This is a genomic window from Methylomarinum sp. Ch1-1 (genome assembly GCF_030717995.2).
In the GTDB taxonomy this organism is placed as follows: Bacteria; Pseudomonadota; Gammaproteobacteria; order Methylococcales; family Methylomonadaceae; genus Methylomarinum; species Methylomarinum roseum.
This window is the reverse complement of sequence record NZ_CP157744.1, coordinates 57,672-170,035: the sequence shown is the minus strand read 5'-3', so window position 1 is coordinate 170,035 and position 112,364 is coordinate 57,672. Positions and strand designations below refer to the sequence as shown.

Genomic DNA, 112,364 nt, shown 5'->3' with positions numbered 1-112,364 from the left:
GCGACTCACGGAATTTCGTAATCGATGCGCCGAGCACAGACTTGCAATACAAAAACCCCAATTTCTCGGGTTTTTTGTATTAGTGGGGTTTTAAATATATGGTATTATAATCAAATAAAGGTTGTGAGTAGCTTAAAGTTGAGCGCCCAGCTTAATCAAAACCCACCTGCATCCGTGCAGCGCGATTTTTGATTATTTTTTATCAATGCTGTTGTTGATAAAAGCTCAACCAGCCCGCCGGTGGTTTACCCGGCAGACGACATAAAGTGAAGCGAAAGCGACACACCCTGGAGTGCTTCACCAGCTCCAGGCTCTGTGGGATTGAGAATGCTGCTGTATCTGGAATCAGCGAATCGAAAATCCTGAACGACCTTTATGTTCCGGGCGAGGTAAATATTACGGGGGTAACCCCAGGAGAAGTCTTTATGGCTACTAATTCAGTGTTTGTTTTGGACACGACTAAAAAACCGCTTACACCCTGTTCACCAGCACGGGCAAGGGCATTACTTCAGGATGGCAAGGCTGCTGTTTGGCGCACCGTCCCATTTACGATAATTTTGAAAGTGGCTATGCCGGACGCTGTTGTAAAACCGATTACTATCAAAATTGACCCAGGCAGCCAAACTACCGGCATTGCCTTAGTTGATTCGGATAACAGGGTTGTCTTTGCCGCCGAGTTAACCCATCGCGGCAAGACAATCAAGTCCGCGCTGGATTCACGCCGGGCGTTGCGCCGCAGCAGGCGTGGTCGAAAAACCCGTTACCGCGCCGCACGGTTCAATAATCGTGTGCGTGCTGAAAACTGGTTGCCGCCCAGTCTGCAGCACCGTGTTGATACTACGGTGACCTGGGTTAATCGTTTCCGTCGCTGGGCGGGTATTACTGAAATTGCTGTTGAACGGGTTAAGTTCGACATGCAACAAATGAACAATCCTGATATTGCCGGAGCTGAATACCAACAAGGCACGTTGGCCGGCTATAGCGTGAGGGAATACCTACTTGAAAAATGGCACAGGAAGTGCGCCTATTGTGGTGTTGAGCATGTGCCGCTGCAAATCGAGCATATTAAACCTCGCGCAAAAGGCGGAACCAACAACATCAGCAATCTAACCTTGGCTTGTGAACCCTGTAATACGCGCAAAGGCACGAAAGATATTACCGTTTTTCTGAAAAACAAGCCTGATGTGCTTAAGCGGATACTAGCGCAAGTTAAGAGGCCGCTAACCGATGCTGCCGCCGTTAACGCAACCAGAAATAAACTGTTTGTGTCTTTGCTTGAAACCGGCTTGCCCGTCGAAACGGGTACCGGCGCACAAACCAAGTTTAACCGAGCTCGGTTGGATTATCCCAAGGCACATTGGATTGACGCGGCCTGTGTCGGTGACTCCGGAGAAACTGTTACGCTTAATCCTGACCACAAGCCTTTACTGATCAAAGCAATGGGCCAAGGCAACAGGCAAACGGTGCGGACAGACAAATACGGTTTTCCATGCGCAAAAGCTAAATCGACCAAGACTGTGCTTGGGTTTAAAACGGGTGACTTGATTAGCCTTATTCAACCAAAGGGCAAATATGCGGGCACCTATAAAGGTCGCATAACAGCGATCAAGACAGCAAGCAACTTTCTTTCCCTCACGGTCAACAAAAAACAAACATGGTTTTCAGCGAAGCTGGCAACCCTAATTCAACCCTCTGACGGATACTGTTATGGATAGTATTGATAAAAAACCGCTGCGCGAGCAGTCTAAAATGCCCTCGCGCCTACTGCTCCGCTTGAGCTACGCAATCCAGCTAGGGGGTCGCTCCCCATCCATGGGAGAGCTTCGATGATTTTGTTCGAAGAATAAACAGTAAAACAATCTGTCGATAACGGCAGCGCCTAATGAATCAGTACGAGATAGTAATACGTCAAAATGACGATTTGGAGGATTGTTTGACCGAAGCCGATATTGATCTATATGGTTTTGACGAAATCCCTGATGATTATGACGACGATTGCTTTCCCGGCGAAGAAAATTATCAATATTAGGTTGATATCCTCCTCGCACTGGAGTAGCCGGTTTTATGCTTACTATCAGAAGCCCTGTCGCTTTGCTGGCATCGGACTAGATACATAGTGTAACCTTAATAAATAAGCGATCATTGAATAAAAATTAAAAAATGTTGTAGCATTCATTTGTTTATAATATTTTCTGGATGAGCCAAATGGCGGAAAAACAAAAACACAATAGCACTTTTCAGGTTGTCACCGATACAATCTTGGCCTCGCTGGAAGAGGGGGTCGCCCCCTGGGTTAAGCCTTGGAATTCTAATGGACTTGGTTTGCCGGCAAATGGAAAGACTAAAAAAACATATCAAGGCATCAACCAGATTCTGTTATCGATGGCGCAAGTGTCTGGAGAATTTTCATCCTCTAAATGGCTATCATTTAAACAAGCGGTAGACCTGGGCGGATCTGTAAAGGGCCAGAAAAGCCAAGCTTTTGTTGTGTTTTATAAGCGTCGAGCGAAATTTGAAGGTCAATGGTTGAGCGCAAAAAAAGAAAGTGAACTGATTGCTGAAGGAATGGGAAGCCAAATTGAGCGAATACCTTTTTTAACGAAGACCCCTGTCTTTAACCTGGACCAAGTTTCGGGTTTGCCGGAAAGCTTCTTTGAAGAAGAGCAGGCAAGCCTCGAAAAGACACGCGAGTTTGAAAGCCCTGGAATTTATGAGGCGGTGATCCAGTTAATGAGACAAAACAATGTCAAATTACTGCGCAATCAGGATAAAGCGGCGTACTCACCATTACGAGATATCATTATCATGCCTCCGATTCAGTCCTTCATTACCAAAGAAGACTTCTGCTCTACGTTACTTCATGAAATAGGGCATTGGACGGGGCACCAGGACCGATTGGACAGAGATTTAAGTGGGAAATTCGGCGATGAAAAATATGCTTTTGAAGAACTGGTAGCCGAAATTTCTTCTGCCATGATGTGCGCGCAGCTCAATATCGATGGGTTTCTCCAGCACGCTGAGTATATTGCCAGCTGGATAGATGTGTTAAAGAACGATAATCGGGCGTTTTTCAAAGCAGTGAAACAAGCTCAGGATGCATCCGAATATTTGTTGAACAATGCTAAGCCAGAGTTTGAGCAAGATCAAGGACAGGATCAAGGTCAAGAAGAATACGAAGAAGTATCGGCGTTGCCAATGGCGTCTTAATGGCGTGCCAAATGCTTAGAGATTTTTTATTGGGGGCTTGTAATGTTTAAGAAAGTAGTAGGATTTTTATTTGCACCTTATAGGGATGCTATTGAACATGTAAAAAAGCGCTCAGAAATCCCTGTCGCAAGGGATTCATTTGACCTGGTGACAGAAAAAATTGCTCGAACTAAGCAGCGTTATTCGGATGCAAAAGGTTCTATGATTTCCGCGTCGAATTTCGAAGCGGATTTTAGTATCTGTTTGCGTGAATGGGGGGTCGTCGATAAGCAAATTTCGGATGTAATTAAAAATATGTCAATTGAGATTGTTGTTTATTTGGTTATTCTGGGTGTTTGCGTGTTCTCGTTGATAAATTCAGTTACCGTGATGACGGTTGCCAGCGTTGTATCAACCTCTTTGATATTTGTGTCGGTATTGATAACCAGATTATATAAAATAAGCGTTTTAAAAAACCGGCAGTATATCCCTTTTTCAACTTGGATTAGGAGCAAAGTATAAGTTGAGTGCCCGGCTTGATTAATGAGTGCCTGCATCCCTGCAGCGCCCGAATTAATCATTTTATCAGTGTGCTTTTTTTGCGCTGATAACGCTCAACCAGACTTAGGTTCTTTAGAACCTACGATATTTAGGTCATGACACCTTGGGGTGCTTCACCAGCTCCAGGCTCTGTCGTTAGCCATTAAACAGCACGAACCGGATCAGCGGGCAGTGTGGCTAGCATGACAAGCCTTTATATCATTGTCGAGGTGACAATTACGGGCGCAAGCCCAGGAGACGTTTTTATGACTACCTTTAATTCGGTGTTCGTTTTAGACACCACCAAGAAACCGCTTACACCCTGCGCTCCGGCACGGGCAAGAGCATTGCTTCGGGATGGTAAAGCCGCTGTTTGGCGTACCGTCCCGTTTACCATTATTTTGAAAGCCGCCATGCCTGATGCAGTTGTAAAGCTGCTTAGTTGCAAGATTGATCCAGGCTCAAAAACGACCGGAATTGCTCTTGTGGATGATGATAACCGCGTGTTGTTTGCCGCTGAACTGGAACATCGTGGCAAAGCGATCAAAGCCGCTCTGGATTCACGGCGTTCGTTGCGTAGGGGTAGGCGTGGTCGAAAAACCCGTTACCGTGCGGCACGGTTCAATAACCGTGTACGTGCTGAAAACTGGTTGCCACCTAGCCTGCAACATCGGGTTGAAACAACGATGACTTGGGTTAATCGTTTCCGTCGATGGGCTGACATAGCTGAAATTGCAGTCGAGCGAGTCAAGTTCGACATGCAGCAGATGAACAATCCCAATATTGCTGGGGTTGAATACCAGCAAGGCACGTTGGCTGGCTATAGCGCAAGGGAGTACCTACTGGAAAAATGGGGCAGGAAGTGCGCTTATTGCGGGGCTGAGCATGTGCCTTTGCAAATCGAGCACATTAAACCCCGTGCAAAAGGCGGAACCAACAACATCAGCAACCTGACATTGGCTTGTGAGCCTTGCAATACGCGCAAAGGCACGAAAGATATTACCGTTTTCCTGAAAAACAAGCCTGATGTGCTTAAGCGGGTGTTGGCGCAACTGAAAAAACCATTGACCGATGCCGCAGCCGTTAACGCAACCAGGAACAAACTATTTACCGATCTACTAAAAACCGGCTTACCCGTTGAAACCGGAACCGGCGCTCAAACCAAGTTCAATCGTACCCGCCTTGACTATCCTAAGGCGCATTGGATAGATGCCGCTTGTGTCGGGGAATCCGGTGCAACCGTTACGCTCGACCCCGATATGAAACCATTGCTAATCAAAGCAACCGGACATGGCACCCGGCAAACAGTGAGGCCCGATAAGTACGGATTTCCGCGTGGTGGGGCTGGGCGTGTCAAACGTGTTCACGACTTTCAAACTGGCGACCTAGTTAGGTTAAATCAGCCGAAAGGTAAATATGCCGGTGAGCATGTGGGGCGTTTGGCTGGTATTCGTGCAACCGGTATGTTCGATATAAAAACAGAATTGGGAAAAATAACAGCCAGTTTCAAAAACTACACTTTGATTCAAAGGGGGGACGGCTATGCGTACGCACACTGATAAAACCGCCGGGCAAGCAGTTAAAGATGCCCTCGCGCTCGACGCTTTACCCCTTTCGCTAAAGCCGCTGTTATTGCGGCGCGAAAGGTACGCGATCTCGCTGGGGGGTCGCTCCCCATCCATGGGAGAGCTTCATGGCTGGTGAATTATTGAAAGAGCAGGCTGACAATACCGTGCAAGCGGCAACAACGGCAAAAGATGATGCGCATAATATGCTGTCAAGCATTTTTGGTGAAAACTGGGACACGCTGTACAACGGTACTCCATCCGGTGACAGCGCTTGGACAGTCGTATTCGAAATCTTCGCATATGTAAACAGTGGTGTCTTGTTGTCTGTTGCAGTGCTGTTTGTGTATGTCATGGGAGTGGGTGTTATTGGCACGGCACATGAAGGTGAAACTCTGGGAAAACGTTATTCAACGTTATGGACACCTATTCGATCGGCGTTCGCGCTTGCCATGCTGGCGCCGATTCCTGGCGTAGGTATATCAGTTGTGCAAGCACTGGTATTGTTGATGATTAGTGTGGGTAGTCACGTATCAAATACGATTTGGTCTAAGTCTGTGACTTATATGGCAAAGCATGGCGGACAGATGGTGGCAACACTCCCTGATAATATGAAGGAAAATGCCCGGGACATGATGAAAGGGATTCTGAAAAGTGAGGCAACCCAGGTTTATCTTGCTCGCATGAACAAATACAAGATGAGCGGCCCGGTTTATTCGGAAGAGTGGATTTCAAACAAAGACGGGAAAAGCGGGACCTATTTCCTATGGTTTAAGCCATCGCCCAAAATGGCGCACCTTAAAGAAAAGATCGGCAACATCAAGATCGACTGCCATGAGCAATCCAGTCAATTGTGTTCGGCGAGAATATCAGCGACTCGTAATGCGATTGGTACCCTGTTTCCCGCTGCAAACGAAATCGTGAATGGCGATGGTGCACCGCATGTTAATACACTCAATAACGCGGTAATCGCCTATGAGCGAACAGTGGCTAGCGCGGTAAAGTCAACTGTGAATTTGAAAAATCCTGGCTACCGGGCGGCATTAACCAACTTTGCCGAAACAGCGTCTGAAAAAGGATGGGTGCATGCTGGCGCATGGTTTTGGACGATTTCCGGTTTGCAAGAAACAGCAGCGGATACTATTAACAATCAGCCAGTCTATGTTGGTCCGGACGTTCAGGCGCTTGAAGTGACGGCCTACAATGATTATTCGACAGTGATTGGTGTCGTGGATGGATTTGATGATATCGCCGCGAAAAAGACCCAGATGGCTGCTCGAACGCCACAAACGACCAGTCGAGAATTGAATGGCGAACCGAGTAGTGTTTTGGATAAGATGTCAAACGTGATTAATAGCAACATTGGCTTTGAGCGTGGTGGATTTGTTATTGTTGATGCGCTTACCGAAGGCGATCCGATCTCGAATATGCGATCAATCGGAAGTTTTTTGATTAATTCGAGCTACGGGATTATTGGTTCTTATCTTGGTATTACTTTTGCTGTAAATGCAGGCTATGAAATGGGTAGCAGTGGCATTTGGGGAAAAGCCGCCAACTTTTTCACGTTTAACGGCGCCAAAGGCTTGCTGGCGGGCACTAAAGCAGTGGTGAACGAGCTCGGCTCTTTTGTTATTGCAGCGACTTTGCCGATATTCATCTTGGCGTTATTCTTGACCTACTATTTGCCCTCGATTCCCTTTATCTTGTGGATGTCGGCGGTGGCCGGCTGGCTGATTCTTGTCTGCGAAACCGTAGTAGCAGCCCCTATTTGGGCGGCCGCTCACGCCATTCCAGAAGGGGAGGGCATTGCCGGCCAGCATGGTAAACAGGGCTACATGTTATTTCTGAATGTCCTACTGCGGCCGATGCTGATGGTGGTCGGGCTGCTCTTTGGATTTGTGCTGATTCTTTTTGTTTCGAAATTGCTCGGAGAGGGCTTGGAAATATTTTTTCTCGGGCTGAACGCTGAGACATTTATCGTCGGCCCAATGACGTTTCTTGCTATGCTGACGATCACAGGCCTTATCTTGATCGTGCTCACGCACAAGATGTTTGGCCTGATCACGCACCTGCCTGAAAACACCATGCGCTGGATTGGCGGCGGTGGCCAACAGCTTGGCGAACAGCAAGACGAAAGCCGGATGCGGGCGATTTTTGCGGCGGCTGTACATCAAGGGTCAGGCGGGCTTAAGCGTGGGCCGACACCTCCCGGTCCAGGTGGTGCAGGTTTGGATGAGGCTGGAGAAGAAAGTGGTTTGGAATCAAAAAACAAAACAAAGCTGGAAAACGATTTAGAACAGGGGAGTTCAAGGGAATCTCCGTCATCAGGAGTATGATCAAACGCAGCCGCATTGCGCAAATTGAGCGAAAAAATGCGGCTGCGTATATTAACGATTGTTTCGTTTTGCTAATGCGGCTTGTTTGCGTTCTTTAAACTCAGGATCACATATTTTTTTGAATCGACGATTAAATTCGTCTCTACTGATGCCCAACTGGTTTTCTGTAATCAATTCTCTAACAATATGCTTTAGCGACATTGATTCCGTTTCTGCGATGATCGCCCTATCTTCCCAAATATCGCCTCGCCGAATAAGCTCAGCAATGTATTCGTCCTTCGCCTGTAGCGCATTATTTACTTTTCTTGCTTGCGCCTTCGCTCTATGTCTATTAGCAATCGCGGCACTGGCATCAGCGATATTTTGTGAGGCTTGCATTAACGATGCGTTTGCATAGGCTTCGTCGTAGTTTGTCATATTCTGTCCTTTTGGTTTTTCTTTGATTCTAGCAGAAATTTGTGACCCATTGAAAAAAGCGAACTGACCTGCATTGATTTTTTATGTGGTAAGTTGCTTTTGCTTTAATTATATGATAGCGGCAAGCAGCGTTTCTGTTAATACTTATTAAGCAATCAATTAATAATTATTAAAGAAATGTGATGTTTGTCACGGTATTGATTGATGGTCTGTGGCGGCGGTGGCCGGCTGGCTGATCCTGGTTTGTGAAACTGTGGTAGCAGCCCCTATTTGGGCGGCCGCTCACGCCATTCCAGAAGGGGAGGGCATTGCCGGCCAGCATGGTAAACAGGGCTACATGTTATTTCTGAATGTCCTACTGCGGCCGATGCTGATGGTGGTCGGGCTGCTCTTTGGATTTGTGCTGATTCTTTTTGTTTCGAAATTGCTCGGAGAGGGCTTGGAAATATTTTTTCTCGGGCTGAACGCTGAGACATTCATCGTCGGCCCGATGACATTTTTGGCAATGCTGACGATCACAGGCTTTATCTTGATCGTTCTCACGCACAAGATGTTTGGCCTGATCACGCACCTGCCTGAAAACACCATGCGCTGGATCGGCGGTGGTGGTCAGCAGCTGGGCGAACAGCAAGACGAAAGCCGGATGCGGGCGATTTTTGCGGCGGCTGTACATCAAGGGTCAGGCGGGCTTAAGCGTGGGCCGGTGGCTTCTGGGGGTAGTGATGACGGTTTAGGCGGGGCTGGAGGTCATACGGATGAGGAATCGAAAAACAAAACAAAACTCGAAAACGATTTGGAACCAGGAAGGTCCAAAGAAAAGTCTGAGGAAGACCCTCTGTGATACAAAAAAGGCCTTCAATTGAAGGCCTTTTTTTAGCGGTTTTGGCGTTTTGTCAGGACAGCCTGTTTCTGTTTTTCTACTTCTGGATCGTATAGCTGACGAAAACGACGGTTTAGTTCGTCCTTGCTGACTCCAAGCTTGTTTTCGTTAAACAAGTCTCTGATAACGGTCTTCAGGGATTCGGAATACGTTTCGGCCACAATAGCCCGATCTTCCCAAATATCGCCTCGCCGAATAAGCTCAGCAATGTATTCGTCCTTCGCCTGTAGCGCATTATTTACTTTTCTTGCTTGCGCCTTCGCTCTATGTCTATTAGCAATCGCGGCACTGGCATCAGCGATATTTTGTGAGGCTTGCATTAATGATGCGTTTGCATAGGCTTCGTCGTAGTTTGTCATATTCTGTCCTTTTAGTTTTTCTTTAATTCTAGCAAAAATTTGTGACTTATTGGAAAAGCGAACTGACTAGGGTTGAATTTTTTATGTGGAAAATTTTGCTTTTCTTTTAATTTTATGATACAGGAGGGCGGTGATTCTGTTAATACTTATTAAGCAATCAATTAATAATTATTAAAGAAATGTGATGTTTGTCACGGTATTGATTGATGGTCTGTGTCGGCGGTGGCCGGCTGGCTGATTCTTGTCTGCGAAACCGTAGTAGCAGCCCCTATTTGGGCGGCCGCTCACGCCATTCCAGAAGGGGAGGGCATTGCCGGCCAGCATGGTAAACAGGGCTACATGTTATTTCTGAATGTCCTACTGCGGCCGATGCTGATGGTGGTCGGGCTGCTCTTTGGATTTGTGCTGATTCTTTTTGTTTCGAAATTGCTCGGAGAGGGCTTGGAAATATTTTTTCTCGGGCTGAACGCTGAGACATTCATCGTCGGCCCGATGACATTTTTGGCAATGCTGACGATCACAGGCTTTATCTTGATCGTTCTCACGCACAAGATGTTTGGCCTGATCACGCACCTGCCTGAAAACACCATGCGCTGGATCGGCGGTGGTGGTCAGCAGCTGGGCGAACAGCAAGACGAAAGCCGGATGCGGGCGATTTTTGCGGCGGCTGTACATCAAGGGTCAGGCGGGCTTAAGCGTGGGCCGACACCTCCCGGTCCAGGTGGTGCAGGTTTGGATGAGGCTGGAGGGGAAGGAGGGGGAGGAGATTTGGAATCAAAAAACAAAACAAAGCTGGAAAACGATTTAGAACAGGGGAGCTCAAGGGAGAGAAGCGACAAAGATAACGAAATGTGAGACAAAAAGCGTTGTTCAACAAAAATAAAAACTGTTGAGCAACGCTTATCGATTACGCCGCTTTGCTAATACAGCCTGCTTTCGTTTTTCAACATCAGAGTCGTAAATCTTGTGAAAGCGTGCATTCAACTGATCTTTGTTAAGTCCGACAATTCTATTTTCAGCAACAAGCGATCGCATGACTTGTATCCAGGCATCTTTTGCTGCTTCTTCTGACACAGCGCGATCTTCCCAAATATCGCCTCGCCGAATAAGCTCAGCAATGTATTCGTCCTTCGCCTGTAGCGCATTATTTACTTTTCTTGCTTGCGCCTTCGCTCTATGTCTATTAGCAATCGCGGCACTGGCATCGGCGATATTTTGTGAGGCTTGCATTAACGATGCGTTTGCATAGGCTTCGTCGTAGTTTGTCATATTCTGTCCTTTTGGTTTTTCTTTAATTCTAGCAAAAATTTGTGACTCATTGAAAAAAGCGAACTGACCAGGGGGGGGATTTTTTATGTGGTAAGTTGCTTTTTCTTTAATTATATGATAGCGGAAATCAGCGTTTCTGTTAATATTTCTTTAGCAAAAAATAATAATTATTAGGGAAGCGTGATCTTTCTCACGGTATTGATTGATGGTCTGTGCCGGCCAGCATGGTAAACAGGGTTATATGATGTTTTTGAACGTCCTGGTCAGGCCAATGCTTATGGTAGTTGGCATGCTGTTTAGTTTCGTGTTGATTAACTAATTGTCCATGCTATTAGGTGAGAGTCTAAGACTGTTCTTCCTAGGCATGAATGCTGAGACCTTTATTGTTGGCCCGATGACATTTCTGGCGATGGTGACGATCACTGGGTTTATTTTGATTGTGCTATCTCACAAAGTCTTCGGCCTTGTCACACACCTACCCGAAAACGTTATTCGCTGGATCGGCGGGGGGGGGTCAACAGCTGGGTGAACAGCAAGACGAAAGCCGGATGCGGGCGATTTTTGCGGCGGCTGTCCAGCAAGGGTCTGGCGGGCTTAAGCGCGGTGGATCGATGCCTCCCGATCCAGGTGGTGCAGGTTTGGATGAGGCTGGAGGGGAAAGTGGTAAGGAATCAAAAAACAAAACCAAGCTGGAAAACGATTTAGAACAAGGGAAGTCTAGAGAGAAAATCTAATCTTCGCTGGTGGCACTATTTTGTAGTGTCACCAGCTTTTAACGATTGCTTCTCTTTGCTGATATTTCCTGCATTTTTTCGCTCAGATCTTGCTCGTATTGCTCATCAAAACGCTTGTTTAGCTCTTCTTTACTAATATTAATTACTTGATTGTTTGCAAACAATTCTCTGAGCATACGGATCCATATTGCTTCAGCTGTTTCTGCTGCAGTAGCCCGATCTTCCCAAATATCGCCTCGCCGAATAAGCTCAGCAATATATTCGTCTTTCTCCTCAAGCACTCTTTTTACTTTTCTCGCCTGAGCCTTCGCTTTTATCCCATCAGCAAACGCAACACCGGCATCGGCGATTTGTTTTGCGTTTTGCACCATCATCGCGTTTGCATAAGCTTCGTCGTAGTTTGTCATATTCTATCCTTTTTGTTTTTTCTTTAATTCTAGCAAAAATTTGTGACCCATTGAAAAAAGCGAACTGACCTGCATTGATTTTTTATGTGGTAAGTTGCTTTTTCTTTAATTATATGATAGCGGAAATCAGCGTTTCTGTTAATATTTCTTTAGCAAAAAATAATAATTATTAGGGAAGCTTGACTTCCTCCCCCACCTAAAGGAAGGGGATTCCTAATTCATCGAGAATCGGATGGTGATATCGGAATATCGTCATCACTTACATTCTCTCCAAAGGCTAACACCGCCAGCCCGGCGGCTAAAACGTTTTTCGCTGCATTCAGGTCGCGATCGTGATTCGTCCCGCATTGCGGGCACTCCCAGGACCGAACGTTCAGCGGCATGGATTGGGTAACTAAACCGCAGCAATGACAGCGTTTGGTGGACGGAAAAAACCGATCAATTTCAACATAGACTCTGCCAGCCCAATTCGCTTTATATTCGATCTGGCGCGTCAGTTCGCCCCAGCTGGCGTCGGCAATCGATTTGGCGAGCGTGGGATGTTTGATCAGGTTTTTTACTGCAAGGTTTTCCGCGCAAACCACTTGGTTCTCGTTAATGAGTTTGCGTGACAGCTTGTGCAAATGATCCTGTCTACAATCGGCGATCTTTGCATGAAGGCGGGCGACCTTGCGCTTTGCTTTTGCCCGGTTTCGGCCGCCTAACGTCTTTTTCGCTAAGCGACGCTGAAGGATTGCCAGTTTCACTTCGTATTTCGCGGTATGACGAGGATTCCCGGATCGAAATTCGTCCGAGGACACAAACAGGTCTTTCATGCCGACATCGATGCCAACTTTCTTATCGGTTACCGGCAGTAACAACGGTTCGAATTCACACAGGCAGGAAACGAAATAGCGGCCAGCCCGATCCTTGGACACGGTAATGGTTGATGGCGCGCAAGGCAGCTTCCGACTCCAGCGGATGTCCAACGGGTTCTTGCATTTGGCCAAAGTCAGCTGGCCGTTCTTGTAAGTAAATGCTCGATAAGTAAATTCTGCAGATTGCTTGTGTTTTCTCGATTTAAACACCGGGTATTTTGCTCGGCCTTCGAAAAAATTCGTAAACGCCCTTTGCTGGTGTCGAAGACATTGTTGCAACGGTACGCTGGAGACTTCTTTGAGAAACGACAGGTCCGGCGTCACTTTCAGTTCGGTTAATTTTGCACTGGCGCCAGAATAATTGATTTTAACCTGGTCTTGCTGGTAAACATCCATTCGGTACCGAAGGATGGCATTATAGACAAAGCGCACGCAACCAAACGTTTTAGTCAACAAAACTTCTTGTTCAGCATCAGGGTAAAATCGATATTTATACGCGCGTTTCACTGTCATATTATGAGTTTAATAGAAAATAATAAAACTGTTAATAGCAACCCCCTACAACATCATTATGTTTTTTGGTGAGACAATTCAATCTTGCGCTATCCCTCCCGGCCCTAAAGAACCGGGTTTCTCGCTCGATTTTGATGAATATCCCTGTTGAGTGTATCGACATAGAACGAGCAGTTGAACTAGCTGTTGACATAGCAAGCCGTGCATTGAATCGGCGTCGTAAGACGGAAGAAGCTCTCAAAATAGGTGGGCTAGTAGTACTGGAAGCTCAATATATAGGTATTGGCTTCTTGCTTTATGTAGGCTGGTATTTGGCAACAACTGTATTTACATCGTAGAGCAGTAAACAGCAACAAAATAACGGAATTATCAGTACTCCCTATTGCGCAATACGCACTATTACGATAAAATAATCACATGATAAAGAGCTTTAAACACAAAGGACTGGAAAAGTTCTTTACCACAGGAAGCACAGCCGGTATCCAGGCTAAGCACGCTGCAAAGATCAAAGACAGATTAGCCTTTTTAAATGCGGCCACCTGCGTTGAGGATATGAAAAGGCCCAGCTACCGGCTCCACCCTTTAGAGGGTAATTTAAAGGGGCAGTGGGCGGTTGATGTGTCCGGTAACTGGCGCATTGTATTTGAATTTAAAGATGGTGATGCGTACATCGTGAATTATGAGGATTATCACTAATGGTCTACCAACAACATAACCCGCCACATGTCGGCGAATTGATTTACAGAACCTATATCGAGCCCTTCGATAATGTGTCAGCCAACAAGGTTGCAGAGGCTTTAGGTGTTGCTGCAAGCACGTTTAACCGGCTGTTAAACGGCAAGTCTGATCTGTCTCCAGAAATGGCCGTAAAGCTCTCTGCGGTATTGGGTGGCTCTGCGGAAAGCTGGCTCCGGCTTCAGGAAAGTTATGATCTTTGGCAAGCAAGACAGCGTGTTGATATTCGGGCGCTGCATAGAATGGATTTTGACGAACTGGCCGAGGCCGTTTGAGCCGATCTAAATGCAACCAAATAGTTGAGTGCCCGGCTTGATTAATGAGTGCCTGTATCCCTGCAGCGCCCGAATTAATCATTTTATCAGTGTGCTTTTTTTGCGCTGATAACGCTCAACCAGACTTAGGTTCTTTGATGCCAACTTTCTTATCGGTTACCGGCAGCAACAACGGTTCGAATTCACACAGGCAGGAAACGAAATAATTGCTTGTGTTTTCTCGATTTAAACACCGGGTATTTTGCTCGGCCTTCGAAAAAATTCGTAAACGCCCTTTGCTGGTGTCGAAGACATTGTTGCAACGGTACGCTGGAGACTTCTTTGAGAAACGACAGGTCCGGCGTCACTTTCAGTTCTTTTCTAAGCTGCCTGTGCGGCAGTAAACTGCCCAGACCACGCGGCAAAACTCGCAGCGTTTTCTAAGCTGCCTGTGCGGCAGTAAACTTTTGTGAGTTTGCTACCGGGCTTAATCCGGTTTTCTAAGCTGCCTGTGCGGCAGTAAACAAGTCACACAAAACTAACCTTTCGTATTTGTGTTTCTAAGCTGCCTGTGCGGCAGTAAACGAAATTTCGAATACAAAGATTGTCGATTTGCATTTCTAAGCTGCCTGTGCGGCAGTAAACGCGACTACCGGGTTTTTACGTCTGCTTGAGCCTTTCTAAGCTGCCTGTGCGGCAGTAAACGATCTCGGTCAACCAGGGTGATGCGATATGCTTTTCTAAGCTGCCTGTGCGGCAGTAAACAACAGCAATATCGGCTTTGAGCGGGGTGGTATTTTCTAAGCTGCCTGTGCGGCAGTAAACCGATTATAAACGTAAAAAAAACTAATAACAACAATTACTTATTTGCAAATGATTGTTTTAACCATTATTTTTTTGCTTATTTTTAAATTGTTGATTTATTTATATTATTTAAGATCGTAAGTTTTTTGGGGCCTATTTGCATCAAGCAAATAACCTAGGGGCAGTGGCGATTTTCGCAATTTCACGAAGTTAATGCCATACTGTTGTTCAACAGTTTTTGATTTTGTTGAACAACGCTATGAGCAGACAAGATAGTTTGGTGACGACCCTATACAGTCAATTGTTGGAAGAGGCTTTAGCAAACGAATACCGAATGTATTGTCCGGATATTCACGGCTCTTTTGCCAAAGAAAATAGGCGCAATGGCGAATATTGGTATTGGGTAGGCCGAAAAGAGAATAGGGTTAGTCGTATTTATGGCTCTCTAGGATTTCCCGTGGTAACCCCAATATCTAGTGTTCCGCAAACAAGGTCCGGCGTCCCTGCACATCGAGCCAAATATGCTGAAACAATCGGCCCAAGTTATAGATACCGTAGCAGCGGCGCTTGATCACTTTGATTTTGTTATTCAATCCTTCAACAAACCCGCTGGTTTCACGACGAATAAAATAGTTGGTGATGTGATCACGCCAGTTGCCCAAGGTGGTCACAAAGGGCGAGAAACACTCCAATCCCAATTCCGCAATCCTGTTCAGCCACTGCGTTAACGCCTGTTCGGCCTGCGCTTTGGTCAGGTTCTGTTCAAAGAGACCGGTTAGGACTTCACGTTGAACATAGACCTCTTTCAGTACCGGTGCCTGCCGGAATAACGCCAATAAAACGATTTGCTGTTCTTCGGTCAAGCGATTCCAAGGCTTTCGAAACGCCCACATGGCGCCTTTCAGTTGAGCATACTCCGATTCCGGTAAGGTTTGTTTCAGTTGCTTCATTTCGGCTTTGCGCGCTTTATCGGCACAGTCACGATAATGTTTGGCAACATGAAAGCGGTCTACCACAACCTGAGCGTTGGGTAGGGTTTCTTGAGCGGCATTACAGTAACCTTCGTTCATATCGATGCAGACACGACGGATGCTTTGGCATTGCCGAGGCGGCAGCGTCTTTAAAAAGGCCTTGACGGTTTCTTTTTTGCGATCCGGTAACACCGCCAAGAGATACTTTTCACGTTGCGCCGTCAGTCCGGACACGATGACGACAAAATCCTTATGGCCTTTCTTCAAGGCAATTTCATCAATTCCAATCAACTCTAAATCGGGCACTGTCGACCAGTCCACTTGGCGCTGAATATGCCGATCGAGGACACCTTCAATACAACCGATGCTGAGATTCCGTTTCAGGCTGACGTCACTGAGCGTGCTATTGACCAACTCGCGTAAAATCCAATTCTCATAGGCTTTGGTATGCGGGCTCTTGGGATCGTACCACTCGCAACGTTGCGTTGTCGTTGGCCCTTTGTCACAGTAGGGACATTGAAAACGCTTCGGCCGGATGCGAATCCAGACCGGTCGGTCAAAAATCGGTAGATGCCGTAGCGTAATCGCTTTGTCGTAACCGTGAAATTTGTCGATCGTCCGTCCGCAGTGACGACATACCCCCGTATCACGGGTACTGACAACAGTGATCACCAGACCCTTATCGGTTTGTTCGTATTTTTCGACGCTAACATTGGGCAAGTCTAACGGTATTTGTATCTGCGGTTGATTCATTGGCATTCAAAAAAAAGTCGTGTCGTTCTGGTATTTTACAAGAGGCTCCGGTTGCGGTCTTCTAACATACTATATGTTGTGGTCTCCCACGGGAAATCCGGAAGAGCCAAAATTAAATGCTTTTGTCCGGATTTTGCCTGAGAGCTTGCGTTAATATAGATTAAAGCAAGTAACAGCTAGCTCGGGAAATTAGAGCAACTGCGTCTAAAATGTAGAGTCATTGCGTCTCAACTTTGAAAATGAATTCATGAACTGTCCCTTTTGTACGCTACCAAAAGAACGAATCGTCCTTTCTAATAGCTTTGGTTTAGTGATACGCGATGGCTATCCAATTTCGCCAGGACATACCCTTGTTATTCCTCATCGACATATCGGATCATTTTTCGAACTCGAGCCTGATGAACGGGACTCGCTATTTTTACTGCTTGAAGAGTCAAAGCGCGGTTTAGATAAGGAATTCCAGCCCGATGGTTACAATATAGGAATCAATGATGGCCCCTCTGCAGGCCAAACTGTCCCTCATCTTCATATCCATCTCATCCCCCGATATAAATACGATCAAGAAGACCCTCGTGATGGTGTTCGCTGGATTATTCCGGAGAAAGCAAAGTATTGGACTTCATGACTCCCAGCGCTGATCAGCAGCTTAAATTTCTTCATTTGCAGAACATCGGTGGAGCTCAGATTCCCTTTCTTTACCAATACCCACACCCTCGTGGAAAACTGATTCTTCACGATGGCGTAGCCAGTATGCTAAGAACATTCCACCCATTGATACAACAACTATCACGAGCGGGATGGATTGCACATGTCCGGAAAAACAAGCGCAATGCTGAAATCATTGGTCAAGTAGATGAGTTGGAAATGTTTATGTTTGGCTCTTCTCGAGCGTCATTGAATCAGGCCGCCTATGTATTGCGTAAGTTACAGTCTGATAAATGCTTCTATTGCTCGTCAAATTTACCAAAAGAAGCCGACGTCGATCATTTTATTCCTTGGTCGAAATATCCTAGAGACCTAGCCCATAATTTTGTTTTGGCACACGCCTCCTGTAATCGGAAAAAATCCGATATGCTGGCTGCTCAGCATCATTTGGAAAACTGGCTATCGAGAAATCAACGATACGGTACAGACCTTAAGTTACGAACTGACGGGGTTCTTAGCTGACAATGATTGTTCCAACAGAGTTGCTTATTGGGCTTATGAACAAGCAATTCAATCGGGTTCTCATGGATGGCTGGAAAATAGGAAAACCGAATTGCTGAATAAAAGTTGTTTAGCTTTGTTTGTCAGCTGACAAGTCCGCAACCATCCGGTTTTTTTCACGTTATACGCAAAAAGGAACAAGAACAGTGGCTAAAGTCATTATTTTGAATAACGATGGCACTAGTGAAGAAATGAGGCATTGGAATGTTTTAACCGATTTATTTATCAGTATGTTATGATCCAGCATTTTTAACTCTAAGATACAGATGTTATCAGCTAGACCGCATATGAACAAGAAAGGTAATTTCCTCTCGTTATTTTGGGGTTGGCTAACTTCATCTACTGACCGGCGAGTTAAAAACAAGCATCCTGATCTGTATTCTCTTAAAGACACAGAAATAGCGGCAGAATTGCAAGTCCGAAGTGAGGCTGCACGCCTAGGCAAAGCTGGGCTGCCTAAGCCAGACACTAACCAATTAACTGGAGTTGAACAACAAATTGTCCATAGGATTGAACGCGCTCGTCTTGACTATATCGATTGGGCAAATTCACGGCTTCAGGTGATTAATGAAGACTTGTCACGTCTTGATGTGCAATCTATTGTTAAAAGCACTTTGCAACTTGATCAAGAGTTTTCACGCCAAGCGAGTTCGCTTCTTGATCAACTTGAGCCACAAATAAAAGAGTTGTCAATTGTTGCCCAACAGAGAACATCTGAATTGGAAGACTTCAAGCGTCTCAATAGTATCAGGCGTCCTGCCCACTATCCAACTACTGCGAAGAAAATTTTCATGTACTCCCTGTTCTTATTTCTAATCATGATAGAGGGTTTAGCGAATTCCTTTTTCTTTGCTCAAGGCTTAGATACTGGGCTTCTCGGCGGTTTTTTTATGGCCATGATGTTTTCAGCATTAAATGTTGTCTCGGCAGGTATGCTTGGTCGTTACCTTATCCCTTTCATCTTTCACAAGAAATCTGTATTGAGATTTATAGGCATTCTTTTCGTGTTATTAGCATTTGCTTTAATGATAGCCATAGGATTCGGTATTGCGCACTACAGAGATGCTCTCGGCGTAGAAGTTTTAGAACCAGCAAAGTATGCCTTTAATTCCTTAAAATCTAGCCCATTTCAATTGCAAGACATAATGTCCTGGGGACTTTTTGGGATTAGTCTGACTTTTGCAGTCATAGCTCTGTTTGATGGGCTTTTTATGTCCGATATTTACCCTTTCTATGAAGCAAAAACTCGGCGTAGCTTGGAAGCTAAAAGCGATTATGAAACGGCATTTAATGAACTTAGGGAAGAGTTGAATGGGGTAAAGGAGGAGTTTCTTAGGCAGTTGAGTGAAAAAGTAAATAACATCAATCATATACTTGTAAAGCAGAATGCATTAATCCAAAGGAAAGACTCAGCAGCTAAAAGACTAGAAACAGCTATCCAGGATGCCGACCAGTGCATGTGTTCCTTACTTGGGATATTTCGGCAAGAAAATATGATTCACCGAAGCGATATACCTGCTCCTAAAACTTTTAATAAAATTCCAACGTCTAAGCCTCTTAATATCCCGGATTTCGAAATAGAAAAGGATAGGAAAAACTTTGAACGTCAGAAAATCGCTGCTGATGAAGTTTCCCATAGGTCTGAGGAGATTAAAGCTGCAATTCAGACAGCATTCAATCGTGAATTTGATAGGCTAAAACCGCTTGGCATGCATCTAAAAAAAATGCCACAAGATGAAGTATCAGAGGATATATAAGTGACATTAAGAAAAAAGAAAAATCGAGAAACTAAATATATCTATGGTGCATTATTTTTATTTTTAATGACAATAGCTATCGCTGGTGGAGGAATAGCTTACTACTTTATTAATCAAGGCGATCAAATTGATAAGGTTACCTTGTGCCCGGTTTCGGGTTCTGTAGGTCATGTAATACTTCTAGTCGACAAGACCGACCCGCTCAACTTTACTCAGAAACAAGCGTTTCAGGCACTACTCGAAGAAATTGTTACCCGTAAGGTAGAAATAGGTGAACTCGTTTCTGTTTTTGCACTTGGGGAAGATTACAAGTTAACAGCCGAGCCTTTGATTAATATCTGCAATCCGGGCAATGGCAGAGATAAAAGTGAACTTACGTCAAATATCAAACGGTTAGTCAATCGCTATGAAAGTCAGTTTAGGTTACCGATGCTGAATCTTGCCAATGAACTTACCAGTCAAGAGCCTGCGAAATTCTCGCCTATACTTGAAATGATTCAACTTGCCTCGATTAATGGATTTCGTGGATCCGCAGTTGAGGGCCCAAGGCGATTGATTTTGGTCTCTGACATGATGCATAACACCCCTTTTTACTCGATGTACAAAGGGAACTACGAATACAAACTCTTTATTGAAACTGATTATGGACGCAAGATGACGGCCGAGTTGGCTGGAGTAGAGGTCGAGTTACATTACGTTCTAAACGCCCCCAAGTATCAAACACGAAAGCATTTGAAGTTCTGGGAAGACTATTTTTTAAACGCCGGAGCACGTATCGTGTTGGTTCGGCCTCTTGAGGGGTAAAACATATGGACATTAGAGTACAGAAACTATTTGTCATTGCTCTCATTTTAAAAATTGGTCTTTCTGGTATCGGTTGGTTCATAAGCGATCCTTGGATATTTGGACTCGTGTTTCCGCTCAGTGTCATGGGGCTTTATATTGTCCTTGGTATGCATAGATCTAATGATGATATCTCAGACGATAAATTTGCAGACTCGTGCTATTATCTAGGCTTCATTTTTACCATCACATCCATCATTTTCAGTCTTTTTGACTTGCCCGATATTGAGACAAAGATGTCCGAAATTGCTGTGAGATTCGGAGTCGCAATGGTTAGTACCGTTATTGGACTAGCTGTTCGGGTTTATCTCGTGAGCTTCAAGCATGATTTTAACGATGCTATGATCCATGCAGAAGATAGTGTAATCGATGCGACCACTAGGCTAAGTGAACAATTGCGTATCTCCTTGGAGAACTTACAAGAATTTGATTCGCGTGTCGATGAGGCAACTAAGACAACTTTAACGAATGTTGCGGTGGGCGTGGAGCAACTGACTGAGTCTTACGGAAATAAGCTTTCATTATTATTTGAGGATCTTTCTAGCCATAACAAAGAGGCGTTTGAATCGACTTTGAATGAGGTCAAGGACTCAACAAATCGTTTGGCTGACTCTGTCGACTTGTACTCTTCGTCGCTCCGAACAAATCTTGGGAGCATTGAAGACAAAGTTACGATGTTTGCGGATGTTGTAACTAAGCGACTGGAGGAAACGACTTTTCCGGATGATTATTTCTCTAAGCAGCTGAATGGCCCTATCAAACGTCTTAGTCTCAGTACAGATAAAATGGCTGAACATGTCGCTCAAGTGGCCATCGATGTGTCTTCGTCTACGGAAGGAATTAGCAGTTCGCTTGCACGACTACGTTCTCGATCTGATGAAATCGGAGATGCGTTGGAACGTGTTACTGAGCTTGCGGGCACTCAGGAGCAGATTCTTTACGGTACCCAGAGTCAGGTTGAAACGCTTAGTGTGCTCTCAAGCACGTTAAGAGTTACGCAGCAGAATATCGGCAAAGTGTCCGAGTCTATGATTGCACAAACCAAGCTCTATGAGCAGCATATAGCAGAGCAAAAAGGACAATCCTCAAGTCTTGCTGTAGCGACAACAGAATTGGCTAGTTTACGAGAATCCTGGTTTAAAACCAATGAATCAGATCAAACACTGAACGAACTTATCATCGATGTACTTTCAGGCATTACAAAGCAGAACGAGAATGTTACGAATGGGCTGGAAGCTATTCAGAAAAAACTTGTCGAACAACATGAGTCAGCTAAAGAAGCTCATATAGCTTTGAACGAGATTGTTCTGAAATTAGATGGGATAGTCAATGAGGTGCCTTCCTTCAAGGACTTGCTTGACGATGTACTGAACGATCGTAAGCTTATCGGACAGCGCCAGCACGAGCATGATTCAGTGAAGAGCGACCTTCATAGGCAGCACGCTTCCACGCTACATGGTGAGAGATCTACATTTGCTGGCTCGAGCAACAGTAAGCTTTAGGAAAAATGATGATCAGAAGGCCTGAGCGTAGTGACTCAATTTTTCAACTGTCACTAACCGAGATTGCATTTTCCTTGATTTTTATACTATTAATTCTATTGGGCTGGATGCATGCAAATACGGATCGCAAATACAAAGAAGTTGTTGCGAAGATAGAAAAACTGAAAAAACTCACAAAAATCGAGGATCAATTGGAAACTTTTGAAAGTCAATTGATGAAAGCGGGTGCTAACCCGGATGCAATCATCTCTCAGCTCGTAAGCAATACGAAAGTTGTTGCTGAAGCAGCTGAACTTAGAATAAAGCTCGAAGAGATGAACGAGCAGCTCTCCCAACTGGTAAATATTCGTGACGTGCTTGATAAGGTTAGGAGTTCACATATTGGTGAGATATCACATGAAGAAATCATTGCCGCAATTAAGTTGACAAATAATCTCAGCGAGAAAGTCTTCTCCGGTACCGGCGATCAGTTTCTGATAGATGAATCATCAGATCAAGAGAATAAACATGTTTTGGAAAGCTCTAGAATTGATAGAAAGCAGAAAAAAACAGTACCGGAAGAGAAAATCAATCGTGTTGAAAAAGAATCACTTGCTGCTCTGGAATTCATTCAAGAGCTCGAGAAGGCATATAGGGTGCAATTCAATAAACCGCTGGACCGAAGCAAGCTACAACAACTTGCAAAGACCCTGGTTGAATCTTCAAAGGTCAATTATGCGAAAGAAGCGGCTGATCTTCGCGGTCAGCTGGCTTACCTTAAAGTGCGATTATCTGGTGGTCAAGGGAGAGATCATCCGCCTTGCTGGGCCGACGAAAATACTGGTCGTATCGAATATCTCTTTGATATTGTAATTACACAGGAAGGACTAGTTGTTGAAAAAGCATGGCCTAAACATAGACAGAATGAAGCAGAAAATTTGCCTAGAATTAACGAGATCCTGGGACATACAGTCTCTAAAGCTACCTTTTTAAGAGCTACCGAAGCAATTTTTAATCTTTCAAAAGAAAAAAATTGCCGTCATTTTGTAATATTAAAGAATCGCGTAAACGACTTATCACACTTCAATAGCCATCGGTTTGCGGTAAGTAGCGTCTTTTATACTTTTGAGCCCCGATAACTAGACAGAATCAACCAAATTGACAATTGTTCGGGAATTTAGAGCAACTGCGTCTCAAATGAAGAACCGATAAAGTAATAATCAAAAGACACTTTGAATGCTGGGTATCGACCCAAACCGGCCATCCGTCCCAATAACTGATCGTCTGGTTATCTCCAGCAAGCTGCCAACTGTTGGTAGACTTGATCACATTAGCACGGCACAAACAAAAACTTGATAAATTAAGCTCTGCTTGCAGTTGGGGATTCAATTTGCTTAACCAGACGGATGTGATAACAAATATCGCATTGTTCTAATTTTTTGACGCAGTTCCTTGACTTATTTTCTATTTTGATGTTGACCCCTTTTTTTATTTATGTTAAACCATATCTAATAGTTCTTTTCAGCTTCTTGCATGTTTATGACAAACACCTAGCTGTTTTTTTAACTATTTCGTAAGAGTGGTTTCTCTATGACGCTTGACATGGCAAACGTTTTTCATCGTTGGCCAGGCTAATATCGGTTAACACTTAATCAATATAAGGGCAAGGGGGATAATAATGAAGAATTGTATAATAACTACCCTAATTTCAATATTGATATCAAACAACGCACTAGCTATTAACAATAATCCGATATTAGCTTGCGATAATCTTGCCTCTGATCCTTTTGACTCAGAACGCAAGGCAAAAGGTATTAAATCTGATGACATCAATATTAACAGAGCATTAGAGGCTTGTCGTCAGGAATTATCTCTATATCCGTATATATCACGCCTCCAATATCAATATGGGCGGGTGTTAAATAAAAACAAACAATTCAAGCAGGCGGCACAATGGTATTACAAAGCTGCAAAACAAGGATATACTCCAGCACAATTTCATCTCAGCCTTATGACTGACGTGGATATACCTTTTGATTATAGTAATTCTGATGAACAAACTCGTAACGCCGCTAAAAATGGTTATGCACCAGCACAATATCTTCTCGGCATGATGTACCAATTTGGGATGACTCCAGCCTTTAATGCTCCAAAAGATTACAATAAAGCTGCTAGTTGGTATTACAAGGCAGCTATGCAAGGCCATGCTATGGCGCAATACAATCTAGGCTATTTATTCGATAATGGCCAGGGAGTACCGCAAGACAATAAGAAAGCAGTGTCATGGTATAAATACGCGGCCAACAATGGAAACGCAGATGCCATGCATCGTATTGGAAAAATTTACAGTAAAGCAAATAAATATTCTGAAGCTGCTAACTGGTTTCTTTCTGGCGCAAATGAGGGGCATCGAGATTCGCAATTTGAAATCGGTGCGATGTATCTTGAAGGTCGAGGTGTTCCGGGAAGCTTCGATAAAGCGCATGAATGGCTTCTAAAAGCAGCAAAGCAAAATCAACCTGATGCCCAATCAGCATTAGGTGAGATGTATAACAATGGTTGGGGAGTTCGAAAAGACCCAAAAGTAGCTGCTATATGGTGGACCGCTTCAGTAAAACAAGGAGAACCGTGGTCTCAAGTTCATCTTGGAAACGCCTACTATCACGGTATTGGCGTACCAAAAGACCATAAAAAAGCCGAGTTATTGTTTCAATTGGCTTCAAAAAGCAAAAATACCAGCGTAGCATCACACGCTCAAAAGAACCTAAGAGTAATGCGAAAAAGACAATACGATAATAATTTATCATCCGGAGAAATTCTAGGTGCTCTCGCTATTTTAGGACTTGTGGGACTTGCTCTATCCGGTGATGGCGGCACAGATTCTAATAACTCGTCCGCCGGATCAACATATAAACCACCAGATCCATACGACGGCTGGCTAGTTCCTGGAGTATGTCAAGGTATGGACTGTATATACGAACTTGATTAATCAATTGAGAAATATTAGTAAGACAATTTATAGATGTACTCCATCTAGACAGAATATTTTATGAAGGGAATAATTATAGAAAACAAGAACAGGCGAGATGATCATGATGAAAAAATTAAAAGCTATTATCATAATTACTACAATTTATTTGACTTTTATATCACCTGTTCAAGCATATGACTGGGGAAGGGTTTTAGGGGAAGTAATTGAAAAAGGCTTGGATAATATAGGCAATAACCCACAGTACCCTGATAAATCAAAGCAGAAAGAAAATTATTCTAATCCATATTCCTCTAGACAACCAGAAAATGATTCTCAACAATATAGTAAAGGATATGATTTCGACAATACCCAATCTCAAAAACAGATGATTATTGAGGCTCAAAACCATCTGAATCGTCTTGGTTATAATGTTGGTTTTGCAGATGGTATTTTCGGAAAAAAAACAGCTGCCGCGATTAAAGCATTTCAGAGAGAATATGGTTTTGTTGTCGATGGAAAGTTAACGAAGAGTATTATTAATGAACTTAGATCAGCAAATAAGCAGATGCCACCCAAGACTTCCGGTATTGCTAGTCATCAAGATATGTCTAAATGTGGCTCCGATGGTAAATTTGCGGCTCTCTAGGATTTCCCGTGGTAACCCCAATATCTAGTGTTCCGCAAACAAGAGCCGGCGTCCCTGCACATCCAGCCAAATATGCTGGAACAATCGACCCAGGTTATAGATACCGTAGCAGCGGCGCTTGATCACTTTGATTTTGTTATTCAACCCTTCAACAAACCCGCTGGTTTCACGCCGAATAAAATAGTTGGTGATGTGATCACGCCAGTTGTTTAATGTGGTGACAAAAGACGTGAAACAATCCAATCCCAATTCCGCAATTCTGTCCAGCCACTGCGTTAACGCCTGTTCGGCCTGCGCTTTGGTCAGGTTCTGTTCAAAGAGACCGGTTAGGACTTCACGTTGAACATAGACATCTTTCAGTATCGGCGCCTGCCGGAATAACGCCAATAAAACGATTTGCTGTTCTTCGGTCAAGCGATTCCAAGGCTTTCGAAACGCCCACATGGCGCCTTTCAGTTGCGCATACTCCGATTCCGGTAAGGTTTGTTTCAGTTGCTTCATTTCGGCTTTGCGCGCTTTATCGGCACAGTCACGATAATGTTTGGCGACATGAAAGCGGTCTACCACAACCTGAGCGTTGGGTAGGGTTTCTTGAGCGGCATTACAGTAACCTTCGTTCATATCGATGCAGACACGACGGATGCTTTGGCATTGCCGAGGCGGCAGCGTCTTTAAAAAGGCCTTGACGGTTTCTTTTTTGCGATCCGGTAACACCGCCAAGAGATACTTTTCACGTTGCGCCGTCAGTCCGGAGACGATGACGACAAAATCCTTATGGCCTTTCTTCAAGGCAATTTCATCAATTCCAATCAACTCTAAATCGGGCACTGTCGACCAGTCCACTTGGCGCTGAATATGCCGATCGAGGATGCCTTCAATACAACCGATGCTGAGATGCCGTTTCAGGCTGACGTCACTGAGCGTGCTATTGACCAACTCGCGTAAAATCCAATTCTCATAGGCTTTGGTATGCGGACTCTTGGGATCGTACCACTCGCAACGTTGCGTTGTCGTTGGCCCTTTGTCACAGTAGGGACATTGAAAACGCTTCGGCCGGATGCGAATCCAGACCGGTCGGTCAAAAATCGGCAGATGCCGTAGCGTAATCGCTTTGTCGTAACCGTGAAATTTGTCGATCGTTCGACCGCATTGACGACACACCGCCGTATCACGGCTACTGACAACAGTGATCACCAAACCCTTATCGGTTTGTTCGTATTTTTCAACTCGAACATTGGGCAAGTCTAACGGTATTTGTATCTGCGGTTGATTCATTGGCATTCAAAGAAAAAGTCGTCCTTTGGCTATTTTACATGAGGCTCCCGTTGCGGTCTTCTAACATACTATATGTTGTGGTCTCCCACGGGAAATCCGGAAGAACCGTATTTATCTGGGGCCAGATAACTCTAAGACAAAAGAAATAGTTGAGCGTTTAAAACAACGCAAACTTGAAGCGATCGATGCAATTAGCTCTTTACGAAAAACAACCAAGGCTTATTTGTCTGCCGGTGGAATACCGAATGAGCCATCACATTTTAAAATTATACAATCCTTAGCTGAGCAGGGGCTGTTTCAAAAAAATGTGTTATTGATCGGCTCCCATGCATTTTTATCGATTTGTAATGCGCTAAGCATTGATTCAAAAGGATCGTATTTGCGCACAACAGATATCGATTTCGCGCGGCCTGAAGGTATTGAGATCGGAATTCCAAATGACCGGTCTTTTCAGATAGATATTCCTACTGTCGTTAAGGAATTCGATAAGAATTTCTTTTTGATTCCTCGATTGGATAACAAGGAGCCTTCGACATCGATGCAAAACAACACATTGAAAATTAAAATTGATTTTCTAACAACGGAATCGAAAGATGGAAGAGCTTTCTTTTATCCGGATCTTGGTATTGCTGCCGAGCCCTTGGCATACATGGGTTATTTGCTTGGCGGAGACAACTTTAAAGGATTGGTAGTCGGTAAATATGCGATCCCTGTTGTTTTGCCGGACCCAGCACGTTTTGCGATACACAAATTAATTGTTTCGGAGGCCCGGTCAACTGTTTTCAGGTCGAAATCGATCAAAGATATTCAGCAATCTGGGGTTTTGTTGGATTTTCTTATCGATGAGGATACCGAATCCGTCAAAGAGGCGTTAGAGGATTCTCAATCGGTCGGTGGCGCCATTAAAAATATCCAAAAAGCCTTGCCGAAGTTACAAAAAATCAACAGTGACGCCGCGGATTTTATCAAAGTTTGCCTGGACGGAAATCATGGTTTGAAGCCGTTTTGATACAATTCTTTGAGCCAGTCTATGGTTGTTTCGCAGACCGGAATTCCCATCAGCGTATCGAACATGAGCGCGCTCCATGGGAAGAAGACAAGAGCCGCGACAATAATGCCGACCAGGTTTGGCAAGGCATCAAGTATTTTATTGAACAGATCATCGAATAAAGAAGTTATTTTGTAGTGCAGGCTGTCCATATTATTTTCTCATAGGGTAATTTATAAAAGTTTAATAATTTTATTTTATCTCAGAAATACATTTTAATTAATAATTTAAGAGTAAAATTATATAATTTTTAAAAAATTGTGTATCAATTCTAAGTTTTATTTTCGAGTCTGTGCCTGCAGGGAGAAAGCTGTAGTTTACTTGCAGAGGGCGCGGCTCACGAGAATATGCTGGGATATTAACTACTTCGATTTTTATTTTTTGTCTTGGTACATCTTTTCGCTGCGGAGCGGTGATTACGGAAATCTGCCACTTGTCTACTTTTAGCTCTCGATGCTCAGGCTCGCTTCTGAAGGCCGAAGGCTCTTTGACTATAACCTCTAAGCCATAGCGCCCTCCAATATAGTCCATAATACACCCTTTGATATTTTGAATGTCCTTTGGGGAAAATCTATTCCGCCAGCAAAATCAAGGTCTTCACTGAATCTGCTAGACCCATAACACAACCTTATTGACTTCCTCCCCCACCTAAAGGAAGGGGATTCCTAATTCATCGAGAATCGGATGGTGATATCGGAATATCGTCATCACTTACATTCTCTCCAAAGGCTAACACCGCCAGCCCGGCGGCTAAAACGTTTTTCGCTGCATTCAGGTCGCGATCGTGATTCGTCCCGCATTGCGGGCACTCCCAGGACCGAACGTTCAGCGGCATGGATTGGGTAACTAAACCGCAGCAATGACAGCGTTTGGTGGACGGAAAAAACCGATCAATTTCAACATAGACTCTGCCAGCCCAATTCGCTTTATATTCGATCTGGCGCGTCAGTTCGCCCCAGCTGGCGTCGGCAATCGATTTGGCGAGCGTGGGATGTTTGATCAGGTTTTTTACTGCAAGGTTTTCCGCGCAAACCACTTGGTTCTCGTTAATGAGTTTGCGTGACAGCTTGTGCAAATGATCCTGTCTACAATCGGCGATCTTTGCATGAAGGCGGGCGACCTTGCGCTTTGCTTTTGCCCGGTTTCGGCCGCCTAACGTCTTTTTCGCTAAGCGACGCTGAAGGATTGCCAGTTTCACTTCGTATTTCGCGGTATGACGAGGATTCCCGGATCGAAATTCGTCCGAGGACACAAACAGGTCTTTAATGCCGACATCGATGCCAACTTTCTTATCGGTTACCGGCAGTAACAACGGTTCGAATTCACACAGGCAGGAAACGAAATAGCGGCCAGCCCGATCCTTGGACACGGTAATGGTTGATGGCGCGCAAGGCAGCTTCCGACTCCAGCGGATGTCCAACGGGTTCTTGCATTTGGCCAAAGTCAGCTGGCCGTTCTTGTAAGTAAATGCTCGATAAGTAAATTCTGCAGATTGCTTGTGTTTTCTCGATTTAAACACCGGGTATTTTGCTCGGCCTTCGAAAAAATTCGTAAACGCCCTTTGCTGGTGTCGAAGACATTGTTGCAACGGTACGCTGGAGACTTCTTTGAGAAACGACAGGTCCGGCGTCACTTTCAGTTCGGTTAATTTTGCACTGGCGCCAGAATAATTGATTTTAACCTGGTCTTGCTGGTAAACATCCATTCGGTACCGAAGGATGGCATTATAGACAAAGCGCACGCAACCAAACGTTTTAGTCAACAAAACTTCTTGTTCAGCATCAGGGTAAAATCGATATTTATACGCGCGTTTCACTGTCATATTATGAGTTTAATAGAAAATAATAAAACTGTTAATAGCAACCCCCTACAACATCATTATGTTTTTTGGTGAGACAATTCAATCTTGCGCTATCCCTCCCGGCCCTAAAGAACCGGGTTTCTCGCTCGATTTTGATGAATAAACTCAATGACCCCGAAAGGAGTTTTACACTCGCCTTTTCGCCCAGTAGTCATTACAGTTAGGCGGTCTATGGGAATTTGAGAAATCACTCCGTATTCGGATAGTGCAGACTCAAAGCTAACGTAACTATATTCTCCACGTCGAAGTGTCTTTGCAATATATTCAAGGGTGAAACTGTTCTGATTATGCGCGTATGGGTTGACGTAAATACCTTTGCAGGCTCTCACCAAAAATCCTTCTCGCACTAGTCTATTAATTCCATCTTTTAGTGTTCGATAACGATCTTCGGGAAAAATTTTCGCCAAATCATGAATGGTAAAAACGTAACGACCTTGTGAATCCCAGGCTGCTAGACGTTTAATGGCTGTTTTTGTATTCAATGCTTTAAAAATATGTGGCAAAAAAACAATAAAAATCCGTGATTGGCATTGTGATTGTTTTGTTTTTCTTTTCTAAGCTGCCTGCGCAGCTGAGTTCAGTTTATCAATTTGCTGAAGCCTGGTCCGATGTTGATAAAATATATGGTATTATTGATAATAAAAGATAGTTTTGTCGGATTATTAAAACTTAATGCCGTGACGGAGTGAATATGGAACAACAACAATTAACCGAAGAAGACATCATCAATTTGGGGGTTCAGCCCATTCCGGAAGACTTAGAGTAATGCAATTAGGTGTGATCGATGAAAGCTGAGTTATCCAACCGTTTGGTAGTCATTGATTGCGAAACCACTGGACTGTCGATCGAGGCCGGTCATCGGATCATCGAGATCGGTTGCGTTGAAATGATTGACCGGAAGAGGACGGGAAATAAGTTTCATGCGTACTTGAATCCTGATCGCTTTATGGAAGAGGAAGTCATTCGGATTCACGGAATCACTAATGAGGAATTACTGGACAAGCCAAGATTTAAAGATATCGCCAAAGAATTCATAGAATTCATTACAGGTTCTCAGCTTGTGATTCATAACGCGCCTTTTGATATTGGTTTTTTGAATAATGAGCTATCAATTTTAGAAGAAAATCTGGGTCGAATTAGTGATTATTGCACCATTTTTGATACGTTGAGCTACGCTGAAAACAAGCATCCAGGACAGCGCAATAATCTCGACGCATTGTGCCGACGTTATCATATAGATAATAGTCACAGGACTTTTCATGGTGCATTACTAGATGCTGAGATTTTGTCAGATGTTGCCGTGCTATTGACCGGCGGGCAAGAATCCTTGTTTGCCGAAAAGGAGGTGCATTTAGGCGTCTCGGAAAATGGTTCGATGACTCCAACCGTTAAGTCCCCGCGGCCAGTCTTAAGAGTTATCAAGGCGACACCAGGTGAAATAGAGCGACATATTCAAAAATTAAAAGAAATTAAGAGCTCAACTGGGTCATGCGTGTGGGCAAGTGACATTCCGGAAATATCAGAACTTCTTGAAATTCAAAATTCTTTGAGATAGGTATAGACATGCAGGATATACAAGAGCAATTAACAGGTAACCTGATTAGGGAGAATGGAAGTATTGTTGGCCTAAATCGATTAATCAGGCGTGGTCGCAAAAGGGGAATTGGAGATCAGTTCAAATTACGCATAAGGACAACCAGAAATTCTGAAAAAGATAATAAATACAGGTTTACAACTATCAGTATTGATAATCACGGTTTTGACAAGGGTTTTGAGATAGCTGTAGGCAAGATTTGTCATTGGCTGTCTCTTTCAGATGGACAAAGAAGTCAGTTGATGGCATGTAAAAAATTTTATCAAACCGATGCAGATGCAGTCAAAGCCCATAACGAAAAAGAAAAAATGCTCTCCGACCAAAGAGAAGAGCGACTTTGTCAAAAGAAAGACAGACCATTCATGGGAACTGATGGAGAAGAAAGAACGCCAAGTCAGGTGCGTGTTCGGGATACTCATCAAGCCGTGCCTGAAGAGTTCAAATTCAGCAGTTCTATGAATAAAATGAAAAATGCACTTCAATTTTTTAAACCGAGAACAAAATGTTGAGTGCCCGGCTTGATTAATGAGTGCCTGCATCCCTGCAGCGCCCGAATTAATCATTTTATCAGTGTGCTTTTTTTGCGCTGATAACGCTCAACCAGACTTAGGTTCTTTAGAACCTACGATATTTAGGTCATGACACCTTGGGGTGCTTCACCAGCTCCAGGCTCTGTCGTTAGCCATTAAACAGCACGAACCGGATCAGCGGGCAGTGTGGCTAGCATGACAAGCCTTTATATCATTGTCGAGGTGACAATTACGGGCGCAAGCCCAGGAGACGTTTTTATGACTACCTTTAATTCGGTGTTCGTTTTAGACACCACCAAGAAACCGCTTACACCCTGCGCTCCGGCACGGGCAAGAGCATTGCTTCGGGATGGTAAAGCCGCTGTTTGGCGTACCGTCCCGTTTACCATTATTTTGAAAGCCGCCATGCCTGATGCAGTTGTAAAGCTGCTTAGTTGCAAGATTGATCCAGGCTCAAAAACGACCGGAATTGCTCTTGTGGATGATGATAACCGCGTGTTGTTTGCCGCTGAACTGGAACATCGTGGCAAAGCGATCAAAGCCGCTCTGGATTCACGGCGTTCGTTGCGTAGGGGTAGGCGTGGTCGAAAAACCCGTTACCGTGCGGCACGGTTCAATAACCGTGTACGTGCTGAAAACTGGTTGCCACCTAGCCTGCAACATCGGGTTGAAACAACGATGACTTGGGTTAATCGTTTCCGTCGATGGGCTGACATAGCTGAAATTGCAGTCGAGCGAGTCAAGTTCGACATGCAGCAGATGAACAATCCCAATATTGCTGGGGTTGAATACCAGCAAGGCACGTTGGCTGGCTATAGCGCAAGGAGTACCTACTGGAAAAATGGGGCAGGAAGTGCGCTTATTGCGGGGCTGAGCATGTGCCTTTGCAAATCGAGCACATTAAACCCCGTGCAAAAGGCGGAACCAACAACATCAGCAACCTGACATTGGCTTGTGAGCCTTGCAATACGCGCAAAGGCACGAAAGATATTACCGTTTTCCTGAAAAACAAGCCTGATGTGCTTAAGCGGGTGTTGGCGCAACTGAAAAAACCATTGACCGATGCCGCAGCCGTTAACGCAACCAGGAACAAACTATTTACCGATCTACTAAAAACCGGCTTACCCGTTGAAACCGGAACCGGCGCTCAAACCAAGTTCAATCGTACCCGCCTTGACTATCCTAAGGCGCATTGGATAGATGCCGCTTGTGTCGGGGAATCCGGTGCAACCGTTACGCTCGACCCCGATATGAAACCATTGCTAATCAAAGCAACCGGACATGGCACCCGGCAAACAGTGAGGCCCGATAAGTACGGATTTCCGCGTGGTGGGGCTGGGCGTGTCAAACGTGTTCACGACTTTCAAACTGGCGACCTAGTTAGGTTAAATCAGCCGAAAGGTAAATATGCCGGTGAGCATGTGGGGCGTTTGGCTGGTATTCGTGCAACCGGTATGTTCGATATAAAAACAGAATTGGGAAAAATAACAGCCAGTTTCAAAAACTACACTTTGATTCAAAGGGGGGACGGCTATGCGTACGCACACTGATAAAACCGCCGGGCAAGCAGTTAAAGATGCCCTCGCGCTCGACGCTTTACCCCTTTCGCTAAAGCCGCTGTTATTGCGGCGCGAAAGGTACGCGATCTCGCTGGGGGGTCGCTCCCCATCCATGGGAGAGATTCAGGGTTGCTAAACATCCCCATGGATAAACCCAGGGGGGGGTGTGGCGCTTAATAATCCAGGGGCTCCCAGCTCTCACCCATCGGGTGAGAGCATCTGCCGGCGTTACGACAATTTTTACTGACAGGTATGTCAGTTGTTAATTAGTAGCGCGCCTAATTGGCTGAAGGAGGAATTTTGCCAAGTCAAAAAAACTCTCGCCTAACTTTTGTGAAAATCAATGCATAATCGCACTTACTTAAAACAGCGCTTACCCTAGTAAAAATAAATTTTTGTTCCGTAACTATATGATTTCAAATAAAACAATCTGTTATTTTTATGTCTGAAGAAAGCCCTTTCAGATCAAATTTATTGCTATTTCTGTGCTTAAATTCTCAAAAAAAAACATTCATATAGAAAAACTCGTTATTTTTGTTTTAAAATTAATTCCGAAATTAAGCATGTGTTTTTAACACATTGAATTGTAAGAAAAATTACAGTCTTTAAGATACTGTAATCTAAGGATTACAAATATTTTTATTTTGTAGTTCATGGATTACAAAATAGGGTTTAAGCATCACCTATTTTTTATTAATAGAAAGTTATTAACAGGATTGGTTATGAGTGATCAAAAAAGTGAAAAGACATTTGATAAAGAAACCTGGATGGCAAAAGTCGACAGTCTTGGAATTGCAGGGCATATCGATGAATATAATGCGTTACTTGCTGAATTCCCCGACGAAGATGATCCGGATCGGGCTTGGGTAGCGGGTTTTGTTAATGCAAGGAAGATGCATGAAGATATTTCAGGTGATGCGGCTTTCAAAGCCATTGCTGCGTAAGCTATCTAATCCTAGCTAATTTTTCAAAAAAATAAATAAGGATGTCAATTGAAGATCAAATTGCTAAAAACCGATCGCATTCAAATCGTGTAAATTTTTAAGTTCCTGGGTTCGGCCAATGGCGGCCGGGCCTGGCTCTAATTCAGTATCTTTCTATACCGTTTCGATTCTACGGAATCTTTTGGGGCGACCAGCTGATCGATTCGCCCTTAGGCGCCGATAGGTTTTGCCCCGAAATGCCTGTGCATGATTACACACATGGCGCTCCTGACCGAACTCTCGATTCAACTGCTCGATTTGATCTCAGGTCGGGTAAAATCGGAACTTTCACTATTTATGTTGTATCATATTACCATTAAATCACATTGTTGCTTTGAAAGATTTTAACCAGAACACGCAACGTCGTCGACGGGTCGACAAGAATTCGTGTGCATCTTTAATAACTTATTATATATGTGGTAACATACATATAAATAAACAAAGGACGCAACAATGTTTGAGCAGCACTATCAACAATGGCTTGAAATTGTAGGTGATGATTTGCTGAAAAAGTTGTTTAAACGTATTGAAGTTGAATGTTTCTTCGACATTCAACAAGATGAATGCGTTTGGTGGAAGTCAGAGTCTGCTAGGGCAAATATTTTGAATTATCAGGCTCTGCTTTTGAATAAACACTTAAAAATCGACCCCTATTTGCTTGAGCTGGACGAGCTCACCGGTATTGGATTAACGAAGCAACATTTGTGGAAAGCTTATTCTGGAAATAATAAGCGAAAGATCTTCATTGTGCTTCTCATGGCATCAATGCATGAAAAAAAAATGATGCGCCAGCCACAAAGTGGTCAGGATATCCTTTGGAAATTAATTCGAAATTATTCTGCTTATACAGACGATTTTAAATTCTATTGGTCGACTTCGATTATTAGAACTCTGCCAGGAGAGCTGCAAATTAGGCATCGGTATCCAGAGAAACTGGATCAGCTTATTGAAGTTTTGGCGCATGAGCATCTGGCCACACTCAAAAATTATTCTCTAATTAATTTTGTTCCCGTTCAGCATAAAACTGCAACTAGCCAAGCACTACAAAAACTTATCGAAAAACAAATTCAGGGAGAAGAAGAGCATAAAGAGAAGCTCAGACAGGCTTGCTCAATAACTCCAGGCTCTAAAACACTTAAGCAATTTGTGAATACTTTTTAACGACTGATGCAATACCATATTCCTAAAGATTTTATCAGCAGTTTATTAATTAAAACTGATTTAGTGGATTTGATTAATGACCATGTCCCTTTAAAGAAAGCAGGGCGTGAATATGTTGCTAAATGCCCATTTCACGAAGAAAAAACACCGAGTTTTTCTGTTAGTAAACAAAAACAGGTATATCACTGTTTTGGTTGTGGCGCCAGCAGTAATGCTATTGGTTTTGTCATGGAGTACCATGGTCTGCGGTTTGTTGAGGCAATTCATTATTTAGCAGACCGACATGGATTAGACGTCCCTAAAACTAATAATCGTACCGATACAGAAGGAAGAGATAAGCTTTACCAGCGTAATAATCATCTCCTGCAGATACAGCTTGAATCCGCGAAATTATTTGAATCTCAGCTATGGAGGGATCAGATAGCAATTAATTATCTAAAATCCCGGGGGGTGGCAACAGCTGTGGCCAAGGAGTTTATGCTGGGATATGCGCCTCAAGCGTGGAATTTCCTGAAAAAGCATTTTGCAGAACAAGATTTATTGGACGTCGGGCTAACACTTAGAAAAGACGAAGAGATGCAAAGCCGTCCTTACGATCGCTTTCGTAACAGAATTATGTTTCCTATCAGGAATATCCGGGGACAAGTCATTGGATTCGGCGGGCGTGTACTCGATGATTCCAAACCCAAATACATTAATTCTCCCGATACAGAGACATTTCAAAAAGGTAAGAATTTGTACGGCTTGTATGAAATGTTACAACATGAAAATAAACCCGCTCGCGCGATAGTGGTTGAAGGATATACGGACGTCATTGCATTAGCGCAACATGGAATTCATTACGGTGCTGCAACATTAGGAACAGCCGTTACTCCGGATCATTTAAAACTGCTATTTCGCTACACCAATGAAATCATCTTTTGTTTTGATGGTGATAGAGCAGGGCGAAAAGCAGCGAGGAAAGCGCTTGAAATAACATTGCCCGTTATTCGTGACGGCCGTCATGTCCGGTTTATGTTTCTTGCCGCGGATGAAGATCCTGAATCTATGATTAGAAAGGAGGGGGGTGAGCGATTTTTAAATGACATCGACAAGGCGATATCGCTTTCAGCCTTTCTGATTCAGGAGCTTACAAAAGGGAAAAATCTTGAAGTCCTGGAAGAAAAGGCCAAATTAGCGAAAGAGGCCGAAATTTTGTTGGGTACTATACCTCAATCAGTGTTTAAAAGGTTATTGGAGCAACAAATAAGTAAATTGACTGGGGTACTCCCTCAGGAAACTGCGGCCACAAGTCAGAGGGTTTCAAAGGTGGAAACAGAGTCTACCTCGCGCCCTCAAGAACAATGGCCTAAGGCGCTAGGTTATCTTTTTGCATTGATTATTTCGCAGCCCAATATGGCAAAATTATCATCTATATCGATACCTGAAGAGCTCAAAGATATTGAGGGAATGGATGTGTTAGTCGGCCTATTGAATTATATCGATAGGCACGACATTAGGTCTCAAGGGGCGTTACTGGAGTATTTTAGGGGTCACCCACTGAAAAGTTATTTTTCTGGATTAATCCATGAAAGTCTAGACCACGACGATATCGAGAGTTTTCGACTTGATATATCCGAAACTTTTCAAACACTAAAGGCCCAGCAAATAAAGCGGACTATTGAGAACTTGTTAGCTAAAAAAATATTGAGTGATAGTGAAAAAGTACAGTTAAAAAAATACATAACCGACGCAAGTACGCTATAACAAAAATAGGATGAAGGTACGGTATCCCGAAATCTGGGTCGTCGACGTCAAGTCAGTCGGAAGCGGTGACAAGGCGTTATCAGAATCGAAAAACAAGGCGGTCGCTTTTTTTGAATTCAACCTTTGGTAAATTAACTCTTTTATCTGGATCTACTGGCGGTTTTTGATATTTTTTCATTGCCTCCGCCATCATCTCTCCACGCACTTTTGAGAAATAGCGCTGAGATTCTTGGTCATTTTTAAAAATAAAAAAGGACAGGTCTAGCTCGCTTTTTTCATCGATCAGGGTGCGTTTCTCTATAGCAACAACCGGCATATCTCTTAATCTATCGGCTGTATGAGAGTGGACTATATTAATCTTGTTCTCGTGTTTTTTTGATAGCGACCGATATATTCCTGCAGCGTGTTTTTTGAGCATAACACCTGCTTCAATAGCCAAGTCATCTTCTAAATGAAGATTAATAGATATGGCATCAACACCTAAAAGGGGAGTGTCGGCGATCTGGGCTGTTTCACCTAGTATCTGGTTTCTATATTTTATCGTTACAGGCACTTCAAACAACGCTTCTACCTGTTGCTGTAAAAGTGACAAGATTCTTTGATCAAATTGGCTTTCATCAACCAGTTGAAGCATTCCCTGAATCGTGGAATTGTGCAAGGAAGATTTTAGCTTGGCATATGAAATCATAATAATAAAAAATAATTTATTAAAAACTATATGCTACCAAATATATTTATTTGTTTTTTTTATTTCAAATAAATTGCACTTACCCTACATAAATTTGGATTATGTTATTGGTTGTTTTGACAATAGCCACACAAGCAATCGTCAGCATGAGTCTTAGTTTTTGTATATCTAGGCGACCGACTCTCCTCTCGAATTCTTAATTCGAGCAGGGCTTGCATCTGATTGATTGATGTTAAATTTATAGGGGGGGATGTTGTCGACAAACAAATCCCCTAGTCGCGAAAACCCAGTTAGTTCAGATGCGCCCAACCCCATAACGACACCCTATAGACCTGGTGAATCTAACGCGCTTTCCTCGGGATCTTGCTTATCGATCCTTTCCAGCACGGACTTTAGGCCGGCCAGGTACTGTGTGTTCATGACGTTTACTCCGGCGGAATAGTGGCCCAATATCATAGTCTCAATCGCATTGACCCCGGCCATTTTTGAGGGGTCACTCTCATCATCCAGCAGGGCAGAGGATATAGATGCCGGGTTAGCACCTGATTCACCGGTTACCACAATATCTGCAATACCCAAATGGAGCTCATCATTGCTTTGCGGGCGCCGCCGTAATTCGCTTTCTTGAATGAGATTCATCGATTCTGACATGAAGTACTTAGCTTTATTAATGCAGCATCTTGCAAGTTCATGTGAATCACGGACCGCCAGCTCTTGGGCATCTGAAAGGATGCTCATCGCATACATAATTAACATTTCCGGTTTGTTTTTATAAAAATCCGGTATTGCTTCAAGCATTGATTCTATCGTTTCGCCAAACATTTTGATTTGGCTCTGTTCATTCTGTGAAGACATATTTACAGCCCAATATTTATAAAGTATTTTTAAGATACAATATTTTTTATTTAAATTTGACTTCCTCCCCCACCTAAAGGAAGGGGATTCCTAATTCATCGAGAATCGGATGGTGATATCGGAATATCGCCATCACTTACATTCTCTCCAAAGGCTAACACCGCCAGCCCGGCGGCTAAAACGTTTTTCGCTGCATTCAGGTCGCGATCGTGATTCGTCCCGCATTGCGGGCACTCCCAGGACCGGACGTTCAGCGGCATGGATTGGGTAACTAAACCGCAGCAATGACAGCGTTTGGTGGACGGAAAAAACCGATCAATTTCAACATAGACTCTGCCAGCCCAATTCGCTTTATATTCGATCTGGCGCGTCAGTTCGCCCCAGCTGGCGTCGGCAATCGATTTGGCGAGCGAGGGATGTTTGATCAGGTTTTTTACTGCAAGGTTTTCCGCGCAAACCACTTGGTTCTCGTTAATGAGTTTGCGTGACAGCTTGTGCAAATGATCCTGTCTACAATCGGCGATCTTTGCATGAAGGCGGGCGACCTTGCGCTTTGCTTTTGCCCGGTTTCGGCCGCCTAACGTCTTTTTCGCTAAGCGACGCTGAAGGATTGCCAGTTTCACTTCGTATTTCGCGGTATGGCGAGGATTCCCGGATCGAAATTCGTCCGAGGACACAAACAGGTCTTTAATGCCGACATCGATGCCAACTTTCTTATCGGTTACCGGCAGTAACAACGGTTCGAATTCACACAGGCAGGAAACGAAATAGCGGCCAGCCCGATCCTTGGACACGGTAATGGTTGATGGCGCGCAAGGCAGCTTCCGACTCCAGCGGATGTCCAACGGGCTCTTGCATTTGGCCAAAGTCAGCTGGCCGTTCTTGTAAGTAAATGCTCGATAAGTAAATTCTGCAGATTGCTTGTGTTTTCTCGATTTAAACACCGGGTATTTTGCTCGGCCTTCGAAAAAATTCGTAAACGCCCTTTGCTGATGTCGAAGACATTGTTGCAACGGTACGCTGGAGACTTCTTTGAGAAACGACAGGTCCGGCGTCACTTTCAGTTCGGTTAATTTTGCACTGGCGCCAGAATAATTGATTTTAACCTGGTCTTGCTGGTAAACATCCATTCGGTACCGAAGGATGGCATTATAGACAAAGCGCACGCAACCAAACGTTTTAGTCAACAAAACTTCTTGTTCAGCATCAGGGTAAAATCGATATTTATACGCGCGTTTCACTGTCATATTATGAGTTTAATAGAAAATAATAAAACTGTTAATAGCAACCCCTTTTGTTTAGTTTGATTATGCTGCTCATGATCAGTTTAACCCTGTCTTTTGATAAGAATAATCAAATTTCAAAGTGGCGCGAGATAAATATTAAAATTGATTACGCAAGCATGGCTCGAAGTCCTGCAAGCGTTTCTCGCCCATGTTTTTTTTGTGTCGCAGGGTCTTTATTTTGTTTGGCATTCCACTCAATATCACTCTCGGGTAGCTCGTTCAAAAAACGACTGGGTTCGCATTCTTGGATTTCTCCATAGCGCTTCCGGTGTGCGCAATAGCTTAATGTACAGGTTTTTTGAGCCCGGGTTATGCCTACATATGCCAGGCGCCGCTCTTCCTCAATATTTTCCTCATCAATGCTGTTTTGGTGTGGCAAAATCCCTTCCTCGGTGCCAACCATAAAGACATGAGGAAATTCCAAGCCTTTGGCGGAATGATATGTCATTAGCGTGACACGATCCCCTTGCTCTTCTTCTTGATTACGTTCGAGAATATCCAGTAATTGAATTTTGCTAACTGCTTTCTCGAGTGGACTATCATCAATTGATAAGCTGTCCTCTGATTCAGATTGAGCCAGTCTTTCTAGCCAATCCATGAGTTCTTTGACATTACCGAGTTTTCGCTCAATCACTTTATCATTATCATGACTATCCTTAATCCAGTCATTGTATTGAATGGCGTCCAACATTTGATTTAAAACAGCAAATGTATCACCTCGTTTTGCTCTATCGGATGTATCATTAATGAAGTGACAAAATTGCTCTAATGATCCGCGAGCCTTATTTGGAAGCACTTGTCCTAAGCCGTACTCAAAACAGGCTGAGAATAAACTAATTTTTCGCTGTGTGGCATAATTACCCAGCTTTTCTAGAGTCGATGGGCCTATCTCTCGTCGAGGTACGTTGATGACTCGTAAAAAGGCCGCGTCATCTTCCGGATTAACCAATACCCTCAAATAGCACAAGATATCCTTCACTTCAGTTTGCGAAAAAAATGATGTTCCACCGCTAATAAAACAAGGAACGCCATTTTCTCTTAGGCTTTTCTCAAACAGTCGAGATTGATGGTTTCCTCGGTACAAAATGGCGTAATCCTTATACCGGCCGCCGGAGCGAAATTTATGCCCGATTATTTCAGAAGCGATTCTTTCAGCCTCTTCTTGTTCGTTCTTATGCGTCAAAATTTTTAATGGAACACCTTCCTCCTTTTGGCTCCACAAAGTTTTTTCAAAGGGATGTGGATTATTGGCAATCAGATGGTTTGCCGCTCGTAAAATTCGTCGAGTAGAGCGATAATTTTGCTCTAGCTTGATCACTTCAAGGTCTGGAAAATCGCGTTGCAACAAGGCAATATTTTCCGGCCTGGCTCCACGCCAAGCATAAATAGACTGGTCATCGTCGCCCACGGCAGTGAAGCGGCGCGATTTTGCGATTAAGAGTTTCACCAACTGATATTGTGTGGCATTGGTGTCCTGGTATTCGTCCACTAACAGGTAGCGAATTTTTTGTTGCCACCAATTCAGTGTTACGGGATCTTTCTCCAATAACTGGACTGGCAATAAAATCAGGTCATCGAAATCGACGGCGTTATAAGCTTTTAGCTGATCTTGATAGAGCTGATAAAGTTGTGCCGCAGGCGCAGTTCCGTCAGTGGCTTGAGAGAGCTCAAATGATGGCAATATAAAGCCATTTTTCCATTGGCTGATTTGCCATACGTAGCGATCAAGATCATCATCATTCAAGAGCCCTGTGGAATCATGACGAATTAATTCCTTGAGTAGTGTCTTTTTATCTTGTTCGTCAAACAGTGACAAGCGGGACTTATAGCCAAGTTTTTGATGTTCTTTTCTGAGTATCTCAAGGCCCAAGGAGTGGAATGTTGAAACAGTTAATCCACGAATTTGCTTACTATCAACAACCGTACTAATCCGGCTTTTCATCTCCCGGGCGGCCTTATTGGTAAATGTTATCGCGGCAATATGTCTTGCCGACATTCCTTGTCTAATTAGATGAGCGATTTTCGCGGTAATCACGCTCGTTTTGCCACTACCTGCACCGGCGAGGACTAGTAAAGGGGTATTAGTCGCATTAACCGCGGCTTTTTGCTGTGGGTTGAGTGAACGCATAGTCGCTTAATTTTGCAAATAGGATATGCGTTCATTATAAAAGAGAACTTTTTTTCTATCAATAAATATTGGGTATTATATTGTATATAAATAATTATTTCCGCATGCCGTTGCTGTTTTCTAGGCATGCGGCATCGATCGTGCCATCCTCAATATTGGCTCGCAATGCTTCTCTCAACTCGTCAGTTGATTCTTTGTCGTAGCAAGCAAAGCCATGGCTTTCGAGAATGTCGACAATATCATCGCGATCAAGCCAGTTAATGGCGGTATGTTGTTCTTGTTCCATAATACGTATTAAGGTTAGTGATAATCGGGTCTAATTGTGGCTAGAAGGATGTCAAATTGCAACTTTTAATTAAGGATGAGGTTAGTTGATTTTTATTCATTAAATGATGTTGTATCATTTGTAAAAAAAATATCATGAGCAACTAACAACTTATAAAATTGGAAATAATTATGCCTGAAAACCATACTGATGTTACCGTCAATACACTGATCCCAAGACAAGCTGTCAGCGATCTGGAAATGCTTATGCTTGTAGATCATGGGTTTGACTATAAATTGGAAGATGATGGCCTATTGTTCTTCTATGCGACAGATTATCTTTGCGAAGAGGTTTCGGATTACTCGCTTGAGCCGATTGATGTCAAAAAAGGTTCTTTGCGTTCTGAAAATAGCATTTACTTCGATTCTGAAGGGAAGCTGGCCAGCCAAAATTATCAGACGATTTTCCAAAACATAATTCGCCGAAGCCAAAATCTGGACGCGATTGAAATTGCGGGCGCCTTTACGCATGACGATCTCGAAATCGGTGAGGTTGGTGGCTTTGCTTTACTAATAACCAAAGACAAGGTGTTAAGCAAAGGAACTGACGATATTTTTGCTCAATTGCGAGCGGAAGCCGAAGGAGGGTCGGCTTTACTCAAAGAGTTGGACGATCCGGACGGTAATGATTATATCTTCAGTCCGGCTGCGGAATCCGCCTGGATTTCGGTTAACAATGTTTCGTTATATGTTCGGCCAACTGATGAATCTGTAACAGTCGGTATTTATCCTCTTGGGAAAGAAGCGGAGAATCCACTGGATGTGGCGCATGTGAATTTTGCCGATGTTGTTATGGGCGACCTCGATGAAGAAAGTGAGGCGCTGAGGCCATGACCTCTCTTGTTGTCGAAACAAACAATCTTTAGGTCGGTAATTAACCAAGAAGACCGGTGAATGCCGGTCTTCTTGGTTAGTGAGTGTTTTGGCGGGTCGAAATCAGATCAAGCTGCTGGAAAAACAGACTGGGGTTTGCGGCCGGCCGGTGATATTGCGAGGTTATTGTGCTGGCTGTTGACGGACCCCGGGTTGGGGCGCACTGACCTCCAATGACTATGGCCTTCACATTTAAAATTGTCGTTTTTTTACAAACTTTTTTCATTTTTGCGGGCGGCCGCCATCCTCAGGCAAAGCTGTGGCAAACATGCCCATGTATTCGATAGTGTCACCAAATTTAAAATGCACAAGACCTCCTATTCAGCTACATAAATTTGCTTGAAAGCCACTTTATTACTGCTCTTGTTGTTAATTTGAGCTGCAATAGTTTTTTGGGGCACGATGTAATTAAGCATCTTGACATCGATACGCATCTTCCTGGCCGAGCTGTCCCAAAACATCTGATCAATCCCCAGGATGATTTTAGTCGCTACGTTTGCGATAAAGTCATCGGAAAAGTGGGTCGGGGACTGAGAGGCGCAGACCAAAGCAACTCCAAACTTTCTCGCTTCTTTGGCTAGGGTGTTCAGGATGTTGTTCTCATCATCCTTAAAAAACAGATGAGCCTCATCGAGGATGATGACATCGTGAATATCGTCAACGGGTCCTCGTTGAATTGCCTGGGCAAATAGCTCTTGTAAGGAGAATTCAACAAACATTCTCTTTTCTTCTTCGCTTAGTGCGCATAAGTCGTAGCGCCAAATAGGATTGTGATTCTCAAAAGGAGGAAGCCGGTTTTTGAAGATACCGGTCGCCTTCATATTTTCTAGTCGATCAACAGTCGATTTTAAGACGTCAAGGGAATCGTATTTGATCAGGCTGTCTAACTCTTGACCGGTTTGGATATGAGTTATGTAATCACCAAAGGATTCGATTGCTGCTTCAGAGGCGTTTTTGATTTCCTGTTCCAATTTATCCGCGTCAGCATCAAGACTGTTGTGGGATTTTTTCAGTTTTCGTTGTAGCAATGAGGTCTTTCGGTTGACGTCCTCCAAATGCTTTACCGTTTTTGTGTCGGCACCAATATACATTTGCTTTAATTTGGCATACGAAAATCGATAAGCATCTTCAATGTTAGGGAATTTTTTGGGGTATCGGCGATTTATTCCGTCGTCAAGGTGCCAACTTTCTGGCTTGTCTGGATAAAAACCATTGGCCGCATACAAATCAAGAATAATGTTGCGTAACACCGCTTCTTGCTTTGGCCCAAGCGCCCTGGATTGCGTTCGATTCAGTGTGGACAAAAAGCTTTGTACGCGCTTTCGAATCCCTCCAAAGTTACGATCTGGATTGATCTTTAATGGATTTAATCCATAGTCGGTCCCTTCAGAAAAAATTACCGAAGAGGCGCCGGCCACTTCAATATCACCATGCACATCCATAATATGGAATCTGACTCTTCCCCCTCCGGTTTTTAATCCGCTGTGTATCAGCTTACGCAAAGTATATGTTTTACCGGTACCGGATTTGCCCACTAATAGAATGTGACCGTTGACCACCTCAGCACTATTCCAAACGATGGGTTCAGAAACCCCTTTCTGGCGAAAAGCATAATCATCAATGCCTAGCTGTAGTTCCATAGAAATCACACTTAAATATTATTAAAATTATATTCTATCATTATTTGGTATCATATTTAAGTTAAATATTATTAAGGACGTTACGTCAGTCGGATGCAGAAGTTTATTTCGAAAAAGAGGCTAACCTACTGCTAACTTCTTCATAAATGTTGTAAACTATATAAACTAATTATAGGCACCCATCATGCATACTTTAACTATTTACACAGACGGCGCATGCAAAGGCAACCCTGGCCCAGGTGGTTGGGGAGCATCGATTCATTGCCGTGATTTTGTCAAAGATATTTGTGGCGGAGAAGACGGAACAACCAATAATCGTATGGAGATTACTGCTGTCATCAAAGGCCTTGAGGCATTAAAAAGACCCTGTACGATTCAGATCTATACTGATTCCAAGTATGTGCTCCAGGGCATTACTGAATGGATGCCTTGCTGGAAGCGTAATGGTTGGCGAACCGCTTCCAATAAGCCTGTTAAAAACGCGGATCTTTGGCGAAAGCTTAACGAGTTGCTGCAGCCTCATAAGGCCGACTGGCGCTGGGTCAAAGGCCATTCTGGTCATCCCGGTAATGAACGGGCAGACATGCTGGCCAATAGGGGGCTTAACTCAATCGGCAACCCTGAAAGCTATGAGGTTTTATATGTTGGCACCGATAGGCTTCAGCAGTCTGAAGTCATTCATGGCAATACTCAAAGCTTATTGAGGCACATTACCGGTCTTGAAGAGCATGGCGCTCATTCTATAACTGCAATGAATAGCGTAGGCGTCATTGTTTACGAGGACGGTTCTCTTTGTAAGCTAGCCTAAAATTTCGAAAAATTGGAGAATCTAATGAACTACAATCAAGCATTAAATGTATTTTCAGAAATGCGTGAAGGGTTTAAGTTAAAAGATGCTGATCCTGAAAAAATCATCGAGGTTTTTTCCGCCTTTTCTCGATGGGAATCACACCTCATTCAAAACAGGGTCGGCCATTTAATCAATCAAAATGAGTTTCTGAGTGGCCTCGAGGATATCGAACAAGCGGAAATGGAAGTTTTTAGCTGCTGCTTCGTTGACCTGATACAGAGTCATTTTACTAAAGCAAACAATCCTGTTGATCATGATGCTGAGTCCTGGATTGAAGATGTATCTCCGATCGTGACTGAAGGTTTGATCTGCAAAATGGAAAGCTATATTGATAAAGAGCCGGCCGAATTCCGCGATCGACTGGATTTTTATAAAAAAATCGATTTCGATGAATGTGTAGCCATTGTGAGCCGTGATCTCAATGAATGTTTGAGTGTCGCAAAAAAATCTTTAGAAGAACGAGTTCAAAGCGAAGATTGTTTGGCGTGTCATTCTTGAAGGAAATTCATTATGATCAATTGTGATTGATGATGCGATACTGGAAATCATTGATTGGCGCGATGATAATCTAGAAACCGATACAGCTATATGTTTGTACAACTAGATTATGATTCTTTTAAAATATTTGATGGATTTTAGTTGAATTTGTTTTCATGAAATTACATACAGAAACCAGTTTTGCCAAGGCAATTCAAGAAATATTCACCCGGATATCAGAAATGATTCCTGATGAATTTAACAAATCTGTTCATGCGATTGTCGCAGGCGGTGCCGCCGTACATTTTTACACCGGCGCTAGGACTTCGCATGATCTTGACGCTGAATTTACCCACCGAATCATTTTGCCGCAAGACTTGGTTGTTATCTACCAGGATGAGCAGGATCAACAAGAAAAAGAACTGGTTTTCGATGTAAATTATACGCCAGTTCTTGGCTTGATCCATGAGGACTACATTCAAGACGCTGTTTATGTGTACTCCCCAGGCGAAAACAAAAAGCTTAAAATTTATGTTTTAAGCCCCGTTGACTTAGCTGTTAGTAAATTATCTCGCTACTCAGACAATGATAAAGCGGACATTGAAGCTCTGGCCAAGGAGAAACTATTTACCGCGGAAGAATTGAAGCAAAGGGCAGAACACGCATTAACTGGCTATATAGGGGCAACCAATATGGTTTTAATGAATATCCAGGATGCTGTAAAGCGTGTTGGAGAAATCCAAGAAGATCTTGACGAAGGCAATGACTCAATTCCAAGATAAATTCTACAAAGTATGTCATAACGAATGCTTTGCTCGATCAAGGGATATGTACCCTGATCTAGGGTATTGCATTCATTTTCTGTTGCACACCCCGCCAGAGAACTATTATGAGAATTTTGTCGAGGAGCTTGATCGCTTCGAAAAACCCTATCTGGTTAGGGCTCTATATCTCATTAAGATTCTCCTTCAAAGAATGCCTTGCGCTTATCAGAGCATTTGGACTGCCTGGCTGAATAAGCATCAAAACATTCGAGCTGAAGAAGCAGACAATTTGGCATTTTTTCACGCTGATTCAATAGGCATAACACACCCAACCAATGACGCAACCGCTATAAAATTAGGATTGGTGAAAGGCTTAGAACGAAGCAAAATCAAACAATTGATTGATCAGGGAACCGCTTAACACGAGCAATACCAGTTAAAGCAGCAATTAGGATAAACCAGATATGTCAGAAAATTTTTTAGCATTTTTGCCATTAATGCGGCAAAGACAAGACAGTCTCATGGATCAGCTTTTTGATTTGAAAAAGGTACTTGAGCGCCTGGGGTTCGATGAAGCTACGCTTAGCTCGATATTCGAGAGGATAGATTTTCAAGATTGTGATGATAATAGCCCGCTCGCAGACTCAATCAATCAGATACCAAAGATGGACTTCGAAAGGTTGGTTGGAAATGAGGCCCTTGTTATTCGTGCGATTGCTAACCGTCTAGGTCTTTATGATGCGTCGGATTATATACGGTCAAAATATGACAGGGAGAAAAATGCTATTAGGTTCTGTTGATTCAAAGAATCGCTAATCGAAATAAATTAAAGCCAGTTTTCAAATAATTTTTTACATCCACTCCTCAAAACGCTGATGCGTTGCATTTCGGCAAGATGGACGCATAAATACGTTGTTATATCCTCCATGTGGTGACGACGCGTAATTGGCTACGCGTCTGGCCTGATTTAGTGAAGGCATAATGGCGATCAATCTGCCGCTTTCTTCGCGCACTTCGATCGCGAAATTATGTAACACGATTTTATTCACGGTATGCCCTTAACCTAACGAGCAATCAATTTCCGAAGGGCTCGCCTGGTTTTCCATTATTATCGGATAACAAGGCGTGATCCCGGTTTGAGCAGGCCCAGAAAAAGACTCCTTTTTTCTTTCTGCTTTCTAAGCGCCGCACATGTCCGTCGCATTCAGAAACAGGGCAGGGTGTCCTGGGGGCTTCCTGTCCGCCAGGCATTGTTTTAAGTGTCTCTTTAAGGTCGGCATACGCTCGATCCAGCAGGACCCGAGATTGCATTTTGCCTTGTGCAATTTGATCCAAGGTTTCCTCGATACCTCTCGTGTATTCAAGGCCTGAAAAGGCAAATGGATCAAGCGCGTCGATTACGCGCTCCCCCAGGGATGTGGGTAATAAGTTTTGCTTTTTCTTTTCAATGTATTTGCGAAAAAACAGAACTTTAATGATCGATGCGTAGGTTGATGGTCGACCGACGCCGTGGCGTTCTAAGTCGGCGACTAACGTTGCTTCGGTATAGCGGCCGGGGGGTTTAGTTTGAAGTGCACGGGATTCACCACGATCAGCGCTTACTGAAGCACCCTTTTCAAGAAGTGGTACCGGGTTACTCGACTCCGTTTCATCATGTTCATCTTTGCTTTCTTGGTAAAGGGTAAGCCAGCCTGGAGACACCAATGTTCGGCCAGAAGCTTTAAATATTGCTTGACGACCTTGGAATTCACCGCCGTCCAAGGTTGCACTAGTTTGCTGATATATCGCGTCGGCCAATTGGCTGGCTATAGCACGATTCCGGATTAATGAGTATAAGGCCCGTTGAATGTCATTATTACCGGCCTGGACCATAGACGGGTCGGTTGGCCTGATGGCTTCATGAGCCTCTTGTGCATCTCCTTTTGCTTTCCAGCGTCGAGGTTTCTCAGATAATGGATATCCCTGTTGTTCGGCTTCCGCTCTTAACGAGCTTTCACCTTCTTCGGAAAGATTTGGGGAGTCTGTTCGATGGTAAGTAATGGCGCCAGCCTCAAAAAGGGCTTGGGCGGCTCGCATAACATCTTCCGTACCAATCTTGAGGGCACGGCTTCCGTCTTGTTGTAATGCAGATGTTGTAAACGGGGGAGGAGGTGACCGCTTAACCGGTTTTGAACCCGCGTTAACGACATTAAGTGTCATCCCGGGTAGGGCGGCTGCCAGAGCGTCGGCAAAGGCTTTATCTTGAAAATATTCGCCTTCTTTCGTGCCGTCTTGCCAGGTGGCGCGCCAGTCATCAGGCATATGGGCCAACACTTGATAGTAATCGGTCGGCTTAAAATTTCTTATCTTTCGTTCGCGTTCGACAATTAATCGTAAAGCCGGGGACTGGACGCGGCCGGCAGATGCCTTGGTGTCAAGTGACCGGGATAGAGGTCCCGAAACTTCCCAGCCCACCATACGATCAAGGCCGCGTCGACTTTCCTGGGCGGCAACCAAGTGCATATTAACTTGGGTAGGCGAAGCTATGGCTTTGCGAATTGCTGCTTCAGTGACCTCTTGATAAGTAACACGTTGAGAATCAGAAACCTTGATCCCTAATACTCGGCACAGATGCCATGCGATTGATTCTCCTTCCCTATCCGGGTCGGTGGCGAGATAAACGGCGTCTGCTTTTTTGGCATAAGATTTTAAGGCTTTCACCGTATCTTCTTTTCCGTTCATGACCACATAGTTCATCTTAAATTGAGGTGGGCGGACATAGGCTGCTTCACCATTAACCGGTAGGTCGCGAATATGCCCCATGCTTGCCCTCACCACCCAGTCATTTCCTAAAAGGTGACTGATGTGCTTGGCTTTGGTTGGAGACTCAACAATCAATAGATTCATGGGCTTTTTTATTATAGAAGTAATGGAAAAATACAAATAATAAATATGGTATCATATTATTATATAATTTGCTGTGTTGACTTATAAGGATCCGCAACCTTCTTTACTAAAAGCGCCCGGCGGCATTATCCATCGCTCGCCTGACTTAAGAAAAATGGGTAGAGAGTAAGTGTCCGATAGAGATTGTTCGAGCGCTACTAAATCCTCAATCTCAAAAGGATGAGCTTTTGAGGCCAATTCAAGAACGTTGACTTTATTGCGGCTAATTGTTTTGCCGAACAACTCTTCATATTCAGCAATTTTTCGCGCTCTTTCTGGAAAATATTTGACTATAGTGGCCCATATTCTTGCTCCATTAAAAATACAAGTCATACAGGAAGAACGCGCCCAACCCAGTCTGTATGGGATAGGCGCAACAACCCGGTGCCGACGCAAAATATCCCAAATTTGCTCTTCACTCCAATTCAGCACTGGGCGCCAGGCATCAACATGACGGCCTTTGCGGCCGCGGCGACGATCGCAGGCATGGCGCTCTAGTTGATTATACTTTGCTCTATTAGCGCTTTCTTCTCGGCGTTCGCCGGTGATAAACAATACCTTTTTGCCTTCAAATCGATGTTGATTGTTTAAAGACCTGCGGCCTACATCGATTTTCAGGGCGGAACTGCACCAACGCGAAGCTAAGCTGGCGCCCTGTTGAGGAAACATTAACCGGGTGCCCGGCTTGCCGCGTTTCGTATTGCGCGCCAGGGTTATCTGTCCTTCCGGCGTCTCAATTTGGTGGGGGCGACTATAACTTTTTTCCTTGAGCATTTCGCCTTCAAATCCGCCATCAAGCCAGCTGAAATAAAGGGGAACATTAAAAGCATCAGACAGCTTACGGTTATAGTCAGCCATAAAAATCCAGTCCATGAGTTGACTGCCTTCCCGGCCATCGACATCGTGATGCCAAAGCTCCACTTTGCTCATATCGACACCCATTTCCTGGATATGAAGTAAACTGGCGATTGAATCTTTTCCGCCGGACATACAGACAATAATATGCTCGTATAGATCGAGGTCGATGTTTTCTGCAAAGAAAAAAGTGTCGGGCGCTACTTCGCTCTGATTATGGCAAACTGAAACCTGTCTTTTTAAAGCAGGAATCACTACGGTGTCGTCGTAACTGTGCAGACTCATTGTGATAGCTGGGATTCGTCCAAGGGTGAAAATAAGAAAAACGCTTAAGGAATAGGGCAGCTTGTTAATCGCTCTTCAAACTCGACCATGGGCAGGATTTCATCGCTTGGCTTAATCACTTGTTGATCAATGAGCATTTTTTGCAGGCCTGCAATATCATTTTTGTCCTTCATAAATCCATCCTCGAAGACATCAAAACCATGTATTTCAAAAATGGTTTGTTCATTTGCATCCCGAACATCGGCAAAGAATTCGCCGCGTTCATCTAAGTTGATGTAATAGCCGTAGTCGCGCATGGAGAACCTTGAAAAATTTAAACGATCGTAATAGGCAGTAAATGACTTTATTTTTTATGGATTAAATGATACTTACTCCGGATATATTAGTTTTTTGGTAGGTATTGTGCAGACCACTTTTCGACCGAACTGTCAAACTGATTAATAACGTCCTCAGCGCGAGTCTGAAACGGATCTATCTTCATATCTTGAATCCAGTTAATTCCTTTTTGAGCTATTCCTATTTGACGATTGAATTCATTTTTCTTCCGGCTCTTAAGCATAGCCATTGAAGAAACTGTGGCCAGAGTGCAGTCAACCAAATAAAGCAACGCATGTTCCGGGGTCCTAACTTGATGATGAAACATATAAAGATTACCTGTAGAATGATTTGATTTATTGACATCCTCCCCGCCCTAAAGAGACGAGGATTCCCGTGTGTTCAGTGACACTCAGGAGCCTACTTGCGTCACCGCGTTCGGCAGGTTTCTGCTGCTGATGGCCTTGACTGCACCGTTCACTTCACAGACTAGCCCCCGACGGGTATGGCGGGCGCTAAGCCGGCTAATACCCTGTGTCCTCGGGTTAATACGTTTTTTGCGCCGACGACATCGGCGTTATTCCGGTAACCGCAGCTGGCGCATTGGAAATCAGCCTGGGTTCGACGGTTTTCCCGGGCGGCATGACCACAGCGCGGACATTGCTGGCTGGTGTGCCGCGGGTCGACCTTAATCACCTGACCGCCTCGCCAAGCCTGTTTGTAGTCCAGGAAATTGACCAGGGTGCCCCAGCCTTGCTCGAGAATCGCTTTGTTTAGGCCTGATTTCGCTTTCACTTGGCGCCCGGGTTTCTCCCGCGTCCCTTTGGCAGATTTGGACAGGTTTTTAATCTTTAAGTCTTCGACGACGATTACTGCGTGGTTTTTGCTCAGTTCGGTCGAGACTTTATGCAGGGTGTCCTTCCGGGCATGGGCGATATGCTCATGCAGTCGGGCGATTTTCGCTTGGAGTTTACGCCAATTGTTGGAAAATTTGGTTTTATGTTTTAGCTGTCGTTGCAGTTTCGCCAGTTTCCCGGCGAGGCGCTTTCCGGTGGCTTGCCCCGGGTAAAACCGGCCGTTGGACAGTGTGATTAATCGTTTAACCCCCAGGTCGACGCCAATGATCGAGGCGGCGGGGTGAGGTGTTATTTCAATCGTTTTTTCGACCTGAATAGAGGCATACCAGTGCCGGCCGACTCGGGAAACCGTGATGTTTTTCGCCAAGCCATCGATCTTGCGGCTGTTGCGATAATGGATCCAGCCCAGTTTCGGTAAAGACAGCCGGTTGCTGCCGGGATCGATTTTGAACCCTTGAGGAAAGCGAATCGAATCCACGTTCCGGCCTTTTTTCTTGAAGACCGGGATCCGTTTACCCGACTGGGTTTTATCGAACGCATCCTTAATCGCCCGGTCCAGATCTTTTAGTCGTTGCTGCAATGATTGGGATGGTAACGCTTTCAAAAATCCATACTCAGCCGACTGCTTCCACAGGTTGGCGAAAAAATTCAGTTCCTGGTACCAAAGCACCGGTTGTTTCGCCTCCAGCCGATGCAGGTTCATCGCCAACGCCTTGTTCCAGACAAAACGTAAACTGCCTGTGTACGCAACCAATTGCGAGATTTGCTCAGGCTTGAGCGTTAGGCGGAATTGATAGGCTTTGCGAACCGTTTGTTTCATGATTTCTTTGTTAATATACTCATTCTACAAAATCGCTTACATCCCCGTCCTAAAGCGACAGGGTTTTACGCTTGATTTTATAAATATATTACCACATTATATTAATTCACGGAAAAACTAGTATTGTTAACTATTTAATTTTCCAGTTGATCGGCGTCTGGCCGGTGGATTGCAAATAATTATTGATTTTTGAAAATGGTTTGCTTCCCCAAAATCCGCGGTAAACCGATAAAGGAGAAGGGTGGGCCGTCTCGATCACATAATGCTTATTGCGATCGATTTTTTTGCCTTTTTTCTGGGCGTGACCACCCCACAAGACAAACACGACATGCTCTTTTTCTTGATTGATTAGTTCAATGATGCGGTCAGTAAAAGTTTCCCAGCCTTTTTTAGCGTGACTGCCGGCCGCGCCTGACTCCACAGTAAGTGTGGTGTTCAGCAATAAAACGCCTTGTTGCGCCCAAGACATTAAATTGCCGGTTTCATTCATAATGCCGAGATCATCCGTCAATTCTTTGTAAATATTCGTTAGCGATCTTGGCAATGGCGTCACATCCGGCTCGACAGAAAAAGATAAACCGTGTGCGTGGCCGGGTGTAGGGTAGGGGTCTTGCCCCAAAATTACCACTTTCACCAGTTCCAGCGGCGTTTCATTCATCGCGGCAAACACTTTATTGTTTTCCGGAAAAATGGTTTTTCCTTGTTTGGCCTCATTGAGCAAGAAAGTGCTCAGTTTTTGAAAATAGTCTTTTTGGAACTCTGGTGTTAAATGCTTGTTCCAGTCTGTGATGATTTGGTTGTGAGTCAACATGATTGCTTAAATTTGAAGAAAACTGCCGGCATTATAACCTGGCAGACTTTTGTAAAGAAAAGGCTATGCGTTGTTGGCTGTAAAGGATTTTTCTTTAATCCCGGAATATATAATAGCTCCACCGAATCCGATAAAAATCAGGCCTTCTATAATCGCGGATAGCTCATCAGAGGTTACCGAAATCAATCCTCCAAGGCCAATGACTGAAATCCCTAAAAAGGAATAAATTAATTTTGTTGGTCGACTGTCATCTAAAGACATTGAGACTCCTGCTGTTAAAAAAAGACATTTAAATACGTAAAAACAATGTGTTATGCGATACAGTTAGGATATCCTAAATCATTACTTTAGTTAATAAAAAATAAGGTTACCTATATTGAAAAAGAGGAAATATATTGTTAACATCGTTGCAACTTAGAAAGCACTGCGAGGCTCGTATAAAACTGTTAATAGCAACCCCCTACAACATCATTATGTTTTTTGGTGAGACAATTCAATCTTGCGCTATCCCTCCCGGCCCTAAAGAACCGGGTTTCTCGCTCGATTTTGATGAAGCGGTTTCTGATGAATTTATGGAAAAGGCGCTTGACGAAATCAAAAAATGGGATGTCCGACAATCAAAAAAACTTATAGAGGCTCTACCTGAGATTATTCCTAAAAAATATCAAGGCGGACAGATAGAGTGCGAAATAGGCGAAGATGACGACTGGGTTCTTTATTTGACAGCGCCAGGCGAAGAGTTGGAGCCAGAACAGGGGCTCGGCATGGGGTAAATATCTTTCCGTTGACAGTATTTTTGTGGGTTTTACTGAAGAGCGTGGCAGATATGTCGTTACATTGGCATAGAAGCTATTGCAGTCTACAAGAGCTAATAATTGGGGCGCATTAAAAAAAGGCCTGATCAAGATTAACTTTGAAAAGTGTACATTATTCTAATCCGATTAACAATGACCTTGTTTCAGTGTCAACCTGGCGTAGCTCCTTGATCTTCAAGGTCGTCTTCTGCATCAATCCATTGCACATCCAGCATGTCAGGATCAAATTCACCTAATGCCGATCTCAAGCGTGCCGTAAGCTCGAACGGGATACCATCGATGTAATAACCGGTAATTCCAAGATCTTCCTCATCGTAGCTGGCCGGATCAAAAGGGTTAAGCTCGGGCTGACAAAAGTTCTCCATTCGTTCCGCTTTGGTCAATAGGTCATCTTTTGTCGCGATCCCATCAGCATCCAAATAGAATTCACCGCTAGGCGTTTTTACTTGCAGAACAATATGATCAATAATGCCCGGCCGGCTCAGGCTATAAAAAGCTGTTCGGACTCCGGAAAGGTATTGTTTTAACGCTATCGCCAACGCATAACAACCTCCATCCATGAAACCGTGAGAAGGAAACAGCTCGATGTTTTTATCTTGGGCGCAAAATGCTTGCAGGTCTTTACCAAAAGGGTGGTGATTCTTTATTCCATCCTGATCGATTTGCTGTAGATTAAAAAATGACATTTTGTTCTCTTTGGCTCTTAAATTGGGTTAGTCTAAATTTTGTATATTATGCATATGATACAATATATTTTAAATTTCTCACGACTTATATAAAGAATTCGCATGAGCAAATATGTCAATATTATCGCCAAGGATGGTTGCTCCGAACAAATTAACGAATTGTGGCTCCATCAATTCGAGCTTCCCATAATTTACACTGCAGAACTAATACAGCAGCAAATTGAGTTTGTTAGGGGAGATCCGCGGCAACAGTATTTGGCCAGTCAGCTGGATACAGTCGAGGACTGGAATCGGCTTGTTCCAGTGCATGCAGAAAACTGTGGCCAGCTGTTTTTCCTCAGCGAGGAATATGATGAACAATATTATCGTTATCGCGAGCAGGTTCAGTGGCTATTGGATCACCGATTATTATTCAAATCGATTACCGGGCTGCAGGATGCTATTGATGAGCTGGACATGGATATTGATGGTGATGCCATTATTGACGGCAGATTGGTCCATGTACCTGTACTTACATTTGAAGATTTGCCGAAACTTCCAAACTCAAAGATTTATCAATATGTGCAGCGTTTCGACCGACCGGATTTATGGCAGGGATATTTAAATTTTAAGGAGCATCCGACCGAAGAAAGTTGGTATGCCTTAAGGCATATGATTATGCCTAGAGTAGATTTTCTTAGGGAAAAAACTGTTTGGGCTACATGCGAAGCCTTTGCGAGCCGAATAGATGGAAAAGGCTTCGGGTTAACCGGTCGTTATCGGGAAGGTGAATTTCCAACTGCTTTTGAAATAGAAAAGGCGTTTCAAGAAACTATCAAGATGGCAGATGAACAGCTGAATAGGGAGGATAAGCAGAACGTTAACGCTTCAGACAATTATGAGCAGGAAGATACTGATTCGGGGCTGAGATTGGTCTGACAGAAAAAAACTAGATAAAGGAAAACGCGATAGAACTTGTTGGTTTGACAATCGGTTATTCGGCGCCGGTAATCACAATTATTTTGCTGTCGTTCCAGCAAGGTTAAATTGACTTCCTCCCCCACCTAAAGGAAGGGGATTCCTAATTCATCGAGAATCGGATGGTGATATCGGAATATCGCCATCACTTACATTCTCTCCAAAGGCTAACACCGCCAGCCCGGCGGCTAAAACGTTTTTCGCTGCATTCAGGTCGCGATCGTGATTCGTCCCGCATTGCGGGCACTCCCAGGACCGGACGTTCAGCGGCATGGATTGGGTAACTAAACCGCAGCAATGACAGCGTTTGGTGGACGGAAAAAACCGATCAATTTCAACATAGACTCTGCCAGCCCAATTCGCTTTATATTCGATCTGGCGCGTCAGTTCGCCCCAGCTGGCGTCGGCAATCGATTTGGCGAGCGTGGGATGTTTGATCAGGTTTTTTACTGCAAGGTTTTCCGCGCAAACCACTTGGTTCTCGTTAATGAGTTTGCGTGACAGCTTGTGCAAATGATCCTGTCTACAATCGGCGATCTTTGCATGAAGGCGGGCGACCTTGCGCTTTGCTTTTGCCCGGTTTCGGCCGCCTAACGTCTTTTTCGCTAAGCGACGCTGAAGGATTGCCAGTTTCACTTCGTATTTCGCGGTATGGCGAGGATTCCCGGATCGAAATTCGTCCGAGGACACAAACAGGTCTTTAATGCCGACATCGATGCCAACTTTCTTATCGGTTACCGGCAGTAACAACGGTTCGAATTCACAGGCAGGAAACGAAATAGCGGCCAGCCCGATCCTTGGACACGGTAATGGTTGATGGCGCGCAAGGCAGCTTCCGACTCCAGCGGATGTCCAACGGGCTCTTGCATTTGGCCAAAGTCAGCTGGCCGTTCTTGTAAGTAAATGCTCGATAAGTAAATTCTGCAGATTGCTTGTGTTTTCTCGATTTAAACACCGGGTATTTTGCTCGGCCTTCGAAAAAATTCGTAAACGCCCTTTGCTGATGTCGAAGACATTGTTGCAACGGTACGCTGGAGACTTCTTTGAGAAACGACAGGTCCGGCGTCACTTTCAGTTCGGTTAATTTTGCACTGGCGCCAGAATAATTGATTTTAACCTGGTCTTGCTGGTAAACATCCATTCGGTACCGAAGGATGGCATTATAGACAAAGCGCACGCAACCAAACGTTTTAGTCAACAAAACTTCTTGTTCAGCATCAGGGTAAAATCGATATTTATACGCGCGTTTCACTGTCATATTATGAGTTTAATAGAAAATAATAAAACTGTTAATAGCAACCCCCTACAACATCATTATGTTTTTTGGTGAGACAATTCAATCTTGCGCTATCCCTCCCGGCCCTAAAGAACCGGGTTTCTCGCTCGATTTTGATGAAGGTGAGGCACCATCTTCTATTTCTGGCGGCTCATATCGTTCAGGCCGTATGATAAGGTTTCCCTGCGCTGAAATCAGCTGCTCAGGTAATAATGATCTAGCCAGGTGGCACTCGCGGATTCTTTTAGGAGGCACGCCGGTCGCGGCTTCCAAATTAAAGCAGTGATTTTTCCCGGGCGGGGTGATTACCTTGAATTTTTTATCCGGAAAGGCTTGCTTGGTCATTGTTATCGCCGGCGCCAAATCTGAATCGGCCGATATAATCATCGCAGTATCATAACTGTCTTGGTAGCCTTCATTGAGAATATGAAGCGCGATATTAACGTCTGTCTCTTTTTCTTCATGACGCGTCCATGTATGGTCGCAACATTTGCATGAATTTTCTTTCTTTTTAAAGTGGCCGAGAATTGGTGTAACACCAGTTGCTTTCAGTGCTTCTATATAACGTTTATGCCGCTTATGCTCGGACGGTATCCAGGCGGCATAGGCTGAGAAATAAAAAACTTTGGCAATCGAAAAATGGGATCGAGGCAAAAATTCTTCTGACAGTTTTGTTAGGTCAAGCCATTTATAATGCTCTTTGCCAAGATCGGAAATGGCGTGATGCAAGTTAAAACCGTCCACAAAAATAACAGCGCGTTTTTTCATGGGGCCAACAATTTTTAAATAATATTTAAAACATCATAACATTATTTTTCCAGTAGTTAATAAATAAAATTATTTAATAGAATTATGTAACCACATTTTATTTTGATTCGATGCGGGTCTAACTATCAGGTAGTGCGAAGAGAAGGAGACGGGAAAAACGTTATCTGGGGGCGTAGCCGGCATCGGCAATCGCTCTCTGAAGCTTTGCTACAGCATCACTGATAAGATAGGCTTCTTTGTCATCAACCGCATTCTGCCGGAATTCAGCCCAACCGACACGCTTAACAAATTGCGCTAATGCGAGAGCTTGGTCTTCGGGTAGTTCCAGATCAATTTTGACGCTATCCATGAATTTAGAATAGATTAAGAAGCAAAGGTAATGCCCCAAGACCAGAGCCAAGGGGCGCTATGAAGAAAGACCTCACAGGGTGATCAATTGCCATATTAAAAAAACTTCGTGATACTGTCAACAGGATAGAGATTCTTTTGCCCAACTATTGCTTTGGGCATGCCGAGCTACTGAATGACGCCAGCAATTGACGAACATTTTTCTCGCCTAATTCCTTAATTAAACATTCAACTTGACTGTGTACGCCGGCATTGTTCAGATCAGAAGCTTTGCCTTCATAAAGAGATGTTACCTGATCATCTAGTTCAGAAACCACATCTTCACTGGAAGAATCAATAAGAGCAACAAGTTTATCGACAAGCTCAGCCGATACAGGGTTAGTTTTGTGTATTTCGAACCCTTCAGGCAAAAAAATAGGCTCTATGCTAATAGATTCCTCTTTGTCTTCTTCAAAATCGATATGATTTTTTTGGATAAAATCCTCCAAATCAAGCTCTATGTTTTTTTCGGTGACAGCTACATAAGTGGAGACGCCTTCTTTGTGATGGTGAAGTACCAAATAACCTGCATAAGTCATGTTTTTCCTAGTGTGCTAATTGTTAAAAACAATATGGTATCATGTAATTATTAAATAATTACATAGGGCAACTCATGAAACTATTCGTCAATCAAAATCCTCATAAAGTACTTCTTGAAATTAATGAAGCAACTCGCTGGAACTTGGAAGAAGAATTGTCTGTATTGACTAGCTTTATATGGCATCATCGCTCGCATTACCTGGCATCATTTGAAAAGTCACCCGATTACGAAAGCTTAGGTGTCGCCGATAAGGTTTCGTTATTTGAGCAGTACATCGAAAAAGAAAACTTGTCCGAGGCTTTTGCTGTGAACATGAATAGGCTAGCCTATGAGAGAGCCCGCAAACGTTTTTTCAAATTCGAACATGATAACAGGCAACAAGTTGCCCTAGTTCGACTAAAAAATTGGTCCGGCATGGCCGTTTATATGAATGGGGATTACGTTGACTCTGTAGAATCAATGGGCGATGAAGAACAAGGGAGACTGATTAATATTGCGCATTTTTTGGCAAAATCTCTCGGGGTTAAGGTCGATGAGATTTTTACCACTCCTGATCGTGAGCACTGGGAATGGGATGAAGTTGAATCGCTTTTAAAGGTTGAACAAAAATTGTCATCCATGAAAGAGCTGGCCGAGACAGCCATCACTTACCACGTACTGTCAGCGTCTGGAGAAACAACTCTCCATACTACTAAATTTATGGCGGAAAATTATTCAGACGCCATTGAAAAACTGTACAAAGCTTACCGCAACATGGACGGCAAAATAATTTCAATTTTGCACGCGCCAACCGAAAAAATGCCATATCTTATTCACCACGGCGAAGATCATTATGAGTTGACGGCAATCGAAAATCGCCCTGTTATTATTTCCGCCGGACCGGCCGATGTGAGTATTGAGGCCAGTGAAGAAGGTTATCAAGTTACAACAAACGATGACCTTGTTGATGAAGAAGTTAGCTGGGAGCAATTTCTCTATGAGAAAGACCGTACACTTCCAGAGATAAGTTAATTTAACGGTATTAAAATTTGGCATAAACCGGCGGAGTATTCGCCGGTAGTCATTTTAAAACTAGCGTATTAACCATCCCCTATAAGTCGCACTGAAACAGTATGCAACGGGAGTGTCATTTCAGGAGGCAACATGAACGATGTTCTAATTGGAGATACAAAAATGTCTTACCGCATGGCTTATGCTCGTGCGTTTGGCGAGAACTCACTAAAAAAAATGGAGGGCTTTTTGTCCAGATCGATCGATGAGAGAGAACTGAAATCGATTGAAGATCGCCTACTTGAGGTTGAAGGGATTAGGGTGCAACCATTGGTTAACGGGCTAACAAAGGATGAAGAGTTAGCTGAACGCATTGCAGAACATGCTGTAGATGGGTATGTTTATTTAGCTATTTCTGGCAATGATTGTGACGGATGTCATTACAGTGGCAAGGTGCGGAAAATTGAGGCGTCTGTTGAGGCTTACCATGACTTCCATGCCGAAGAGCGTGAATGGCCTGATGGTCCGTTTTGTATTCAAATTGTAAGTGAAGAAGAAGCGAGCGAGATGTCGCTCCTGGTTGAGAGCAATGAAACAATAGCCGGACCAGAAATTTAACCGCTCGCACTATTTTGTTAAAAAAAATGAACAAAATAGATAAATTTTAACTGCAGAACACTGATAATTGAACTATGATGTTTAAAATATTGAACAATGCCGAGCATTATGCAGCTAAATGTTTTCGTAAATAATAAAAAAATAGGCTTGCTGAAAGAGATTGAGCCAGATCCCGGTAGCAAGAATCCAATCCCCAGGATTCAATTCGAGTATCTGGAAAATGTTGACATAAATGAGCAGATCTCGCTACTGATGCCAGTTTCTCAAAAGCAGTATATATATCATGAGCTCCCACCGGTTTTTGATATGATTTTGCCTGAAGGGCAACGAAGAGCCTCGATACTGCAGATGGCCAAAATTACACGAGTGGATGACATGGGGTTATTGTCGCTTGTTGGTCACAACACAATTGGCCGAGTACAGATCTGTTCAGGTGAAAATATTGGCTCTATCCCAAAAATCAATTTAGATGATCTGGAAACCTGTGAAAATGGCTTCCAATTATTTGAAGAGTTATTGATTAAATCCGGCTTTCGATCTGGGATATCGGGTGTTCAGCCAAAGGCTTTAGCCTCAAAAACGAGCTGTGAGCAGCAACACCGGACACTCACCACCGCGACCCATATTATTAAAAGTTTTGACCCGGATGAATTCCCATGGCTCACGGTGAATGAATATTTTTGTTTGAAAGCGGCTAAAAAAGCTGGTATCGATGTGCCTGATTTTATACTGTCAGAGGACGGAACTTTATTGGGAGTAAAGCGATTTGATCAAACAGATAATGAAGCAGAGTCCCACTGCTACCGCTATGGTTTTGAAGAAATCGTTGCTTTGCTAGGGGGAAAGTCGTCCACTAAATATAACGGGACGATCGAAGAGATTATTAATTGCATTGATGATCATATTGATATTACTGAGTCACTTCCTGCGTTGAAATCGATATTTAAACAGACGGTATTCAACACATTGATTCGCAATGGTGATGCACACCTAAAAAATTATGGGCTGCTTTATGGCCAGGGCAAAGTGTTTTTATCGCCCGCATACGATTTGGTTTGCACACAGGCTTATATCAATAACGATATTCCGGCACTTGCCCTAGAATATGAAAATTACACAAAAAGATGGTGGTCAAAAGAAGAGCTCGCTGCTTTTGGTGCGAGACACTGTTACATAAAGAAAAAAGAAGTTGAGCAGGTTTATGCAGAGGTTGTCGACGCAATGACCTCCACTTTAGATGAGATTCGGCAATATATCGCTGGTCACGAAGAATTTACTGAGATAGGTCAAAAAATGATCGATATTTGGCAATCATCCATTCATGATCTTGGTTTAGATCAGGATGAAGAAGAATCGCCTGGAATGAAACTATGAAGATTAAAAGCCTTAAAAGCGTATCGGACGCAATGAGAGAAGGGCGTAAAGCCCAAAATATCACGCAAGAGCAGGCTGCGGAAATTTTAAATATGAGCCGCACTAAATACGCAATGATGGAAGTTAATGGCGAATCTCTCGGCTCCGCTTCTTTTTTTAGTGTCCTAACTGCTTTGAAGCTTGCCGGCCTTGAATTACATATTGCAGAGAAGCCGGCGCCAAAAACCCTAGATGATATTCAGATTGAAAAAAAGACTCAAATGAAGGCTAAATTCGGTCAAGAGACTTGTGATTCCGAAGAAGATCATTTGAGTGTAAGGCATTGTTGACTCTAACCTGTTACAATTGGAATAAACACTTAACGCCTGAGTAGATTGATCCATTCAACCCACTCAGGCTCTCACTTAAGTGTCTGCATGCTTCGTCGCGACCAGGCAGGAACCGTTCGGTTAAGCTGCCTGTGGGTATGTCGCTCCACATCCGGCTAACCCAGCCGTCAAAATGTTGATGGCAGCATTCTGGTCTCGATCCATTTCGAGGCCGCAATCACATTTCATAAAATAATTTGAGTTGTTGGATTGGGCTATTGATCAGCTCGGAGAAAAGGTTGGCTCGCTTCCATCTTCAAATTCATGCAAATCTGAAGAATCTGCTTTAAAGGGTCTTTCCGGCGGATTTGAATGGGCAACACCCCTGCATTTTTCAATTTCTTCGATCTCATTTGCTGCCATCACACCTATTTTATTCTTGAGCTCGTCTATGTTAGTAAATTGAAATCCCCAAACTTCATATTGCCGTGATTCATTAAATGTTAGATAAATCATGTCCCGATAAGGAATTGGCGTGTCTTTCGGCGTTTCACTGTAATTTGCCCCTAATTTGATACTTGTAGTCTCCTGCAATTCATTAAGTACAGCATGCACCTCATCCATTAGGCTTTTCTTGTAGAACATCTTTATTTTGGCGTGAAACGCAGGCATTTTTAAAATGTTTGCCGCCGTTAAAAACTCAGGGTTGTTCCAATTATCGCCAAAAATAAGTTCATCAGAATCACGAAATAAGTCTGTTACACATTGTTCAATTACCGGTCTGTCAAAGACCAGGCCTTCTTCAATGGCTAAAATTGCCTCAGCCTTTAGTTTATCGCTTTTATCGTTTTTATCTAAGCTGTTAACATAACAATTTAGTGCAGCAATTGCGTTAAAATCACAGGCGAAATAGGCCTTTTTTTGATGGTCATGCACCAATGAAAAGTCATTATTAAAAAAGCTTTTTCCCAGTGGTGACTGACCCTTTAATAGAGCGGTCTGTATATCGGCAACAATGGTGTCATGTATAAAATCAGTGCCTCGCGACACTGTTTCTTTAAGTTTATCTAAAACATTTGCCTTGTCGATGGCTGAAAATAAAACCGCGGCCTCGTGAATGTTGATCGAGTCACCCATTTGATCGCAGGCGATATCCCAAGCAATTTTTTCTGCAACATTATCTTCATGCTTATCCAGATCTACCGGCAACAGATCATTGGCTAGGCCGTGTATCTTATAAAATTGCACAACCCACTGATCAAGGGTTGAATCAATAATAAATTGAGAAAGCCTGTCAATTGTCTTTTGCGAGGTATTTTTAACTGGAATTTCATTAAATAACCTTCGATTGGCCTTTGACATTATTATCTCACGCGATGTCCGGTCCAATGTTTCAATGCATTTGTGAAACATATTAATTGCTTGTGTTGGTTGCTCTACGTCGACAGTCATAAAAAGATCCTCAAATAACCTGGGTAAGCTCAAAAAATAGGTGCAATTTGTAAATAAAAAAATATTTATATAATATATCCTACCATATCAATATTTTAGGAGATAGCCTAATGACTCATGTAGGCTTAGTTAAGGTTAGTAACGGTGACATGGGAGTTTTACTCGGCGAGACGATCATTCAAACCGCAGAAAATCAGGACAGCATTTCTTTGATTAACGCTGTTGAAAGACTTCCTGAAACTCTAGCCGAACAATTTGAAGTTCCAATGTTTGAGTACGAAGTCGATGCATCCTCCTTGACGGAAGACTGGTCCTGGAGCGATATAGAGGATTTGCTTTACGATAAAATCAATACCAATACCTCTATCGAAGAGTTTAAAATGACTTTTGAGTTTGAGGATTGGGACAAAGAAGTCCGTAAGGATGATGAGCCTTATGCGGTTGAGGTTACTCATAACTCAATGTCACCCCATAATATCGCAATTTCGGTTGGTAACTCGGATGATGACCGCCCAGAGCTGGAAGTGCTAGTTGAAGTCAACAAAGGGGTGCCAGCTGTTCATGTGGGTGGCGCATTGTACGATGACATGGATTTACATGTGTATTCCACTAATGAAGGGCTTTTTATTGCCTCTGACCAGCCTGGCGCCATGGAAGTGGCAAAAGGTCCATTTACCTATGGTGATCAGGGCTATGTTATTAGGTGCGATGACGACCTAAATTTAAAGCCTTAATCGAGATCAAAAATGGACACATTACAGCTCAATGATCACTTGCGAGATACCCAAGAAATTAGCGTTTCAAGAGAGTTGAGCGCTTATCTGGATCAAGAAGGTTCGCGAGGCATTATTCCATTATGCCCTTATACAGGCGAAATCCAGGGTGATACAAGTTATTTGGAATTACGGCATGTCGTTTTATCGAATGGCACACTGATTTACGAGATCTCATTCAGAGACAGAGGGGACAATATGGCATTGGTCTCCTCCGACCCTGACAAGATGTTGTTTGTCATTTCGCCAGCGGATATTAAACACATTGAGCAATTGCATTCGCTTTGCTCAACACATGATTTGCATGCCATTGAAATTGAAACGTCAATGGTTAACTTTAGGTCGCATGATCGAAACGGGGTCTTTGCAGTAGAAAACGACCGGCTGTCGATCGATCCTGACGGATATATTCGTGCGCTCGGCGATATTAAACATTCTGATATTCCGTTAATTAGTGATGAGATTAGCCTAGAAAGCATCAAGAGTATTCAGAGCGGTGAAAAAGTGCTTATATTGGACAATCAACACCCAATATGGGAAAGAGAAGGATTTGAGGACGAGACAGAGTACGATTTAAGGCCTTAATAGGAAGTCAAGAGAGTAAGTGGCAGCCTCTTTTGCTAGCCTGAAGACCAAGCGGGTAATGATATAATACAAAAATTAATAAATGAGAAAAGTAATGGTATTTGAAAATTTTTTAAGAGATAACGGCGTTTCCGAAGAAGACCTTGGCGAGCTTATTAAAGAACGGCATGACGTTGAAATCGAAAATACGGGTTGCAACCCTGATATGGAGGGAATGATTAAATATTTGCTGGATAAGCGCAGCTATCTTTTTGTCGACTTTTCAGCCAAAGACAACAAACGGGAAATTGCCGAACATTTCGGATTGGAATACGAGGAATGGCGCGAACTAATGAAGGAAGACCGTACATTGTCCGAGCATGTGGCACGCTATGAAACGGATGAGGCCCGTTATGAAGATTACATTGCTTTGGCGCATGATGCTTTTATAAATGGCACTTTTTCAGATGCAATTTCCTATCTCGAACAGGCCGGCGCAGAAGAGTCGTCAGAACGTGCTTTTCATGATTTAAGCAAACGCCTCAGTGAAGAAGACCAAGAGCGCCTGGTTAATATCATAGATTCTCGTTCGCCTTCTATGCGTTAATTATTTATCAATCGATCAATTTTGTATTTGGGAGGGTGGACCCATGAAAGAAGATACTGAAAAATATTTCCAATGGGTTGCTAAAAATGTGCTTCCTACAGTTGGTGTGACACAAGAAGATGTCGCGAAAGAAGAGGGTGCTATTAGAAATGCTGTCACTGAGGCTTTGATTGGTGGTGATTCGTGGGTTTCTATCAATGAAGATGTTGACGCGCTTTTCTTTCAAGCTGAAGGCAATCTTGAAGTCTGTATTTATCCGGTTGCAGAAGACAATGAAGAGATCGAGCCATTGGTTGAGCCAAGTCGAATTCCTCTTGGCACATTTGTGCTAGACAAAGCGCTGGACGAAGGCGAGGACGAAGGTCTATCAATCGGAATGATGTAGTGGGGTAAGCAATTTGACTTCCTCCCGCCCCACCTAAAGGAAGGGGATTCCTAATTCATCGAGAATCGGGTGGCGATATCGGAATATCGCCATCACTTACATTCTCTCCAAAGGCTAACACCGCCAGCCCGGCGGCTAAAATGTTTTTCGCTGCATTCATAGCGATCGTGATTCGCACCGCATTGCGGGCCCTCCCAGGACCGGACGTTCAGCGGCATGGATTGGGCAACTAAACCGCAGCAATGACAGCGTTTGGTGGACGGAAAAACCGATCGATTTCAACATAGACTCTGCCAGCCCAAAATCAGCGATCTTTGCATGAAAAAGCCAAGGATTATGAGGAACAAATCCTTGTCAACGACTTGGAAACCTATGGCGAGGACGATTCCATTATAGCCATAGATCGCAACAATCTCGGCTTAGCTTGGTACATGCTCGGACAGTACGAAAAAGCCATCGGCTATCTGGAGAATTCTATGGTCAACATCCTAAAAACCTATGGTGAAGACCATCCTAACGTAATAACAGGTCTCGCTAACCTGGCTGAAGCCTGGAGGGAACTGGGACATCACAAAAAATCTATCGGTTATCTCGAGCAGGCCCTGGCCAGCGGTCTGAACATTTATGGCGAGGACCACCCCTATGTAGCAACACTGCGCAATAACCTGGGCATAGCGTTTTTCGAAAAGGGACAGTATAAGCAAGCCCATGAGTATTTAGAGCAGGCTTTGGCCAGCGACCTAAAATCCTATGGTGAAGACCATCCCGCCAGCGCAATACGTCGCAATAACCTGGGTGCATTTTGGTACACGCTTGGTCGGTACGATAAAGCCATCGGGTATTTCGAGCAGGCTCTAGCCAGCGACCTGAATACTTATGGTGAGGACCATCCCAGTGTAGCAAGAGAACACAACAACCTAGGTTTAGCTTGGTACAAGCTTGGACAGTACAAAAAAGCCATCGAAAATCTCGATAAAGCTCTGGTCAGCAACCTGAAAACCTATGGTGAGGACCATTCCGAAGTGGCAAAAGTGCGTAATAACCAGGGTCTGGCCTGGAATAAGTTGGGCCAATATGATAAAGCCATCGGGTGTTTCGAGCAGGCCCTGGCCAGCGGTCTGAACATTTATGGCGAGGACCACCCCCATGTGGCAACACTGCGCAATAACCTGGGCATAGCGTTTTTCGAAAATGGACAGTATAAGCAAGCCCGCGAGTATTTCGAGAAGGCTCTGGCCGGCAACCTGAAAATCTATGGCGAAGACCATCCAAAAGTAGCATTAAATCGTAATAATCTGGCTAATCTCTGGTTGGAGCTGGGCCGATACGGAGTAGCCATCGACTATCTAGAAAAAGTCCTGGCCGCCAACCTGAAAGCCTATGGCGAAGAACATCCCAGTGTAGCATTAGCGCGCAATAACCTGGGCGGAGCGTTGTACAAGAAGGGATTGCATGAGCAAGCCCGCGAGTATTTCGAGAAGGCTCTGGCCGGCAACCTGAAAACTTATCAAGAAGACCACACCGACGTCACGATAATTCGTAATAACCTGGCTGAAGCCTGGAAAGAGCTGAGGTTGCATGAAAAGCCATAGCCTATCTCAAGCGGATTTCGGGGTGCCGGTCGGCACCTGACTCCATTTAATAGCCAAGGCTCCCAGCTTGGGTAGCTTCAGAAACTTCCCGGCCCGATAGTTGGACGCCTCAATGCGTTGGTCCAGCTGGTAGCTCACAGCTTGCCGGTGCTGTTTTTTCTTGAAGCGTGGATAATCGGCTTTACCTTGAAAAAGTCTTTAAAGGCTTTGTCCAGATCAATCAACTTTTGTGTCAAATAAGCCGCTGTGGCGTTTTTCAAAAAGTTGAACCGAGAGGTCTGTTTGAGATGCGTCGCTTTCCTAAGCCGACATAATTTATGCTTTCGCCTCGGCGTCGGTAAGCTTTTCCTCTCAGCTCCAGGCAATGATTCCACACAAAGCGCGCATGGTCAAACTCACGATTCAACAGCTTGATTTGATCGCAGGTCGGGCAGAATCGGAATCGGCCTATTTGAAATATTTCAACCAGAACACGCAGTGTCCCCGGTGGGTCGATAAGCATCCGTGCTTATCTTCAACGACGGATAAACTCGCTGACCAATTGAGCTTTAGTGATACCTCCCAGTCTCTTGGCTGCTCGCTTTGAGCTACTACATTTAGTTCATCTTTGCTGAAAAATTCGACTCCAAATCGTCTTCAACATGCCCAAACTCAGAAGCTTTTTTTCTTCGAAAACCCTGTAACTTTTGAGACATATTTTCGAACGAAATATCATTGTTGGCTACATTTTTTGGAAACTTAAGGGATCGCCTTAAGCTTTGTTTTAACGGGTCAGCGTCACCTACAGAGGCCATTACAAGCATATCTCGAAAACGCAATCCGTCCTCTTCATTATTCAAGTTCCCAGATAGACTTTTACCATGGAATTTGGCGACCGCCCGCAGAAAAATCGTCACCGTTCTAGTGTTTCCTTCTCGAAAAGGGTGGGCTACCCAGAGATCAGTAGCAAATCGAGCCAACTTGTCGATGTATTCCTCTTTATTTGCTGTTTTAAAGGATGAGTCGCCTAATTGGCTCAATGATTCTTTGATCGCGTCCTCCATTAATTTTTCTCCTTCAAAAAACGAATAAGGAGGAGGGTAGTCAACGCTTTTTCGGTTTAGCAATGGTTCTGCTTTGGCGACGTCGCAATGACGATAATCGCCGGCCCATTCATAGAGATCGACAAACAAATGCTTGTGAATGCCTCTCAGTAATTTTTCATCAAGATTATCTGAGAAGACATTAAAGTCAGGGTCGCCCGCTAATAACTCGCGAACTCGATCGGCGGTGATATCGCTTTCAATCTGATCGAGAACCGCTTTATCTTGAATACCAAATCGATTGATCAGTGTTTGCGTGCCAGAATAAAGATAATCGTCAATCATATAATTTTTACTTATGCGGTAATTTATATACGATAACATGTTGACACATTTTATAGAATTGATCCACAATAAAATAGATTGAAGTAATTTTTAAACTTACCTGTTCCTTTAGGTGGGGGGAGGAAGTCAAATTTTACGAATAAGATTCGTACCCTAAAAAGAGAATGTTGTATGTCTGAAACTAAAAAATCATTTGTTGACGAAGCGATTAATATTGTCAGAGGCGCCGGAGAAGATGTGTCTGAGTATGCTCGACAATTGATGAAAAAAAGAGAGTCAGGAGAGATCTCCCGAGAAGAATATGCGCGGTTAGTGATTGGTCATGCTAAAAACTCTAAAGTGGATATCGATAAGTAGGTTTCATTACGAACTTGATCGATCAGTATTCGAATGAAACTGGTACCATCACAACGTTCAAACCGTTTTTAGCTGGTAGACCAATCAGTTTAGTCTTCTACTTTTGGATGCTGTGCGATCCAGTTAGCAAAAAAATTATCAATATATGTTGTATTATATGTTTTTATTATTTTTTTAAGATTCAAAAAGTTAAAAGACTAATGAATTGATAGCAGCGCACATGCAGACCGAACTCAGACGGCAATAATATCACCTTATCCAAATATACTTAATTAAAATAACATATGAAATATTTTAACCATTTATTTAAAATACTTTTAACCTTATTTCTGGTCTTGCATGGGCAAAAATATGCAATATCAAGTGATTCAGCTTCTGTAGCTCCATTAGGGGTTTCTAAAAATAATTTAAATGTAGGAGTGACCATATCGTCTGGCAGTTATTATATTAATAACTTAATTCCAGGAAGGAGATATCTTGTTAGTGTTTATGGCCTGACGGCAAATAGAGGCAAGAGCGGCGCAACTTTAAGGCCCGTTCAAATCAAAGATTCCTGGGGAAGAGTTATAGGGGCAACAGGATCGGCCTACATAAATTGGCATGACGGAAATGCGCCTCAGTCTGCAAATTTAATTATTAGAGCTCCGTCAAACGGAGTTGTTTATGGATATACAGATATAGGTCGCGCTTATAATATGACCGCTATTTTGGCCGATTAAAAAATCCGAGATAGAACTATCTTTTGTTAATCGTCGAAAATCAAGATTATCAAAGTAAGCGCAGCATTCAAGCGTTATTGTTGTCGTTTAAGTGTCGCCTGAGCTAGATAGCTTTTCGAAAGCATCGTGCTGCAAGTCCTTGTCGGCATGCACATACTGGGAGGTTACTGCAATATGACTATGGCCTAAATTGTCTCGAATTACAGGCAAAGGGATATCCATATCAACCGCATGCGTTCCATGCGTATGACGCAGCCAATGAGTACTGGCTTGTACAATTTTTTTGGCAGCTTCCGGATCGACATCAATGAGTTCGGCAGCCGCTAGATCGAAACATTCTTTAAGGATTTTATGGATGGCTAAAGGCTTAATGCAATTGGCGCCATGTTTGTTGCCGCGCAAAGAGGGGATAATCGGGGCCTCATCTCCGACTTGTCCAAAACTTAAGCCAGTGATCAACAAATAACTTTCACCCAGAAGTTGATAAGTCGTCTTTGGCAAGGGAACTTCACGAATAATACCGCCTTTGCCAACGACCGAAAGCCAGAATTGAACTTTATTCTTTCGCTCTTTTTTGACAATATCGCCGAGTTTAGCTTTCGCGATTTCGTGAATTCGGAGGCCGGTCGCGTACAGAAACAAAACGATGAGCTGCGTCCGACACCATTTTTTTTGGTCTTCCTTGTTTTTATATTTCTCCGTTTTGCGTGTCAGGAAGCTCTTGATAAATTCCCATTCTGAATGTGATAAAGATCGGTTAACATCGATAGATCCGCTTTTACGACCATCCTTGACTTTTGCCTGAGCAGAGCAGGGGTTATGCGATAGATAATGTTGATCTGTTAGAAACCCAAAAAGGTTTCGAATAATGGTGTCGGTGTGTTTTACGCTTCGCGTCGACAAGGGGCCGGTGAACGGTTTCCAGTCGATTGCACTTTTTGGTCTTTTGGGGCCTATCCAGAAACTCTCTGGCTGAGGATCAAGCAAAAATTCACGATATTCATTCAAATCAACCGTGTTAAGTGATGATAGCGCTTTTCCTTTTTTGGCAAGCGACCATAATAACAAACGCTCCGCTTCACGTTTGTAAGCGCGATAGGTGTGTGGCGACTGCTCTTTGTTTACTCTGGAAAGCCAGCAGTAAATCGCATCCAGATCATGATTGACCGGTATCTTCGGCGTCATTTGAGACCGGTTATCCCCAGTCTCCCCATTTAGAGCGTGGGGAAGGGCGATCGATTCTAACGAGCAAAGCTTAATGATGTTGCCTTGTGCATTCATGAGCTATATTTTGGCTGACAAGGCAGCATTCTACAAGATTAAACTGGTTCTTTGACCATCATTCTGCCGGCAATGTATTCCTCGGCCGCCAACAACACGGGCGCCCAATCCAAATAGCGCTCTCGAGTTCTTGGGTCCTGGAAAAATTGCTTGTAGTCGCCCGGGCGATACGCACTAATATTGAATAGCTCTGATGCAGGGACAGTGATCGTGACCCGAATAGTATCGTCTTCACAGTAGTTGACTTCCTCCCCCACCTAAAGGAAGGGGATTCCTAATTCATCGAGAATCGGATGGTGATATCGGAATATCGCCATCACTTACATTCTCTCCAAAGGCTAACACCGCCAGCCCGGCGGCTAAAACGTTTTTCGCTGCATTCAGGTCGCGATCGTGATTCGTCCCGCATTGCGGGCACTCCCAGGACCGGACGTTCAGCGGCATGGATTGGGTAACTAAACCGCAGCAATGACAGCGTTTGGTGGACGGAAAAAACCGATCAATTTCAACATAGACTCTGCCAGCCCAATTCGCTTTATATTCGATCTGGCGCGTCAGTTCGCCCCAGCTGGCGTCGGCAATCGATTTGGCGAGCGTAGGATGTTTGATCAGGTTTTTTACTGCAAGGTTTTCCGCGCAAACCACTTGGTTCTCGTTAATGAGTTTGCGTGACAGCTTGTGCAAATGATCCTGTCTACAATCGGCGATCTTTGCATGAAGGCGGGCGACCTTGCGCTTTGCTTTTGCCCGGTTTCGGCCGCCTAACGTCTTTTTCGCTAAGCGACGCTGAAGGATTGCCAGTTTCACTTCGTATTTCGCGGTATGGCGAGGATTCCCGGATCGAAATTCGTCCGAGGACACAAACAGGTCTTTAATGCCGACATCGATGCCAACTTTCTTATCGGTTACCGGCAGTAACAACGGTTCGAATTCACACAGGCAGGAAACGAAATAGCGGCCAGCCCGATCCTTGGACACGGTAATGGTTGATGGCGCGCAAGGCAGCTTCCGACTCCAGCGGATGTCCAACGGGCTCTTGCATTTGGCCAAAGTCAGCTGGCCGTTCTTGTAAGTAAATGCTCGATAAGTAAATTCTGCAGATTGCTTGTGTTTTCTCGATTTAAACACCGGGTATTTTGCTCGGCCTTCGAAAAAATTCGTAAACGCCCTTTGCTGGTGTCGAAGACATTGTTGCAACGGTACGCTGGAGACTTCTTTGAGAAACGACAGGTCCGGCGTCACTTTCAGTTCGGTTAATTTTGCACTGGCGCCAGAATAATTGATTTTAACCTGGTTTTGCTGGTAAACATCCATTCGGTACCGAAGGATGGCATTATAGACAAAGCGCACGCAACCAAACGTTTTAGTCAACAAAACTTCTTGTTCAGCATCAGGGTAAAATCGATATTTATACGCGCGTTTCACTGTCATATTATGAGTTTAATAGAAAATAATAAAACTGTTAATAGCAACCCCCCTACAACATCATTATGTTTTTTGGTGAGACAATTCAATCTTGCGCTATCCCTCCCGGCCCTAAAGAACCGGGTTTCTCGCTCGATTTTGATGAACTTTCTGACTAGGCGTTCTCTATACCAGGAAAAGATGGCATTTCGTGCGCGAGACTGCCATTTGAAAGGCTTTGCCAATAGTCCTGGGCCCGGATTGCCATACGGCTCATATAATTCAGGGCGCCAGTCGGAATGAATGCGTCGATCTCGATCCATTCTCCTCGATTCTTTTTCTGCCTCTTTTTTCATCCAGAAAAGATGCTGGCCAATTAATACTGAGCCCTCATTAATTGTCTCATTGCACTTTGCTTTATACGCCTCAAAGTCTGGAGTTTCACCATGGTGCAATACATCTGAGGCGTCGTAAACTAATTCAACCATCTGCATGAAGCTTTCATGCACCCACGTTTGCACGGGCAGGTGAGGGTGTAAGGCCGGCGATCGATCGAATAAACCCTGAATAATGAGCGCAATGCGATTGTATTTACGGACTTGATCGGCAAGGTCAGCCTGATAGTCATCAAAATAGAGATGCTCCGGGTTCAAAGGCACCCAGTTTTCCGGACAAAAGCTTGAGCCCGCCAATTTTCTATAAGGGCTCTGATATTCATGAACCCCAGGATTTTCGGCTTTCCATTGCTTTAATTTTTCTTCGTTCTGCCTATATTGTTTGACCAATTCATCGTATTCGTGAACCGACATAGTGTCTGCCTTGCTGTAATAATGATTTTTTTTCATCATCATGGCTTCGGTCAGGTTTAGCCGATTTTTATCCGGAAAAATCAGATCGTCAAAACTAAGATCACAATTAATTCGATAAGTTTGCTCCCCGTTACGGATATACAAAAATGTTAATTTATCAAGATTTTCAAGCTTAAAATTAATAAACTGAAGTTTCCCAATTTTTTGAGGGCAAGGAATATCAGATAATGCTAATATTCAGCTTAAACATTAGCCGGCTCTAATATTGATTGTTAGGCTATGCCGAATCTCATTAAAAACAATAGCTTATGGGTGAATGAGGTCGCCTTTTGTAGTATAATATTGGTTTCTAAATCATTGATTACACAAACAAAAGGGCCTCATTCATGTTCATTTTACGCGATCTTCTCCGCCCTCTCCAAGCCCATTTTTCCGAGACTGATCTGGGACGGGAGCGAGCTTCTTTGTTTGTCTACACGCTGCTCGCCGTGATTGTTCCGTTTACCTCATCGATGTCGTCTAATTTATGGCGGGCCTTGGAGACTTTGTTCGGGATCGAGATTAAGCAAAAGCGGTTCTATACCTTCATGGCTTCGTCGACACTGCCCTGGGAAAGGCTTTGGACGACGCTGTGGGGATTGATTCCGTCCCCCACGACCGATGGCCGCTTATTGATTGGCTTGGACGATTTTATCAACCTCAAAGTGGGTCAACACATTTTCGGCTGCGCGTCGATTTTCGATCATGCCGCCAAAGCGAATCAAAGCCGTTACCCCTGGGCGCAAAATGTGGTGTCGATCGGCTTACTGAAGCAGGTCAAAGGTCGTTGGGCCTGTTTGTTTTTGGGCTTTCGTTTTTTACTTACCCCGTCACATGATCGCCGAACAAAAGGAAACCGCCAAAATCAAAGGCCAAGTCGCGCCGTTTCAAAGCAAACTCACGCAAGCGGCGGAATTGCTAATCGCCGTCGCCGGTCACTTTGCTTCGACACCAATGCTGGCGGTCACCGACAGCTGGTTTGGGAATCAGGGGTTATGGAAGCCGGTGCGCCAAACGGTAGGCGAACGTTTTCACCTGTTATCCCGATTGCGCAGCAACCAGGTGCTCTATGCGCTCCCGACGCCCGGTCCGCCGATGCCAAGACACGCGGACGCCCCGTAAATACGGCCAGCGTCTGGGGACCGTGACCGACCGAGCGCACGCGCTCCGGCAGCAAACTGCTGCCTATCAGGTTAACCTGTATGGCAAAGTACGCGAAGTACTGGCGGTTGAGAAAACCGTCATGCTGAAGACCTTAAAATGCCCCATCAAGGTCGTGTGGGTGTTTCGTAAAACCCAGTGGGTCGCCTTGTTTACGACCGATCTCGACTTGTCGGTCACCCAGGTCATCGAATATTATGGCGCTCGCTGGAAGATCGAGTCCGGCTTTAAAGAACTCAAGCAAGACATTGGCAGTCAAAAATGCCAGAGCCGGAATGCCCAGGCCGTGATAAACCACCTGCATTTCTGTATGATGGCCACCACGGTCACCTGGATGTACGCCGATCGCATCAAAGCGGATCCGCAACGTCGGCACAAGGTCAAGGGGCGGACGAGTTTCGCCTTTTCCGATGTCCGGCGCCTCATCGCCGAAGCCTCACTGAGTGAAGATTTTGATAGGCTTTGCCATAAACCCACCAATCCCATGAAAAATTCGCTGGTCGCGGTGTTGTTACGCATGGTGGCTTGAGGCGTTTTTAGGAAACTTCAGTTAATAAATTCATTCATGAAAACGCCTTTACTATCGCGTTCTTTCCGGTGCCTACGGACCTGCATTGCAACAATGGTCCGAGGGAAGGGCAGGATGCGGTTGCGATTTTCGGGCTGGCACAACCATTGATCAAACATATCGATATCATTAAATTGCATGCCGCCAAGTGAATAATTGAGTAAGCATTCCTCATCCATATACAGCTTTCGTTGCATAACATGCAGTTTATCGCTCAGGGCGGCCCCGGGACCATCCATGCATTGAACCACTGTTTCGGTTAATCCTGCATAGAGACTAACGTTGAATATGCGATGATCAATATCAGTTAAAGCGTGATCGAAGCTTTTTCTCATGGCCTTCAAAGGCAAAGTTTCAGCCGACATCCACTTGGCTAAGTTTTTATTTTCCGCTTCGATTTTCTCAAATAAATTAGGCAAACTTTCTCGCTTTGCTTTAATTAAGTCTTGCTTGTAGGCATTAATATCCTGCGTCGATGATAATACAGCTAAGGCCTGTTGATTATTCTGATCGTAGTTTTGGGTGAAACCGATTTTATTGTGGTTATCCACACCAAGACGCGCAGTGATGGCTTGAATTTCTTTTAGGTAAGAAGCAATCTTTTCTTGGGATTCATCAATGTTTTTTCGAATAACCGCGGCCGCATCTGCTTCAAAACGCAGCATCTTATGGATTTTATCAAAATGTATGCGTTCGTAGCGATTGGAAAATCCATTACTTGGTTCTTCAACTAAAACATAGTTTGACCCGATATGCATAATGCATCCTAGCCATTCATCGTCTTTGTTATATCGTTTGTCGTTGTTCAGGCACCAACACCATTGCCCAACCTTGATCTGCTTGGTTTCAGTTTCTATCGAGCTTTCATGCGAGTGCTTTAACACATCTTTCATCTGGGATCACTCCGACTTTAGTTGGTCTGCATTGCTAATTGATTCAGGCCAGGTATGTGTGTTTTTAAAGGCTAACACGGGGTTAAATTTAGTAAAGATAATTACACTTATCTTTACTAAATAGTTTTTATATGTGCTATATTATGTTGGTTAAAATAATATTTTCTATTGTTAAAACGGATCTCTCACATGCTTCAATCACATTTTAACACTGTGACTATCCGGAGAGTTTTTGTCGCCCGGATAACAAAGCACAGTCATTTTTGTTGATCATAGAACTTTAATGCCGTCATCGTTAAAAGGTTTTTCGTGAAAGCTAATCTCTCTAAACTCACAACAATCAGCATGACAGCAGTTGTGGGTACCGAGACCTTTGTTTATCACAATTAGATTGTCTGGGCTCCATGACAAACTATAGACTCTCTGAAATCGCCATACAGGCCTATCACAGTATCGACACTTATTTCGATACAGATAAGCAGCAATAGTCAGTGTTACAAACAAACCAAATACCACATAAACAGTTACAACAAATAGTGTCATGACAATCATTTAAGTGTAAATAAAATATATGGTATCATATAATTAAAATACTATTAAGGAACACCAATAATATGCTTTCTGGACCCATTTCAAATTATTCCTTTGGAATCGCGTGCAATCTCCATGAATACGGTAAAACTGAGGATGGCGAGACTTACATAGGCGAAATGTATTTGTTAATTATTACCGATTCTTCGGGCAATAGATTTGCCTACCATGAGGTTTTTCATGGTTGCTCCCCTACTTCTGTTGATGATCCTGGCGCCCCTTCAATTTGGTTCGAGGATGTCAGAGAGGAAGCCCGAAGAGCTGCGCAGACCACTTTGAATGACTTTAAAAATGGGGGGCGAGAAATTACTCCTGAAGAGTGGACGCCTGTTTCTCCCGAATATGGGTCCCAGGCCTACTCGGATCATGGCGGCGAACAAGACTTGATTGATTTTGAGCGCAACAGTTCGCTCAGATAGACTGGTCTCTTTCTCTCGGAGAGCGAACATGACAACAGTAGCTTAATTGGCTTTTCGAGTAACCCTTTTTGGAAATAAATATGAATTCAATTCTTTGGCACGACTACGAGACTTTCGGCTCTAATACTCGCTTTGACCGCCCCTCTCAATTTGCCGCGATCCGGACTGACCTGGATCTCAATATTATTGGTGACCCTGTTAGCGTTTATTGCAAGCCGAATATTGACCGATTGCCTAGCATGGAGGCTTGTTTAATTACCGGGATATCTCCGCAACTTGCCAAAAAGGAAGGTCTGACGGAAGTTGAATTTTTCAGGGGTATTCATCATGAAATGATGGAGCCCGGTACAACATCGGTTGGTTATAATAACCTGGCTTTCGATGATGAATTGAGCCGGCACGGCTTTTATCGTAATTTCTTCGATCCCTATGAGCGCGAATGGCGAAATGGCAATTCACGCTGGGATTTCATTAATGTAACCCGGGCATTCGCAGCGATGAGACCCGAAGGCATCAATTGGCCGGTAGATGAGGAAGGCCGGGTCACTGTTAAACTTGATCGGTTGGCGCCAGCCAATGGCATTCAGCATTTGGATGCTCATGACGCATTAGCTGACGTTCGCGCCTTGATCGAGCTAGCAAGGCTTTTTAAGAACACCAATCCTAAGCTATATGAATATGTCTGGTCGCTACGTAATAAATCAGCTGTGCAGAACCGACTCAAATTAAACCAAGTCGTTCTTCATATCTCACCTTATTATGGCAAGGAAAATTATAATGCCGCTTTAATAATGCCAGTGGCGCGTCATCCAACCAATAAAAACGCAGTCATAGCGATCAATATGAGTGAAGACGTTTCGGCGCTACAAGGGTTAGATTCTGAGTCAATAAGTCAGCGAGTTTTTAATAAAAAAGGCGACGGACGCTTGCCTGTTATGCTTATTCAAACCAATAAGTGCCCTGCTCTATTTTCCGCGCCAGCATTAAGGGGAGAAGATATTGACCGGCTTAATTTAAGGTCAGAGCTTGCTCAACTCAAAGCCCAACAAGCGATTGTGCAAAGCCTGGATTTGGCAGTGTTGCGTGACGCCTTCCTTTCTGATCCAACAGAGGTCGGCGATGTTGATGGGATGCTTTATGGCGGCAACTTTTTTGACAATGAAGACCGGTGCACCATGAACAATTTACGTGATCTGTCGGGGGCAGACATTGCCAAGGAATCCCCTGTCTTTAATGATCCTAGGTTAGATGAGTTGTGGTTCCGGTTTAAAGCCAGAAACCATCCAGAGAGCCTAACCGATCAGGAACAAAACCGTTGGCGCGAGCATTGTCGAAATCGGGCGATAAAACCACTGAATGATGACCTGTCGATTCATCAGTTGATTGACAAGATCGATGAGCACTTGGTGTCGGCATCCGGTAAAGATCATGACGTTTTATCTAGGTTGCGCGAATATTTATTTGAAACAGCCGGCCAATTAGATATCGATGTTGCAAAACAATCGGTGTCGCAAGCAGTCAGCTAGCCCGGTTCCACTAAATTTTAGGGGTATCCGTAATTTACGGTAGAAACACTGTTTTTTGACCTGAAGTTTTTCAGTGCATGAAACGCAATTTGAGGTTGAAAATGAACACTACAGATTGTGAAGGGAAATTAGCTAAACCAAATACAAAATACGGATATATAGAGTCACCAAAGGAAATTATCGCGTACTTAAAAGCTGGTTGTGAAATTAAGCAAATAGGGTTCAACAAAACGCATATTGAAGGTCCGACACCGGCATATTGGCTAAAGCCGCCTGGTGTTCTTACCTGGGAGGTGCGTTTGCATGAAGTTCATGTAAGGGCGCTAGAAACACTTGAGTTAATCACAGTTGATAGTGGCGATGGAAAATGCTGGTTTTCGAGAGCTGACTTTTCAGTTCCAAGTCTTAAATCAGCGCAAGATTCTGCATCGTAATGAAGAGATATGAACTCTTCAATTTCCAGTATGCATTGAAGATAAGCACGGATTCTTATTGATCCGCCGGCGACGTTTTTGAGCCTAACCTCTAGTTTTTGTTTGTATAACAAATTGTGTTGTAACATATTTATAAATAATATTTTGGAGACCTATTAATGAGCTCAAAAGATACCCGGTCTATTCTCGAGTTATTGCCTGATGTTATTAAGGCTTTAAAGGAACTGCCTAATACAGCCTTACAAGACAATCGTTATAAAAATACTTTAGAGCTTCTTTCTGCGCTGGAAAATGCTTCAATTCCCAAACAAGTCGCAATAACCCTAGAAGGTGGGCTGGTGACCGCGGTGGTTTCACATGACGATCATCCTATCGATGTTTATGTGGTGGACTACGACAGTGAAACGGCAGACGATAATGAACTCTATGAAATCCCACAAGGCGACGGCTCCATTTCTGAAGCCAGTATTCATTGCGAATCGGTTAGTCAAGCGGCTATAGATTTGGACATTACAATCCGCAATTTTCATGAAGACCTAACTTTGGACAAGCTCGAAAAGCTTGCGCCATAAATAGTGGATTCTCGAGGATATTAAATGACATTCAAGCAGCTATGGCCCCTTTCCCCTAAAGCAAAGGAACGAAGGAAGTGGAGCCAGGCAGAAATGATCCGTATCTTTGCCCTACCCGATCGCTGGTTAGCGCAAGAAATATTGCGCCTCTGCCGGCAAGCGAGGACCGATCAGCCGGAGCGCTTTGATTTACGCATTATGAATTACGATATCGCCTTGGTTACCAATGTGGCGCCCGAGGTTGCTAAGAGGCTAGGCGCGAATAAGTTTACGCAAAATGAGCGTTTAGATGTCGATGTTATTCGTTTGTCTAATCAGAGATTGCGTGATTATGTCGGGAATTGCTTGAGCAATTGCTCGCTTAGAACGAGTGAGGATAATAAAACGCGGCCTAGTGCCTGGGCGTTATTAACCCGGGAAGTTTATTTTGGCAATCCGGTTATGATCGGCATGGACCGTCTTGCTTCTCCTGAGGCATCGATATCAACTTACGATATTGCTGCTCGTCGCATGCTGGAAATCAGTAGTGTGCGAGGTCTTGATCCCACATGGCGCTGGACACCAGAATTTGAAATAGCAAGCCAGCATAACAGGTCTAAATCCATTGAAATTACCAATGATGACGGCAAGGACGACGAAACAAGCTTCTGTTTAAGGTAATAAGTTATGACCGAAGAAAATGATTGGAAAGTTCGTACTCAATTTAAAATTCCGTCGACTAATTTTGAAGCGTTTAAACGGCGTATGGCGGCCATTCAAAAAAAGGCTAAGCGTTTGAATTGTCCTAATATTGAATGGAAAGATAACGGGACGACAACAGTCAAAGTTAATAGGCCTCCAGACTGGTAGTTTTGCGTATTCAAAAAAAATAAGCGTGGAAGTGCATCTCGTAACAGTAACAGGCGAAGCGCCCCGCATTGAAGGCTGGGGATTTATCGCCATCCTGGAACGTATTGAAGGCATTGGCCGGCCAATCATTCATGCTCATGACAGGAAAGAGATTTCAGAAAAATTTAAAAGTGAGGATTGCCCAGATGAGTGCGAACATTGCAATACTCAACGTAACAGAAAAAAAACATTCTTAATTGAAAATTTGGAGGATGGCCGAATTCTGCAGATTGGCTCATCCTGTCTTGCTGATTTTTTTCCAAATAGCAGTCCAGCATCGATCGCAGCATATAGTGAATTACTCTATTTTGTTCGAGACGAGCTTGAAGATCTTGAAGAAATGCCAAGCAGCATGTCAGGCGATGATGAGTGTGCATTGATTCGCATTTCGACGGTGCTTGCGCTGGCCGCGGCAGAGATCCGCGAAAATGGCTACATGTCGGTGGTCCAGGCTGAGGAATACTACCCTCCCCTGCCGAGCACGTCACTGATCATAAAATCACAATTTAGTAGAAATCCACTTCGGAAAATCATCCCGATTGAACAGGATATTGAGAGGGCGGAAACGGTATTGGAATGGCTAAGGACATCAGATTATGTTCGATCAGGCAATACTACATTTATGCACAATCTCCTGAATTTTGCCGAATCGGGGCATGTAAATCATAAAAATATCGGGGTCGTGGCCGCCGGCATTATTATTTACGACCGCTATCTTGAAAAAGTAAATAGAGAAAAGCATGGCGGTAAATCTGAATTTATTGGAAAAGATGGTGAAAAACTATCGGATTACCCGGTCAAAATAATAGGAACACGAATTGTTCCAGGAGACGAGTACGGCGACAAAATACTGTATCAGTTCGAAGACCAGAAACACAATCAGCTGACTTGGTTTTGTTCCGGAAATCCTTTGTTAGTAGAAAAAGATGTCCTTATTCATCTTTCGGGCACTATTGATCGTCACACCGAGTACAAAGGCGTTAAACAAACTCAGTTAAAGAGATGCTCGGTACTCGAAGCCAAGTTGGTCGATAGCATAGAAAAAGATAACAGCAAAGCAGTAAAAAGATTGCTGAAGCGATCCCCGAACCTGGAATCAACTCACCTTGTTCCATACGCCCCCCCGATAACACCACTCGATACTGCTTACGTAAGGAAAAACCAAGAAATTGCAGACATGTTAATTGCTGCTGGCGCGAATCCAGAAAACTGCAAAATGCGACCGGGGCCAGCCGATGATGAACCGGAGGATTCGCTTGAAATGGCTATTTAGCGAGAAGGCATATGAATTCAGAGAAATTGAAGGCTTGAAGGGTGGGCTAAACTTATCATGCGAACAACCCAACAAATTAAGCTGTATCCGAATGGTTCCTCGGCCAGTTACCCCGGAATGCGATTCCTACAAGCAGTGGAACAATTAGCGTCGACATCGGAGCCTCTATGGGGAGAAATTAAGCTAGACCATTGTCAGCTTTGTCCTCAAAATTTTGGTGTACTAACCGATGAAGTTATCGACCAGCTTAGAACGACATTTCCAAACACCCGATTTCGACTGCATGCGAATGTCAGAATTCCAGGGCATAAGCGTTCAGGGCGAACTCTGGGCGATATCGAGGGTGACGCCCTACTCTATTATCAAGCCCTCTCACGCATTAACCATAGTTTGTGTGGCCAACCCTATACACTACATCCCGGTCGAAAAGATTCATTATTACAATTGCTCGAGAACAGTAACCGATTAACAGATCTGTTTGGTGTTCCGGTCGGTATTGAAGGAATGTATCCCGGGTATGCGATAGGTGCATGGGCGGATTATCTGTGGTTGCTGAATAGCGGCGCTTATTATGCCCTGGACTTGTCGCACTTAAACATTGTTGTGCACAGGGAGAAAAAACAAGAATTGAGCTTGTTGTCCGAACTCATTCACTCAGACAAGTGCCTGGAAATTCATGTCTCTGGCAATAATGGATTGAAAGACCATCACGCCCTACTCGAAGAAACACCCTGGTGGTATGAAACACTTTGCTCGGCCTATCCAGATTCAAACGCTATTCTGTTCACAGAAGGCAATCAAATACACAAAAAATATTGAGATTATCCATGAGTGCAAAAAACGAAATCCTGAACCTGACAGAATTAAATATCGCATCGAAGAATGATGACACTTCGAAAGAAATTATTGAAGGGCGATTTTACAAACTTTTTGACGACAATGATTGCGAAGTTGAAGAGTTGCTTGTCACAATTGATGATGATCGTATCGAGGTTTATGCCAATATTTCCTGCGGCCCCAGACAAGGCCTAATTGAAGAGCTATCAATAAAACATAATGGACAAAACTATGTCGATTCTGATAGCGTCTCGAATGGCGCGGTTGTAACAAGACAAATCCTTCAAACTGAAAACAATTTAGCCGTCATTGAAGAGGATATTTCGGTTGGCGAATATTGCGATGATGAATGTGATGCCGCAATCGATATAACATTTATCCAATTTACCGATAAAAATCACAAGCAAGCTATTGCGGGCGCACACAATACTTTTCTAGAAAGGAAGGATAAGTATATTACGGAAAAGTTAAGTGAGCTAACTGATAAATTCAATGCATATAGCGAAGAAGGCAGAGAAGAAACTGTTAAAGAATCACTGAAAAAACTTTATGAAATGGTTGGTGCTGAAATTTATGAGGCTGCCGCTCGTGAAGCAAGCGACGATTTGGCTAGATCTATAAGCCCAGCATAAGAGAGTATTTTTGACTTCCTTCCCCACCTAAAGGAAGGGGATTCCTAATTCATCGAGAATCGGATGGTGATATCGGAATATCGCCATCACTTACATTCTCTCCAAAGGCTAACACCGCCAGCCCGGCGGCTAAAACGTTTTTCGCTGCATTCAGGTCGCGATCGTGATTCGTCCCGCATTGCGGGCACTCCCAGGACCGGACGTTCAGCGGCATGGATTGGGTAACTAAACCGCAGCAATGACAGCGTTTGGTGGACGGAAAAAACCGATCAATTTCAACATAGACTCTGCCAGCCCAATTCGCTTTATATTCGATCTGGCGCGTCAGTTCGCCCCAGCTGGCGTCGGCAATCGATTTGGCGAGCGTGGGATGTTTGATCAGGTTTTTTACTGCAAGGTTTTCCGCGCAAACCACTTGGTTCTCGTTAATGAGTTTGCGTGACAGCTTGTGCAAATGATCCTGTCTACAATCGGCGATCTTTGCATGAAGGCGGGCGACCTTGCGCTTTGCTTTTGCCCGGTTTCGGCCGCCTAACGTCTTTTTCGCTAAGCGACGCTGAAGGATTGCCAGTTTCACTTCGTATTTCGCGGTATGGCGAGGATTCCCGGATCGAAATTCGTCCGAGGACACAAACAGGTCTTTAATGCCGACATCGATGCCAACTTTCTTATCGGTTACCGGCAGTAACAACGGTTCGAATTCACACAGGCAGGAAACGAAATAGCGGCCAGCCCGATCCTTGGACACGGTAATGGTTGATGGCGCGCAAGGCAGCTTCCGACTCCAGCGGATGTCCAACGGGCTCTTGCATTTGGCCAAAGTCAGCTGGCCGTTCTTGTAAGTAAATGCTCGATAAGTAAATTCTGCAGATTGCTTGTGTTTTCTCGATTTAAACACCGGGTATTTTGCTCGGCCTTCGAAAAAATTCGTAAACGCCCTTTGCTGATGTCGAAGACATTGTTGCAACGGTACGCTGGAGACTTCTTTGAGAAACGACAGGTCCGGCGTCACTTTCAGTTCGGTTAATTTTGCACTGGCGCCAGAATAATTGATTTTAACCTGGTCTTGCTGGTAAACATCCATTCGGTACCGAAGGATGGCATTATAGACAAAGCGCACGCAACCAAACGTTTTAGTCAACAAAACTTCTTGTTCAGCATCAGGGTAAAATCGATATTTATACGCGCGTTTCACTGTCATATTATGAGTTTAATAGAAAATAATAAAACTGTTAATAGCAACCCCCTACAACATCATTATGTTTTTTGGTGAGACAATTCAATCTTGCGCTATCCCTCCCGGCCCTAAAGAACCGGGTTTCTCGCTCGATTTTGATGAATACCTTAATCAGCTATCTTTATCGGGATGCCGACAATTACAAATTCACTGAATCCGTGGTTCTAAAAGGCGAAATTAGCAAAGATGACAAGGCGACTATCTTTGAAAAATTGGATAATGGACTGTATTTTCTTCCAGAACAGGTCGGTTTAAATACCGCGTTCGAACAGATTGTTTCGCACGGATATCGGTTTCCAACCGAGTCGGATCATCCTTGGCACGAACTCTGTTCGATTGAGAAAACTAATCAAGAACCGACCACTGAAGTCAGTCTGGACGAATTTATTGAGGCGTTTAGTAAAATCACGAAGCGATCTGACTGGGATGAGGTGACGGCTGAAGAGGCTATGCCATCAAGGGTTGATTTTGGGCCTTAAGAAAATTCTACAATCTTCATTGTTTAACCTGGAATATACCGAATTGACCGACTCTATTGATATTTCTCAATTGATTCTAGATATCTGGACTCAATATATTGAGTCCGGCTTAGCTAGGTCTTTTTACCAGATTAACAACGGCCTGTGTGATGATTTTAGCTTAGATGTCATTGCGGCGGCTGGCGGTAGCACTGAGAATTTTTTCGATGTGCAAGCAGGAAATTTCATGGAAGATAATAATTTCGACAGACAGTTATTGGAAAACCACTGGAGAATAACTCCTCCAAAAAAAATGACCTGGGATGACCTGAATCAACTTGGTATTGATGGCAGCACACACGTCTGGATCGTGCATAATAAGCGCCATTATGACGCTGAATGTCCGGAGGGTGTCGATAATTTCTTCGATTTGCCTTTGTTTTCTCGGTACAAAGTTGCTTATCTTAGGAGCAAAGGTGTTGCCGCCGACGATATTATGACCGAGGATATCGCCCCTCCCCCGCTATGCCCTATTAATAACCCCGTGAAAGAAGATGAAGATGAGGCGCTTGGAACACGAATGGCATAGCATGGGATATTCGCATTTGATTTTTAGGTGTACGAAAAATGCGTTATCGATGCTACCTTACTCTACAGCAATTCATCTGACGATATGCATGTCGAGATCTGTTTCCGGCGCTGGAAACGCCGCGGCAATTGACGCTCCCACTGACGTCTCGCTGTCGTTCACATTTCCTTCCGGGTCGTGCGGTTTACCGTTGATTGACACAACGCCGCCGCCAGAGACGCCTACCCGCTCTGTTTTATCGTTTAAGGTAATATCGGCATAATCCCATAAGCCAACCACCGCGGCGGACCTTTCCCAGCTGCTAATGGTACCACCCAATTCGGAAACAATTCTGGCTAAGATAGCTTTTGCTTCGAATTGCTTTTGCTCTTCTGATGCGGTTTGTGGCTTGGTGTCTTCACTTGGAGTATTTTCTTTGATCTTTGTGTGCATTTTTCAATATCCTGTATATGGCGCCATCAAGCGCATTGTTCCCGACCCATGGATTGCGATAACCAGTTATAGCTAATTAGGCCGTAATCAGCTAAGCAGAACCAATGTGTGATCACAATCTATCATTGCCTCATCAATTATCGGTTCGATTTTACTCCAGTCACCCCCGGCTAGACCGGCGCCAATTTTTGGGTAGCCAATTTTCAGGTCGCCAAACTGTTCTCTGATTTTGCCAAACACTTTTTTGATCGCCCGATAATCGGTCGCCTCATTCCCTTTTGTAAAGCGACGACCATAATGATATTGCGTATAAGCATTAACGACAATCAACGGCTTGCCATATTCATTGGCGACCACGGAATGACTAAAGCCACCTAGTTTTTTTCGTTCCCCTTTATTTGTTCTGAGATCTGCTTTATAAGCCTCTGGAAACTGTTGCTTAATGTCCAATGCAATGCCAGCTCCCATAGTGCAAAAACAGTTGCATCCATGTACGATCACATCAAACTGTCCTACTTTAGCCAACTGTATTAAATCACCATAAACCTTTTTCATAACCTACCTTTTTGGCTGTAGTTTCTGTTTTTTGACATCCTCCTCGCCCTAAAGAGACGAGGATTCCCGTGTGTTGACACTCAGGAGCCTACTTGCGTCACCGCGTTCGGCCGGTTTCTGCTGCTGACGGCCTTGACTGCACCGTTCACTTCACAGACTAGCCCCGACGGGTATTGTCGGCGCTAAGCCGGCTAACACCCTGTGCCCTCGGGTTAATACGTTTTTTGCGCCAACGACATCGGCATGATACCGGTAACCGCAGCTGGCGCATTGGAAATCAGCTTGGGTTCGACGGTTTTCCCTGGCGGCATGACCACAGCGCGGACATAGCATTCACATATATATGGTATATTATATATGTGAAATATTATATATCAAATAAAGTTTTATGAAAAAAGAATCACGTATTGAGGTTAGTTACGTTATTGCTTAGTTTTATTGTGGTAATATATTGTTAATTAATGAATAGAGATTAACATGATGGATTCAAATGTAGTAGTCATTGGCTTATCCGGTCTCGCGGGGAGCGGCAAAGATACCGCAGCAATTTACATGGCTGAAGAGTATAGATTTCATCAGATTGCTTTTGCTGACCCAATGCGTGCCGGCGTAAAAGCGCTTTTCGGGCTGCCGGAGAGCTATTTTAAAACCGGTAATAAAGACAAAATCATTCCATCAATTGGTCAATCGACTCGCCATTTGCTACAGCGCTTTGGTACATCATTTGGCTGTGCAATGCTGGGAGAATCTATTTGGACAGATGTTGCCCGCCAAAGGATCAGTTCATTACAAAAACATCATGGTGTAGACCGCATTGTCATTTCTGATGTTAGAACGGAAAACGAAGCTGCAATGATCCGGCATTACCCAGATGGGAAGGTCTTTCATATTAAACGAGATAAGCGCTGTCCCGGCGCCGGCCTGGGAATTTCGAAAGGAGTATTGCCTCCGATTCAGTCAACCAGAAAAGAAAAACCATCATTGCGTCATGCTTTAAAGAACGGATTAATCGCTGCTTTTGACCTAGAAGAGCAACATTTTTCTCCTGCCAACATCGATCTTGTAATTCCGTGGATCGGCAAGTCTCCATTTCAACTTATCAAGATACTCGGTACTCAATTCGGTTTTGACCTTCTGATTGCAAATTTAGTTGAGCTGACTGAGCCTAGTCATTTTTTGAATCAACAAATCGATCTTCGTTTGCCCAACAAGCATAAAACGGAGGCGGGAGTTGAGCTGCATGCCGGCGATGAAATTTTGGAGAATAACGGTGACTATGACGAGCTTTACGAGAGCATCAATTATTTATTAAGTTCCAAGCTTTCTTTGGAACGCCCAAGCCATTTCGAGAACGCCTGTTCTTGCTGACGATTCTTTAACAAAATTTTTGAGTAAGAGAGATTTACAATGACTGATAATAGTGAATTGGATCGAGCTGAAGCCCTTGGTTTTTCTTCGATCGAAGAGATGGATCAACATCAGGCATGGATTGAATCGCAGAAACACGAGTTTCAAGCGATTTTGGATTACCAGTTTAGCGATGAAGCATTGCAACGGCGCAACGAGATCATCCAAAATCAACAATTGCCTTCTTCATCCTTAATTTTTGTGTTACCGGAAGGAGCTCTATCAACAAAAGCCGCGTCAGATTTTGTTCACATCGATACTCGTAATGAATATTCTATGTCTAACGAGCATCCTGATCACCCATTGGACGACTGGCGCTACGAAGTCATTAATGAAGATACTCACCTAGGATATAACGATTGGGTGCATCACCGGATTGAGGCAGACGAACATCTAGTCCTAGACTTAAAACCTTGAGCAATAGGCGGCAATAAGGTCGAGTCGTGGATTAAAACTCTCCCACCTGTTGAGATTTCTGGCTTGAAAATGAATCGCACCTTAGAGACCATTGTCGGCGAATTGGTTAATGAAAAAAATTGTTGACCAAGAAACGGCAAAGATTGCAAAGCGTCTCACAAGCAAGACCGTATTCATCAGTGAACAATCTCCATTTTCGATGAATGAAGTCACTGGTTCATTCACCAAAAAAACCCGCTGCAGTGTTTTGTTAGCAACTATTATTTTTGATGCAAAGCTGTTTGAAATTGTTAGTTAAAATTTCTTCTGATTTACGTTCATCACACTTCCAAATATCTGAAATTTGTTTAATCGATAAGTCAACATCCCACGGAAACAATGATTTACCCGATACTTTTGCGAATGGCCCATCGCTCTCCGTGACAATACGCTCTTTGGGTATTATTGAAACAAGGTCACGGCCTTTTTTTGTGGCCAACATGGCTGGCCCTACAGAAAACCAGCATCCCATATCGATAGCTCTCTTTAGCTGAGTTGGCGTTCCAGTAAACCAATGCAGAATGGGCAAACCAGAAATACCCTTCAACTCGTCCAACACAGCTGCTGCACTGCCGCGACTATGCACACTCATGATTCTCCCGCCAGCACGGTCCACACTCTTGAGAATGTGGCGAAACACTTTGAGCTGAACGTCCCAGTGATCTTTGAATCCTTTACTCGCGTCAAGACCTATTTCTCCCACGTACTTAGTCCCGGGAAGTAGGGCGTCAAAAAGCTCAATCTCATGAGCGCGCTGATGAGCCAGTTGCGGATGCAGGCCTAATGCGGTTCGGATCCGTTGGCAGCCCTCAGCGAGCTGGCTTGTACCTTGCCATGCTTTTGGCGTTGTTGTGACAGACAGGACATAGGTGCCTCTTGCTCTACATCCTTCGATAATCTTGAATGGATCCGGATACAAATCCAGGTGGCAGTGCATATCGATACTCACATCGCACCCTCGGCCTTAAGGAAAGAGTGAACCTCATCCAGCCCTTCTAAAAAGACCTTTTGAAAATCCATTAACTGCGCAGGAGGAAGAGGCCCCCCGTCTGTAATCCAGGGGACAGGTTTTCGTGTTGTTCTTTGCGCTATGGCAATGGATAATGCCAAGAGATCATCTCTGCGATCAGTTTCATTCAGAATGTCCGCCACTTTATCGTAGGTATATTCAGTTTCTTCGTTAAATCCGCCAGCATGGAGCGCGGCTCGCCGGATGATGCAAGGCACACACACGCCGCATTGCTGATTCGTTCGCTTCCAATGACTGCAAGATATCGTACTGCTGACGACATTCTTTAGCAACTCCCTATTCAGACATTCAGTTGCCATCTGGCCTTTAGTTTTGAATTGGTAAGGATTGCTTATGCGGCAAGAGATATCTGCAGCGTCAAAAAGTTCCTGGATGCTTTTGATGAAGTGGGGGTGAGTTGTACGTGTGCTCAACGTCCCAATGCGTCTCGATGTCAGAGGAGCATTCAGCGAAATGAAACCATTTTCAGGAACAATCAGGTCAACAAAGTTTTCCTGAGTGAGGGCTTGTACCGCGCAGGCCCCAACCGCGGCAAATGCGAGAAAATTTATGCTGCGTGTCCGCATGGTGATGTCAGTTTCACCATTAAAAAGGTGTGGATCGGCATTTACCTCGAATCTGGCGTATCGGCCTTTCAATGCTTTGGCGATTTCATCCTGGTGGCTTTTGTCCCCCTTGTAGGCATGGCTCACCAACAATGGGGACTTGCTTTGCTCGAGCAAGTCAATTGCCCCAATAGCCGAATCTAACCCGCCAGAAAATAAACATACACAATCAATGCCTCTTAGCCGCACCAGATGGAACCGGTCACGTTGGCGATAAGGAGCGGGTGGTGGATAACCTCCTTCCTGAAAGTCAAAGTCCCAGATATCGCCGCTGAGGAAATGCAGAGTTTTATGAAGATCCTTCTTCAACACTTGCCATCGCCCGGGGTCGTGAAGTGGTAACTGAATCGAAAACTGCCGGGTCCAGCCATCCGATGCATCCGCGCGCCGAACAAACGAATCCGCGGCTGTTACCGCGAGCGCTATAGTCAGAAAGTCCATAACCTGAGCCGAAAGGCGCACCCCCAAACGCTTTATTTTGTCCACAACCGGATTCCCGATAACGGATATGTCCCCCCGAGTTTGCCCGCTCAGACTATAGAGTTGCACTGGCAGCAGGTCATCACTTGCCGGTGGCAGTAGCTGATGATTGTGATGAAATACTAAACGTGTCACTGGTAGAGCTCCCATTCCTTCCATGAATCAATAATGGCCTGGCGCTCAATCTGAACCATTTGCTGCCGGGTAAAGGTTCGGACATTGCCAGCGAGCTTGGGGGCCATATGCTTATCGACAATCACTTTGATCAATTCACGTAATTCCGTTTCCGCACGCATTGCCTGCGCCGGGGTATCAGCCTTGTTCCAGGCCCTGCCTGAGTCCATCACCATCTGCAGGAAAATACTTTCCGACAGGTATCCAATCATGGTGTCGACAATGACGTCATCGGTGATGCGATCAGGGTCGAAGGTTTCCACACCGTCCAGGGCTTCGACCAAAGCGTGGTTCATTGCTGCACGGATCTTGTCGGAGTCTCCGTCCTCAGAGGTTAATGCCTGAGCGATTTCTGATATCGCCAATTCACAGGGGAGGCCTGCCAAGCCTCCCAGATCGACGGTGAGCTCACCCGGGCCGGCTGGTGCGCCACTCAGGATCCCAAATAGCCCTCCGCCAGCCTGTGTAACGCTACCCATACGCCGAGCTGCGCTACCACTTCCTCCACTGGCTTTGCGGGCATAGTGGCCTACAGCGCTCTTCAGGTCACTCCTGTCGCCACCGGACACAAAGCGACCTAGTGACTGCCGGAAGGCCATAAACCTAGCTGGTTGTGGTGCTACTTGAGGTTGTTGAGGTTGATCATCCGCCCATGGCGGTACTAAAGGTGAACCGCCTCCCGGCCCGGTACTTGATTGCGATGTTCCCATTTTAAGCGTCCTTATGCCATCGCTCTTCTTTTAACAGGGTGGTCATCCATGCAGGGGGCTTATCAGTCAAAACCAGTTCCTGCAGGTACCGAATCAGAATCTTGGCTGCATCATCTGAGTGGCGAGCCAGTAGGCAGGCCCCTGTAAATCCTTTGGGTTTACGCGACCAATCGGACACCTGCCTTAAATGGCTTATCACCCCTTCCATCACAGGGATCTGCTCTTCCAGCGGCAGAGTATCCAGAAACTTTTCCGCCGTGGGTGAGCTGGTATTTTTCGTGGCCACCAGCACGTCCAGCACTTCGCGACCGCCCGGGGACAATCCTACTACATAGGCGCCAACCGGCATGGTTTCTCGTGAAAGATAAATCGCAGCTCTTAGGTCGACTTCACTTAACTTGGGTTCGAGCTGGGCCCACTTGCTGATAAAGGATTTCGTTGTTGGATTATCCGTCCATGTCTTGGGGGCGTTGTCGGGTATCTCGCCCTGCCCTTCTTCCAACTGCTTGAGCAGGGCGGGAACTCCCTGTTCGGCATCCACTAGGCGGTAAAAGTCAGTCGTTGCCTTCACGCCCACGCACCGCTCGAATATGACCAGCTTGGTGATAATGGCCTCATCCAGAGACATTGAGCGGCGCCGTGCAATCTGTGAGCGCATTTTAACGACGTTTAATAGCCGTTTCACGATCCTTGGGTTTCCGTGGATAATGGGTGAGTTTGCCAGTACCGGCGCGATACGGTCAGCACGCTCAAATGCCTGGGCTAGCGTGCTATCTTCTGACTCTTCAGTAAGAGCCAATGCGTCCTGCCGGGAAATGGGGTCAGCCTTCCAGGACTGCTGTAGGGCTTTCTCGAGACCGTCTCGGAGAGTGGCGAGCTTGTCCTTGGATAGACCATGGTCAATGGCGAACAGCATGAACAAGTAGGAGCGGACTTCCCGCACCCCAGCCTTGGGCACGCGTATAGGGACCTGAATCAGCTTATCTAGGTAGTCGATTTGATGGCGGTCCGAAGCTCCTTTGAAGTAGTCGGCCACCGCAAAGCGAATCATCTCTTCGTCGGCCGCAATGATGAACGCAGTATTAGTCAGGAACAGAAACAGCCGTATAGCTTCGAGGGTATGTATTGCATTGGTAGGCAGGCAGCGATCAAGGTTGTCGATGACCACCACTAGAGGCATGTCGAGCTCTTCTAGGATTTCACTGTATTCTTTCCGGAAGGCATCTATCTGTTGAGGCGGGCTCTTTTTCGCCTCGGACTTTAATAAGCTACCTGCATGTTCCTTGGCCTCTTTGGCTGTCTTGCTCAGATTCTCGTACTCATCTTCATCCTGAATACCATCGCTGGCATTTTCCAGAGCACCTGCGCCGCGAGCAAGGAGCCCACCGGTAGGAATGCCCGCCAACAGTGCCGTCCCTTCGGCCATGTAACCCAGAGCCCTAAAAAAGTTCACCCGAGCGAGGAGTTTTTTTGTCTTTTGGGTCAGACCTTCATTTCCATCCGCGGCTTTCGTTAATGCGGTCGCAATTACCTCAAGGAGTGCAGCCCGGGCATCGTCGTATCCCTGGTATAACCAAGCATCGAATTTAATGACAATCCAATCCCTTTCGTCTGCATTGAGGTGCTGCTCAATCAGTTTTAAAAGAGAAGACTTGCCGGCACCCCAGTTGCCGAACACGCCAATGGAAACTGGCAACATACCATCTGAAGTAAGTATGTCGACTGCCAGCTGCGAAACTTCACCAAAATTTAGGTAGTCATCCTCAGATTCCGTATCTGACCACAAATTGATTCCTCCCCCGGAAAATTCTTAATGTTCCTTATAAGATATTAAATAATCCGGGAAAAGTACATCTGTTCTTGGTTGCCTGTCAAGAATAACCCTTTAGTCTTTGATGCTCTATGCGGTATAACCGATTCTCAACTAACACTGTTAGAGTTTAAGTTGCCAGGATTTATTTCAATGGACATCTTTCCTTGGTCCTGAGTAATCTTAAATTGCTTCAGAACCGACATACCAACTAACACCGTATCAAGTCCGTCTTGAATTACTGCGCGAGCATTTCGAATGGTTAATACGCCAATCTGCAAGCTATCCACCGTGGTTTGATAGCCCGCCGTCTCTCCGGCTGCAGTATAAACTTTGACCCGAGCCCCCCTCTTTAAGCCCGCGAGTTCAGCAAATCTCCTTGGCACAGCTACCCAGGTTGCACCGGTGTCGATTATAAAGTTCATGGGGCGACCATTGATCAATCCGCTGCCAGAATAATGACCTCTTCTATCGGCAGTAATGACAATACCATCCGATGTTTCCTCGATTGAAGTCTCAAGCATACCATGTACACCGTCAATTTGATGATCAATAGCAAAAGAAGGGGCTTTCTGCCGCAAAAAATAATCGGCAGCTACATACAGAATGACAAAAGTAAGAAATACCAGAAGTACCGGATGCTTCATTTTTTAGTTTTCGTTTTTACATAGATGAGCTTTTATAGACTTGGCCTCTGGGTTGGGGACTCGCGATCGTCATCTTCCTGTATTTCAACAAAATTAACATCGAAATCAGCTAAAGATTCATAACTCATGTCACATGATTCGGGATCTAAATGATCTACGTATTGACCTGCTTCATTACGAAAAAAAACATAACCATCCTCTGTCTGAATTTTTTTTGGCGGCTGTTCAGACAAGCCAACTAAATAGGCTTTTTCCAGTATCGCGTGAATAGCTGATTGAGAAAAGTTCTGCTGATTCAAATTGCTGCTATCTTTATTCGGCAGCAATTCGGTGTCGACAAATTCCTTAATGAGTTTGCCGAATAATTTTTGTTGATTGTCACTATTCATAACATGTCTTCAGAGTTGAACGGGGTTTTAGTGGCCTGCTGTCAGGCTATAAATTAGCCTAAAGCTTTAATATTTTCAGAGGCAGGTAAGCTGTATTCGTAGACCTCTCCTGCCTGGATTTGATCAAGCGTTAATGACATATCAATGACAGAGAGTCGTCCATCAACCACTTGGTTAAGTTCACCGAAAATGGCTCCTGTATCGATCGCGCAAATATTACCGAATCGAGTAACTTTCTCTATTGGTGTATGACCTACGAAAACTTTATCGATACCCGGCACCGGGATGTTCAAATCAAACTCGACACGGGTGCGATTCCACAATGCGTGGTCTCGATATGGCGAGTCAGGGATTTCAAGGCACTCGGTAAAAAATTGCCAGGTAATGCCCTCAGGTACATCGGCATGAACAATCCCAATATTTCCGCCTTCAGTTTCAATTTCTAATGCGAGTGGCAGCTTTTTCGCCGCATTAACGACTGCAACAACCTGGTCATCGGTGGCTTCCAGTAACCAATTCATTTTGTATTGCCTAATGGCGAAAACCAAGACGTCCTGATGAACTTTGTCATCCGCAAACAAATCAATCAGCCCTTGCTCATGATTTCCTCGGACTGCATAAACATAATCACGCTCAAGAAACTCGGTAGCTTTCCAGGAATCAGGACCGCGATCGATGAGGTCCCCGACCGAAAAAAGACGATCACATGATTCGTTAAAACCGAGTTGCTCTAACGCTAATTCGAGAGTGTCGAAGGCGCCATGCAGATCACCAATTACATAGTCTTTGCCAGCTTTATTTTGTGGGATTTTTTTGAAAGCCTTCATGATTGTATCTCAATTTAATATTAATATGGGCCGGACTTATGGTTGTCGTCTTATTCTTCAAGCCTGTCGATTTCAAATTCCGGACCGATCAGCGTTCTTGGTATTTTTAATAGATTATTCCACCTTAAATTCCTCTAAAGAGCGGCCGCTATCCAGTAACTTCTGCAGCCATTTTGGGTAAAGGCCCCGCCCAGACCACTTTTCACTTGTGTTCTCAGGATTTTGATACTTGACTGGCACCTTCTTGCCCTTTAAGTGTGATCGCTTACCTTTTTCGGTGATTTCCACATGAACGCCGGCCGCATCAGCCAAGAGATGAATCTGTTCCAGTGCTCTATTTTTTTTTGCGCAACGCTTGTCTTTCAATATGTCTTGCGCGTCCAGAATCATTTGATTAAGCTCCTGCTCACTCATTTGAGTCATGGTTTCTCTATTATTCATTATTACTCCATTAAAATAAGATGCACCTTCTAGATATTAAATTGCGAGGGAATCACAATTTTTTGCAGAAAGGTAGTTGATGACTAATTTAATGCTTGGCGCATCGAGGCTATATTTTGAGTTCGGATTTCTTCACTGGCCAAGCGATCTTTCTCTTTTAATTCTTCAATTAATCGTCTGACATCAAGTTCATATTGTTCCGGAATCGCAATATTCTTAAGCTTTAGTTTTTCATTTTTATGAATATACTCTTCGGCAAATTGTTTAACTCGAGGGTCAACAGCAATATCTCGCGGCTTGATGAATTTGCTTGTAGACAAGGCGTTTAACGAGCGAACCCGAGACAACGCGACATAAATTTGGCCATAGGCAAAAGCACCCTCTCCTAGGTCTAAATGGACATTATCAAGTGTCTGACCTTGAGATTTGTGAATCGTTAGAGCCCAGGCTAGTTTTAATGGAAATTGTTCAAAGGCTCCAATCGTCTTTGTTTCAACCTGGTTCTTGTCCTCATCGTAGATGTAATCATTGATCGGCCATGTTTTACGAACAACCTCTACAGGTGATTCCGAGTGATCAAATTTGATGATAATCTTTTCTCGGTTGAAGTCTAGAACGGTGCCAGTACTGCCATTCACATACAAGCCCTCTTCATGATTGGCTGCAGCAATGACCCGGGCGCCAATTTTTACCAATAATTCCTTCGGAACAGGAAGTTCTGCCTCATCTACTTCGCCGGCGGTCCTACCTTTATATCTCGCACCCTTGCCTGAAATCGACTTTAATGCTGTTACGTTGGCTTCGTGTGCTTGTTTGTTCATCGCGCATAAAAAAACCGGCGGCGTTTCACTGTCAATGGAAGCGTTTATTCGTTGATTAATAACAGACAACGCCCCTTGTTTGTTAACACCAACACGAATGTCGTTAAGCGCATCAATAAATTGGTCGCTATCAGGATCGCGACGAAAGACTTCTGATAAATTAACGCAGGTAAATCGTCCTTTTCTCCAAGCTGGCGCATCGAAAAAATATTCCCCATTAAATAAATCACTTTTACTAAAGTAGGCTTTTTCGGATGTTTGGACGACAGGCGCTAATTGAAAAGGATCCCCTACCAAAACCATTTGCTTGCCGCCGAATGGCAATTCCGACCGACACGCTTTTTTCAATCGTCGATCGATAGCTTCAAGAACATCGGCGCGACACATCGAGATCTCATCAATTACGATGGTCTTGATGTATTTAATCATCTCCTCGAATTCCCGTTTTACCGGTTCTTTTTGGATTTTGTCCGGATCCAGCAAGCTAAGGCCGAACCTAAAAAAACGATGGGCCGTACAGCCATTAATATTCATTGCCGCCATTCCTGTAGTCGACAAAAAGACTGTATCGCCATCGGTCCGTTTTTTTCGCAATGCTTTTAGAATCTCTGATTTTCCGGATCCCGCCTTTCCTGTCAAAAAGATATTTTTACCAGAAGCGATCAAGTCCAAAACATTTAATTGATCAGGTGATAATTTATCCATATGAAGTGCCTCGCAACAATGTGATTAACTGTAAGTGGAGAGCCATTGGCGCATATCATGAAATTCAAATTGAACGGGTTCGCGACCTTTTCGTTCGATACAAGCGACAAACTTACTGATTTCTTCATGCTCGTCACACCACGACTGAAGTATGTGTTTTTGAGTATCAGTTAAAGGATCAAATTCAACCACCATTCTCTTCAAAGCAATGCTTGAATGACTTTCGAAAATGGCAATTAGCGCTAACAAAAAGATTATTGTGACAAAAATATGCGTATGCCCTTGGCCTGGGCCGAGCGACGGGGGCATCATTGAAATGCCTATCAATAGCACAACACCTAACACCAGGCGAAGACCGGTTTTGCGCATTTTTTTCAATAAAAAATGACGTTCTTTATCAAGCGTCGGCTGATCTGCAATAAAATTCTCGAGCAATGAAGGTCTTTGATCTTTTAATTCTTCTGTCATCAAAACTTTACTTGTTATCTGTTCTGTTATAAAAAAATGACCTTTGATTTAAATAATACTTAAAATATATATATTACAATATATTTTATCTTCAGCAAATTATGCGCACTTAGCACATCAGTCAACATCATAGGATTGGTTAATAAAATTTCCAAACCGTGTGTATTCTCCTGCAAAAGTCAGCCTGGCTGTTCCCAAGGGCCCATTTCTCTGTTTTCCAATAATAATTTCAGATGTGCCTTTATCAGGCGAGTCTTCGTTATAAACTTCATCGCGATAAACGAACATGATGACATCAGCATCCTGTTCAATAGCACCGGATTCACGCAAATCTGACATGACCGGGCGTTTGTTTGGGCGTTGTTCTAAATTACGGTTTAACTGAGAAAGAGCGATGACCGGAACATCAAATTCTTTTGCTATGCTTTTTAAACTTCGAGAAATTTCAGACAATTGATTGATTCGTGATTCTTTTTCATTATTGCCGCGCATCAGCTGTATATAATCGACAATAACTGCTCCTAGTTTTCCTTTTTCACGCACCAACTGTTTTACTTTTGCCTTCATTTCATTCGGGCTTAGCGCAGGGGTATCATCAATATTGATATCCATTGTCTTTAGGCGTGTTATGCCGGCCGTTAACTTTGGCCAATCTGAGTCCGTCATCTTTCCGCTTCTCAAATGGTTTAGTGGAATGCGTCCTTGGGACGCAAGCATTCTTAAACCTAGTTGCTCTTCCGGCATCTCCATTGAAAATACCGCAATAGGAAGACCGGTTGATTGAGCAATGTTTTCACCAATATTCATGGAGAAACTTGTTTTTCCCATGGAAGGACGAGCCGCCACAATAATTAAGTCTGATGGCACAATACCAGACGTAATGTCATCCAAATCGGTAAACCCGCTTGAATATCCAACCAAGCCACCTTCAGACTCAAACATTTCCTCAATTTTATCGAGAACTTTTGGTAGGACATTAGTTAACCCCGAAAATTTATTCTTACCGTTGCTCCTGCCATCAATGATTTGATTGATTAGCCTCTCTGCATCATTTAGATGATGATCGATATTGTAGTCAGGTGTTTTTAAGGATGCGTTTTGTTTGATTTTGCCTACCGCCTGCATTAGCTTACGGTAGTCCGACTGATCCTTGACTATTTTCGCGTATGCCTTGATATTTGCTGCTGAAGGAGTGTCTTTTGCCAACTCTCCTAGAAAATTGAAGCTGATATTGCTGCCTTCAAGCTCATTGGAAACCGTCAGGATATCCACTTCTTTTGATTCGTCGACCATGCGGCTAATCACTGTGAATACAGCCTTATGCTCAGACACATAAAAATCATCTGACTGAACGATACTAGCTATATCATCCCAGGACCCTGGCTTGATTATCAGGCCACCGATAACAGATTTTTCTGCTTGAAGATTAAAAATTAAGGGGTCATTATCCATCTTGACGAAGGAATCTGGGTCATCAGCGCGAAGAGCATTATCTTGATAGATAGGATCTGAAATAACAGTTTTTTTCATTATTGTTCGCTTTAATTCTTAACATTAATATATTACCACATCTACGATTAATTAATAAGTTGATTGTGATAACTATTTAACGTTTTTTTATTAGTTTTTAACTGTTTTTTGTGTAATTATGTTTTGTTAGATATTACGTAGCAAGAGCATTACAACAGAAAGACATTGCGTTCTTACTTAGGAGATCAGTTAACAATGAACAGGGCCTCGAAAAACAACATCACTCATATTCAACAGTTTCGTGCCAGCAAGGAATTAGAGGGTATGGCCGATGAGGAAACCGCCGCCGATCAGTGGATTGCTCAAATGGATAGCATTTCTCCATTTGATGATCTTGACGCTCTTCGCGAAATCTTAAATGAATGTCCGGACCGAACATTGGAGCAATATCATTGGTTAGGCGGATTGATAATGGGAAGGTCCGTTAACGAAGAAATTGCTTGCATGGGCGATGATCCATACGCTACCAATACATGATTAAAATACAATCTATGTAAAACATCTTCTAATTGTCCCCGTTCTTATGAAATTTAGAATATCACTGTTTGCCAGCCTCTATTTTACAACATGCCTTTCCATATCTCATGCCTTTGATATTCAAAAAGAAGCGAGCGGCTTGTTGCGACTGAATTATGAAGGCTTCACCGTTTGGGTTGATTGTAAAGAACGAGCCGCCGTCAAGTACCGATTTAATGTTCAGCATGACAATGGCAATATTCCTCGATCAAAAAAATTTTCTTCAGACCCTAACGTTTCAAAGCTATGTCAGCAAAAAAGTACCGGAACCTACAAGAAAAAAGGTGAGCGATGGGATAGAGGGCACATGGTTAATGCGAATTCACAAGACAATAATCGTGTATCAATCATGCAAACCAACTACATGACAAATATTTTGCCGCAAACAGCAGAGCTAAACCGAGGAGCGTTTTATCAGACTGAGTTGATAGCCGAATGTTATCGTGACATCGATGAATTGCTGGTGTTGGGTGGCGTCATTTGGGGCGACGATAAAAGCAATGATTATTTTGTTCAGAGTCATGGGGTTAGAACGCCTGATTATTTTTGGAAAGTTATTGTTCGTCAGGACCGTGTAATCGCATGGGTTCTACCTAACAACCATCAAGCAAAAAAGAGCCGTCTTGACAAATACTTAGTTTCTGTTGCCGACATTGAAAAAATTACCGGAGAAGTGATGCCCGTAGCAGATTATTTAAAGCACGACAAGCTTAAAACTAGTTGGCCGGTCCCGAGAAATTGCAACAAAAGCTAGAGAAATTTTTTTGACGCGTTAAACTATTAAACAGTTAGCATTGTTAAAAAAAAATGCACTTTTTGTTTGACTTAATTTTTTTCAAAAATAGAATATTTTTTAAACATAAAAACAATTCCTTTATCATTTAAGCGAAGAAATTATGAGCGATAAAGAAAAAATCATCAATTTAAGCGATCGGTTTGCCGAGAACAAACCCAAGTTTGATGATATCAAGACATGGATAAAGGCTGTTACACCCTTACTATTTAATAAGAGTTTGCAAGAGCTTAATGAGATTTTAGATTCATGCCCAGACAAGTCGCATCCTCGGTATCACCAGTACAGAGGTGTGCGCGACGGTCGCGCTGTTTTTGAAGCAAAAAAACAAGTTAGTAAAAGCTCAGCTAATATTTTAAAGCCAAATTTCAAGTAAGCCTGTTTCAGAGTAGCTCTGGAGCAAACACTTTGGGCCTTGAGTAGATCGATCCATTCAACCGACTCAGGCTCGCGCTCAAATGTCTGCATGCAGCTCGCGACTAGGCAGAAACCGTTCGGCTAAGCTGTCTGTGACAGTGTCGCCAAGCGTCAGAACACCGCAAATGCAGCAAGCACAGGGACAGTTTGTCACCCACATTTGCCTGTCTAATTTTTAGTCAATTTGATCCCAGGCCTTTTATTTAGCCTGTTCCTTAAAAAAAAATACAAGTTATCAACATAGTTATCTACAGGATCTGTTGATAACTATGGAATGCACCCAGCGAATAAGTGTCGGCACTTATCCTTCATCAGTGTCTGCATGCTTCATTGTGACCAGGCAGGAACCGTTCGGTTAAGCTGCCTGTGGGTGTGTCGCTAAGCGGCAGGACGCCGCGAATGCAGCAAACGCAGGAGCAGTTTGTCGCCCACATCCCGACATCGGTGATGGACCGGGCCAGCCGGCGGTTTTTCAGCATCCCGGCCACATTAAGTCCTGGCGGCTATTGGCGATTTTTTTATGCAACCTCGCCACCTTGAGCTGTTGCCGGCGCCAATGGCTTGAGCCTTTTTGCATACGTGCCAACTGCCGCTGGGCTCGCTTGAGCTTGCGGTGATAGCGGTAGCTGTACCTCGGTGCGCCGGTGAAAAACCCGTCGCTGGTCACCGCCACATCCTTGATGCCGACATCGATCCCCACCGCTTAACCTCCTGTTTGGTCGCAGAGAGTGAAACCGATTAGCGATAGCCTTTCAAGGCCTTTATCTTCCTTCCTTGAAAATCAATTAGTTATATTTTTTTGTCGTGTACAGAGGAGTCAATTATAAGTATTACACTTTATGTTATATAATTACTTAATAACCACTCAAAAATATAATATTACAGATCAGAAATTGAAAGACAAATCAAACTTATTATCATTTTTTTTGTTAAACGGTATTGCTCGCAATCTAGCCAAAACCGTAGCTTCAAGCCAAAGTACTACTTGGAGGCAAGCACAAACATCCCTATCTTTTTTGTTCAACAGAGAAATTATTTCCGCATCAGGCTTTACTAAGCCTCTAGTAATTCCTGCCCGGCACATCTTTACGCGACAATATTGAAAAGATACGGGCTTTACTAATTTCTGGCTTATTTATGCAATGCCACTGCAAAATAAAGTGCGTTGCCGCATTGAAATTTTATGAGCACAAGAACTGCAATATCAATAATTAACCATCCCTTTGAGCTATTCGCTTTACCCGATATTTATTACAAAGTATCAAATCTAATTGAAAGCCCTGATTCTTCGCTTGATGCGATTGCCGCACTAATCCGAAAAGATCCTGGGTTGAGTACGAAATTATTAAAACTTGTTAATTCGCCACTTTATGGATTTAGAACAAAAGTCGACACTATTTCTAGAGCATCTGTTCTTGTAGGAATAGAAGAGATACGTAATATGATTTTGTCGACATCTGTTCTTGAGGTGTTTGATCAAATCCCTTATGAATTAATTGATATGCATGCGTTCTGGGTGCGAAGCATCCAGTGCGGAGTAATGTGCAAACTCTTAGCTGAAGCTAGTGGCGTATTACATTGTGAGCGCTTATTTTTGGCTGGGCTTTTGCATAAATTGGGCTCTCTTGTTCTTTATCATACAAAACCCAAGGAGTCCCTAAAGATTTTAGAAAAGGCTGGTCGCAATGATTCGTGCATATTATTTTTAGAGAATAAAGAGTTTGGCTTTACTCATGCTGAAGTTGGAGGCGAGTTAATGAGGTTTTGGAGATTACCTGATTCGCTTTCCGAAGCAATAAGTTGCTATCCAACGCCGGAAAAAGCCAAAGAGTTTCTTTTAGAGGCAAACATTTTATCGATTGCTACAGAGCTAATTTATCTCGCTGAACAAGGAACTCCTCCAGAACAAGGGATCCCTCAAATCAACATCAAAAGTCTAAATATTATGATGCTCACTACTGCTCAAGTTGCTGAGGTTGTCGCTAGATTTACTGAAGAGTTCGCCAAGGTTTTTGAGGTTATTATGCCTAACAACTCCTGCTGCAACAACACATGATTTGCAAGAGGCATAAATTCCTGGTTTTACTCACTACCTATGTTAATCAAGCATTTTTTTTTGCTTGATTAACACATTCTTAGTTATCAGATAAATATCTCATTTCATGCTCTTTCATTAGCTTACAAACTAATGAATCTATCCGCTAAAAATCTCTCCATTCATCTCAAAAAAGCACTAAACCAAAGCATTTCCCTAAAGTCATTTGTGGGAGTGCGACGGAGCCCGCATCGAGTTTACGATGATGTGGCGGAGTGGTACGAACACAGGACGAATCGAGGCCGCCGAAGGCAATAGTTGCCACGTAATTTTTGTCGCTTGATTGGGCTAGGATGCCCAAAACAAGCTTTCGCAAAAATAGTGGCGCGCTTGTGAGCTTTTGGTCGAGCTAATAAATAGCTGGGCATCAGACTACATTTTCAGTGGTGCGGCTAAAAGTGCGGCACTTTTGGCTGCGCTTTCTGCGGCAATATCAAAAAGTGCGGCACTTTTGGCTGCACTTAAAGAATCGCTCCCAAAATTAAGTCCTCGACACAGGCATTTCAACTGACCCGCAAAGCGGATAAAACCGGTCTGATCGCCTGGCGCTCGAATAAATACTCGGTGCCGTTGGTCTATCAAAGCGCTCGGGTCACGGTTCTTGAAGACCAAGGCATCCTGCGCATCAGCGATCTCGGCAGCGGTGACGTGATCGCCGAGCATGCTGTCCGCCATATCATCAAGAACCGAGATCCAAGCCTGCTCGTCGAAAGATTGGAAAACGACTTGGGTAAGTTGTTGGGATAAGCGACGCTGGCGACGGCCTTATGTGCCTTGTTGAAAACCTCGTCGCCGAAAATCCACAAAGATCAACTGGCCGGCGCCAAGCAGGTGTTGAGCGAACACATCAAAGACCATAAGAGGTCCTGATGCGGCTGCTGAAAATCTTGGAAACGGAGCGCCAACGAAGTGAAGATTTTTAGTCCCCCGATAGGCGTAGGGCCGATTATTTTGTCGGAATCGAAGCGAGGGCGAAAGTGGAGGCAAAATAATCGGCTTCCCGACACGGCGTCAAGTCATTTGTGGAAGTGCGACGGAGCCCGCATCGAGTTTACGATGATGTGGTGGAGTGGCGCGGACGCAAGACGAATCGGGTCTGTCGAAGGCAATAGTTGCCACGTAATTTTTTTGCCGCTTGATTGGGCTGGGATGCCCAAAACAAGCTTTCGCAAAAATAGTGGCGCGCTAGTCATCGACACGCCACGGCTGACGGAGACCGGCCTGAAAGAACGCTTGCAAGCCTGACAACAGGCTCGACGACGGCGCGGCATCACAGGAAGCAATGCCGCTCGATCTCGACTTCACGCATGAAGCGTGACAAGACATGGCCGACGGTGGTTCTGATGGATGCTAAGTTGTCGTCAAGCGATGTCTTTAATCATTAGTTGCAAAGACGTCTGTCCTCTAAAAAAATTTTTATCCATTGAAAACAAGACTCGGCATGTCTCTGATGGGCTAATAGGAATTTCACTGTCTTCTGCTTCAGCATCGAGCGCATTAAACCAGACACCTTTTACATTCGATCCATTGACGTTGAACTGAATGCTTAGGTGGGCGCCATTCCCTATCCGTCGTATTCTGTCGACAACCAATTCAGCTTCGAATACGGGTGCATCCATTCCTCTGCCAAATGGTTGTAATTGATTGAAAGAGTCAACCGTATTAAGCGTTATGTAATATGGCGCAATTTCCCCGTCTGTCAGAATTACTGGGCCAATGTTGGATTCATTAATTTGTTGATTTACCGCCTCATCAAATAATTTGCGAAATCGCGGAATATCTTCAACACGTAAGGTGAGGCCTGCAGCCCCCTCGTGTCCGCCAAACTTAATTAATATGTTAGGATCTTTGTTAGCTACATACTGCAGGGCATCGCGGACATGCAAGCCTTCGACGCCACGAGCAGAAGCTGATGCAACGCCCTCTTCTCCGAGTTTCGGGGAAATGACAATTGAAGGTCTACCAAATGCCTCGGTCAACCTGGATGCCACGATGCCATGAACACCTGCATGCCCATTCTTTAGGTATGTGACGATCGCTGTAAACCCATCCTTGACTGATTCCTCGGCAAGGATCATCGCTTCATCTTTGAGATTTTTCTCAATTTCTTTCCGCTTTTGGTTTTCTCCGTCTAGCAAGGCATTTATTTCTACGGCTTGTGAAGCATCTTGACTCAATAAGAATTCTACACCAACCATAGCATCATCAAGACGTCCAGATGCATTTAGCTTAGGAGCGATACCGAAGGCTAGATCAGTGGATGTTATTTCTTTGCCGTTTTCTTTTAGTGCTTGCCAGCATGGGCGATTAGCCTGATTAATCAGTCTTAATCCGTGCTTAACAATTAACCGATTGTTTTTGCTTTTTGCCATGCTTACACAATCTGCCACGGTGCCTAAGGCAACATAATCAAAAACGCCGCTTACTGAAGGTGGTGTCTCAGTAAAATATCCGCGATGCATTAATATTTTGCGAGTCATTGCCATTAACAAGCAGGCAACCATACAGCCCGCGATCATTTTGTCCGGATATTGGCTGTCTGCCCGGGCCGGGCTAACAACGGCATAAGCGCTTTTAGGTATGCCTTCATCAGGAATTTCATGATGGTCGGTAACGATTGTATCGATCCCGTGTCGCTTTAATAGGGCAATACGCGGCTCATCAGATGAACCATTGTCAGCTGTAATAATCAGAGCCGGCTTGATTGGATTGACTAAAATTCGTTGAGCTAATGAATCGGACAAGCCATAACCTTCTTTAAGACGATGGCCAATAAATGACAGCAGATTTTCAGAAGGGTAATTAAAATAGGTTGTTATTACCTCATGCAATACCGCGTGAGAGGTAATGCCATCGGCATCATGATCAGTTTCGAGCGCAATAATTTCGCCCTGTTCAATCGCGTCGGCTACTCGTTCGGCCGCCTTGCTAATATCCGGCAGAGAATCAGGTAGATCCAAATCTTTGTTCGTTGAGAGCAATGCTTTTTCAAGAATTTCAGGGTCGGAAAAGCGGCCGGCAATCAATACTGAAAGCAAGTCATTGAAGCCTTGTTGTTTTGACCAGGCATTACAAGTCTTTGAGAGTGGGCGACGACGCCATTTTTTCTTTAACATAACAGTATTTCCTTTATAATTAATTAAAATTATAAGTTAATATATATATGTTGTTAACTATATATGTTAAATAAAATATTTCTATATTAATCGGCTGCAAAATTGTCGCCACCATACTCGACTAGTGGATGCTCAATACGTCATTGCAGGCTCATCAGTTGGATTTTGAGACAAGAACCAATCTACATCTTCAATCGTAATGGATTGGTTGGGCAAAAAAGTTTCATCCCAGCCGGTCTGAGTATCTGAATTTTTATGTAATTCCCCAAAACCTCGCATACGCATATCTTGCTCCGCAATCTCAAAACCATCATTACATTGCTCAAGAAACTTAAGGCGATCCCGTGCTTTATCTGAGATCGGATCAGGGGTATAGAGGTAGCAATGCCCTTCTCCGCCATTGCGAGCCAACCGTCCGCGTAACTGGTGGATTTGATTGAGTCCAAGACGGTCCGCATTTACAATGACCAATGCCCTCAGTTTAGGAATATTGAGACCAACTTCAACCGCGGTTGTGCTACATAAAATGTCAGCATCCCCTTTTTTTAAGGCGTCTATGCTGGCTAATTTGTTTTCTGTTTTTAGTCGGCCGTGCATAAATCGTACACGCCCGGGGAAGAATTTCTCCCAAGCAGAAAAAGCTTTTTCTGCAGATTTCTTTTCCTTTTCCTCATCTTTAGTATCCGCTAGCGGATAAATAATCAGGGCTTGGGAGCCTTGAGCGACAATATCTCGGATATGCATGAACATACCTTGCTTATCTTCAGGGTTTCCTTCTGTTAGATGAGTGTGGATCGTTTTATCAATATATGCCTCTCGCAGTACTGATATTTCCATACCGGTAAATTTTACTCTACCCATTATCATAGGGATTGGTGTGGCCGATGCTTCTAAAACATTCGTGTAACGCCGAGCCAATTTTAATCGTTGCGCAGAGCTATGCTTGTGCTGTTCATCTATAATTAGTAAATCGACCAAATAGTCTTTTTTTATTCGGTGATTTAGTGCAGTAGTTCCAACCAAAATTCTGCTATCCGGCAAACCTTTTATGCTGCCGCCAACCAGCTTGGGATCAGTGTCTGGCCACCATTCGGCAATATCGCGGCGTAATTGCTCAGCTAAGCTTTCATTCGGCATTAAAATTACGGCATTTTTGCCTGCCCGAGCTATGGCAGCGGCGGCTATCGAAATAGGAATTGATTTTCCGGTGCCTACATCGCCGCTGAGTAATCGATTCATAGGACGAGCGCTTCGAATATCATCAATAATGTCTCGTGTAGCCACTTCCTGATCATAGGTTAACCGATACTTAGACGGCATTTCAGATATAACTTGCTGAAGTAGTGCGTTTGAAATATCAATGGCTGACTTTTTCACTGTCTTTTGAGCAATACTCTTTTCCGCTGTGTCCAGCAAGTATTTGGCTGCCAAGCGTCGCCAAATCGTTTGTGCCATTTCGCCTTGCTCTATTGTAGGAGGAAGATGCAGCTGCTTGATTAAGTCGAGCAACGTTTTTTGATTGCTTCCAACTGATTTCAGCAGACGAATTTCATCATCCTGGGTTTTGATGAAAAATTGCTTGTGTAAATAATCTAGGCACTGGGGAATAGCCATATCCATCATATCCAGCATTTTTTCACGAACGGTGTCTGGCGAAATATACTTCGTTTTTCCGGGGTAAATTGGCATGATGCGTCCAACCCACTTCATGTCCACCCAGTTAATGCTTTTAAACTGAAGGTTCCCGCGAAAATCATCAACGGTAACTTGAAGACAGAAGACCGGCCTAGCTTTTAGTTTTGTAATGAAGTCACGCGAACCGCCAAATAAACGGCAATTTACATAAAAGCCATGGCGATCGGAAATAGTAAAATCAGTGGTGGAAAGCTTTTTTACTGCATCGAATTTGACTAAGGGCTGGCCAACTAATTTGCACCCTATAAATACCTTTTCTCCTAGGCGATGCTGCAATTTCGAAAAATCGGTACTGACATGCTGACGTCTGACATCTTGGTATTTTCGCGGGAACAACAGGGGTAACTCATGGAATCCGTCGATACCTAGCCCTTTCATGCGCCCTAAGGTGGTGCTTTGATGTGTTGACTGATGAAATTCAAAAATACGCATGTTTAGCAAAAATTGATAATTTTATAATTACATATTACCATATATTTTATTAACTCATAAAATGATGTCAATCATTTGTCTTTCACAAATTTTTTATCAACGTTTGTTTCAAAATAAATCATGGTGTCAATTGTGTGTATCGATAAGACCGTGACGAATTAATAACAATAGACCGGAGAAAAAAATGTCGGTTGATCATTGGAAGTCTTTGCTTACTCCAACGAGAATTAAATTGCCGAATATCACGGCATTGGCCAGGGAGCAGGGTCGCATTATCAGTTTTATCGATTTGGAAACAACTGATTTTTTAGGGAGGCCCAATTTTGGTATTTGTGAAATTGGCTGTCTACACATTTTAAGGGACGGGCGAGTATTTTCAGCAACATCTTTAGTAAATCCTGAAAATCTTATTACTCCATCATCAACTGAGATCACTGGCGTCACCCAGGCCATGGTCAACGATAAGTCTAATTGGCATGCCCTTTGGGCGGAAGCCTGTTTAAATTTTTCGGCAAAACATTTGGTGTCTGGGTTTAATTCAACGATATTTGATATTCCGGCAATCCAAGACCAAAACGAACGTTATGGGTTGGCACCCGGTAATTTCGACAATAAAATGGATGTCATGGACTAGCGGGAGCATTTGAACAGAAACTTACGGTTTCGCCATCAGTTTCCAATTCATAACCGTAAGTTTGTGCCCTGATCTCCAATAAAAACCGGAGTTAAATCCGGCCTTCTTCAATAGCTTTATAATAAGTACGCCGACCGATACCTACATCAGAAACCGCTTTACTAACGCTTGTGCCACTGTCGACCAGCTTTTGCACTTGTTGTAGCTTGGCTTCATTAATCGGCTTACGTCCTTTATATTTTCCATCCGCTTTAGCAATATCAATGCCTTCCCTTTGGCGTTCCAACATAATGCCTCTTTCAAATTCAGCAATAGCGGCCAGCATGGTAAGCATCAATTGCCCGGTTGGAGATTTAGTGTCTAAATTAATGTTGAGGACTTCAAAGTCAGCGCCTTTCTTTTTTATCGCTTCGGCTATGTTCAACAAATCCTTGGTTGATCGTGCTAACCGATCAAGTTTTGTCACCGTAACGGTATCGCCTTTACGAATGTAAGCCAGTAACATTTTTAACTCGGGACGATCAGCATTACTTCCTGATACTTTTTCCTTGAAAATCTCATGGCAACCCGCCTTGTTAAGTAATTCCAACTGGGCCGCCATATTTTGCTCCGTTGTGGATACTCGGCAATAGCCGATTTTTGATGAAGTCATGTTGTTTTGGCTGTTTTGTGCATATAGAATGTGTGCAGATTATAAGCTGTGCATTTATTGTAATTCAATTACAAATGCACAAAATAGCGCTTTATTTGTATGTGCAGCTAGAGCAAGATTCAAATGCACAGTTATAGAAGCCGAAATCGTAATCTAGCATTTGTGATAGGTGTTATTTCAAAATCAGAACCCGCCTTTCCAGGAATTCTAATTATCGCCCGTTTCTTGAAGAAATTTGTACAAATCAGCGAGTGCAGTTAACGATGACTACCAATGAAGGGTTCCTAAACCAACGGCAACGTTACCAGTCAATCAAGCTGCCACAGGATTTCTCAGATGAAGAAATGGCCAGGGACTGGACACTTTCCGATGCTGACAAAAAGGAAATCAGCAAATACCGAAAAAATTCCCGGATATTCATTGCCATCCAGTTAAGCGCGTTACGCTTGTATGGCCGCTTTCTGGCCGAGGTCAACGGCCTTTCACCCCGTATTGTCAACTACCTCAATAACCAATTGGGTTTGCCGCCTTCGCTTACGGTACCAACACCGGATCGTGAAGCGACATTTTCTGAGTACCGAAAAAATATTCTGAATTATCTGGGTTTTTCCAAATACGACGATGAAGCCCAGGCTCGATTGCAAAAATGGTTGGAGCAACAAGCTTTGCAAGCAAATCTGCCCGACGAGCTATTCTTACGGGCCGAACGCTATCTATTGGCCGAGCGTGTCGTATTGCCTGGAGCCAGTGTGTTAGAGCGTCTGGTTATCAGCGTCTGCGCCGAAACGCACGAACAGTTATTTGAAGTTTTGTGTGACAGGCTTACACCCGAACTGAGAACAGCTATTGATAACCTATTGGTCGTACAAGCCGGTGACCAACGTTCACTATTTTACCTGCTAAAAGAATATCCGCCGTCAGCCTCGATCTCGTCCATCCAAAGTTACCTGGAGCGATACCGGACACTTGAAGAGACAGGTATTGGTAAACTTGAAGCACAGTGCGTCGATCCCGCTTTTATCGATTATCTTTACAAACTCGCCGTCCGCTACAACGCAAGAGACATCAAGCGTTTCAAGGAACCCAAACGCTATGCCATGATGGCCTGTTTTCTTCTGGAAACCCGTAAGGGTTTACTGGATTCCCTGGTCAAGATGCACGACCAGTTCATCATGGACATGCTACGAAAAGCGAAGCACATTCATGAAATGAAACACCGTGAGTTTCGTAAGCGTCAGAAAAAAGCCATTGATACGGTACTCGATACCACCCAGTTAATTATCGATTGGCCGGACGACAAACCCCTGCATAAAACCGATCTATGGCAACAGGTTAGCGAGAAACAGTTGCTGGAATCCATTACCGATCTGCATAGCTTCAAGCGGCTGGAAGAGCGCGGGTATGGCGATATTTTGTTGGGGCGTTACCCCAGCTTACGCAAATATTTTGCCGAATTTATTCAGTTGCCGTTTGCCGTAAAATCCGGCACAGAGCCGTTAATGAATGTGATTAACCTTGTCCGTCAGTTGGATGCCGGTATTCTCAAGAAGATTCCCGATAATGCCCCGACAGGATTTATGCCGCAAGAGCTTCGCCGCTCATACAAGGATAAGGACGGCCATATCAAGCGCAATGCCTGGGAACTGGGGCTTGCGATAGCCATGAAAGAGGCGCTTCGCTCTGGCGATTTGTATCTGCCGCAAAGTAAGCAGCATGTGTCGTTCTGGGGTCTTATGCTGGATGAGCGCCACTGGCAAGCCAACCGAGAGGCTTCGTACGAAGCACTTCAGCAACCTTATCAGGATGCCGTTAAATCAACACTGACATTGCAATTCCATCAGGCCGTTGGTAAAGCTGAAAAATGCTTTGGCCCAGATACGTTTGCAGAAATCAAGGATGGTAAGTTGAAGCTGAAAAAAGACGACAAAGCCGAAATTCCCGATGCCGTCATCAAGCTGCAGAAAGTCATTGATGCCAGTCTGCCACCTATTCGAATTGAGCAGTTGCTGATGGAAGTGGATCAGCAAACGGGGTTTAGCCGACACTTTATTCCCCTACAGCAACACCAGTCCAGACCGGCAAATTTTTACAAAACCCTGATTGCCGCGATGATCTCACAAGCAACCAATCTGGGTGTGGTCGCCATGAGCGCCAGTGTCAAAGGTGTTACCGTGGATATGTTGAGACACGTCTTACAATTTTATGTGCGTGAGGAAACCAACAAAAATGCCAGTGCCGAAATTGTTAATCAGCATCATCAGTTGCCATTTAGCGATATTCATGGCTCGGGTACGTTATCGTCATCCGATGCTCAGCGTTTCAAGATCAGGGCAGACAGTCTGCTAGCCTCTTATTATCCCAGGTACTACGGCTATTATGAGAAAGC

General features: G+C 44.0%; 119 protein-coding genes, 7 pseudogenes and 1 CRISPR repeat array (2 of these 127 cut by a window edge). Of the genes and pseudogenes, 67 read left to right on the top strand and 59 right to left on the bottom strand.

Translation table 11 applies throughout. From position 1 onward, the window contains the following. The 7 genes from Q9L42_RS21045 to Q9L42_RS21015 all read left to right on the top strand — a co-directional run. Positions 1-21 carry the 3' end of a hypothetical protein gene (locus Q9L42_RS21045; RefSeq protein WP_349432840.1) on the top strand. 1,089 nt of this gene lie to the left of the window's left edge, so the window shows 21 of its 1,110 coding nt (coding positions 1,090-1,110); the start codon falls outside the window, past its left edge; the stop codon is at positions 19-21. Between the two features lie 404 nt (positions 22-425). After that, positions 426-1,715 (top strand): RNA-guided endonuclease IscB, encoded by a 1,290-nt coding sequence (gene iscB / locus Q9L42_RS21040; RefSeq protein ID WP_305906333.1) that lies wholly within the window; start codon positions 426-428, stop codon positions 1,713-1,715. Between the two features lie 167 nt (positions 1,716-1,882). Then, entirely contained in the window at positions 1,883-2,029 is a 147-nt protein-coding gene (locus tag Q9L42_RS21035) for a hypothetical protein (protein ID WP_305906332.1), read from the top strand. 176 nt (positions 2,030-2,205) lie between these two features. Then, a complete protein-coding gene (locus tag Q9L42_RS21030) occupies positions 2,206-3,207 on the top strand; it encodes an ArdC family protein (RefSeq protein ID WP_305906331.1) in 1,002 nt (333 codons plus the stop codon). Positions 3,208-3,249: 42 nt separating this feature from the next. After that, a complete protein-coding gene (locus Q9L42_RS21025; RefSeq protein ID WP_305906330.1) occupies positions 3,250-3,708 on the top strand; it encodes a hypothetical protein in 459 nt (152 codons plus the stop codon). Positions 3,709-3,992: 284 nt separating this feature from the next. Beyond that, positions 3,993-5,285, top strand: coding sequence for an RNA-guided endonuclease IscB (gene iscB / locus Q9L42_RS21020; protein WP_305906301.1), 1,293 nt, complete (start codon positions 3,993-3,995; stop codon positions 5,283-5,285). A 134-nt stretch (positions 5,286-5,419) separates the two neighbouring features. Then, on the top strand, positions 5,420-7,627 hold the full coding sequence (locus Q9L42_RS21015; RefSeq protein ID WP_349432838.1) for a DotA/TraY family protein: 2,208 nt from the start codon (positions 5,420-5,422) through the stop codon (positions 7,625-7,627). Between the two features lie 51 nt (positions 7,628-7,678). Here the strand turns inward: Q9L42_RS21015 and Q9L42_RS21010 are convergent, their stop codons facing one another. Continuing rightward, the gene (locus Q9L42_RS21010; RefSeq protein ID WP_305906328.1) at positions 7,679-8,044 is read right to left on the bottom strand and encodes a hypothetical protein; all 366 of its coding nucleotides are present in this window, start codon (positions 8,042-8,044) and stop codon (positions 7,679-7,681) included. 211 nt (positions 8,045-8,255) lie between these two features. Here Q9L42_RS21010 and Q9L42_RS21005 point away from each other — a divergent pair, with 211 nt between their 5' ends. Beyond that, positions 8,256-8,885, top strand: coding sequence for a DotA/TraY family protein (locus Q9L42_RS21005; protein WP_305906327.1), 630 nt, complete (start codon positions 8,256-8,258; stop codon positions 8,883-8,885). A 32-nt stretch (positions 8,886-8,917) separates the two neighbouring features. Here Q9L42_RS21005 and Q9L42_RS21000 read toward each other — a convergent pair whose 3' ends face one another. Continuing rightward, positions 8,918-9,283 carry a hypothetical protein gene (locus Q9L42_RS21000; RefSeq protein WP_305906326.1) on the bottom strand — a complete coding sequence of 122 codons (366 nt, stop codon included), beginning with the start codon at positions 9,281-9,283 and terminating at the stop codon, positions 8,918-8,920. A gap of 222 nt (positions 9,284-9,505) precedes the next feature. Between Q9L42_RS21000 and Q9L42_RS20995 the strand changes: the two genes are divergently transcribed. After that, complete coding sequence (locus Q9L42_RS20995) at positions 9,506-10,138, top strand: DotA/TraY family protein (RefSeq protein ID WP_305906325.1); 633 nt, start codon at positions 9,506-9,508, stop codon at positions 10,136-10,138. Between the two features lie 45 nt (positions 10,139-10,183). Here Q9L42_RS20995 and Q9L42_RS20990 read toward each other — a convergent pair whose 3' ends face one another. Next, positions 10,184-10,552, bottom strand: a complete 369-nt coding sequence (locus Q9L42_RS20990; RefSeq protein ID WP_305906324.1) for a hypothetical protein — start codon at positions 10,550-10,552, stop codon at positions 10,184-10,186. Positions 10,553-11,100: 548 nt separating this feature from the next. Here Q9L42_RS20990 and Q9L42_RS20985 point away from each other — a divergent pair. Beyond that, entirely contained in the window at positions 11,101-11,286 is a 186-nt protein-coding gene (locus Q9L42_RS20985) for a hypothetical protein (RefSeq protein ID WP_349432837.1), read from the top strand. A gap of 38 nt (positions 11,287-11,324) precedes the next feature. Here the strand turns inward: Q9L42_RS20985 and Q9L42_RS20980 are convergent, their stop codons facing one another. Further along, entirely contained in the window at positions 11,325-11,693 is a 369-nt protein-coding gene (locus Q9L42_RS20980; protein ID WP_305906322.1) for a hypothetical protein, read from the bottom strand. A 218-nt stretch (positions 11,694-11,911) separates the two neighbouring features. After that, entirely contained in the window at positions 11,912-13,063 is a 1,152-nt protein-coding gene (locus tag Q9L42_RS20975) for an RNA-guided endonuclease InsQ/TnpB family protein (protein ID WP_305906321.1), read from the bottom strand. A gap of 417 nt (positions 13,064-13,480) precedes the next feature. Here Q9L42_RS20975 and Q9L42_RS20970 point away from each other — a divergent pair, with 417 nt between their 5' ends. Together Q9L42_RS20970 and Q9L42_RS20965 are read left to right on the top strand one after the other, a co-directional pair. After that, the gene (locus tag Q9L42_RS20970) at positions 13,481-13,759 is read left to right on the top strand and encodes a type II toxin-antitoxin system RelE/ParE family toxin (protein ID WP_305906320.1); all 279 of its coding nucleotides are present in this window, start codon (positions 13,481-13,483) and stop codon (positions 13,757-13,759) included. After that, the gene (locus Q9L42_RS20965) at positions 13,759-14,073 is read left to right on the top strand and encodes a HigA family addiction module antitoxin (protein ID WP_305906319.1); all 315 of its coding nucleotides are present in this window, start codon (positions 13,759-13,761) and stop codon (positions 14,071-14,073) included. Before Q9L42_RS20970 ends, Q9L42_RS20965 begins: the two co-directional genes overlap by 1 nt. A gap of 136 nt (positions 14,074-14,209) precedes the next feature. On the opposite strand, the pseudogene Q9L42_RS20960 reads toward Q9L42_RS20965, so the two are convergent. Then, positions 14,210-14,426: pseudogene (locus tag Q9L42_RS20960) on the bottom strand (hypothetical protein); the annotation flags it as partial. 4 nt (positions 14,427-14,430) lie between these two features. Then, positions 14,431-14,877: direct repeats of the CRISPR family, unit length 28 nt; unit sequence TTTCTAAGCTGCCTGTGCGGCAGTAAAC. Between the two features lie 452 nt (positions 14,878-15,329). Next, complete coding sequence (locus Q9L42_RS20955) at positions 15,330-16,580, bottom strand: ISL3 family transposase (RefSeq protein ID WP_305906317.1); 1,251 nt, start codon at positions 16,578-16,580, stop codon at positions 15,330-15,332. Positions 16,581-16,827: 247 nt separating this feature from the next. Between Q9L42_RS20955 and Q9L42_RS20950 the strand changes: the two genes are divergently transcribed. The 8 genes from Q9L42_RS20950 (at position 16,828) to Q9L42_RS20915 (ending at position 25,484) form a co-directional block, all read left to right on the top strand. Next, positions 16,828-17,205: an HIT family protein gene (locus tag Q9L42_RS20950; protein WP_305906316.1), complete on the top strand. Its 378-nt coding sequence runs from the start codon at positions 16,828-16,830 to the stop codon at positions 17,203-17,205. Then, the gene (locus Q9L42_RS20945; RefSeq protein WP_305906338.1) at positions 17,202-17,747 is read left to right on the top strand and encodes an HNH endonuclease; all 546 of its coding nucleotides are present in this window, start codon (positions 17,202-17,204) and stop codon (positions 17,745-17,747) included. Before Q9L42_RS20950 ends, Q9L42_RS20945 begins: the two co-directional genes overlap by 4 nt. 326 nt (positions 17,748-18,073) lie before the next feature. Beyond that, positions 18,074-19,543 carry a hypothetical protein gene (locus Q9L42_RS20940; RefSeq protein WP_349432836.1) on the top strand — a complete coding sequence of 490 codons (1,470 nt, stop codon included), beginning with the start codon at positions 18,074-18,076 and terminating at the stop codon, positions 19,541-19,543. Next, positions 19,544-20,347 (top strand): hypothetical protein, encoded by an 804-nt coding sequence (locus tag Q9L42_RS20935; RefSeq protein WP_305906314.1) that lies wholly within the window; start codon positions 19,544-19,546, stop codon positions 20,345-20,347. 5 nt (positions 20,348-20,352) lie between these two features. After that, on the top strand, positions 20,353-21,888 hold the full coding sequence (locus Q9L42_RS20930) for a hypothetical protein (RefSeq protein ID WP_305906313.1): 1,536 nt from the start codon (positions 20,353-20,355) through the stop codon (positions 21,886-21,888). 5 nt (positions 21,889-21,893) lie between these two features. After that, on the top strand, positions 21,894-23,006 hold the full coding sequence (locus tag Q9L42_RS20925; protein ID WP_305906312.1) for a hypothetical protein: 1,113 nt from the start codon (positions 21,894-21,896) through the stop codon (positions 23,004-23,006). A 539-nt stretch (positions 23,007-23,545) separates the two neighbouring features. Beyond that, positions 23,546-24,856, top strand: coding sequence for a tetratricopeptide repeat protein (locus tag Q9L42_RS20920; protein ID WP_305906311.1), 1,311 nt, complete (start codon positions 23,546-23,548; stop codon positions 24,854-24,856). Between the two features lie 103 nt (positions 24,857-24,959). Then, positions 24,960-25,484, top strand: a complete 525-nt coding sequence (locus tag Q9L42_RS20915) for a peptidoglycan-binding domain-containing protein (RefSeq protein WP_349432835.1) — start codon at positions 24,960-24,962, stop codon at positions 25,482-25,484. Between the two features lie 24 nt (positions 25,485-25,508). Here Q9L42_RS20915 and Q9L42_RS20910 read toward each other — a convergent pair whose 3' ends face one another. Continuing rightward, positions 25,509-26,759, bottom strand: coding sequence for an ISL3 family transposase (locus tag Q9L42_RS20910; protein WP_349432834.1), 1,251 nt, complete (start codon positions 26,757-26,759; stop codon positions 25,509-25,511). A gap of 223 nt (positions 26,760-26,982) precedes the next feature. Here Q9L42_RS20910 and Q9L42_RS20905 point away from each other — a divergent pair, with 223 nt between their 5' ends. Continuing rightward, entirely contained in the window at positions 26,983-27,768 is a 786-nt protein-coding gene (locus tag Q9L42_RS20905; RefSeq protein WP_305906308.1) for a GSU2403 family nucleotidyltransferase fold protein, read from the top strand. On the opposite strand, the gene Q9L42_RS20900 is transcribed toward Q9L42_RS20905, so the two are convergent. From Q9L42_RS20900 to abiEi, 4 genes and pseudogenes are all read right to left on the bottom strand, one after another. Continuing rightward, the gene (locus Q9L42_RS20900; RefSeq protein ID WP_305906307.1) at positions 27,747-27,959 is read right to left on the bottom strand and encodes a hypothetical protein; all 213 of its coding nucleotides are present in this window, start codon (positions 27,957-27,959) and stop codon (positions 27,747-27,749) included. The genes Q9L42_RS20905 and Q9L42_RS20900 overlap by 22 nt on opposite strands. Positions 27,960-28,101: 142 nt before the next feature. Then, positions 28,102-28,451 (bottom strand): annotated as a pseudogene (locus tag Q9L42_RS20895) (nucleotidyl transferase AbiEii/AbiGii toxin family protein); the annotation flags it as partial. A gap of 26 nt (positions 28,452-28,477) precedes the next feature. Then, complete coding sequence (locus Q9L42_RS20885; RefSeq protein ID WP_349432831.1) at positions 28,478-29,629, bottom strand: RNA-guided endonuclease InsQ/TnpB family protein; 1,152 nt, start codon at positions 29,627-29,629, stop codon at positions 28,478-28,480. A gap of 104 nt (positions 29,630-29,733) precedes the next feature. Continuing rightward, on the bottom strand, positions 29,734-30,150 hold the full coding sequence (gene abiEi, locus Q9L42_RS20880; RefSeq protein WP_305906304.1) for a type IV toxin-antitoxin system AbiEi family antitoxin: 417 nt from the start codon (positions 30,148-30,150) through the stop codon (positions 29,734-29,736). A 302-nt stretch (positions 30,151-30,452) separates the two neighbouring features. Between abiEi and dnaQ the strand changes: the two genes are divergently transcribed. From dnaQ to dnaG, 6 genes and pseudogenes are all read left to right on the top strand, one after another. Further along, on the top strand, positions 30,453-31,223 hold the full coding sequence (dnaQ, locus tag Q9L42_RS20875; RefSeq protein ID WP_305906303.1) for a DNA polymerase III subunit epsilon: 771 nt from the start codon (positions 30,453-30,455) through the stop codon (positions 31,221-31,223). Between the two features lie 8 nt (positions 31,224-31,231). Then, on the top strand, positions 31,232-31,771 hold the full coding sequence (locus Q9L42_RS20870) for a hypothetical protein (protein ID WP_305906302.1): 540 nt from the start codon (positions 31,232-31,234) through the stop codon (positions 31,769-31,771). 279 nt (positions 31,772-32,050) lie between these two features. Continuing rightward, a pseudogene (gene iscB, locus Q9L42_RS20865) lies at positions 32,051-33,342 on the top strand (RNA-guided endonuclease IscB). A gap of 731 nt (positions 33,343-34,073) precedes the next feature. Next, entirely contained in the window at positions 34,074-34,295 is a 222-nt protein-coding gene (locus tag Q9L42_RS20860; protein ID WP_305906300.1) for a hypothetical protein, read from the top strand. Positions 34,296-34,787: 492 nt separating this feature from the next. Beyond that, complete coding sequence (locus Q9L42_RS20855; RefSeq protein ID WP_349432830.1) at positions 34,788-35,495, top strand: hypothetical protein; 708 nt, start codon at positions 34,788-34,790, stop codon at positions 35,493-35,495. A 6-nt stretch (positions 35,496-35,501) separates the two neighbouring features. Next, positions 35,502-37,241 carry a DNA primase gene (gene dnaG, locus Q9L42_RS20850; protein WP_349432829.1) on the top strand — a complete coding sequence of 580 codons (1,740 nt, stop codon included), beginning with the start codon at positions 35,502-35,504 and terminating at the stop codon, positions 37,239-37,241. Between the two features lie 79 nt (positions 37,242-37,320). Here dnaG and Q9L42_RS20845 read toward each other — a convergent pair whose 3' ends face one another. From Q9L42_RS20845 to Q9L42_RS20825, 5 genes are all read right to left on the bottom strand, one after another. Next, positions 37,321-37,929, bottom strand: coding sequence for a hypothetical protein (locus Q9L42_RS20845; protein WP_305906296.1), 609 nt, complete (start codon positions 37,927-37,929; stop codon positions 37,321-37,323). Positions 37,930-38,253: 324 nt separating this feature from the next. After that, positions 38,254-38,784 carry a hypothetical protein gene (locus Q9L42_RS20840; RefSeq protein ID WP_349432828.1) on the bottom strand — a complete coding sequence of 177 codons (531 nt, stop codon included), beginning with the start codon at positions 38,782-38,784 and terminating at the stop codon, positions 38,254-38,256. A 95-nt stretch (positions 38,785-38,879) separates the two neighbouring features. Continuing rightward, a complete protein-coding gene (locus tag Q9L42_RS20835; protein ID WP_349432872.1) occupies positions 38,880-40,025 on the bottom strand; it encodes an RNA-guided endonuclease InsQ/TnpB family protein in 1,146 nt (381 codons plus the stop codon). Between the two features lie 151 nt (positions 40,026-40,176). Beyond that, positions 40,177-42,198 (bottom strand): UvrD-helicase domain-containing protein, encoded by a 2,022-nt coding sequence (locus Q9L42_RS20830; RefSeq protein ID WP_305906293.1) that lies wholly within the window; start codon positions 42,196-42,198, stop codon positions 40,177-40,179. A 94-nt stretch (positions 42,199-42,292) separates the two neighbouring features. Further along, positions 42,293-42,484 carry a hypothetical protein gene (locus tag Q9L42_RS20825; RefSeq protein ID WP_305906292.1) on the bottom strand — a complete coding sequence of 64 codons (192 nt, stop codon included), beginning with the start codon at positions 42,482-42,484 and terminating at the stop codon, positions 42,293-42,295. A 170-nt stretch (positions 42,485-42,654) separates the two neighbouring features. Here Q9L42_RS20825 and Q9L42_RS20820 point away from each other — a divergent pair, with 170 nt between their 5' ends. Further along, a complete protein-coding gene (locus Q9L42_RS20820; RefSeq protein WP_305906291.1) occupies positions 42,655-43,356 on the top strand; it encodes a hypothetical protein in 702 nt (233 codons plus the stop codon). A gap of 356 nt (positions 43,357-43,712) precedes the next feature. On the opposite strand, the gene Q9L42_RS20815 is transcribed toward Q9L42_RS20820, so the two are convergent. Continuing rightward, the gene (locus Q9L42_RS20815) at positions 43,713-45,035 is read right to left on the bottom strand and encodes an ATP-binding protein (RefSeq protein WP_305906290.1); all 1,323 of its coding nucleotides are present in this window, start codon (positions 45,033-45,035) and stop codon (positions 43,713-43,715) included. A gap of 184 nt (positions 45,036-45,219) precedes the next feature. Between Q9L42_RS20815 and rnhA the strand changes: the two are divergent. From rnhA to Q9L42_RS20790, 5 genes and pseudogenes are all read left to right on the top strand, one after another. Next, positions 45,220-45,648: pseudogene (gene rnhA, locus Q9L42_RS20810) on the top strand (ribonuclease HI); the annotation flags it as partial. Positions 45,649-45,867: 219 nt separating this feature from the next. After that, entirely contained in the window at positions 45,868-46,383 is a 516-nt protein-coding gene (locus Q9L42_RS20805; protein WP_305906289.1) for a hypothetical protein, read from the top strand. A gap of 155 nt (positions 46,384-46,538) precedes the next feature. Continuing rightward, positions 46,539-47,144, top strand: coding sequence for a DUF6036 family nucleotidyltransferase (locus Q9L42_RS20800; protein WP_305906288.1), 606 nt, complete (start codon positions 46,539-46,541; stop codon positions 47,142-47,144). Further along, positions 47,125-47,547, top strand: a complete 423-nt coding sequence (locus Q9L42_RS20795) for a hypothetical protein (protein ID WP_305906287.1) — start codon at positions 47,125-47,127, stop codon at positions 47,545-47,547. The genes Q9L42_RS20800 and Q9L42_RS20795 overlap by 20 nt, the downstream gene beginning before the upstream one ends. Positions 47,548-47,590: 43 nt before the next feature. After that, on the top strand, positions 47,591-47,926 hold the full coding sequence (locus Q9L42_RS20790) for a hypothetical protein (RefSeq protein WP_305906286.1): 336 nt from the start codon (positions 47,591-47,593) through the stop codon (positions 47,924-47,926). Between the two features lie 51 nt (positions 47,927-47,977). Here the strand turns inward: Q9L42_RS20790 and Q9L42_RS20785 are convergent, their stop codons facing one another. The 8 genes from Q9L42_RS20785 to Q9L42_RS20750 all read right to left on the bottom strand — a co-directional run bounded on the left by Q9L42_RS20785 (position 47,978) and on the right by Q9L42_RS20750 (position 54,255). Next, complete coding sequence (locus tag Q9L42_RS20785) at positions 47,978-48,175, bottom strand: hypothetical protein (RefSeq protein WP_349432826.1); 198 nt, start codon at positions 48,173-48,175, stop codon at positions 47,978-47,980. Positions 48,176-48,200: 25 nt separating this feature from the next. Further along, positions 48,201-50,012 carry a type I DNA topoisomerase gene (gene topA / locus Q9L42_RS20780; protein WP_349432824.1) on the bottom strand — a complete coding sequence of 604 codons (1,812 nt, stop codon included), beginning with the start codon at positions 50,010-50,012 and terminating at the stop codon, positions 48,201-48,203. Between the two features lie 81 nt (positions 50,013-50,093). Next, positions 50,094-51,191 (bottom strand): phosphoadenosine phosphosulfate reductase family protein, encoded by a 1,098-nt coding sequence (locus Q9L42_RS20775; RefSeq protein WP_349432823.1) that lies wholly within the window; start codon positions 51,189-51,191, stop codon positions 50,094-50,096. Between the two features lie 44 nt (positions 51,192-51,235). Beyond that, positions 51,236-51,487, bottom strand: coding sequence for a hypothetical protein (locus tag Q9L42_RS20770; RefSeq protein WP_305906280.1), 252 nt, complete (start codon positions 51,485-51,487; stop codon positions 51,236-51,238). Between the two features lie 86 nt (positions 51,488-51,573). After that, positions 51,574-51,834 (bottom strand): hypothetical protein, encoded by a 261-nt coding sequence (locus Q9L42_RS20765; protein ID WP_305906279.1) that lies wholly within the window; start codon positions 51,832-51,834, stop codon positions 51,574-51,576. A 161-nt stretch (positions 51,835-51,995) separates the two neighbouring features. Next, complete coding sequence (locus Q9L42_RS20760; RefSeq protein ID WP_305906278.1) at positions 51,996-53,183, bottom strand: RNA-guided endonuclease InsQ/TnpB family protein; 1,188 nt, start codon at positions 53,181-53,183, stop codon at positions 51,996-51,998. Between the two features lie 130 nt (positions 53,184-53,313). Beyond that, the gene (ung, locus tag Q9L42_RS20755) at positions 53,314-53,994 is read right to left on the bottom strand and encodes a uracil-DNA glycosylase (protein WP_305906277.1); all 681 of its coding nucleotides are present in this window, start codon (positions 53,992-53,994) and stop codon (positions 53,314-53,316) included. Between the two features lie 63 nt (positions 53,995-54,057). Beyond that, entirely contained in the window at positions 54,058-54,255 is a 198-nt protein-coding gene (locus Q9L42_RS20750; RefSeq protein ID WP_305906276.1) for a hypothetical protein, read from the bottom strand. A gap of 134 nt (positions 54,256-54,389) precedes the next feature. Here Q9L42_RS20750 and Q9L42_RS20745 point away from each other — a divergent pair, with 134 nt between their 5' ends. Continuing rightward, positions 54,390-54,767 carry a hypothetical protein gene (locus Q9L42_RS20745; protein ID WP_349432822.1) on the top strand — a complete coding sequence of 126 codons (378 nt, stop codon included), beginning with the start codon at positions 54,390-54,392 and terminating at the stop codon, positions 54,765-54,767. Positions 54,768-54,958: 191 nt separating this feature from the next. Here Q9L42_RS20745 and Q9L42_RS20740 read toward each other — a convergent pair whose 3' ends face one another. After that, positions 54,959-55,495 carry a hypothetical protein gene (locus tag Q9L42_RS20740; RefSeq protein ID WP_305906274.1) on the bottom strand — a complete coding sequence of 179 codons (537 nt, stop codon included), beginning with the start codon at positions 55,493-55,495 and terminating at the stop codon, positions 54,959-54,961. Positions 55,496-55,597: 102 nt separating this feature from the next. Between Q9L42_RS20740 and Q9L42_RS20735 the strand changes: the two genes are divergently transcribed. Next, entirely contained in the window at positions 55,598-56,413 is an 816-nt protein-coding gene (locus Q9L42_RS20735; protein ID WP_305906273.1) for a hypothetical protein, read from the top strand. 147 nt (positions 56,414-56,560) lie between these two features. Here Q9L42_RS20735 and Q9L42_RS20730 read toward each other — a convergent pair. The 4 genes and pseudogenes from Q9L42_RS20730 to Q9L42_RS20715 all read right to left on the bottom strand — a co-directional run bounded on the left by Q9L42_RS20730 (position 56,561) and on the right by Q9L42_RS20715 (position 59,422). Continuing rightward, positions 56,561-57,710: pseudogene (locus Q9L42_RS20730) on the bottom strand (RNA-guided endonuclease InsQ/TnpB family protein). 78 nt (positions 57,711-57,788) lie between these two features. After that, positions 57,789-58,496 (bottom strand): NYN domain-containing protein, encoded by a 708-nt coding sequence (locus Q9L42_RS20725; protein ID WP_305906270.1) that lies wholly within the window; start codon positions 58,494-58,496, stop codon positions 57,789-57,791. A gap of 160 nt (positions 58,497-58,656) precedes the next feature. Further along, a complete protein-coding gene (locus Q9L42_RS20720) occupies positions 58,657-58,845 on the bottom strand; it encodes a DUF7706 family protein (RefSeq protein ID WP_305910582.1) in 189 nt (62 codons plus the stop codon). 145 nt (positions 58,846-58,990) lie between these two features. Continuing rightward, on the bottom strand, positions 58,991-59,422 hold the full coding sequence (locus Q9L42_RS20715; protein ID WP_305910581.1) for a hypothetical protein: 432 nt from the start codon (positions 59,420-59,422) through the stop codon (positions 58,991-58,993). A gap of 74 nt (positions 59,423-59,496) precedes the next feature. Between Q9L42_RS20715 and Q9L42_RS20710 the strand changes: the two genes are divergently transcribed. From Q9L42_RS20710 to Q9L42_RS20695, 4 genes are all read left to right on the top strand, one after another. Continuing rightward, on the top strand, positions 59,497-60,435 hold the full coding sequence (locus Q9L42_RS20710; protein ID WP_305910580.1) for a hypothetical protein: 939 nt from the start codon (positions 59,497-59,499) through the stop codon (positions 60,433-60,435). A gap of 132 nt (positions 60,436-60,567) precedes the next feature. Further along, the gene (locus tag Q9L42_RS20705; RefSeq protein ID WP_305910579.1) at positions 60,568-61,032 is read left to right on the top strand and encodes a hypothetical protein; all 465 of its coding nucleotides are present in this window, start codon (positions 60,568-60,570) and stop codon (positions 61,030-61,032) included. A 108-nt stretch (positions 61,033-61,140) separates the two neighbouring features. Beyond that, positions 61,141-62,406: a type II toxin-antitoxin system HipA family toxin gene (locus tag Q9L42_RS20700; protein WP_305910578.1), complete on the top strand. Its 1,266-nt coding sequence runs from the start codon at positions 61,141-61,143 to the stop codon at positions 62,404-62,406. Further along, entirely contained in the window at positions 62,403-62,735 is a 333-nt protein-coding gene (locus tag Q9L42_RS20695; RefSeq protein WP_349432821.1) for a helix-turn-helix transcriptional regulator, read from the top strand. Before Q9L42_RS20700 ends, Q9L42_RS20695 begins: the two co-directional genes overlap by 4 nt. Before the next feature lie 261 nt (positions 62,736-62,996). Here Q9L42_RS20695 and Q9L42_RS20690 read toward each other — a convergent pair whose 3' ends face one another. Continuing rightward, the gene (locus Q9L42_RS20690; protein WP_349432820.1) at positions 62,997-64,076 is read right to left on the bottom strand and encodes a hypothetical protein; all 1,080 of its coding nucleotides are present in this window, start codon (positions 64,074-64,076) and stop codon (positions 62,997-62,999) included. A gap of 200 nt (positions 64,077-64,276) precedes the next feature. Here Q9L42_RS20690 and Q9L42_RS20685 point away from each other — a divergent pair, with 200 nt between their 5' ends. From Q9L42_RS20685 to Q9L42_RS20670, 4 genes are all read left to right on the top strand, one after another. Then, positions 64,277-64,900 (top strand): hypothetical protein, encoded by a 624-nt coding sequence (locus Q9L42_RS20685; protein ID WP_305910575.1) that lies wholly within the window; start codon positions 64,277-64,279, stop codon positions 64,898-64,900. Between the two features lie 12 nt (positions 64,901-64,912). Further along, on the top strand, positions 64,913-65,524 hold the full coding sequence (locus Q9L42_RS20680) for a hypothetical protein (RefSeq protein WP_305910574.1): 612 nt from the start codon (positions 64,913-64,915) through the stop codon (positions 65,522-65,524). A gap of 82 nt (positions 65,525-65,606) precedes the next feature. Continuing rightward, positions 65,607-66,110: a hypothetical protein gene (locus tag Q9L42_RS20675; protein ID WP_349432819.1), complete on the top strand. Its 504-nt coding sequence runs from the start codon at positions 65,607-65,609 to the stop codon at positions 66,108-66,110. Between the two features lie 43 nt (positions 66,111-66,153). Further along, positions 66,154-66,495, top strand: a complete 342-nt coding sequence (locus tag Q9L42_RS20670) for a hypothetical protein (RefSeq protein WP_349432818.1) — start codon at positions 66,154-66,156, stop codon at positions 66,493-66,495. Positions 66,496-66,550: 55 nt separating this feature from the next. Here Q9L42_RS20670 and Q9L42_RS20665 read toward each other — a convergent pair. Continuing rightward, positions 66,551-66,796, bottom strand: a pseudogene (locus Q9L42_RS20665) (zinc ribbon domain-containing protein); the annotation flags it as partial. 13 nt (positions 66,797-66,809) lie between these two features. Between Q9L42_RS20665 and Q9L42_RS20660 the strand changes: the two are divergent. Next, positions 66,810-68,087, top strand: a complete 1,278-nt coding sequence (locus Q9L42_RS20660) for a tetratricopeptide repeat protein (RefSeq protein ID WP_305910570.1) — start codon at positions 66,810-66,812, stop codon at positions 68,085-68,087. 134 nt (positions 68,088-68,221) lie between these two features. On the opposite strand, the gene Q9L42_RS20655 is transcribed toward Q9L42_RS20660, so the two are convergent. The 3 genes from Q9L42_RS20655 to Q9L42_RS20650 form a co-directional block, all read right to left on the bottom strand. Beyond that, a complete protein-coding gene (locus tag Q9L42_RS20655; protein WP_305910569.1) occupies positions 68,222-68,347 on the bottom strand; it encodes a hypothetical protein in 126 nt (41 codons plus the stop codon). After that, complete coding sequence (locus Q9L42_RS21615; protein ID WP_432648909.1) at positions 68,344-68,589, bottom strand: helix-turn-helix domain-containing protein; 246 nt, start codon at positions 68,587-68,589, stop codon at positions 68,344-68,346. The genes Q9L42_RS20655 and Q9L42_RS21615 overlap by 4 nt, the downstream gene beginning before the upstream one ends. Positions 68,590-68,683: 94 nt before the next feature. Beyond that, on the bottom strand, positions 68,684-69,454 hold the full coding sequence (locus Q9L42_RS20650; protein WP_349432817.1) for a Fic/DOC family protein: 771 nt from the start codon (positions 69,452-69,454) through the stop codon (positions 68,684-68,686). Between the two features lie 171 nt (positions 69,455-69,625). Between Q9L42_RS20650 and Q9L42_RS20645 the strand changes: the two genes are divergently transcribed. Both Q9L42_RS20645 and Q9L42_RS20640 read left to right on the top strand, forming a co-directional pair. Continuing rightward, positions 69,626-69,811: a hypothetical protein gene (locus Q9L42_RS20645; RefSeq protein ID WP_349432816.1), complete on the top strand. Its 186-nt coding sequence runs from the start codon at positions 69,626-69,628 to the stop codon at positions 69,809-69,811. A 284-nt stretch (positions 69,812-70,095) separates the two neighbouring features. Further along, positions 70,096-70,530 (top strand): hypothetical protein, encoded by a 435-nt coding sequence (locus Q9L42_RS20640; protein ID WP_305910566.1) that lies wholly within the window; start codon positions 70,096-70,098, stop codon positions 70,528-70,530. Positions 70,531-70,617: 87 nt separating this feature from the next. Here the strand turns inward: Q9L42_RS20640 and Q9L42_RS20635 are convergent, their stop codons facing one another. From Q9L42_RS20635 to Q9L42_RS20625, 3 genes are all read right to left on the bottom strand, one after another. Beyond that, positions 70,618-71,811, bottom strand: a complete 1,194-nt coding sequence (locus Q9L42_RS20635) for a tyrosine-type recombinase/integrase (RefSeq protein WP_305910565.1) — start codon at positions 71,809-71,811, stop codon at positions 70,618-70,620. A 279-nt stretch (positions 71,812-72,090) separates the two neighbouring features. Then, complete coding sequence (locus Q9L42_RS20630; protein ID WP_349432871.1) at positions 72,091-73,236, bottom strand: RNA-guided endonuclease InsQ/TnpB family protein; 1,146 nt, start codon at positions 73,234-73,236, stop codon at positions 72,091-72,093. Between the two features lie 2 nt (positions 73,237-73,238). After that, a complete protein-coding gene (locus tag Q9L42_RS20625) occupies positions 73,239-74,168 on the bottom strand; it encodes a hypothetical protein (RefSeq protein WP_349432815.1) in 930 nt (309 codons plus the stop codon). A 242-nt stretch (positions 74,169-74,410) separates the two neighbouring features. Here Q9L42_RS20625 and Q9L42_RS21610 point away from each other — a divergent pair. Next, positions 74,411-75,753: pseudogene (locus Q9L42_RS21610) on the top strand (IS701 family transposase). A 17-nt stretch (positions 75,754-75,770) separates the two neighbouring features. On the opposite strand, the gene Q9L42_RS20610 reads toward Q9L42_RS21610, so the two are convergent. Then, on the bottom strand, positions 75,771-76,685 hold the full coding sequence (locus tag Q9L42_RS20610; RefSeq protein WP_305910562.1) for a hypothetical protein: 915 nt from the start codon (positions 76,683-76,685) through the stop codon (positions 75,771-75,773). A 614-nt stretch (positions 76,686-77,299) separates the two neighbouring features. Between Q9L42_RS20610 and Q9L42_RS20605 the strand changes: the two genes are divergently transcribed. The 9 genes from Q9L42_RS20605 to Q9L42_RS20565 all read left to right on the top strand — a co-directional run bounded on the left by Q9L42_RS20605 (position 77,300) and on the right by Q9L42_RS20565 (position 83,857). Then, positions 77,300-77,695 (top strand): hypothetical protein, encoded by a 396-nt coding sequence (locus Q9L42_RS20605; RefSeq protein WP_349432811.1) that lies wholly within the window; start codon positions 77,300-77,302, stop codon positions 77,693-77,695. Positions 77,696-77,775: 80 nt separating this feature from the next. Continuing rightward, positions 77,776-79,221 carry an exodeoxyribonuclease I gene (gene sbcB, locus Q9L42_RS20600; protein WP_305910561.1) on the top strand — a complete coding sequence of 482 codons (1,446 nt, stop codon included), beginning with the start codon at positions 77,776-77,778 and terminating at the stop codon, positions 79,219-79,221. Between the two features lie 101 nt (positions 79,222-79,322). Further along, positions 79,323-79,655, top strand: a complete 333-nt coding sequence (locus Q9L42_RS20595) for a hypothetical protein (RefSeq protein WP_305910560.1) — start codon at positions 79,323-79,325, stop codon at positions 79,653-79,655. A 158-nt stretch (positions 79,656-79,813) separates the two neighbouring features. Beyond that, positions 79,814-80,227 (top strand): hypothetical protein, encoded by a 414-nt coding sequence (locus tag Q9L42_RS20590; protein WP_305910559.1) that lies wholly within the window; start codon positions 79,814-79,816, stop codon positions 80,225-80,227. Positions 80,228-80,251: 24 nt separating this feature from the next. After that, positions 80,252-80,887 carry a hypothetical protein gene (locus Q9L42_RS20585; RefSeq protein ID WP_305910558.1) on the top strand — a complete coding sequence of 212 codons (636 nt, stop codon included), beginning with the start codon at positions 80,252-80,254 and terminating at the stop codon, positions 80,885-80,887. 6 nt (positions 80,888-80,893) lie between these two features. Next, on the top strand, positions 80,894-81,076 hold the full coding sequence (locus Q9L42_RS20580; protein ID WP_305910557.1) for a hypothetical protein: 183 nt from the start codon (positions 80,894-80,896) through the stop codon (positions 81,074-81,076). 25 nt (positions 81,077-81,101) lie between these two features. Next, the gene (locus tag Q9L42_RS20575; RefSeq protein ID WP_349432810.1) at positions 81,102-82,388 is read left to right on the top strand and encodes a hypothetical protein; all 1,287 of its coding nucleotides are present in this window, start codon (positions 81,102-81,104) and stop codon (positions 82,386-82,388) included. Positions 82,389-82,445: 57 nt separating this feature from the next. Then, a complete protein-coding gene (locus Q9L42_RS20570) occupies positions 82,446-83,207 on the top strand; it encodes a hypothetical protein (protein ID WP_349432809.1) in 762 nt (253 codons plus the stop codon). 8 nt (positions 83,208-83,215) lie between these two features. Continuing rightward, entirely contained in the window at positions 83,216-83,857 is a 642-nt protein-coding gene (locus tag Q9L42_RS20565; RefSeq protein WP_305910553.1) for a hypothetical protein, read from the top strand. Positions 83,858-83,906: 49 nt separating this feature from the next. Here the strand turns inward: Q9L42_RS20565 and Q9L42_RS20560 are convergent, their stop codons facing one another. After that, the gene (locus tag Q9L42_RS20560; protein ID WP_349432870.1) at positions 83,907-85,052 is read right to left on the bottom strand and encodes an RNA-guided endonuclease InsQ/TnpB family protein; all 1,146 of its coding nucleotides are present in this window, start codon (positions 85,050-85,052) and stop codon (positions 83,907-83,909) included. Positions 85,053-85,192: 140 nt separating this feature from the next. On the opposite strand from Q9L42_RS20560, the gene Q9L42_RS20555 reads away from it, so the two are divergent. Further along, complete coding sequence (locus Q9L42_RS20555) at positions 85,193-85,573, top strand: hypothetical protein (RefSeq protein WP_305910551.1); 381 nt, start codon at positions 85,193-85,195, stop codon at positions 85,571-85,573. After that, entirely contained in the window at positions 85,563-86,141 is a 579-nt protein-coding gene (locus Q9L42_RS20550; protein WP_349432808.1) for a hypothetical protein, read from the top strand. The genes Q9L42_RS20555 and Q9L42_RS20550 overlap by 11 nt, the downstream gene beginning before the upstream one ends. Before the next feature lie 72 nt (positions 86,142-86,213). Here Q9L42_RS20550 and Q9L42_RS20545 read toward each other — a convergent pair whose 3' ends face one another. From Q9L42_RS20545 to Q9L42_RS20535, 3 genes are all read right to left on the bottom strand, one after another. After that, a complete protein-coding gene (locus tag Q9L42_RS20545) occupies positions 86,214-86,573 on the bottom strand; it encodes a hypothetical protein (protein ID WP_305910548.1) in 360 nt (119 codons plus the stop codon). Positions 86,574-86,660: 87 nt separating this feature from the next. Further along, on the bottom strand, positions 86,661-87,128 hold the full coding sequence (locus tag Q9L42_RS20540; RefSeq protein ID WP_305910547.1) for a macro domain-containing protein: 468 nt from the start codon (positions 87,126-87,128) through the stop codon (positions 86,661-86,663). Between the two features lie 150 nt (positions 87,129-87,278). Continuing rightward, on the bottom strand, positions 87,279-87,461 hold the full coding sequence (locus tag Q9L42_RS20535; RefSeq protein WP_305910546.1) for a zinc ribbon domain-containing protein: 183 nt from the start codon (positions 87,459-87,461) through the stop codon (positions 87,279-87,281). A 144-nt stretch (positions 87,462-87,605) separates the two neighbouring features. Between Q9L42_RS20535 and Q9L42_RS20530 the strand changes: the two genes are divergently transcribed. Together Q9L42_RS20530 and Q9L42_RS20525 are read left to right on the top strand one after the other, a co-directional pair. Beyond that, positions 87,606-88,496 carry a hypothetical protein gene (locus Q9L42_RS20530; protein ID WP_305910545.1) on the top strand — a complete coding sequence of 297 codons (891 nt, stop codon included), beginning with the start codon at positions 87,606-87,608 and terminating at the stop codon, positions 88,494-88,496. Positions 88,497-88,535: 39 nt separating this feature from the next. Next, entirely contained in the window at positions 88,536-88,952 is a 417-nt protein-coding gene (locus tag Q9L42_RS20525; RefSeq protein WP_305910544.1) for a hypothetical protein, read from the top strand. A 250-nt stretch (positions 88,953-89,202) separates the two neighbouring features. On the opposite strand, the gene qatD is transcribed toward Q9L42_RS20525, so the two are convergent. From qatD to dnaB, 11 genes are all read right to left on the bottom strand, one after another. Beyond that, positions 89,203-89,928 carry a Qat anti-phage system TatD family nuclease QatD gene (qatD, locus tag Q9L42_RS20520; RefSeq protein ID WP_349432869.1) on the bottom strand — a complete coding sequence of 242 codons (726 nt, stop codon included), beginning with the start codon at positions 89,926-89,928 and terminating at the stop codon, positions 89,203-89,205. Between the two features lie 8 nt (positions 89,929-89,936). After that, positions 89,937-91,256, bottom strand: a complete 1,320-nt coding sequence (gene qatC / locus Q9L42_RS20515) for a Qat anti-phage system QueC-like protein QatC (RefSeq protein ID WP_349432868.1) — start codon at positions 91,254-91,256, stop codon at positions 89,937-89,939. Next, positions 91,238-91,759, bottom strand: a complete 522-nt coding sequence (locus Q9L42_RS20510) for a hypothetical protein (RefSeq protein ID WP_305910541.1) — start codon at positions 91,757-91,759, stop codon at positions 91,238-91,240. The genes qatC and Q9L42_RS20510 overlap by 19 nt, the downstream gene beginning before the upstream one ends. Before the next feature lie 232 nt (positions 91,760-91,991). Beyond that, positions 91,992-93,776, bottom strand: coding sequence for a KAP family P-loop NTPase fold protein (locus Q9L42_RS20505; RefSeq protein WP_349432806.1), 1,785 nt, complete (start codon positions 93,774-93,776; stop codon positions 91,992-91,994). A 134-nt stretch (positions 93,777-93,910) separates the two neighbouring features. Then, complete coding sequence (locus Q9L42_RS20500; protein ID WP_349432805.1) at positions 93,911-94,447, bottom strand: retropepsin-like aspartic protease family protein; 537 nt, start codon at positions 94,445-94,447, stop codon at positions 93,911-93,913. A gap of 32 nt (positions 94,448-94,479) precedes the next feature. Next, positions 94,480-94,836: a hypothetical protein gene (locus Q9L42_RS20495; protein WP_349432804.1), complete on the bottom strand. Its 357-nt coding sequence runs from the start codon at positions 94,834-94,836 to the stop codon at positions 94,480-94,482. A 53-nt stretch (positions 94,837-94,889) separates the two neighbouring features. Then, complete coding sequence (locus Q9L42_RS20490; protein ID WP_305910536.1) at positions 94,890-95,663, bottom strand: metallophosphoesterase; 774 nt, start codon at positions 95,661-95,663, stop codon at positions 94,890-94,892. Positions 95,664-95,777: 114 nt separating this feature from the next. Continuing rightward, the gene (locus tag Q9L42_RS20485; RefSeq protein ID WP_349432803.1) at positions 95,778-96,104 is read right to left on the bottom strand and encodes an H-NS histone family protein; all 327 of its coding nucleotides are present in this window, start codon (positions 96,102-96,104) and stop codon (positions 95,778-95,780) included. A gap of 83 nt (positions 96,105-96,187) precedes the next feature. Beyond that, positions 96,188-97,630: an ATP-dependent DNA helicase gene (locus Q9L42_RS20480; protein WP_305910534.1), complete on the bottom strand. Its 1,443-nt coding sequence runs from the start codon at positions 97,628-97,630 to the stop codon at positions 96,188-96,190. A gap of 24 nt (positions 97,631-97,654) precedes the next feature. Beyond that, entirely contained in the window at positions 97,655-98,098 is a 444-nt protein-coding gene (locus Q9L42_RS20475) for a hypothetical protein (protein WP_305910533.1), read from the bottom strand. 117 nt (positions 98,099-98,215) lie between these two features. After that, a complete protein-coding gene (gene dnaB / locus Q9L42_RS20470) occupies positions 98,216-99,628 on the bottom strand; it encodes a replicative DNA helicase (RefSeq protein WP_305910532.1) in 1,413 nt (470 codons plus the stop codon). 195 nt (positions 99,629-99,823) lie between these two features. Between dnaB and Q9L42_RS20465 the strand changes: the two genes are divergently transcribed. The 3 genes from Q9L42_RS20465 (at position 99,824) to Q9L42_RS20455 (ending at position 101,313) form a co-directional block, all read left to right on the top strand. Next, on the top strand, positions 99,824-100,105 hold the full coding sequence (locus tag Q9L42_RS20465; protein WP_305910531.1) for a hypothetical protein: 282 nt from the start codon (positions 99,824-99,826) through the stop codon (positions 100,103-100,105). Positions 100,106-100,151: 46 nt separating this feature from the next. After that, complete coding sequence (locus Q9L42_RS20460) at positions 100,152-100,898, top strand: DNA/RNA non-specific endonuclease (RefSeq protein WP_305910530.1); 747 nt, start codon at positions 100,152-100,154, stop codon at positions 100,896-100,898. A 142-nt stretch (positions 100,899-101,040) separates the two neighbouring features. After that, positions 101,041-101,313 carry a hypothetical protein gene (locus Q9L42_RS20455; protein ID WP_305910529.1) on the top strand — a complete coding sequence of 91 codons (273 nt, stop codon included), beginning with the start codon at positions 101,041-101,043 and terminating at the stop codon, positions 101,311-101,313. A gap of 513 nt (positions 101,314-101,826) precedes the next feature. Here the strand turns inward: Q9L42_RS20455 and Q9L42_RS20450 are convergent. Next, the gene (locus tag Q9L42_RS20450) at positions 101,827-102,054 is read right to left on the bottom strand and encodes a transposase (protein ID WP_349432802.1); all 228 of its coding nucleotides are present in this window, start codon (positions 102,052-102,054) and stop codon (positions 101,827-101,829) included. A gap of 483 nt (positions 102,055-102,537) precedes the next feature. On the opposite strand from Q9L42_RS20450, the gene Q9L42_RS20445 reads away from it, so the two are divergent. Next, positions 102,538-103,410, top strand: coding sequence for an HDOD domain-containing protein (locus Q9L42_RS20445; RefSeq protein WP_305910527.1), 873 nt, complete (start codon positions 102,538-102,540; stop codon positions 103,408-103,410). Between the two features lie 507 nt (positions 103,411-103,917). Then, positions 103,918-104,196, top strand: a complete 279-nt coding sequence (locus tag Q9L42_RS20440; protein WP_432648914.1) for a Mu transposase domain-containing protein — start codon at positions 103,918-103,920, stop codon at positions 104,194-104,196. A 614-nt stretch (positions 104,197-104,810) separates the two neighbouring features. Here Q9L42_RS20440 and recJ read toward each other — a convergent pair. Both recJ and Q9L42_RS20430 read right to left on the bottom strand, forming a co-directional pair. Further along, positions 104,811-106,565: a single-stranded-DNA-specific exonuclease RecJ gene (recJ, locus tag Q9L42_RS20435; RefSeq protein WP_305910525.1), complete on the bottom strand. Its 1,755-nt coding sequence runs from the start codon at positions 106,563-106,565 to the stop codon at positions 104,811-104,813. A 132-nt stretch (positions 106,566-106,697) separates the two neighbouring features. Next, complete coding sequence (locus tag Q9L42_RS20430) at positions 106,698-108,692, bottom strand: helicase-related protein (RefSeq protein ID WP_349432800.1); 1,995 nt, start codon at positions 108,690-108,692, stop codon at positions 106,698-106,700. Positions 108,693-108,876: 184 nt separating this feature from the next. On the opposite strand from Q9L42_RS20430, the gene Q9L42_RS20425 reads away from it, so the two are divergent. Continuing rightward, positions 108,877-109,326 carry a 3'-5' exonuclease gene (locus Q9L42_RS20425; protein WP_305910523.1) on the top strand — a complete coding sequence of 150 codons (450 nt, stop codon included), beginning with the start codon at positions 108,877-108,879 and terminating at the stop codon, positions 109,324-109,326. A 91-nt stretch (positions 109,327-109,417) separates the two neighbouring features. Here Q9L42_RS20425 and Q9L42_RS20420 read toward each other — a convergent pair whose 3' ends face one another. After that, complete coding sequence (locus tag Q9L42_RS20420; RefSeq protein ID WP_305910522.1) at positions 109,418-109,978, bottom strand: recombinase family protein; 561 nt, start codon at positions 109,976-109,978, stop codon at positions 109,418-109,420. Between the two features lie 263 nt (positions 109,979-110,241). Here Q9L42_RS20420 and Q9L42_RS20415 point away from each other — a divergent pair, with 263 nt between their 5' ends. Beyond that, a protein-coding gene (locus Q9L42_RS20415; protein WP_349432799.1) for a Tn3 family transposase crosses the window boundary here: on the top strand, positions 110,242-112,364 show its 5' portion. 802 nt of this gene lie beyond the right edge of the window; 2,123 of the gene's 2,925 nt are visible here — the first part of the coding sequence; the start codon lies at positions 110,242-110,244; the stop codon falls past the right edge of the window.

What these genes read in the sequence shown, in the direction of transcription:
- Q9L42_RS20830 (WP_305906293.1), bottom strand. Translation starts at nt 42,198, where the DNA reads ATGCGTTCACTCAACCCACAGCAAAAAGCCGCGGTTAATGCGACTAAT.
- Q9L42_RS20670 (WP_349432818.1), top strand. Translation starts at nt 66,154, where the DNA reads ATGAAAGAAGATACTGAAAAATATTTCCAATGGGTTGCTAAAAATGTG.
- iscB (WP_305906301.1), top strand. Translation starts at nt 3,993, where the DNA reads ATGACTACCTTTAATTCGGTGTTCGTTTTAGACACCACCAAGAAACCG.
- Q9L42_RS20475 (WP_305910533.1), bottom strand. Translation starts at nt 98,098, where the DNA reads ATGACAGAAGAATTAAAAGATCAAAGACCTTCATTGCTCGAGAATTTT.
- Q9L42_RS20610 (WP_305910562.1), bottom strand. Translation starts at nt 76,685, where the DNA reads ATGAAAGATGTGTTAAAGCACTCGCATGAAAGCTCGATAGAAACTGAA.
- Q9L42_RS20590 (WP_305910559.1), top strand. Translation starts at nt 79,814, where the DNA reads ATGAGCTCAAAAGATACCCGGTCTATTCTCGAGTTATTGCCTGATGTT.
- Q9L42_RS20545 (WP_305910548.1), bottom strand. Translation starts at nt 86,573, where the DNA reads ATGCACACAAAGATCAAAGAAAATACTCCAAGTGAAGACACCAAGCCA.
- Q9L42_RS20805 (WP_305906289.1), top strand. Translation starts at nt 45,868, where the DNA reads ATGAACTACAATCAAGCATTAAATGTATTTTCAGAAATGCGTGAAGGG.
- Q9L42_RS20980 (WP_305906322.1), bottom strand. Translation starts at nt 11,693, where the DNA reads ATGACAAACTACGACGAAGCTTATGCAAACGCGATGATGGTGCAAAAC.
- Q9L42_RS20795 (WP_305906287.1), top strand. Translation starts at nt 47,125, where the DNA reads ATGACTCAATTCCAAGATAAATTCTACAAAGTATGTCATAACGAATGC.
- Q9L42_RS20815 (WP_305906290.1), bottom strand. Translation starts at nt 45,035, where the DNA reads ATGGAACTACAGCTAGGCATTGATGATTATGCTTTTCGCCAGAAAGGG.
- Q9L42_RS20495 (WP_349432804.1), bottom strand. Translation starts at nt 94,836, where the DNA reads ATGAATAGTGACAATCAACAAAAATTATTCGGCAAACTCATTAAGGAA.
- Q9L42_RS20585 (WP_305910558.1), top strand. Translation starts at nt 80,252, where the DNA reads ATGACATTCAAGCAGCTATGGCCCCTTTCCCCTAAAGCAAAGGAACGA.
- Q9L42_RS20775 (WP_349432823.1), bottom strand. Translation starts at nt 51,191, where the DNA reads ATGAGTCTGCACAGTTACGACGACACCGTAGTGATTCCTGCTTTAAAA.
- Q9L42_RS21615 (WP_432648909.1), bottom strand. Translation starts at nt 68,589, where the DNA reads ATGCTTATCGACCCACCGGGGACACTGCGTGTTCTGGTTGAAATATTT.
- Q9L42_RS20635 (WP_305910565.1), bottom strand. Translation starts at nt 71,811, where the DNA reads ATGAATGCACAAGGCAACATCATTAAGCTTTGCTCGTTAGAATCGATC.
- Q9L42_RS20845 (WP_305906296.1), bottom strand. Translation starts at nt 37,929, where the DNA reads ATGATTTCATATGCCAAGCTAAAATCTTCCTTGCACAATTCCACGATT.
- Q9L42_RS20870 (WP_305906302.1), top strand. Translation starts at nt 31,232, where the DNA reads ATGCAGGATATACAAGAGCAATTAACAGGTAACCTGATTAGGGAGAAT.
- Q9L42_RS20690 (WP_349432820.1), bottom strand. Translation starts at nt 64,076, where the DNA reads ATGTCAAAGGCCAATCGAAGGTTATTTAATGAAATTCCAGTTAAAAAT.
- Q9L42_RS20885 (WP_349432831.1), bottom strand. Translation starts at nt 29,629, where the DNA reads ATGACAGTGAAACGCGCGTATAAATATCGATTTTACCCTGATGCTGAA.
- Q9L42_RS20920 (WP_305906311.1), top strand. Translation starts at nt 23,546, where the DNA reads ATGAAGAATTGTATAATAACTACCCTAATTTCAATATTGATATCAAAC.
- dnaB (WP_305910532.1), bottom strand. Translation starts at nt 99,628, where the DNA reads ATGAAAAAAACTGTTATTTCAGATCCTATCTATCAAGATAATGCTCTT.
- Q9L42_RS20675 (WP_349432819.1), top strand. Translation starts at nt 65,607, where the DNA reads ATGAGAAAAGTAATGGTATTTGAAAATTTTTTAAGAGATAACGGCGTT.
- Q9L42_RS20525 (WP_305910544.1), top strand. Translation starts at nt 88,536, where the DNA reads ATGACTGATAATAGTGAATTGGATCGAGCTGAAGCCCTTGGTTTTTCT.
- Q9L42_RS21000 (WP_305906326.1), bottom strand. Translation starts at nt 9,283, where the DNA reads ATGACAAACTACGACGAAGCCTATGCAAACGCATCATTAATGCAAGCC.
- Q9L42_RS20800 (WP_305906288.1), top strand. Translation starts at nt 46,539, where the DNA reads ATGAAATTACATACAGAAACCAGTTTTGCCAAGGCAATTCAAGAAATA.
- Q9L42_RS20685 (WP_305910575.1), top strand. Translation starts at nt 64,277, where the DNA reads ATGACTCATGTAGGCTTAGTTAAGGTTAGTAACGGTGACATGGGAGTT.
- Q9L42_RS20430 (WP_349432800.1), bottom strand. Translation starts at nt 108,692, where the DNA reads ATGCGTATTTTTGAATTTCATCAGTCAACACATCAAAGCACCACCTTA.
- Q9L42_RS20640 (WP_305910566.1), top strand. Translation starts at nt 70,096, where the DNA reads ATGAAATATTTTAACCATTTATTTAAAATACTTTTAACCTTATTTCTG.
- Q9L42_RS20680 (WP_305910574.1), top strand. Translation starts at nt 64,913, where the DNA reads ATGGACACATTACAGCTCAATGATCACTTGCGAGATACCCAAGAAATT.
- Q9L42_RS21015 (WP_349432838.1), top strand. Translation starts at nt 5,420, where the DNA reads ATGGCTGGTGAATTATTGAAAGAGCAGGCTGACAATACCGTGCAAGCG.
- Q9L42_RS20720 (WP_305910582.1), bottom strand. Translation starts at nt 58,845, where the DNA reads ATGGATAGCGTCAAAATTGATCTGGAACTACCCGAAGACCAAGCTCTC.
- Q9L42_RS20955 (WP_305906317.1), bottom strand. Translation starts at nt 16,580, where the DNA reads ATGAATCAACCGCAGATACAAATACCGTTAGACTTGCCCAATGTTAGC.
- Q9L42_RS20950 (WP_305906316.1), top strand. Translation starts at nt 16,828, where the DNA reads ATGAACTGTCCCTTTTGTACGCTACCAAAAGAACGAATCGTCCTTTCT.
- Q9L42_RS20605 (WP_349432811.1), top strand. Translation starts at nt 77,300, where the DNA reads ATGCTTTCTGGACCCATTTCAAATTATTCCTTTGGAATCGCGTGCAAT.
- Q9L42_RS20700 (WP_305910578.1), top strand. Translation starts at nt 61,141, where the DNA reads ATGCAGCTAAATGTTTTCGTAAATAATAAAAAAATAGGCTTGCTGAAA.
- Q9L42_RS20915 (WP_349432835.1), top strand. Translation starts at nt 24,960, where the DNA reads ATGATGAAAAAATTAAAAGCTATTATCATAATTACTACAATTTATTTG.
- Q9L42_RS21030 (WP_305906331.1), top strand. Translation starts at nt 2,206, where the DNA reads ATGGCGGAAAAACAAAAACACAATAGCACTTTTCAGGTTGTCACCGAT.
- Q9L42_RS20965 (WP_305906319.1), top strand. Translation starts at nt 13,759, where the DNA reads ATGGTCTACCAACAACATAACCCGCCACATGTCGGCGAATTGATTTAC.
- Q9L42_RS20770 (WP_305906280.1), bottom strand. Translation starts at nt 51,487, where the DNA reads ATGCGCGACTACGGCTATTACATCAACTTAGATGAACGCGGCGAATTC.
- Q9L42_RS20900 (WP_305906307.1), bottom strand. Translation starts at nt 27,959, where the DNA reads ATGGACAGCCTGCACTACAAAATAACTTCTTTATTCGATGATCTGTTC.
- Q9L42_RS20735 (WP_305906273.1), top strand. Translation starts at nt 55,598, where the DNA reads ATGAGCAAATATGTCAATATTATCGCCAAGGATGGTTGCTCCGAACAA.
- Q9L42_RS20695 (WP_349432821.1), top strand. Translation starts at nt 62,403, where the DNA reads ATGAAGATTAAAAGCCTTAAAAGCGTATCGGACGCAATGAGAGAAGGG.
- Q9L42_RS20705 (WP_305910579.1), top strand. Translation starts at nt 60,568, where the DNA reads ATGAACGATGTTCTAATTGGAGATACAAAAATGTCTTACCGCATGGCT.
- Q9L42_RS20725 (WP_305906270.1), bottom strand. Translation starts at nt 58,496, where the DNA reads ATGAAAAAACGCGCTGTTATTTTTGTGGACGGTTTTAACTTGCATCAC.
- Q9L42_RS20650 (WP_349432817.1), bottom strand. Translation starts at nt 69,454, where the DNA reads ATGATTGACGATTATCTTTATTCTGGCACGCAAACACTGATCAATCGA.
- ung (WP_305906277.1), bottom strand. Translation starts at nt 53,994, where the DNA reads ATGTTGACTCACAACCAAATCATCACAGACTGGAACAAGCATTTAACA.
- Q9L42_RS20540 (WP_305910547.1), bottom strand. Translation starts at nt 87,128, where the DNA reads ATGAAAAAGGTTTATGGTGATTTAATACAGTTGGCTAAAGTAGGACAG.
- iscB (WP_305906333.1), top strand. Translation starts at nt 426, where the DNA reads ATGGCTACTAATTCAGTGTTTGTTTTGGACACGACTAAAAAACCGCTT.
- Q9L42_RS20925 (WP_305906312.1), top strand. Translation starts at nt 21,894, where the DNA reads ATGATGATCAGAAGGCCTGAGCGTAGTGACTCAATTTTTCAACTGTCA.
- qatD (WP_349432869.1), bottom strand. Translation starts at nt 89,928, where the DNA reads ATGCACTGCCACCTGGATTTGTATCCGGATCCATTCAAGATTATCGAA.
- Q9L42_RS20790 (WP_305906286.1), top strand. Translation starts at nt 47,591, where the DNA reads ATGTCAGAAAATTTTTTAGCATTTTTGCCATTAATGCGGCAAAGACAA.
- Q9L42_RS20595 (WP_305910560.1), top strand. Translation starts at nt 79,323, where the DNA reads ATGAACACTACAGATTGTGAAGGGAAATTAGCTAAACCAAATACAAAA.
- Q9L42_RS20530 (WP_305910545.1), top strand. Translation starts at nt 87,606, where the DNA reads ATGATGGATTCAAATGTAGTAGTCATTGGCTTATCCGGTCTCGCGGGG.
- Q9L42_RS20985 (WP_349432837.1), top strand. Translation starts at nt 11,101, where the DNA reads ATGCGGGCGATTTTTGCGGCGGCTGTCCAGCAAGGGTCTGGCGGGCTT.
- Q9L42_RS20535 (WP_305910546.1), bottom strand. Translation starts at nt 87,461, where the DNA reads ATGCTATGTCCGCGCTGTGGTCATGCCGCCAGGGAAAACCGTCGAACC.
- Q9L42_RS20765 (WP_305906279.1), bottom strand. Translation starts at nt 51,834, where the DNA reads ATGTTTCATCATCAAGTTAGGACCCCGGAACATGCGTTGCTTTATTTG.
- sbcB (WP_305910561.1), top strand. Translation starts at nt 77,776, where the DNA reads ATGAATTCAATTCTTTGGCACGACTACGAGACTTTCGGCTCTAATACT.
- Q9L42_RS20445 (WP_305910527.1), top strand. Translation starts at nt 102,538, where the DNA reads ATGAGCACAAGAACTGCAATATCAATAATTAACCATCCCTTTGAGCTA.
- qatC (WP_349432868.1), bottom strand. Translation starts at nt 91,256, where the DNA reads ATGGGAGCTCTACCAGTGACACGTTTAGTATTTCATCACAATCATCAG.
- Q9L42_RS20945 (WP_305906338.1), top strand. Translation starts at nt 17,202, where the DNA reads ATGACTCCCAGCGCTGATCAGCAGCTTAAATTTCTTCATTTGCAGAAC.
- Q9L42_RS20840 (WP_349432828.1), bottom strand. Translation starts at nt 38,784, where the DNA reads ATGTCTTCACAGAATGAACAGAGCCAAATCAAAATGTTTGGCGAAACG.
- Q9L42_RS20490 (WP_305910536.1), bottom strand. Translation starts at nt 95,663, where the DNA reads ATGAAGGCTTTCAAAAAAATCCCACAAAATAAAGCTGGCAAAGACTAT.
- Q9L42_RS21035 (WP_305906332.1), top strand. Translation starts at nt 1,883, where the DNA reads ATGAATCAGTACGAGATAGTAATACGTCAAAATGACGATTTGGAGGAT.
- Q9L42_RS20500 (WP_349432805.1), bottom strand. Translation starts at nt 94,447, where the DNA reads ATGAAGCATCCGGTACTTCTGGTATTTCTTACTTTTGTCATTCTGTAT.
- Q9L42_RS20990 (WP_305906324.1), bottom strand. Translation starts at nt 10,552, where the DNA reads ATGACAAACTACGACGAAGCCTATGCAAACGCATCGTTAATGCAAGCC.
- Q9L42_RS20855 (WP_349432830.1), top strand. Translation starts at nt 34,788, where the DNA reads ATGTTTGAGCAGCACTATCAACAATGGCTTGAAATTGTAGGTGATGAT.
- Q9L42_RS20465 (WP_305910531.1), top strand. Translation starts at nt 99,824, where the DNA reads ATGAACAGGGCCTCGAAAAACAACATCACTCATATTCAACAGTTTCGT.
- Q9L42_RS20570 (WP_349432809.1), top strand. Translation starts at nt 82,446, where the DNA reads ATGCGAACAACCCAACAAATTAAGCTGTATCCGAATGGTTCCTCGGCC.
- Q9L42_RS21025 (WP_305906330.1), top strand. Translation starts at nt 3,250, where the DNA reads ATGTTTAAGAAAGTAGTAGGATTTTTATTTGCACCTTATAGGGATGCT.
- Q9L42_RS20420 (WP_305910522.1), bottom strand. Translation starts at nt 109,978, where the DNA reads ATGACTTCATCAAAAATCGGCTATTGCCGAGTATCCACAACGGAGCAA.
- Q9L42_RS20455 (WP_305910529.1), top strand. Translation starts at nt 101,041, where the DNA reads ATGAGCGATAAAGAAAAAATCATCAATTTAAGCGATCGGTTTGCCGAG.
- Q9L42_RS20750 (WP_305906276.1), bottom strand. Translation starts at nt 54,255, where the DNA reads ATGTCTTTAGATGACAGTCGACCAACAAAATTAATTTATTCCTTTTTA.
- Q9L42_RS20825 (WP_305906292.1), bottom strand. Translation starts at nt 42,484, where the DNA reads ATGGAACAAGAACAACATACCGCCATTAACTGGCTTGATCGCGATGAT.
- Q9L42_RS20975 (WP_305906321.1), bottom strand. Translation starts at nt 13,063, where the DNA reads ATGACAGTGAAACGCGCGTATAAATATCGATTTTACCCTGATGCTGAA.
- Q9L42_RS20555 (WP_305910551.1), top strand. Translation starts at nt 85,193, where the DNA reads ATGAATACCTTAATCAGCTATCTTTATCGGGATGCCGACAATTACAAA.
- Q9L42_RS20710 (WP_305910580.1), top strand. Translation starts at nt 59,497, where the DNA reads ATGAAACTATTCGTCAATCAAAATCCTCATAAAGTACTTCTTGAAATT.
- Q9L42_RS20930 (WP_305906313.1), top strand. Translation starts at nt 20,353, where the DNA reads ATGGACATTAGAGTACAGAAACTATTTGTCATTGCTCTCATTTTAAAA.
- Q9L42_RS20910 (WP_349432834.1), bottom strand. Translation starts at nt 26,759, where the DNA reads ATGAATCAACCGCAGATACAAATACCGTTAGACTTGCCCAATGTTCGA.
- Q9L42_RS20820 (WP_305906291.1), top strand. Translation starts at nt 42,655, where the DNA reads ATGCCTGAAAACCATACTGATGTTACCGTCAATACACTGATCCCAAGA.
- Q9L42_RS20565 (WP_305910553.1), top strand. Translation starts at nt 83,216, where the DNA reads ATGAGTGCAAAAAACGAAATCCTGAACCTGACAGAATTAAATATCGCA.
- Q9L42_RS20860 (WP_305906300.1), top strand. Translation starts at nt 34,074, where the DNA reads ATGAGTGATCAAAAAAGTGAAAAGACATTTGATAAAGAAACCTGGATG.
- Q9L42_RS20480 (WP_305910534.1), bottom strand. Translation starts at nt 97,630, where the DNA reads ATGGATAAATTATCACCTGATCAATTAAATGTTTTGGACTTGATCGCT.
- Q9L42_RS20940 (WP_349432836.1), top strand. Translation starts at nt 18,074, where the DNA reads ATGAACAAGAAAGGTAATTTCCTCTCGTTATTTTGGGGTTGGCTAACT.
- dnaG (WP_349432829.1), top strand. Translation starts at nt 35,502, where the DNA reads ATGCAATACCATATTCCTAAAGATTTTATCAGCAGTTTATTAATTAAA.
- recJ (WP_305910525.1), bottom strand. Translation starts at nt 106,565, where the DNA reads ATGTTAAAGAAAAAATGGCGTCGTCGCCCACTCTCAAAGACTTGTAAT.
- topA (WP_349432824.1), bottom strand. Translation starts at nt 50,012, where the DNA reads ATGAATCTATTGATTGTTGAGTCTCCAACCAAAGCCAAGCACATCAGT.
- Q9L42_RS20510 (WP_305910541.1), bottom strand. Translation starts at nt 91,759, where the DNA reads ATGGGTAGCGTTACACAGGCTGGCGGAGGGCTATTTGGGATCCTGAGT.
- Q9L42_RS21010 (WP_305906328.1), bottom strand. Translation starts at nt 8,044, where the DNA reads ATGACAAACTACGACGAAGCCTATGCAAACGCATCGTTAATGCAAGCC.
- Q9L42_RS20760 (WP_305906278.1), bottom strand. Translation starts at nt 53,183, where the DNA reads ATGAAACAAACGGTTCGCAAAGCCTATCAATTCCGCCTAACGCTCAAG.
- Q9L42_RS20645 (WP_349432816.1), top strand. Translation starts at nt 69,626, where the DNA reads ATGTCTGAAACTAAAAAATCATTTGTTGACGAAGCGATTAATATTGTC.
- Q9L42_RS20425 (WP_305910523.1), top strand. Translation starts at nt 108,877, where the DNA reads ATGTCGGTTGATCATTGGAAGTCTTTGCTTACTCCAACGAGAATTAAA.
- Q9L42_RS20970 (WP_305906320.1), top strand. Translation starts at nt 13,481, where the DNA reads ATGATAAAGAGCTTTAAACACAAAGGACTGGAAAAGTTCTTTACCACA.
- Q9L42_RS20485 (WP_349432803.1), bottom strand. Translation starts at nt 96,104, where the DNA reads ATGAATAATAGAGAAACCATGACTCAAATGAGTGAGCAGGAGCTTAAT.
- dnaQ (WP_305906303.1), top strand. Translation starts at nt 30,453, where the DNA reads ATGAAAGCTGAGTTATCCAACCGTTTGGTAGTCATTGATTGCGAAACC.
- Q9L42_RS20580 (WP_305910557.1), top strand. Translation starts at nt 80,894, where the DNA reads ATGACCGAAGAAAATGATTGGAAAGTTCGTACTCAATTTAAAATTCCG.
- Q9L42_RS20740 (WP_305906274.1), bottom strand. Translation starts at nt 55,495, where the DNA reads ATGTCATTTTTTAATCTACAGCAAATCGATCAGGATGGAATAAAGAAT.
- Q9L42_RS20460 (WP_305910530.1), top strand. Translation starts at nt 100,152, where the DNA reads ATGAAATTTAGAATATCACTGTTTGCCAGCCTCTATTTTACAACATGC.
- Q9L42_RS20715 (WP_305910581.1), bottom strand. Translation starts at nt 59,422, where the DNA reads ATGACTTATGCAGGTTATTTGGTACTTCACCATCACAAAGAAGGCGTC.